The sequence below is a fragment of the Mesorhizobium sp. WSM4307 genome (assembly GCF_007003945.1).
GTDB lineage: Bacteria > Pseudomonadota > Alphaproteobacteria > Rhizobiales > Rhizobiaceae > Mesorhizobium.
The window spans coordinates 112,406-222,947 of the sequence record NZ_VFTB01000003.1 but is presented as its reverse complement, the minus strand read 5'-3'; the positions used below and the strand labels follow the sequence as shown (position 1 = coordinate 222,947).

Sequence of the window (110,542 nt, the reverse complement as noted above, 5' to 3'; positions counted from 1 at the left end):
GGCAGGGAAACGTAGTAGTAAAAAGAACGGAGTCTTTGACTGATCTTCCAATACGGGCCGCATCAAGTAATGCCGACATCTCGGCATGAACAATCCGCCCATATTCCAAAGCGTCCATTAAAGCCGCATCGTCCAATCGTCTTTTTGTTTCCTTGTCCAGCTGCGATGCATCCCTTTCCAATATCTTCAAAATCTCGTTCAGTATCTCGCGCTTTCTCGCGTCATTGGAGTCGTTACCTCTTTTGAACTCACGGTCGTCATTTTGCTCGTCCGGCCAATAAGTACCACCACCGGCTTTTGGGACCTCATTAGACCCCAAGGCAATTACTTCGCCTCTGCCCGAAAAGATGGCGGCACCAACCTGCCGAGAGAGGTCTGCCGTTCGCAAGGCAGCCGACTTCGCAGCGAACATTCCGTACTCCATCTTACTTGGTGTATGAAAGTTAGCTGAAAATAGAAGTTCAAAAAATCGCTTAATTTGAGAAGAAATATCAGGATCAGAAATGTCTTTGTTAACTATAAAATCTGCATCATGAAATATCTTAGCGACTCTTTGTCCGTACTTTTCTTTTTGTTGATTCTGGTCTTCATTTACTAATTCCTCAGCAGCAGATCTAAAATGATCGTGATTCAATTCTCCGGCATCTACGGCAAAACTCCGAGCCAAATAATCAACTCTAGCAGATCTTCTTGAGTACACGGATACTTGAAAGAAAACACGCCCATAGACAGCTCTAAGCAATTCTATTTCTTCTTGCCGCTTGAATTGATCAAGTATATAAACCACTTTTGAGAACCGCTCGCTCTCTATCTGAGCATTCTTAATTCTGCTTCCAACAATTCTATATATTGTAAGCGCAGCAAGTATTGAATTGTCGTCCATTTCTTTTCGTACTTGGTTGCCATAGGCGATATAAGATTTATACCTGCTTACTTTGGTATTCTCTGTTAATTCGTCTTTCGGAAGTATGAACTGCGAAAGCAGCCTGTATATGTCTGTTACTTTTATCTGCCGCACCTGATATCCGACAGCCTCAAAATGGCTTTGCAATTCACTTACCGTCGGGCCAAGCGGCGTCCCGATAGGAGCGACTAGGCCAATCACAATCTCGGGAAACTCGATACGCGGGATTAAATGGCTCACAATGCGCTTCCGAATCTGCTATGCTCCTCGGGGAGAGGGCTGACCGATGAAAGTATCACAAGTGGCTAAAAAAGATACATCTCGGATAATTCGAAAGTTGGAAGACGTAATTCTTGAGCACAGGGCTCATTTTGCCTCATGGCGGAGCCATAGGTGGTCCGAGTTTGACAAGGCCACAAAGGATCGTGAGGAAAAGAAGAAAAAGAAAGACGGCTCCTAACCAAGGCGCTTTGTCATTCCTTGGACGTCATCCGATGCTCGTTTTCGGCACAAGTGGCTTAGCGTACAATTTCGTTCGAGCCATTTGCACTAGGCGCAACTTCTGCACCAGATGCTTTTTGTGGTTCCGGAGTATCTCCTATCGCCCTCCTCACGTGACGTCTCATCCTTGCGTGGAAACCCGGCCATTGGAGCGCAAGCTAATCGCTTCGATGTAAGTGTTGACATCTCGGCAAACGTTGCGCGGTCGCCGTGAGCATAGTTCGCTGCCATCCTCGACCGGCGCCGCCTCGGGAGAGAAAGCCTCACCCCACCGCCACACATTCAATCTCGATATCAAACTCCATCGGCCAGGACGCCACCGGCACAAACGTCCGCGATGGCGCGTTTTCGGGAAAATACTTGGCATAAACCCGGTTGATGGCGCCGTAGAAGCCGGCATTGACGGCGTAGATGCGCACCATCACCACATTGTCGAGCGAGGTGCCGGCCGCTTCCAGGCAATGTTTCAGCGCCTTCAGCGATGCCTCGGTCTGCACCTCGATGTCGCCCTTGACCAGCTTGCCGGTCAAAAGATCGAGCGGTGGCGTGCCGGAGACGAAGACCAGCCCGGCAGCCTTGGTCACCAGCGACAACGGCACGCCCAGCGCGCGCACCGCCGCCGACAGCACCGGCACTTCGACGATTTCCTTGGTCATGACGATCTCCCTGTGGTTGCGGCAAGCTTATCTCTCTCCAGGCTGAATGCCAGCACTCGGCATGGTCGTCCGGAAGTCGCCGCTTAATGGAACCACGCGTCACCATAAAGCGGCGTTATTGCAGGCTCAAAATTTCAGGAAACAACCAGCATGGATGCCGGTTCGCGAATTCACGCCACCGCCACACACTCGATCTCGATATCAAACTCCATCGGCCATGACGCCACCGGCACAAAACTCCGCGCCGGCGGGTTCACGCTGAAATATCGCGCATAAACCCGGTTGATGGCGTTGTAGAAGCCGGAATTGACGGCGTAGATGCGCACCATCACCACATTGTCCAGCGAGGTGCCGGCCGCTTCCAGGCAGTGTTTCAGCGCCTTCAGCGACGCCTCGGTCTGTGTTTCGATGTCGCCGCGCACCATCTCGCCGGTCACCATGTCCACCGGCGGCGTCGCCGAGATGAACACGAAGCCATTGGCCTTCACCGCCGTCGAGCAGGGCAGGCCGAGCGCCCGCACCTTGTCCGACATGACAGGCACTTCGATGATTTGTTTTTTCATGGTGATGCTCCCTGGGTTGGCAGGGAGCTTATCCCGGCACTGGCGGAACGCCAGTCTTTCCCTTCTCCCCTTGTGGGGTGAGCAGCCCGGTTCGCGAAGCGAATTCATCGTGCCAGTGGCACGATGAAAGGCCGGCGAACGCCGGGACGCTGCGAAGCAGCGGGGACCCGGCAGGTGGATCGGCCACCGCCCGGCCCTTCGCAGGCTCAGGGCGTTCGAAGCTCGAAAAGCCAAGCAATTGGCTTTTCGTCCGCTACGCGGACCGCTTCTCACCCCACAAGGGGAGAAGGAAAGTCCCGCGTCGCCGCCCTCACCCCTGCCCCGGATACGGCGTGCCATCCTTGTGCAAAAACCGGCCAACCGAACTCGGGCTCATCATGTCGATGTCGGAGCAGGTGATGATATCGTCGCGATTGCGCGAGCCGACCTCGATGTAGCGCGCGGTGACCGACGAGCGGTTGATCATGTGATGGCCGTTGCCGCTGTTCTTGGCGAAGGCAGCACTATCGCCCGCCTTGAGCAGCGTCTCGCCGCCATCCTCGACCAGCGTCAGCTCGCCCTCCAGCACATAGACGAACTCGTCCTCATGGCTGTGCCAGTGGCGCTGGCTCGACCAGCCGCCGGGCGGCAAGGTCATCAGGTTGACGCCGAAATCGCCGAGCCCGCCGGCATCGCCCAGGCGCCGGCGCGTGCGCTCGGCGCACGGGGCGTCGAAGGGCGCGGGATAGCCGGAGCCTTCGCGGACGGGGACGGATGCGAGGTCGATCTTGGGCATGGGTGGCTCCATGGTGGTGGGGGAAGTCTATACGACCGCTCACCACCAAACCATCGAAGTCAGCGCTGCCCCTCATCTGCCTGCCGGCATCTTCTCCCCGTAAACGGGGCGAAGGGGCTGTCGCGACGCCGGCTCTTCTCCGGCAGCGAACAGGATTAGCGAAGCCCGGCGCAGGCGTCTTTCTCCCCGTTTACGGGGAGAAATGCCCGGCAGGGCAATGAGGGGCAGCGCAAACGTCAAATGGATGGTGCCGCAGTGGCCGCGTCGCCCCCCTAATGCACAGCCGCCAAATCCTTCAGATGCATCTCGTGCATCTTCAGCGTTTCGAGCGTCTTCTTGGCGAATTCCTTCAGCGCCGGGTCGTCGCCGGACTGCGCATAGGTCGAAACCATCGCCACGGCCTGCTTGTGCGCCTGCGTCTGCAAGGTGATGTATTTGGCCTGGAAGGCGTCGCCGTCGAGCGCCTTGAGCTGGTCGAGCATCGCCTGGTCGTTCGGCAGCAGCGGCGGGCCTTGCGGGGTGACGGACGCCGTGGTCTGGCTCTTTTCAAGCGCCGCCTTGAAATCTTCGCCGGCCTTGGTGTGGTCCTTGACCATCAGCCCGGCGAAATCCTTCACATCCGCCGCGACGCCTTTTTTCTCGGCCAGCTTGCCGCTTTCGATCTCGAAGCGGTCGGCGCTGGCCAGGGTCCTGGTGAAGGTTTCGGTGTCGACCTTGTTCTCGGAGACCGGCGGCACGTCGCTGGACGGCTGTTGGGAAAAGGCTGAAGGCGTTCCGGCCAGAAGGGCCAGCATGGCGGCGGCGAGATGCGGTTTCATCGAAGCGCTCCGTGAGAGGTGTCCTCGAAGGCCCAACGCGGCAGAGGCGGTGAGGTTGCCGACGCGCCGCTTCTCCCTTCCGGGAAGGGATGAAAGCGGCCTCGCGATTGCGGCGTGACCGCTCCTCTACGGGCGGCGAGGCCCCAGCATGAAGGCCGTCATCGTTGCGCTCACGCAGGCCACCGCCAACAACGCAACGACGCCCGAAGCGCCGGTCCTGCGACGAACTGAAACAAGGTTTTCTGAAACGGGAGCATTGTGAACCAGCCCGTACAGATCGGACCTGCTGCCATGCCGAACGGAATAGGCGCGGGTCAACTCCGCACCGAGCAGAAAGATTTGTGATGAATAGTAGACCCAGAGCAGTATGACGAGCAGCCCTCCGGCCGCGCCATACGAGGAAGCGATTGCACTTGTGCCGATATACCAGCCGATAAGCGACTTCCCCAATGTGAACAGAGCGGCGGTCACGACAGCACCGATCGAGACATCCCGCCATTCCAAGGCACGGTCCGGCAGGACCTTGTAGATCGCGGCAAACATCACGGTGATCAGGGAAAAGGATATCAGGGTGTTGATCGCGCTCAGAACAAATTCGCCGAACGGCAATCGAGCGCTGATCACGCTGCCCAAAGCCGAGATCGCCGCGCTCGCCACCAAGGAGACCAGCAACATAAAGCCGAGGGCGGCGACAAGGCCAAGACTTGCCGCTCGGGCGCGCAGGAGCCGCGACAGCGAACTCCCTTTCGCTTCAACCTTCCATATTGCATTCAGCGCCTGCTGCATCTCGCCAAACACCGCGGAGGCGGTGACGAGCAAAGTGGCGGTGCCGATGATGGCCGCCAAGGTCCCCGATGATTTGCTGGATGCCCCTTCGAGCGCGGTTTGAAGGAGCGCCGCACTTTCTGAACCCATCAGCCCCGAGATCTGAGCAGACAAAGCCAGCTGCGCTGCGTCATGCCCAAACGCAATGCCTGCTATCGCGATGACAATTATCAGAACCGGGGCCAGCGACGTGGCGGCATAAAAGGCCATCGCCGCGCCATGGCTAAGGGCATTGTCGTTGACAAAGCCAACCACGCTTTCCCGCACCAGGTCCCACAGGCTGCTAACTGTCGGTCGCATTTCGAATCCGTGAAGGGCGTCGAAACCGTCTCCTATCAATGCAGCGGGCCTTCCGATGTTCCGGCCGAAGCAGGCACGAGCCCTGCCTGGCTCCTCGAGCAGGTGGCATAGCGACCACTTGCCGAAAAGCCATTCCAGGGTGAAGCGCGGAGACTGAGCCAAAACGTCGTGATGTCAGTGACAACACCCCGCCCCATACTGCAGCTGCTCATGCCAATCCGGCCGGCCTTGCGGGGTAAAATCCATCAGGTTCCACAGGATCTCGCAGGTGCCGATGGCGCGCGGGTCCTGGCCGGGCTCCGGCGGCGCGAAGCCGAGCTCGGACGACCAGAAATGCCTGATGCCGTCGCCGTCGCGGTGGAACACCGACAGCAGCGGGATCTGCGCGCCGCCGGCGTCCTCAGCATTGTAGTCGCGCTTGAAGCTGTTGGCGGCCGACGACACCAGCCGCATGTTCTTCCAGCCGCGATCGCGGCCGAGCGTGACCAGGTTTTCCAATGCGGTCTTGGCCACCACGGCAAAGTTGAAGCCGGCGGCTTCGAGGTGGCCGACGGCGCCGTCCCACTGGTCGAGCAGCGCCGTGCAGGACGGGCACGGCTGGTCCGGCCGGGCGAGCCTGGCCGTGCCGCCCGATGTCGCCACGTCGCGTGTTTCCTGGGGATGGCGCGGAAACATCATCTGGTAGAGAATGAGCGTATCCTTGCCCGGCGCGAACAGCTCCGACAGTTTTGTCTTCGCCGGCCTGCCGTCGGCATCGGGCGCATCGAAGACATAGTCCTGGCGGATCAGCCCACCCGGCGGCAGCGCCCGCCGCGCCTCGGCCACGGCTTCCATGGCGCGGCGCAGCTCGATTTCCTTCTTCAGCAGCTTTTCGCGGGCGGTGCGGTATCTGGCGGATTCGTTGGGAAAGGTGATCATGATCGGCTCCCTTAAGTCGGCGCCGGCGTCCCGGCGCTGTTGTTCTGCGACCCAAGGACGTTTGGCGACGATCGGTCCCGACATTTTTGCACGCCGCCCGGCGACGGGAGGGGCATATCTTCCCGATGGGATGGACGAACGCTACTGCGCCGTCGGCACCGGGCAGTTCAACTCGCCTTCAGGGCAGTTGAGATAGGTCTGGAAATCCTTCAGCCGATCGTTGGTGAGCGCCGTCCGGCAATTGGCGACGACCATCGGATAGACGGTACCCGCCTGGTCGACCGGACCACCCTGGAACTTGCATTCGGCGTTGCGGAAGGCGACCCAGCCGCGCTGCGCGTCGACCAGCAACTTCTTCGATGCCGCATCGTCCTTCAGCCGGCCCTCGATCTGCTTGTAGGCGTCGTTGAGCTTCTTGTCTGCTGCGTCGAAATCCTTGCCGGCGCATTGATTCATGGTCGTCTGGTCCTGCGCGTTGGCGCAGTCGGCGGCGGCCCGCGCCGGGACGGCAAGCAGCGGAGCGGCAAGGAGCAGAGTAGCAAGGCTGGAAAGCAGAAACCGCATCGTGTTTCCTCCTGTTTCAACAAGCCCCACGCAGGCGGACCTTAGCAACCGAAGGAGTGGAGGCAAGACACGGCCTGCCGTCTTGGTGGACAGTTCCTTTCCAGATCTGCCCAGGGAACCCATCCCGCGTCACCCCTTGACCCCGCCGGCGGTGAGGCCGGAGACGATCTTGCGCTGGAAGATCAGCACCAGCACCACCAGCGGCACGGTGACGATCACCGATGCGGCCATGATGTTGCCCCACGGGATCTCGAACTGCGAGTTGCCGGAAAGCAGCGCGATCGCCACCGGCACGGTCCGCTGCGCATTGTTGGAGGTGAAGGTCAGGGCAAACAGGAACTCGTTCCAAGCACCGATAAAGGCCAGGAGCCCAGTGGTGGCCAGCGCCGGCCACATCAGCGGCAGGAAGATCCGCGTGATGATGATCCATGGCGTGGCGCCGTCCAGGATCGCCGCCTCCTCGACCTCGACCGGCAGGTCGCGGACGAAGGCGGTGAGCACCCAGACGGTGAACGGCAAGGTGAAGATCATGTAGGAGAAGATCAGCGCGAACAGCGAATTGTAGAGACCGAACATGCGCACCAGTTCGAACAGCCCGGCCAGCACCGCCACCTGCGGGAACATCGAGACCGACAGGATGGCGAGCAGCAGCGCCGAGCGGCCGCGGAAGCGGATGCGCGCCAGCGCGTAAGCGGCGGTGACGCCGAGCAGCAGCGAGAACAGGACGACCGCGCTCGAGACGACCAGCGAATTCACCAGGTTGCGCACGAAGCTGCCTTCGGTCAGCACGTTGCGGTAGTTGGCGAGGCTTGGCGTCTTCGGCCAGAGGTCGGCCTGGAACAGCTCGGTTCCCGATTTCAGGCTGGTGACGACGGCGTAGTAGAACGGGAACACCGCGACGAAGGCGATCACCGCGACCAGCAGGTAGAAGGCCGTTCGCTTCAGCATCCGCATCTCAGCGGCCTCCGTCCAGGCTGATCCGGCCGATCCGGATATAGGCGATGGAAAGCAGGGCCAGGATCAGGAAAAGCAAGGTCGACGCGGCGGAGCCATAGGCGAACTTGTCGAACTCGAACAGGTTCTCGCGGGCGAACACCGACATCGACTTGGTGTGCACATTGTTGGGCGTCAGCACGTAGATCAGGTCGAAGATGCGCAGCGCGTCGAGCGCGCGGAAGATCACGGCCACCATCACCGCCGGGCGGATCAGCGGCAAGGTCACCCGCCAGAAGATCTGCCACGGATTGGCGCCGTCGAGCTTGGCGACCTCGATTATCTCGCCCGGCAGCATCTGCAGTGCCGCAAGGATCAGCAGCGCCATGAACGGTGTCGTCTTCCAGATGTCGACGATGAGGACGGCCACCATCGCCGTGTCGGCGCTGGCCGTCCAGGCGATCTTGCCGCTGATCAGGCCAAGGTTGACCAGCACGACATTGATGATGCCGAACTGGTCGTTGAGCATCCATTGCCACATCTTGGCCGAAACGATCGTCGGGATCGCCCACGGGATGAGGATCGCCGCCCTGACGATGCCGCGGCCGGCGAACTGGGCATTGAGCACCAGGGCGACGATCGTGCCGAGGATCGTCTCGCAGGTCACCGAAATCACCGCGAAACGCACCGTGTTCCAGACGGCGCGCCACCACACCGGGTCGACCAGCAGCCCGTCATGGATCACCCGGCCGCTCGGCAGGCGCAGCACCGAGAAATAATTGTCGAAGCCGACAAACCGGCGGGCATCGAGATCCGCCAGCGAGGCGTCGGTGAAGCTGAAATAGACGGTGCGGGCGAGCGGCCAGCCGGCAACGGCGGCCAGCACCAGGAGCATCGGCGCCACGAACAGCCATGCCGAGCGCACGCGCTGCGCCATCAGTCGCGATCGCTTCACAGGCGTGACGCTCACCAGCCCTTGCCTTTCAGCTTGGTCAGTCTCGCTTCGAGGTCGGCCAGATTGTCGGCGGCGCTGCCTTCGCCGGACAAGGTGTTGTGCACCGCCGTCCAGAACTGGCTCGATGCTTCGTTGTATTTGATCTTGACGGTGGCGGAGGGACGCGGCACCGCGTTGAGGAATATCTGTTTCCAACGCGGCACGATCGGCTGTTGCCTGGCGATGTCGGCATCGTCGTAGAGCGCCTGGATGGTCGGCAGGTTGGATGTCTTGAGCGTCCGGAATTTCTGCATTTCTGGCGAGGCGATGAACTTGGCCAGCTCGATCGCCGCGCCGGTGTGCTTGGAATATTTGGAGACCGCAAGGTTCCAGCCACCCAGCGTCGCGACCGGCCGGGCGCCCTCACCTGTGCCGGCCGGCAAAGGCGCCACGTCGAATTTGCCCTTGATCGGCGAGGCTTCGCTGTTGCCAAGCGCATAGGCATACGGCCAGTTGCGCATGAACACGGCGTTGCCGGTCTGCCAGACGCCGCGCGATTCCTCTTCCTGATAGGCAAGCACGCCGGGCGGCGAGATGGTTCCAACCCACCCCTTGGCCATGTCGAGCGCGGCCGCCGCTTGCGGGTTATTGATGGAGACGGTGCCATCCGGCCCGATGATCTGGCCGCCGCCATTCGACATCGCCCATTCGAGCGCGTTGCAGGTCAGCCCCTCATAGGCATTGCCCTGGAAGACGAAGCCCCAGATGTCCTTGTTGCCGGCCGCGCGTTCCTTGTCCATGACCAGCTTGGCGGTGTCGGCCAGCTCCTTCCAGGTTGCCGGCACCTTGGCGCCGTATTTGTCGAGGAGATCCTTGCGATAGTAGAGCGCCGGCGCATCGGTGAAGATCGGCAAGGCGACGAGCTTGCCATTGACGGTCTGCGACTGGATGATCGACGGGAAATGGGCGCCGACGACATCCTTGGCCGCCGCGGTCAGGTCGACGAGCTGGCTGGCGAGCTGCGGCGCCCAGATGACGTCGGTCTGGTAGACGTCGATATCGCTGTTGCCGGCTGCAAGCCACAGTCTGTACAGGCCGAACTGGTCGGTCGTCGACGGCGGCAGGACGACGATGGAAACCTTGTTGCCGCTCTCTTTCTCGTAGCGGTCGAGTATCTCGCGAAGCACCTTGATGCCGTTGCCGGTGTCTCCCGACACGATCGAGAGGTCGACGGCATGCACCGGAGCGGCCGAAAGCACAACACCTACCGCAAGCGCCAGAAATGCGTGGAAAAGCTTCACCGTGGCGGGTCTCCCTTTGGAGCCGGCAACGGAAACCTCCGCGTGTCAACAGCTCGTCAGATTCCCACCCAGTCCCTGAATGCGGAACGACGCTTTGGGTTCCCAAAACCGGAGCGGAGCGTCCTTGACGAGGTGAGCATCGGAAGTGAAGGGGTTCGACGCTCGCAGGCCGGCATCACCTGAGCGCGCCTAGCCTTCCCAGGCGACGGGCCGCATCCCCAGCCGCTCGTAGAGTCGCACCGCGGCGGCGTTCTCGACCGTGTTGGTCTTGAGGTCGACATGGGCCGCGCCGCGGTCGCGAAAGGCGGCGAAGGCTTGCCACATCAGCGCCTCGCCGATGCCCTTGCCGCGCGCCTCGGGATGAACGGCGAGATCCTTGACGAAAGCCCTTGTCCAGCACAGCGCCGCTGCCGCCAGCCGGCCCTTGGCGTCGATGACGAGGAAGCACAGCGCCGGGTCGAATTCGGGATCGGCCGATATGCGCGGCCACCATTCGTCGAACGGGCCGTCGGCGCCGTCGTCGAACACCTCGCTCAGCAGTGCATGCAAAGGCGGCGCGTCGCCTGGCTCGAAGCAACGCATGGCAAAACCATCCGGCCAGTGCGGTGCAACGAGCGTCTCGTCGAGAAGCTTGCGCAGCCGGATGTCGTTGAGGGCCGGCGGGCGCGGTTCAGGCATCGCGCTCAGGCGTCGGGCTGCGGACGCCGCCTGCGGTCGACACCGAGGCCGGTCGCCTCGAGCAGGCCCCTGCGCTTCGCGTCGAAATAATAGCCGGTCTGGTAGAGCCAGTCCGCCTTCTTGGCGTTGCCGCCCGCCACCAGCCAGGCGCCGCGCAGATACTTCACCGCGTATTTCAGATTGGTTTCGGCGTCGAACAGGCCCTTGGCCGGGCCGTCATAGCCCATGCCGCGCGCCGTCGCGTGCTTGATCTGCATCAGCCCCCAATGGCCATTGTTGTAGGCCTTGGGATTGAAGGTGCTCTCGCGGTTGACGACATGGCGCACCAGATCGACCGGCACCTGGTAGAGCGCGGCGTATTTGACGATCAGCCGGTCGACGTCGCCGCGCACGCCCGTATGCTCCTCCTGCGCCGGATCAACCGGCGCGGAGGGAAACTGCACAAGGGAAGCCGGGTTCTGCGGCACGACATAGGCAACCTGCTGCACCGCAGGCAGTTTCTGGCCGCTGCCGGCGACCGCCGGCACGATGAGCCCGGCGGTGGTGTAGGTCTGAACCGCCTGAGCCGCCTTGACGGGCTGGCCCGCCTTGGCCGGCGGCGGCGCCTGCCAGGCGTTGGCGGTCATGACAGCGGGTACGGCGAGTGCGGCCGGCGTCGGGCCGGCAAAGGCGGCGGTCGTCGCGGCCGGCTGGGCGGCTGGATCAAGCGCCGGCGGGGTCGCTGCGCCAGGCGTCAATTCGGCGGTCTGGACGGGGGCGATACCGGAGGATTGCGGCAGCACGGAAACCGTCTCCGGCAGCGGTATGGTGAAGCCGGCATCGCTGCCGGCAACGGTCGCGGTTTCGGTCAGGGACGGCGCGGCTTTCATCTGCGAAGTCGAGGTGCAGCCACTCATGCCGGCTGCCGCCACGATCACGCCGATCGCGATAAGGGTTTGTTTTGCTGGCAAGCCGCGCTCGGGTCCGGTTCGTCGGGATGTTAAGAAATCCCTTACACCAGCGATTCCAGGGTAGCAATCGGGGCCATCTGGTGGTTTTCGGGTGGCGAGACGCGGGCGGTGATGCCATATTGTTCCTGATATGTACCGGCGGGAATCCCGGATTTCGCCGTTTTGCGGAAAGGAGCGCATCATGGAAACGACACCGTCGATCACAGCCGGCCACGCAGTGTTAGAAACAGTGATCGGTTTCATGGGCATCGCCTGGAGCAAAAGGGGCCTGATCCGGCTCTGCCTGCCCGAACGCAGCCGTGAATCAGTGGAGCGGCGGCTGATGCGCCATGGCGGCGTTTCCGCCTCGACGGCCCAGCCGCCATGGGTGGTCGAGCTCATTGCCTCGATCAAGGCATACGCCGCCGGCGAGGACGTCGATTTCTCCGATGTCCCGGTCGATCTCGACGGCGTCGACGATTTCCGCCTGGCCATCTACGACGCGGCACGCAAGCTCAGCTATGGCGAGACAACCACTTATGGCGAACTCGCCAAGCGCGCCGGCCATGCCGGCCTGCCGCGCGAAACCGGTGCCGCCCTTGGCGCCAACCCCGTGCCGCTGGTGATCCCCTGCCACCGCATCCTGGCGGCAGGCGGCAAGATTGGCGGCTTCTCGGCGCCGGGCGGCTCCGTCACCAAGGAAAAGATGCTGGCCATGGAAGGCGTGCGCGTCGGCCCGCCCCCACCGGCGCAGGTATCCTTCGGGTTCTGAACCGCCGGCGCGGACGCTGCCCCTAATTGGCGCTGCCCCTAATTGTTGTGGAAAAATCGCCGGCGGAAATGCCGGTCATTGTCCGGCCGCTTGCAGTTGTAGACCGGGCAGGACTTGGTGTCAGCGCTCGGCACATAGGCGCGCGTCCTCACCTCGCCCATTGTGCAGAATTGCTGGCTCTGCACATAGCGGTCATAGAGCGGCAGCCCCGGCACCCGCTTCGACTGGTAGCGCAGGATGACCGCGCCTTGCCTGGCGATCGTCGACTGCACCTTGCCGCAGCTCATATGCGTCGGGTCATAGCGCGAGATGGCCTGCGCCTCGGCGGCCACCAGCGTCAGACAGGCGGCAAGCACTATGGTTTTCATGGTCTCCTCCCCTGATCCGCCGCCCACGGACAGCGCGATCTGCCACGACGGTTTCACCAGATTGGGGCGGCGGTTGGGCAGTTCTCAATCACGGCTTTCTCACGCAGTCTTGTTTTTGGAACGAAAGCAGCCTATATCAGCCCCATTGATATTTCGGCCGATCGATCCGGGCCTCGCGATCTTCGCGTTTGCTGACGTCTATCTCCAAAATCTCGATGCACACCGGCTGGACTTCGGTCCGGTCAAACCAAAGCAAATGCAAGGACTATTTTTATGGCAACTGGAACGGTCAAGTGGTTCAACGCCACCAAGGGCTTCGGCTTCATCCAGCCTGACGCGGGCGGCGCGGACGTTTTCGTCCACATCTCCGCTGTCGAGCGCGCTGGACTGTCGACCCTGGTCGAAGGCCAGAAGATCAACTTCGAGATCGAGCAGGACCGCCGCACTGGCAAGTCGTCCGCTGGATCTCTGAGCAAGGCAGCCTGATTTTGCGAATGGCGCGTGCCGGGCGAGAGCCCGGGGCGCGCGGCAAGTCACGGATGTACTGACGGTCGCGCGAGAAGCGCGCCCGGAGCGGAAAGACCCGACAAGCTGGAACAGCAGATAGCTGCCAGCCCGGACCGGACGCTCCCGATCAGGCTACCAAGCATGGGAAGGCGGGATTTATCCCGCCTTTTTGTTTGTCTGGGGTTCAGCGAGCGTCCTTCTCCCCGTTTACGGGGAGAAGATGGCGGCAGCCAGATGAGGGGCGGCGCCAGCGGTCCTTCATAAATGCGCTTGGGTCGGCGAGAGGCAGTTTCTGGAACGTCAGCGCTGCCCCTCATCGCCCTGCCGGGCACTTCTCCCCGTAAACGGGGAGAAGGACGCTCTAATACCCAACCCACTCGATCGGCACGTGCCCCGGATCCGCCTCGACACGGCCAAGCCAGGCCATGACAGCTGGATAGGCGTCGAGCTGGAATCCGCCCTGCTCGGCCGTGTGCGTGTAGGCGTAGAGCGCGATGTCGGCGACGCTGAAGGCGTTTCCGGCGAAGAAAGCGTTGTTCTCCAGATATCTATTCATCACGCCGAGCGCCTTGTGGCCGCGCTCCAGCGTCATCGCCAACCGCTCGGGCGTCGCATCCCTGGCGCGTTCGGGGAAGGTCAGCAGCGCCTTGCGCACGGCGATATAGGGCTCGTGGCTGTATTGCTCGAAGAACAGCCATTGATAGGCGAGCCCACGCTCATACTTGTCCGCCGGCAGGAAGCGCGTGCCTTCGCCGAGATAGAGCAGGATGGCGTTGGATTCGGCCAGCCGGCGGCCGTCGTCGAGTTCGAGCAGCGGCACCATGGCGTTCGGGTTCTTGGCGACGAAATCGGCTTTTCGCGTGTCGCCAGTATGCGAACTCACCTCGATCGTGGTGAAGGCCAGGCCAAGCTTGGCCATCAGCAGGCGCGGCTTGTAGCAATTGCCGCTGTCGATCATGCTGTAGAGTATCATGGACGGTCCCCGGATCTGCCTTGACCAGGCGATTATCGCAGCCGCCGTGCCTTCAACCAATGATTTGTTTTGGTGGGACAATCAGCGGCGCTGATGAGAGCATCCTTCTCCCCGTTTACGGGGAGAAGTGCCCGGCAGGGCGATGAGGGGCGGCGCTGACGTTTCAAGAGGAATGATCATACAGCCGATACAACGAAGGCTGGCGCCGCCCCTCATCTGGCTGCCGCCATCTTCTCCCCCTAGAGCGGGGAGAAGGACGCTGTGGCACCGCTTTCGCCAGTCGCCGAAGTCGCTTAGCCGAACAGCGGCACCACATTGTTCTCCCTGCCCAACAGAGCATCGACTGATAGCGGCTCTTCGTTGAAGATGGTGCCGGCCAGCGCCGGACGGGCGAGGAGATAACCCTGCAGCAGGTCGACGCCGCCGTCGAGCGCGACGCGCAGGTGGACGGGCTGCTCGATGCCTTCGACCAGCACCCTGGCGCCACGGTCATGCAGGCTGGAGACCAGCGGGCGGAAGAAGCGTTCGGCGGCGGCATGGCGGCAGAACTGCGCGAACCAGCCGCCATCGATCTTGACGATGTCGGGCTGAAGCAGGCTCACCCGCTCCTCGGTCGAATGGCCGGTGCCGAAATCGTCGATGGCGATGCGGATGCTGTCGCGCCGCATCTCCCGCACCAGCCGCGCCAGAAGCGCGTCGTCCGCCGCCTGTTCGGTGATCTCGCAGACCAGCATGCTAGGGGCGAGGCCGAGCTCGCCGAGATGCCGGCTCATCAGCCGGATCTCGGCCAGCGCCCGCCCGGAATGGTCGTTGACCATCGGATTGTAGTTGAAGAACAGATCGAGCCCGTCGACGCCGATATTGTGGAAGTTCCTGAGATGCAGCACCCGGCACATGGTCTCGACAAACAGCCGGTCCGCCGGGGCAACGCTTTCGAAGAACGCCCGCGCCGACCCTGCCCTGCCGGCGCGGTGCGGCTCGATCAGGCCCTCGACCGCCACCGCGTGCAGCGATCGCCCAAGCGGCGCGAAGATCGGCTGGTAGGCACTGCGCAGGCGGAACTCGCCGTGGACGCCGTATTCGATGCCTATCTCGTCGACGAAGATCGCCTTGCCGACATTGCGCCGCCGCTCGATCCTCATGGCGCGACCCTGCGCCCGAAGGCTTTTGCCGGCCGCGCTGCACGTGGGGCGACGGCGGTGGACGCATCGCTTGCGGCCGCAACCGGGTCCGGAGTTTTTCCGAAAACACGGAAACTCGTCGGCGCCAGTTCCGGCCGCGCAAGCACGAAACCCTGGACCATGGAAGCGCCGGATTTCTCGGCGAGTTCCAGCTGCCACCTTTCCTCGATGCCCTCGAACACCGTGCGGATGCCTTGTTCCTCGAAGCTTTTGACCATCGTCGTCAACAGCGCGAAGCCGGCGCCGGACTCCATCAGCTGCGTGATCCAGGTGGCGTCGAACTTGACGATGTCGGGCCGCAATTCCTTGATGCGGTTGATATCGGAATCGTCTGCGCCATAGTCATCGACGGCGATGCGAAACCCGTTGCCCCGCAACGCCGCGACGAAGCTGTGCAGGACCTCCTGCGAAGCCGACCTCTGCTCGGTTACTTCGCACACGACGCGGCCCGGATCGATGCCGGCCTCGTGCAGCACCAGCCGCATTTCGCGCAGGGCATTGTCGGCAATCGACCGCTCGGTGAACACCGACGGGTCGAAATTGATGAAGATCGACGCCTCCTGCGGCAGGCAGGCGCCGGCATTGAGCAGATGCAACGTCCTGGTCAGCGCTTCGACATGCAGGCGGTCGGCGGCCGGACAGGTCGAGAAGAAGGCCATCGGCGATTGCGGCTCGCCGTCGCGAAACGGCCGGATCAGCCCTTCGAAGGCGGCAATCGACAGCTTGCCCTGGTTGAAGGCGAAGATCGGCTGGAAGGCGCTCTGCAGCGTGTAGATGCCCCAGACACCTGACGAGGTGTCGTCATCATGACGGATGATATGGGCAAGCCCGACGCTGCGTGACAAGGGTCCCTCGCTCCGCGAAATGGCGGAATGGATTGCGATCCTGCCACTCAAGCCCTTACCGCCCGTTAATGAATTTTTTGTTGCCGCTCACAGGTGGCAATCACGGCTCCTTGAGGTCTGGATCAGCCGACAAAGCTTGCACTGAGCGGAATCATGCGACATGAGAAGCGCCGCGGCCGCTCCTGGCCGCGCCGATCTTCTCAAGGAGAGATATCTGGTCATGGCCTTTCTTGCCGACACCCTTTCCCGCGTAAAGCCTTCCGCCACCATCGCGGTGACGCAGAAAGCGCGCGAGCTGAAAAATGCCGGCCGTGACATTATCGGCCTCGGCGCCGGCGAACCGGATTTCGACACGCCCGACAACATCAAGAATGCGGCGATCGAAGCCATCCGCCGTGGCGAAACCAAGTACCCGCCGGTTTCGGGCATCGTGCCGCTGCGCGAGGCGATCGCAAAAAAATTCAAGCGCGAGAACAATCTCGACTACAAGCCCGAGCAGACCATTGTCGGCACCGGCGGCAAGCAGATCCTGTTCAACGCCTTCATGGCGACATTGAACCCCGGCGACGAGGTCATCATCCCCCGCCCCTACTGGGTCAGCTACCCCGAAATGGTGGCGATCTGCGGCGGCACGTCGGTGTTCGCCGACACCTCGATCGAGAATGGTTTCAAGCTGACGCCCGAAGTGCTGGAAAAGGCGATCACCCCGAAGACCAAATGGCTGCTGATGAACTCACCGTCCAACCCGTCGGGCGCGGCCTACACGCAAGCCGAACTGCGCGCGCTGGCCGACGTGCTGTTGAAGCATCCGCATGTCTGGACGCTGACCGATGACATGTACGAGCACCTGACCTATGGCGACTTCGTCTTCAAGACCATCGCCGAGGTCGAGCCGAAGCTCTATGAGCGCACGCTGACCATGAACGGCGTGTCGAAAGCCTATGCCATGACTGGCTGGCGCATCGGCTATGCCGCCGGTCCGGTCCAACTGATCAAGGCGATGGACATGATCCAGGGCCAGCAGACCTCGGGCGCCTGCACCATCGCGCAATGGGCTTCCGTCGAGGCGCTCAACGGCCCGCAGGACTTCATCGCCAGGAACAAGGCGATCTTCCAAGGGCGGCGCGACCTCGTCGTCTCGATGCTCAACCAGGCGCGCGGCATCACGTGCCCGTCGCCGGAAGGCGCCTTCTATGTCTATCCCTCCTGCGCCCAGCTGATCGGCAAGAAGACCAAGGCCGGCAAGGTGATCGACACGGACGAGGCCTTCTGCTCGGAACTGCTCGAGGCGGAAGGCGTGGCGGTAGTGTTCGGCTCGGCCTTCGGCCTCGGCCCCAACTTCCGCATCTCCTATGCGACCTCGGATGCACTGCTGGAGGAAGCCTGCACGCGCATCCAGCGCTTCACGGCATCGCTGACCTGATCGGATCGATCTGACGACAAAAGAAACCCGGCGCCATCATCGCCGGGTTGTTGTTGGCGGCCAGGCACCTTACGCCTGCTGCTTTGCTTGCCTGGCCGAACGCGCCTCGGCCGGCGCCAGGACCATGACCAGCAGAGCGGCGGTGAGGAACGCGGCAATCGCCGCCGTCAGCATTGCGGCGCCGCCGGCATAGGCGGTGGCGAACAGCCGATGCACGCCATCCTCGCCGATTGCCGCGTCGGTCGCGAAATCATGCCGTGATATGGCGGCACGCGCCACCGCTTCGGCATTGCCGACACCGGCGTCACCGAGATATCCGGTCAAGAGGCTCGTCGCCCGCATGCTCATCAGCGCGCCTAGCAGCGCGATGCCGATGGCCAGCCCGCCCTGGCGGGTGGCGTTGATGACGGCCGACACCATGCCGGAGCGCTCGCGCGGCGCGTAGGACATTGCGGCGGCACTGCCGGTCGGTATCGCCAGCGAGTTGCCGAGACCGTTGATGATGAACAGGGCGCAGAGCAGCGCGTATGGCGTCGACGGCCCGGCCCAGCACATGCCGAGCATCGAAAGCCCGATCAGCACGTAGCCCGCCGTCATCAAGAGCGAATGCCCATAGCGGGCGCTCAGCCGGCCGATCCAGGGCGACACGACGATCTGGATAAGAAAGGCCGGCGCCATGCGCAGGCCGGTCTGCGTCGGCGACCAGCCCTGCACCTGCTGCAGGAACATCGAGAAGAAGAACACGCAGCTGTAGGAGGTGAAGCCGAGCGCGAACGAGGCGACGTTGGCGACGGCAAAGCGCACGTCGCGGAACAGGCCAAGCGGCAGCATGGGCCGTGGCGTGCGCGCCTCGAAGCCAAGGAAGACCACCAGGCCGACGACGCCGGCAAGGATGGCCGTGATGGTCCAGGCATCGCTCCAGCCGCTCTCGCCGGCCGAGATCAGGCCGAAGGTGAGAGCGCCGAGCCACAGGATCGAGAGCGCCAGGCCGACAAGGTCGAGATGGGCATGTTCGGGATGCGCCGTCTCCTCGATCGACACAGCGCCCAGCGCGATGGTGAAAAGGCCGAGCGGCAAATTGATCAGGAAGATGCTCTGCCAGCCGACCGTCTGCACCAGAATGCCGCCAAGCACCGGGCCGACGACCAGAGAAACCGCGGCGAACGAGGCCCAGCCGCCGATGACGCCGGCCCGCTGGCGCGGATCGGCGAAGGCCTGCGTCAGGATCGACAACGCGCCTGGAATGAGCAGCGAGCCGGCGATGCCTTGCACCACCCGGCCGGCGAGCAGCGCCGGCAAATTGGGCGCGACGGCACAGATCAGCGAACCGGCAACGAAGATGCCGACGCCGGCCAGCCATGAGCGCTTGCGGCCATAGCGGTCGCCGATCAGCCCCGACGACAGCATGAAGGCCGACAGGCACAGCGTGTAGGCATCGACCACCCATTGCATGCCGCCGAAATCGGTGTGCAGCGCCTGCTGGATGGTCGGCAGCGCGACATTGACGATGCTGACGTCGAGCAAAGCGACAAACGTGCCGAGATAGACGGCGGCGACGAGCGGCAGGCGATTCTTCGGCATGGTCCATCCCAACATGAAACGTGCAGAGCTCGCTGCAAACCTTTCCGCTCTGTTCCTCAGGATGGTGCGGCCCGAATAGGCCTGCCGTCCGCGGATGGCCAGGACTCAGCTGCCATATTGCTCGCCGGAAACCGCTTCCAGCCAATCGGCATGGACGCCGTCGCGCGCTTCCTGCATGGCGATATGCGTCATCGCCGTCTTCGGCCCGGCGCCATGCCAGTGCTTTTCGTCGGGCGCGAACCAGATCACGTCGCCTGCCCTGATCTCCTGGACCGGCCCGCCCCATGTCTGGGCAAGCCCGGCGCCCGAGGTGACGTAGAGCGTCTGACCGAGCGGATGTGTGTGCCAGTGGGTGCGCGCCCCCGGTTCGAAGCTGACCAGTGTCGCCCTCAGTCGCGCCGGCGCCTCCGCCTCGATGATCGGCGTCTGCAGAACCCGGCCGGTGAAGTATTTTTCCGGCGCTATGATGGTCGACACGCTGCCGCAAGCAATGATCTTCATCGTCTGATCCTGAAACTGGTGGTGAAGCGACCGGCCGCAAACGCCGCTGCTCGTCGAGGCAAACGCATTGTCGGCCGATATCGCCCGAGGCGCAACCGGCTGTTTCGGCTGCCTGGCGGAAGAAGCGGTTTTCTCTCCTTAACCATGAACCTTTCACCATCGTGGCGGAAGGCGTGGAGACGCAGGAAGAGTTCGCGCTGGCCAAGGCCGCCGGCTGCAACCGTTTCCAGGGCTACTTCTTTGGCAGGCCGGCGCCGCGCGACAAGGCGCCCTTTCGCGCCATCGATGCCGAACCCCTGGCGCTGAGCGCCTGAGACCACCACACGGCAGCGGATTTCTATTTTCCTTGCCCTGCCGGCAAACAAGTGGGACGATGCTTCAGGGCAGGTGGCAACAGGAAAAGAACCCCGCCCGCGACGGTCGAACAGGCCGGCCGCCGCTCAGGACCGACTGACCACGCCTGAACCATGCAAGCAGTCGGTCCCTAGGGAAACGCCTGAGTGGAGGTCAGCCATGGGTACTCGCGCCGGAGGACGACGCACGGGACCGAAATGCATTGCCATAGTCGGTCCCTTTGCAAGCGGTAAGACGACACTTCTCGAAGCCATATTGGCCCGCACGGGCGCCATCCCCCGACAAAATCCCGTTTCATCAGGCAGCACCGTCTCGGATCATTCGCCGGAGGCGCGCGCCCACGCCATGAGCGTCGAGGCGACGATCGCCACCACCGAATTCATGGGCGAGCAGATCACCTTCGTCGATTGTCCCGGCTCGATCGAATTCTCCTTCGAGGCCGAGCCGGTGCTGGCCGCCTGCGACCTCGCGGTGGTCGTTGCCGAGGCCGACGAAAAGAAGATCCCTGCCCTGCAGCTCATCATCCGCAAGCTCGACGATCTCGGCGTGCCGCGGATCCTGTTCCTCAACAAGGTCGACAAGGCGATTTCAGGCGTACGCGACACGCTGAAGATGCTGCAGCCGGCGAGCTCGGTGCCGCTGTTGCTGCGCCAGATTCCGCTGCGCAAGGACGGCGTCGTCATCGGCTCGATCGATCTGGCGCTGGAACGCGCCTATATCTACCGCGAATATGCCGAAAGCGAGGTGGCTCAGATACCGGGCGACGACAAGGCGCGCGAATTGGAGGCGCGCTTCTCCATGCTCGAGACCCTGGCCGACCACGACGACCAGCTGATGGAACAGTTGCTCGAGGAGATCGAACCGCCGAAGGACGCGATCTTCGACGACCTCGCCGCCGACCTGCGCGAAGGCGTGGTGACGCCGGTGCTGATCGGCACCGCCGAAAAGGGCAATGGGGTGCTGCGCCTCTTGAAGGCGATCCGCCACGACGCACCCGACATCGAGGCGACCCGCAAGCGGCTTGGTGCCTCGGACGGCGGGGCCACCGTGGTCCAGGTGATGAAGACCATCCACACGCCGCATGGCGGCAAGCTGTCGGTGTCGCGCATCCTGTCCGGCCAGGTCGCCGACGGCTCCGAGCTGTGGCTGCCCGGCGGCGACACCGCCAAGGTTTCCGGCATCTACAAGATGCTCGGCAAGGATCAGTTCAAGCTCACCGCCGCCAAGGCCGGCGACACGGTGGCGCTGGGCAAGCTGGACGAGGTCAAGACCGGCCAGACGCTGACCTCGGCCAAGGGCGGCACCAAACAGCTGTTCACGTTCGAGCCGCCGCAGCCGGTCTTCGCCTTCGCGCTGCGGCCGAAGGAACGCAAGGACGAGGTCAAGATGTCGGCCGCCATCCAGCGGCTGGCCGAGGAAGATCCCTCGCTCAGCCTGCGCCACAACCAGGACTCGGCCGAGACGGTGCTGTCGGGCCATGGCGAAATGCATCTGCGCGTCGTGCGCGAGCGGCTGGAGGGCAAGAACCAGATCCCCGTCGAAGGCCACGCGCCCGCGGTGCCCTACCGCGAGACGATCCGCAAATCGGCGCAGCAGCGCGGCCGCCACAAGAAGCAGTCGGGCGGCCATGGCCAGTTCGGCGATGTGGTGATCGAGATCAAGCCGCTGCCGCGCGGCTCAGGCTTCCAGTTCACCGACACCATCACCGGCGGCGTCGTGCCGAAGACCTACATCCAGTCGGTGGAGACAGGCATACGCGACTACTTGAAGAACGGCCCGCTCGGCTTCCCCGTCGTCGACGTCGCCGTCAACCTGTCGGACGGCTCCTACCATGCGGTGGATTCCTCCGACATGGCCTTCCAGATGGCAGCGAAGCTCGCGATGAAGGAAGGCATGGCCGCCTGCTCGCCGGTGCTGCTCGAGCCGGTGATGAAGGTCGAGATCGTCACGCCGTCCGACGCGACGTCGAAGATCATCGCGCTGATCCCGCAGCGGCGCGGCCAGATCCTCGGCTATGACGCGCGGCCGGGATGGCCGGGATGGGACGTCGTCGAGGCGACCATGCCGCAGGCCGAGATCGGCGACCTGATCATCGAACTGCGCTCGGCGACCGCGGGCGTCGCCAGCTATCGCGCCGTCTTCGACCATATGGCCGAACTCACCGGCCGTCTCGCCGACGAAGCGATGAATACCAACGGCAAGGCCGCCTGATCCTGATTTCGACACACCATCCCCTCGAACCCTTGTTCGAGGGGATAAATACCAAAAACGACGCCCGGGGAGCCGGACGTCGTTTTGTTTGCGGACCGTTTTCTCGGGAGGGGAAACGGCAGGCCCGCCGCATGTACAGTCGCCGCTTTCGGCGGAAAAGGGTTCGGACGCGGTAGCCGCCTGAGCCCGGGCCGTACGAGTGATGCCCCCATCTCCCGTCCGAACCACACCGCGTCCTAGCCTCTTCATAGCAGCGGAAGGCATCGTTGTCATGTTACCAGAGGTTACATGACACTGTTACGCGGCAATTCTCGTGGAATTCCCAGCCATCCCGGCAGGGTCCGGGCAACAAAAAAAAAAGCCGGATCAGTGAAGATCCGGCTGAGTTTGATTGGAAGTGCCTGTTAAGGCTAACCTCCAGAGGGGAACACTCAAGGGCGCTAATGGGAGGAGAACGCGCCCAGGAGATGATCTATATATGTGCTCAACATGCCCAAGAAACAAGCATCTATTTTGCAACACACGCATGCAAAAAGACATAGGCTGTGGTCCAACCCATTCCACGAGCCAATAGGACCAGCAGAATCGTCAAAAATGGGGCGCTCAACCACGCAATCGTCACTACAGAAGCGTGAATCGCGACCGGTTTTCGCCCCAAACCACCAAAATTACGCAATGATGTCGAAGCAGGCAGCAGACGTCCATTTCTGAGGCAATCGGAGAGAAAGCAGCCAATGCGGACGTTTTCGGCGATCGCCGGCAGCACGGCCTTCTTCATCGCGGCACCCGGCGTGGTCGCCGGGCTGGTTCCCTGGCTGCTCAGCGATCATTATCGCCTGCCGTGGTCCACCATGCCGGGCTTTGTTCCTGCCGGCGGCGTCCTCATCGTCGCCGCGGCTGCTGTTCTGCTGCATGCTTTCGCCAGCTTCGCGCTCGAGGGGCTGGGCACGCCGGCCCCGGTCGCGCCGACGGAGAAGCTCGTGATCGGCGGCATCTACCGCCATGTCCGCAACCCCATGTATGTCGCCGTGCTGTCGATCATCCTCGGCCAGGCGCTGCTGTTCTCGAGCTGGACGCTTGTCGGCTATGCCGTCATCGGCGCTGTTGTCATGAGCTCCTTCGCCAAATTCTACGAGGAGCCGACGCTCGCCCGCCGCTACGGCGCCGACTATGAAACCTATCGACGCAACGTCCCCGGCTGGCTGCCGCGCCTGACGCCCTGGCGGGGCGAACAGATCACCAGTGCTGCCGATCGTCCGCTAGGGCTAGAATGACCAACTGCGCGCTTTGGCGATAATGAAATCGCGGAACACGTGCAGCTTGGCCTGGTTCTTCATCGCGTCGGGATAGGCGAAATAGGTGTCGAAGGACGGCACCTCGGTTTCCGGCAAAAGCTGCACCAGGCCGGAGTCCTTGTTGATCACATAATCGGGCAGCATGGCGATGCCTGCGCCGCCCTGCACGGCGCGCTTGATCGACAAGATGTCGTTGATCTGCAGCGACGGCACACGTTGGCCGCCCTCGAAATCGCCGACCGTCTCCAGCCAGTTCAACTCCGACAGATGCGACGGCACCGGCAGGCCGAAGGTGACGATGCGATGGTTTCTGAGCTCCGCGACCGAGGCTGGCTTGCCATGCTTGGCGACATAGGAGGGTGCCGCATAGAGGTGGAAATGCACGGTGAACAGGCGGCGCTGGATCAGGTCCGGCTGCTGGGGCTGGCGCAGCCGGATGGCGCAATCGGCCTGGCGCATGGTGAGGTCGAGCTCCTCATTGGCGAGGATCAGCTGCAGGCTGACTTCCGGATAAAGCTCGATGAACTCCTGCACCCGTTCGGTCAGCCAGCCGGCGCCGAGGCCAACCGTTGTCGTGACGCGAAGCACGCCGGAGGGCCGGTCCTTGGTCTCGGTCAGGCGCGACTTGATGGTCTCGAGCTTCATCAGCACGTCATGCGCCGTGCGAAACAGCATCTCGCCTTGTTCGGTCAACACCAGGCCGCGCGCATGGCGGTTGAACAGCGGCACGCCGACATCGTGCTCGAGCGCACTGACCTGCCGCGAGATCGCCGATTGCGACAGGTGCAATGTCTCGGCCGCGTGCGTAAACGACCCCGCTTCCGCCGCAGCGTGAAACACGCGTAGCTTGTCCCAGTCCAACGCCATGATTCCCCTCGTTCTGTTTGGCGTCTGAATGAAAAATCAGGCTTTTACACGGCGTTTCTAAGCCGTTTTTTTAACAGTTTAAAGCGGCCGTTATTCGGCTGCTTCGCGGTGCACCTCGATGCCGGCGAGATACTTTTCCGCTTCGAGTGCCGCCATGCAGCCGAGCCCCGCCGCCGTCACCGCCTGGCGGTAGACATCGTCGGTCACGTCGCCGGCCGCGAACACGCCGGGCACGTCGGTGCGGGTCGAATTCGGCGCCGTCCACAAGTAACCGTTCGGCTTCTGCTTCAGCTTGCCGACAAACAGCTCGACCGCCGGCGCATGGCCGATCGCCACGAACACACCGTCGACCTTGAGGTGGGTTTCGGCACCGGTCACCGCATGCTTGAGCTTCAGCCCTTCGACTGACGGTGGCAGCGGCGCCTTGCCGGGGCGGCCGGTGATCTCGTCGACCACCGTGTCCCAGATGACGCGGACATTGTCCTTCTGCAGCAGCCGCTCGCGCAGGATGCGCTCGGCGCGGAAGTCGCTGCGCCGATGGATGACCGTGACGCTCTTGGCGAGGTTCGACAGATAGAGCGCCTCTTCCACCGCCGAATTGCCGCCGCCGACCACCGCGACATCCTTGCCGCGATAGAAGAAGCCGTCACAGGTGGCGCAGGCCGAGACACCGAAGCCCATGAAATCCTGCTCGGTCGGAATGCCCAGCCACTTGGCCTGCGCGCCGGTTGCGATGATCAGCGCGTCGGCGGTGTAGGTGGTGCCGGAATCGCCCTTGGCGCGAAACGGCCGCACGTTGAGGTCTACCTCGGTGATGATGTCGTTGATGATGTCGGTGCCGACATGCTCTGCCTGCTTCAGCATCTGTTCCATCAGCCACGGTCCCTGGATGGGATCGGCGAAGCCGGGATAGTTTTCGACATCGGTGGTGATCATCAGCTGGCCGCCTTGCTGCAGGCCGGCGACCAGCATCGGCTTCAGCATGGCGCGCGCGGCATAGACCGCCGCCGTATAGCCTGCGGGGCCGGAACCGATGATGAGAACGGGCGCGTGCTTGGTGGTCATCTAAAACCTCTGCGGGCGGACGATGCCTTGGAAAAAGACGTGGAATTCGCGCTCAATGTAAGGGTTGCCAACCACGCCAGCAAGACGAACGGGCCGTCGTCCCCGGAAAGCTTCGGCCCAAAGCGCTTATTCGCGCCATTGCCGCTTTCGTTACCATTCAAAAATCGCGTTGATGAGGGCTGGCGCCGACACAAAAGTCGTTTAATTACAAAATCGCGAAAGATTCTTGCGCCGAGCTGAGACCGCCATGCCGCTGAAAGCCGACCTCGACGCCATCGACTGGAAGATCCTGCGCGAGCTGCAGGCGGATGGGCGCATGACCAATGTCGAGCTGTCGAACCGTGTCGGCATTTCGGCCCCGCCCTGCCTGCGCCGGGTCAAGCGGCTGGAGGAGGCCGGCATCATCCGCGGCTACCGCGCGCTGCTCAATGCCCCGGCGCTCGGCCTCGATGTCGTCGCCTTCTGCCTGGTCGGCCTGCATCACCAGGCCGATGCCGAACTGCGCACCTTCGCCGAGCGCACGCGCGGCTGGCCGATCGTGCGCGATGCCTGGATGGTCTCGGGCGAATCCGATTTCCTGCTGCACTGCGTGGCAAGCGACCTCGGCGCCTTCCAGACCTTCGTCATCGAGGAGCTGACCTCGACGCCGAATGTCGACACGGTGCGCACCGCTCTCACCATACGCCGGGTCAAGGATGAGGGCCTGGTTTCCTTCGAACGCCCCTGAGGCGAGGCGAGCGCCTGTGCGCTGGCGAATTCCTGGCCTTCGCCACACCGGCGCCGCGTTGGTATTCGACAGACGCTGATGTACAAGGCTGGACGGCTCTGCCGGACTTCGTCGCTTGGCTGACCGCTAATTGGTTTCTCAAGCGATTCCAGGAAAAGTGTGTAACGGTTTTCCGTGCGGATTTGCTTGGGTACAGATGGCGAAAGCAGCGTTGCTCTGGGGGCGGCCCGCCATGGGAGGGGGACCATGACTCGATTTGCAAGCCCGGTCTCGGCGCTTATCATCTGCGTGAACGAGGCCGACATGATCGGCCCGTGCCTGGAAAGCATCGACTTCTGCTCCGAGATCATCATCGTCGATTCCGGTTCTACTGATGGCACCATCGAATGCGTCAAAAGCTATATCGCCAAGGGCTACCCGATAACGCTGCTGCACAATGACTGGCCGGGTTTTCCCCGCCAGCGGCAATTCTCGCTCGACCACGCGACCCAGCCCTGGTGCCTTTCGATCGACCCGGACGAGCGCGTCGACGACCATTTGCGGCAGTCGATCGTGGCCATCACGCAGGCCGCCGATGGCAAGATCCGCGGCTGGTACATCCGTCGCCGCGATTGGCTGAAGGGCTATGGCTATGCGCATCGCTGGGTGCTGCACAACAGGCTGATGCGGCTTTTCCGTCGGGAGGGCGCCACCATCGATCTCACCGCGCGGGTGCACGAAGCCTTCCACGTGCCGGGCGAGACCGGCACGATCGAAGAGGGCGTCCTGCTGCATCGCCGTGAAATATCGATCGAGGAAGGTCTCGCCCGGGCCAACGCCTATTCCAGCCTCAAGGCCGTCACGCTGGTCGAGAAGGGCAAGAAGCCCGGCCTTGTGCGGCTGGTGCTGTCGCCGCTCGGCAACTTCCTGAAATTCTACCTGGCCAAGCGCTATTTCCTGTGCGGCCGGCACGGCTTCGTCTACTCGATGTCGGTGATGATCTATTCCTTCGCCACCGAGGCAAAGCTCTACGAAGCCTCGGAACGCAACGATCCTGCGTGAGCCGTCAGGCCGGGATCAGGAACGGTTGTCCCGGCCGAGCGCTTCAACGGCGGCGAGCAACTCACCAAGGTCGCTGCTGCCCCGCAGGGGCCGAATGGCGAAGCCGGGCTGGACCGCAGCCTCGCCGTCGACCAGCCAGCCCAGTGCCAGACCGGCGCGCTTTCCCGCCTGCATGTCGGCAAGCTTGTCGCCGACGATCAGCGAGCGCTGGAGATCGAGAGCAAGGCGTTTGCCCACATCGACCAGCATGCCTGGATTGGGCTTGCGCATCGGATGATCGGGGATGGCGAGTGGTCCGACGCCGGCCTCGTGGTAGGCGCAGGCAATCACCATGTCGACGAACACGCCCTCCTCGCCCAACAGCTCGAGCACGCGGCCGTTCACCGCCGCAAAGGCGCTCCAGCCGAAATAGCCGCGCGCGATGCCGGACTGGTTGGTGACCACCACAACCGGGATTCCCGCCCGGTTGGCGGCTGCGATCGCCGGCAGCATCTGCGGCCTGAGCTCTATCTCGGCCGGGTCGCTGGGATAATCGGTATCGACGTTGATGGTGCCGTCGCGGTCGAGGAACAGCGCCGGCAGGTGCGGCGGGAAAATTCGGTTTCCGATGCGCTCGACCCACACGCCCGGCTCGGTCAGCGGATGTGGCGGCGCCGTCCTGTCAGCCATTGCTAAGACGCGCTTCGACCACTTCGCAGAGGTGATGGTAGAGGCACAGATGCCCCTGCTGGATGATCGGCGTCGAGGTCGAGGGCACGTTGAGCAGGATGTCGCACAGCGGCTTGAGTTTGCCGCCGGTGTCGCCGGTCAGGCCGATCACCGTCATGTCCATCATCCGCGCCTGTTCGGCGGCGGCCAGGATGCTCGGCGAATTGCCGCTGGTCGAGATCGCCAGAAGCACGCCTCCGACCGTGCCATGCGCCTCGACCTGGCGCGAGAACACCGTGTCGAAGCCGTAATCATTGCCCCAGGCCGTCAGCACCGCCGCATTGGCCGGCAGCGCGATGACATTGTAGGCCTTGCGCTCCTTGAGGAAGCGGCCGACCAATTCGCCGGCTATGTGGATGGCGTCGCTCGCCGAACCGCCATTGCCGGCGATCAGCAAGGCCTTGCCCGATGAAAGCGCCGTCACCACGGCGCTCGCCGCCCGCTCCATCTCGCCGGTCAGGTCACGCTTGACCATCGCCGTGATCGCGGCCGCCGAGCGGACCAGATAGTCGTTCAGTTCAGACATCAAAACCTCAGCTTGTAGAGCCGGCGCGCAATTTGCCGATGGTGCCGGTGGTGCTCTTGCCGGCGACGAGATCGACCAGCACGACGCGCCCGCCGGCCTTCTGCACCACCTCGGCGCCGACCACGGTGTCGATCGTATAGTCCGCCCCCTTGACCAGGATGTCGGGCAGCAGCGCCTCGATCAGCGCCAGCGGCGTATCTTCCTCGAAGACAATGACGGCATCGACCGAGGCAAGGGCCGCGAGCACACAGGCGCGGTCGTGCTGGTCGTTGACCGGACGGCCCGGCCCTTTCAGTCGCCGCACCGAAGCATCGCTGTTGAGGCCGAGCACCAGCCGGTCGCACTGGCTGCGCGCCGCGTGCAGCAGGCTGACATGGCCGGCATGCAGAATATCGAAGCAGCCATTGGTGAAGCCGACGCTCAAGCCCTCTTCCTTCCAGGCCGCCACCATGCGCGCGGCCGATGCGGCATCGAGAATGGCATCCTTGTGGGCGATCGGTCCGTGCGAGCGAAACAGCGCCCCGGTCAGCTCCTCGACCGTCAGCCGCGCGGTGCCGCGTTTTCCGACCACGACGCCGCCGGCGGCATTGGCGATCGAGGCCGCCGCGACGGGATCGGCTCCCGATGCGAGCGCCAGCGCGAACGTCGCGATCACCGTGTCGCCGGCGCCAGAGACATCGAACACTTCGCGCGCCTGGGTGGCGATATGGCGCGCCTCGACCGGGCCGACGACGCTCATGCCCTTTTCACTGCGCGTGGCGACGACGAAGTCGAAACCATGCGCCGAAATCAGTTCGCGTGCGGCAGCCACGATCTCGTCATCGGCGAACACGGCGTGGCCGACGGCCTCGCCAAGCTCCTTGCGGTTGGGGGTGATGGCGGTCGCGCCGGCATAGCGCGCATAGTCGCGGCCCTTCGGATCGACCAGCACCGGCTTGCCCGCCTCGCGGCAGATGGCGATGAGTTCGGCGGCGACGCCGTCGAGCAGGATGCCCTTGCCGTAATCGGACAGGATGACGATGTCGGCCCCCGCCAGTGCCGCGCGGAAATGCCGGATCAGCCCTGCCCGCTCAGTCGCGTCCAGCGGCTTGATCTCTTCCTCGTCGAAGCGCAGCACCTGCTGGTTGAGCGCGCTGAAGCGGCTCTTCGACGACGTCATGCGGCCGCGCTGCTGCCAAAGCCCCGCTGTCTCGGCGCCAAGCTCGCCGAGCATCCGCACCAGGCTGTCGCCGGCGGTGTCCGTGCCGATCACCGAAACCGGAATGGCCCGCGCGCCAAGCGAGACGATGTTGGCCACGACATTGCCGGCGCCTCCCATGGCCGAGGTCTCGCCGCGCCCATGCAGCACGGGGATCGGCGCTTCCGGCGAAATCCGCTCGATGACGCCGTTGACGAAGCGGTCGAGGATAAGGTCGCCGACCACCAGCACGGTGACGCCGCCAAAGCGGGCAATGGCGCGGTGCAAGGGTTCGGGAGAAGGCGGATTGTGCTTGATCATATCACTGGCAACGCGCGGGGAAAAACAGTCGCTGAAACATATGGGGTGTCGGCTGGCGGTCGTTCATGCCTGCCGATATACCGCAATTCGAACCGGCGCAACGGCGGCGCCGCTTCAGCTCTTCTGCAAGGCAACGTGGACGCCGAGCCCGACCAGCACGGCACCACCGGCCCGCTGCATCAGCCGCTGCGCCCGGCTCGAACGCCGCAGCCGGCCGATGACGAGGCCGGCCAGGAACACGCAGGCGATGTCGGCCGAGGAGAACATCAGGTTGACGATGGTGCCCAGCACCACGAATTGCAGCCACACCGGGAGGGCCGCAGAGACATCGATGAACTGCGGCAGGAACGCCATGAAGAAGATCGCGGTTTTCGGATTGAGCACCTCGACGGTGATGCTCTCGAAAAAGGCGCGGCGGGCCGATTTCCGCTCGATGGCGGGCAGCGCCACATCGCCCTCCACGCGCTTGCGAAACAGCGAGATGCCGAGCCAGATCAGGTAGAGCGCGCCGATCAGCTTGACCGCCATATAGAGCGGCGGCACGGCATGGAACAGCACCGAAAGGCCGGCGGCGGCGGCAAAGACATGCACATAACCGCCGAGATGGATGCCCAGTGCCGCCGTCAGTCCCGACCAGCGCCCGCGCGCCATCGTCTGCGCCGCGGCATAAAGCATGGCCGGACCGGGGATATAGGCGAAGATCGCCGTGGTGGCGAAGAACGCAATGAGCATTTCGGTCGACGGCATTTTTTGCTCCTTTAGGCAAAGCGTGGAGGACCACGCCCATTAGACACTTAGTTTTCTATTCTTTGTGCCAGCTTGGGCCTCAGGAATCCCCCAAATTGGAAAACCCGAACACTGCCACGAGCCGTTCGAAAGTTGGCGTATCCTGCCTTTCGCCGAATGGCCGGATAAGTTGCCAGATGTCCTCGCTATAGAGGAGCAGCATTTCTTCCGTAGCTGCAACGACCTCTATATCCCCGGAGTCACGTAGAAAGAGATGCCCTGGATACCGTCGGGAGAAAGCGCCGTGTAATGGACTCGAAATTCGCCGGTGCTAATTTGAATGCCATTCGTGGACGTCCCTTCGTAGGGCTCGGCAATTCGGCAAATGCGTCCGATAGATGACTGGCGCACCTCTTCGATCGGCTTTCCGAGGTTTTCGTTAGGCAGAGACGAAACCTTTACGTAGGACCCGACAAACACCGCAGTGCCTTGCCTATCGGTTGGCGTCGTTCCGGCAGAATCCCTTGTCATTCGTCTGTCCTTGCTGCTGTCAGTCCGGCCTGCTTTATCGACAGCCTCAACGGCCTCCCTTATAAGGACCGGAATCGCAAGCAACTAGAGGCCTTCATGATCATCGTCACGGGCGGCGCCGGCATGATCGGCTCCAACATCGTCGCCGCGCTCAATGCCGAAGGCCATGACGACATTCTCGTCGTCGACGATCTCACCGACGGCCACAAGATCGCCAATCTCGCCGACCTCGGCATTGCCGACTATCTCGACAAGGACGATTTTCTGACCCGCATCGAGGCCGGCTCGCTCGGTCGTGTCGAGGCCGTGTTCCACCAGGGCGCCTGCTCGACCACCACCGAGTGGAACGGCAAGTTCATGATGGAGGTGAATTTTGCTTATTCGAAGCGGCTGCTGCACGCCTGCCAGGCGCTGCGCGTACCCTTCCTCTACGCCTCCTCGGCCTCCGTCTACGGTGGCGGTTCCGAGTTTCGCGAGGAGCCGGCGCTCGAGCGGCCGCTCAACGTCTATGCCTATTCGAAGAAACTGTTCGACGACTATGTTAGGCGCACCATCTTCGACACCGACCATTCGCAGGTCGCGGGCCTGCGCTATTTCAACGTCTATGGCCCGCGCGAGGCGCACAAGGGCGCCATGGCCTCGGTCGCCTTCCATCTGTTCAACCAGGTCGAGCGCGGCGAGAATCCGAAACTGTTCGGCGCCTATGACGGCTTCGGCCCCGGCCAACAGAGCCGCGACTTCATCCATGTCGGCGATGTCGCCGACGTCAATCTATGGCTGTGGAAGCGCGGCTCGAGCGGCATCTTCAACTGCGGTACCGGCCGTGCCCAACCGTTCCGCGCCATCGCCGAAACCGTCATCGATACGCTGGGCAAGGGAGAGATCGAGTTCATCCCCTTCCCCGACCACCTCAAGGGCAGCTACCAGAGCTTCACGCAAGCTGATATGTCCCGTTTGCGCGCGGCCGGTTACAACGGCCAGTTCCGGACAGTGGAAACCGGTGTCAGAGACTATGTCGAATGGCTGAAAGCCCAACGATCCTCGTGATCGGCCCACGCTGGGTGGGCGACATGGTGATGGCGCAGTGCCTGTTCTCGGCGCTGAAGGAGCTCCATCCCAACGCCGCGATCGACGTGCTGGCGCCGGCCTGGGCGGCACCGCTGGTCAAGCGCATGCCCGAGATCCGCCAGCAGATCGACTTTCCGCTGAAACCCGGCGCGCTCGAATTTACCCATCGCCGCCGCTTCGGCCGCCTGCTGAGCGGCCGCTACGACATGGCCTATGTCCTGCCGGGCAGCTGGAAATCGGCGCTGATCCCCTTCTTTGCCCGCATTCCGCGCCGTGTCGGCCATCTGCGCGAAATGCGCTATGGATTGCTGACCGACATCGTGCCGCTGCCGGACGCCGTGAAACGGCGCACCGCGCAGGCCTATTTCAGTCTCGCCAGGGGCGGCAGTTTTCGCGCGCCCCATCTGACCGTGGATGCCGGCAACCAAGCCGCCCTGCTCGACCGTTTCGGGCTGGCGCGGCAGAAATTCGTCGCCCTGATGCCTGGCGCCGAATTCGGCCCGGCCAAGCGCTGGCCGAGCGAAAGCTATGCCGGCCTTGCCCGCGAGTTCGTGGACAAGGGCCTGAAGGTCGCCCTGTTCGGTTCGAAGAACGACCGCGACGTCACTGCCGAGATCGCTGCCCTTGCCCCCGGCGTCGTCGACCTCGCCGGCCAGACACGTCTGGAGGACGCCATCGACCTGATCGCCGCGGCAAGGCTGGCTGTGTCCAACGACAGCGGACTGATGCATGTCGCGGCAAGCGTCGGCACGCCGATCGTTGCCGTCTACGGCTCGACCTCGCCCGAAAACACGCCGCCGCTGGCGGAACGGCGCGAGTTGGTCTGGCTGCACCTCTCCTGCTCGCCCTGCCACCAGAAGATCTGCCCGCTCGGCCATCTCAACTGCCTGAAGACAATGGAAGTCGGCCAGGTAGCGGCGGCGGCGGAGCGGCTGCTGGAATTCCCGGCCGCGGCATGAAGGTCCTGATCGTCAAGACATCGTCGATGGGCGATGTCATCCACACCTTTCCGGCCGTCGAGGATGCCAGCCTGCACCGGCCCGACGTTTCCTTCGACTGGTGCGTCGAGGAGGCGTTTGCCGGCATTGTCGCCCTGCACCCGGCGGTCGGCAGGATCCATACGGTGGCCATCCGGCGCTGGCGCAAGGCGCTTTTCAGGGACAGCACCTGGCGCGAGGCGGCCGCGCTACGCCGAACCTTGCGCGAATGCCGCTACGATCTGGTCGTCGACGCACAGGGCCTGCTGAAATCGGCCCTGGTGGCGCGGCAGGCGCGCGCACCGATCGCCGGCTTCGACCGGTCGAGCGCGCGCGAACCCTCGGCGACCATGTTCTACGACGTCACCTACGGCGTGCCGCGCAACCTGCACGCCATCGAGCGGACGCGGCGGCTGTTCGGGCTGGCGCTTGGCTATCAACCCGATCTGTCGACGCTCGCTTCAGGCATCGTGCCCCCACCCGGCGCTCTCGCCGCCATCACCGGAAAAACCGCCTTCCTGTTGCACGGCACCAGCCGCGAGGACAAGAAATGGCCTGTCGAGGACTGGATCGGGACCGCCCGCCTGCTGGTCGAGCGCGGCATGATGCCGGTCACCACCTGGTCGAACGAACGTGAGAAGTCCGTGGCCGAAGCCATCGCCAGGGTCGTGCCGTCCACGGTCGTGGTGCCAAAATCGCCGCTGGCCGACATCGCCGCCATCCTCGGCCGCTCCACGCTGGTCATCGGCGCCGACACCGGCCTGACCCACCTCGCCAGCGCCTTCGGCCTGCCGACGGTTGCTGTGTTTTTGGCGACGGAGCCGGGTTTGACGGGTCCGCGTGGGCAATTTGCGTCGACACTGCTGGCCGCCCCTGGTGGACGTCTGACGCCCGCGGAGGTGGTGGCGGAAGCCGGCACGCTGCTTAATCTCAAATTGCAGGCGCCAGCTTAGGGCCTTTTAAAAATAGAACTATCAAGAGGCCCTAAATAAACTGCACCTGGACGATCTCATACCCCCTGGCACCGCCGGGCGCATTGACCTCGATGGCGTCGCCAACTTCTTTGCCGATCAATGCGCGCGCGATCGGCGAGGAGATCGAGATGCGGCCGGACTTCACGTCCGCTTCCTGGTCGCCGACGATCTGATAAGTCTTCTTTTCCTCGGTGTCCTCGTCGACCAGCACGACGGTGGCGCCGAACTTGACCTTGTCGCCGCTGAGCTTGGTGACGTCGATCACCTCGGCGCGCGCGATCAGGTCCTCGAGTTCGTTGACGCGGCCCTCATTCAGGCTCTGCGCCTCCTTGGCGGCGTGGTATTCGGCATTTTCGGACAGGTCGCCATGCGAGCGCGCCTCGGAGATCGCCTCGATGATGCGCGGCCGCTCTTCCTGCTGGCGCCAGCGCAGTTCTTCCTTCAATGACGCGAACCCCTCGCCTGTCATCGGGACCTTGTTCATGATGCCTGACCTTTCCTGCCGCCACCCCCGCGTTTCGGGGGAAGCCTTGTCGTTGGGTACAAAAAGAAAACGGTCCGGCAGCCTCGGGCTAACGGAACCGTTTCACCGCAATTTCCCCCAATATAGCAACCTTCGCGGGTTTTTCACGCCCAAAAATCGGTTTTGCAAAAATCATCCCCGCTTTCACCAGAGGAGGTGGCAGGTGAGGCCGGCGGCAACAAAAAACGGCCGCGATCGCTCGCGGCCGCTTTGATAAGCCTGGGGAGCCTGATCAGCTCCGCATGAAATGCTCGATCTGCTCGGACAGCATGCCGTATTCGCGCGAGCCCTTGCCGGTGCGCTTCTCGATTTCCATCAGTTGCTGCTGGGCGCCGGCGAGATCGCCGATCTGCAGATGCGCCTCGCCGAGATATTCGCGTACCAGCGTGTAATTCGGGTCGATGCGCAGCGCTTCCTCGTAATAGCCGAGACCGACCGTGACACGGCCCGAATGGCGGTGCGAATAGCCGAGATAGTTGAGGATGCGCGGATCCTGCTTGTTGGCGGCGAGGGTAAGCACCGAGATCGCCTCGTCATAGCGCCCGGCCATCGCCAGGTCGTGTCCGGCCTCATAGATGCTGTCGTCGTCCAGCATGCCTTCCTGCGGTGCAACGCATTTCTGCTTCTTCTTGTCCCAGACCTCACCCTTTTTGCATTGGGTGGTGGTCTGGGTACCACCGCCGCTGCCCGCCGCGAACACCGGGACCGCGAAGAACTGCAGCGCGACAAGGGCAGTCGCGGCCTGGATCAGCATTCTTTTGTGCATCAAAGCCTCCTTGAGGGGTGAGAATGCAACACTAACGCCAAGTGTCCCGCGTTTCATCCCGGAAATAATTCACGTGGAGAACATCAGGTGACGGAGGCCGGAAATCCGCTATCATCCGGGCAAACGACTGACGGAGACGGCCCGTGCAGCGGCGGCTTGAAAAGGACTGGGATCTTACGATCGGCCCCGATACCGTGCGCCTGTTCATCCTCAAGGCCAAGGCGTTGAGTGCCGCTGTCAACGAGGACTATGCCGACGGTGCCGAACACGAGATCGAGTTCGACGGCGACACGCACGACAATCATCACCATGACGGCCTTGTCGAGGAAAGTTCGGAAAACCTGACCGAAGAGGAACTGCGCGAACTGATCAACGACCTCAATGTCGATGAAGCCGCCGAACTGGTCGCGCTCGCCTGGGTCGGCCGCGGCGACTACGACGCCTCGGAATGGGTGGACGCCGTGACGGCGGCGCGCGAACGCGCCAACAAGCGCACGGCCAAGTACCTGCTTGGCATGCCACTGCTCGCCGACTGGCTGGAGGAAGGCCTCGAAGCGATCGGCGCGTAACGCCGTGGTAACCGATTGTGATTGGCGCAAAGCGTTCGTCGAGGCAACTTCCAGCATGCCGGCGCCGTTTCCGAGCGATGGCAACGCTGAGCTTTTCCCGACTTTGCACCTTGGCGCTGCTTCTGGCGGCTGCGGTCCTGCTGGCGACACCGGCCGACGCCAGACATCGTCACAGGCATTACCAGCCACTATCCCCTCGGATGGATCAGTCGTCGACGCAGCGTCTGGACCAGCCGCGAAGGCCGAGGGTCAAGCACCGCGTGAGAGCGCGAGGCAAGCAGGCGCCACAGGAAACGCCGGAGCAGCAGACCTCGCCCGCCGAGGTTCCAGTGCCGGAGCCGCGTCCCGCGGACGCTCCAAAGGCCGACGCCGCACCGGCGGAAGAGCAAAAGACGGAAGGTCCAAAGGCCCCGGACGCCTCCAACCAGCTCAATGAGGAAAAGTCTCGTCATGCAAAGCAGGCACATCCCGGGCCGTCAGCCCCCGAACCTTCGTCCCGAACGCCGTCAACCGAAACGGAGAGCGAGCCGGAGCCGCCAGCCGAGGTGCCGATCCCGACACAAAGACCCGACACTACGGAACCAGGGGTTGGGCCTCCTGCCATGGCCCCGCAGCCGCCGCCAAAACCGGCGGATGCCGGCGATGAGAAAATGCTTCCCGACCCGCGCTCGGCCGACCGGCCTGGCGAAAAGATGCCCGCCGAGGAAGTCGCCTGCCGCGAGCGGCTGAAGGCGCTCGGCGTCGAATTCGAGGAGCACAATGCGGAAAGCAATCCCGAAATCGGCTGCTCCATCCCCTACCCCCTGGTCCTGAAGAGCCTTGGCAAGTCGATCGCCATCGCCCCCGGCACCGAGCTCAACTGCCCGATGGCCGAAGCGGCGGCGCGCTTTGCCGCCGAAATCATCCAGCCGGCGGCGAAAGCCGAATTCGGCGCCGACCTCAAATCGATCGGCCAGGCATCGGCCTTCGTCTGCCGGCCGCGCCACGGCACCGGGAAACTGTCCGAGCACGCCTTCGGCAATGCGCTCGACATCGCCAGCTTCACCTTGTCCGACGGCAGGAAGGTCGAGGTCGGCCCAACGCCGCCGGAGAAGGATGCCACATTCCTCAACGCCGTGCGCAAGGCCGCCTGCGGTCCATTCAAGACCGTGCTCGGACCGGGCGCCGACGCCGACCACGCGCTGCACTTCCACCTCGATCTCGAACCGCGCAGGCATGGCGGCACGTTCTGCCAGTAGGCCCTCTGGGATCGCCGCCGTATTTCCGCCGCAGGCGTGAACGCGGGCGCTGAGTTTTCCTTTACCCTTGATCGTTAAAATACCGGATATCCGGCCATGATCGCGAAAGTGGAAACCGGTTTTCGGAAAGGATCATGGCCAGGCAAAAGGTAGAACCTGATCGGGATCAGGTTCGGGGACAGGATTCCGCCAATGGCCGGCAAATTTCGCGCCGTGTTTTTCGCCACCGCGCGCCGATCGAAACCCGCGACGCTGCTGGCCGCCGGCCTTACCCTCGCCGCGGTTTCGGCCTGCAACACCGGCAGCGTGCTGTCGCTGCAGCCGGCCGTCGATGTCGGCGCGCAAACCGCGGCCGTGCCGCAATATACCGGCATGCAGCGACTTGTCCCCTCCAATCCCTACATGACCCAGGCCGCCTATCCGCGCATGGATGAGCCGATGTCGCCGGTCGAGCAGATACCGGCCAGCGAAGTCGATTGCCGCCAGCAGCTGAAGCGCCTCGATGTCGCCTATACCGACCTGGCGCCGATCCATGAAGGCCAGTGCGGCATTGACTATCCCGTAAAGGTCACGGCCATCGGCAGTGTCGAGATGAAGCCCGCGGCGACGCTGACCTGCGACATGGCCGCCACCTTTGCCGCCTGGACGAAGAACGAACTCGTTCCCTCCGCTCGCTGGCGCTACTTCTCCGGCGTCAAGACCATCCACCAGGGCTCGAGCTATTCCTGCCGCAACATCGCCGGCGAAGGTGTTTTGTCCGAGCACGGCAAGGGCAATGCGCTCGACGTGATGAGCATCGAACTCAACAATGGCGACGACATCGACGTGCGCAAGCCCGGCCTGTTCGCCTTCCGCACGCGCGGCTTCCTCAACAATGTGCGCGCCGATGGCTGCCAGTATTTCACCACCGTGCTCGGACCCGGCTACAATTACGACCACCGCAACCATTTCCATTTCGACATCAAGAACCGCAGGAACGGCTATCGCGCCTGCCGGTAACAGATGATCAGGCGGCTCATGCGCCAGCGGTGGAAGCGATGATTTGCCGTGCCACCAGATCCTGGACGCGCCAGAGGTTCCGGTCGTGGATACCGCTTTCCTCCAGCTTGCTGACGGTCCGGAAGAGATACTGCGCCGACGAACCCCAATGTCCGGCAGCCCGCGCCAGCGTATCGGCGACCTGCTCCGGCGGCAGGCGTCCTGCATAGGCCCTGCCATCCGGCGCGGCGACGAAGGCCAGGGCGCGTAGCGGACCGTCCCTCGTCTGAACCTTAATCCAGCGCGGCACATTGGTTGGCGGGTTGGCATCGATCTCACGGCGCATCAACTGGCCGAGTTGCCCGAAATGATCTTCCACGGGCAGTCGGTAAACAATGCCGTTGCAACTGCCACCGCGGTCGAGAGCCAGCATCAGGGCTGGCAATTCGCGGGTCCCACGCCAGCGGGTCAGTTTCAGACAGAATGAGCGGTGCCATCCTGGCGCCGTGGCTGGGCGCTGCTCGACAGGAACGAATTCAGGATTCCAGATCAGCGAGCCGTAGGCAAAGACCCACAGCGCCTCAGGCCGGTATTGCGACAGGAGTTGCTCGACAAGGCCGTCGAACTCCGCGTCGCTATGCTCGGCTGTCCCAGGCTCGGGGCCGGGATCCGGTTCGATGCGTTCGACCCTCGCGACAAGGTCGGCGGTCAACGCCATTGGTCCGCGGCCTGCCGGTTTCCCCTTCATTCTCGCCCCCGCGCAAAAACGATGGCCGACGATAGACCGGCTGGCCATTGATTTCCAGGGACCGTCGGGCAACAGATACGGCACGAATCGAGCCTCTTTCATGAGCCAACGAAGCCTTCGGCGACGCGCGACAATCTGGCTGGCGTCCTTGCTAGGCGCCTGGGTCGTTCTCGCCTATGTCGCCGCGCCGGAATTCTGGACGTTCCGCGAGCGCGGCTTCCGCGACCAACGCTTCGAAATGGTGACGCACACGCCGCAAGGCATTCCAGGCGACCCGATCAATGTCGGCCTTGTCGGCACCGGGAGGGAGGTGGTCCACGCCTTCGCCATTGCCGGTTGGGATACAGCCGACGCGATCACTTTGAGAACGGCGATCGACATCGGCGAAAGTGTGTTGTTTTCCCGCCCCTATCCCGATGCGCCGATGAGCCGCCTGCTGTTCGAGGGCCGCGCCCAGGATCTCGCTTTCGAAAAGCCGGTCGGCGACAGCGCCGACCAGCGCCATCACGTGCGTTTCTGGGAGACCGATACGGTCGGCGACGACGGCCGTCCGCTCTGGCTGGGTGCCGCCAGCTTCGATCGCGGCGTCGGCCTCAGCCACGACACCGGTGCCATCACCCATCACATCGGTCCCGACATCGACGCCGAACGCGACTTCCTGATCGGCGACCTCAAGGCGGCCGGTCTGCTGGCATCGACCAGCGACATGGCGGGCATCGGCGCCACCAGGACTGGCCGCAATGGCGGCGGCGACCCCTATTTCACCGACGGCAAGGCAATCATCGGCGTGCTGAAGCGGCAGCAATGATCGGATGCCGAGGTCAGGTCGTGCTGATCACGATCTTGCCGAACGGCCCTTTTTCCAGATGCTGCAGGGCCTGCGGCACCTCGTCGAAGCCAAAGACCTTGTCGATGACCGGCCTGATGCCGAGCGCCTCGATCGCCTGGTTCATCCGCTCGAAGGACCGGCGATGGCCAATCGACAGACCCTGCACGACAATGCGGTTGCGCATGAAGGGCACGATCGGGAAATTGAGCTCCATCGCGCCTAGGAGACCAATGATCGACAGCCGGCCGCTGGCGGCCAGCGCGTTCAGCGATCGCCGCGCATTGTCGCCGCCGACCATTTCCAGAATATGGTTCACGCCCAACCCACAGGTCAGTTCACGCGCCGCCTCGTCCCATGCCGGCCGGGTGCGATAGTTGATCACCTGCCAGGCGCCGAGCTTTCTTGCACGCTCGAGTTTCTCGTCGCTGCTCGAGGTGACGATGGCGCGCAGGCCGAACGCCTTGGCGAACTGCAAGGCAAACAGCGACACGCCGCCAGTGCCCTGGATGAGGATGGTCTGGCCCGCCACCGGCCTTGTCGCCTCGGCCATCGCAAACCAGGCGGTCAAGGCGGCGATCGGCAGCGTCGCCGCCTCGATATCGCTGAGCGATGGCGGCGCCAGCACGGCGGCGTCTTCGCCGAAGATAACATGGTCGGAAAGCACGCCCGGCAGCGAGGACCCCAGCGTATGCTTGTGCAGCATCGGCGGCGCATCGCCATCCGGCCAGTCGGCGATGACCTGGCCAAGCACGCGCTGCCCGACCTGGAAGCGACTGGCCGCGCTGCCGACAGCGACGATCTCGCCCACCGCGTCCGAGGTCGGCACGAAGGGAAAGGTAAGGTCGGGGATCAGCGTCCCGTCCACGATCAGCCTGTCCTTGTAATTCAGCGACACGGCTTTCGTGCGCACCAGAAGCCCGTGCGGCCCGGGTTGCGGCATCCTGCCCGTCACCTGGCTCAGCCTGGACAGGCCGAAACCGCTCATCTGCCAGGATCGGTTGATTTGGGTGCTCATCTTGCTCGCGCTCCGTGATTGATGGCCACGCGAGACATTTATGCTCTTCGGCTATGGAAAATAGAGCTCCAATGCGGCATATCTGACGACTGATTGAGGACCAATATTCGCCAATTGGAATCATCATGGAAACGACCGAGCTGCAGGGCATCATCGCATTCGTCCAGGCCGTGGAGGCCGGCAGCTTCACCGGCGCCGGCGAGCGGCTGCATGTGACGAAGTCGGCAATCGGCAAGTCGGTCGCCCAGTTGGAGCAGCGGCTCGGCGTTCGCCTGCTCAACCGCACCACGCGCAGCCTCAGGCCGACCAGCGAAGGCGTGAGCTACTATGAGGCCTGCATCAGGGCGCTGGCCGAGATCGAGGCGGCGCAGTCGCTGCTCGCCGCGCGCCGGCAGATCCCTTCCGGCCGGCTGCGTGTCGATGTTCCGCTCGCCTTTGGTCGGCGCTGCGTCGCACCCGTCCTGTTCGAGATTTCCAGGAAATTCCCCGAACTCACGGTCGAGATCTCCTTCAACGACCGCCGCGTCGACCTGATCGAGGAAGGCATCGACCTTGCCATCCGCATGGGAGAACTGGACGACAGCCTGTCGCTGGCGGCCAGACGCATCTATGCCCAGCGTTCGGCCATCTGCGCCGCTCCCGCCTATCTCGACGAGCACGGCAGGCCGCGATCGGTCGAGGATCTCGCCCATCACAGCGTCATCGGCTACGGCCGCGAGGGCGTCGTCCGCCCCCGGGTGATCAGACATGGCGACGGCCGCCAGACGACCTTCGCCCCCAAGGCGAGGCTTGTCCTCGGCCATGGCGAACCGATGCTCGACGCCGCCCTTGCCGGCTGCGGCATCGCTTTCCTGCCGACCTGGCTGGCGGCCGACAGCCTCAGGCAGGGCGACCTCGAAATGGTCCTGTCGGATTGTGCGGTGGAAAACGTCGTCGTGCACGCCGTCTGGCCAGTGACGCGCGCGCTCACGCCAAAGGTGCGGGTTGTCGTCGACGCCCTCGTCGAACATCTTTCGGCGCCGCCTTGGGACAAGGCCTGAAAGACACGCGTCATATTCCAAGATACCTAATGCATGTCACCCAAAAGTGGTCCCGGTTTTGGTATGACGACATGCATCAACACAATGCATGTCGCCCAAAAGTGGCTCCGGTTTTGGGACAACGACATGCATCAACACAAAGACTGAAAGCGGGCCGCGTGTCATCCATTTGCGCGTGACGCGCTTTCACTATTTTCGAGCGGCCCGCCGCAATGCTATTGAGCCCTCATGCTATACGTCGAAATCGCCATCGTGGTCGTCCTCATCTGCGTGAACGGCCTTCTGGCAATGTCCGAGCTCGCCATCGTTTCATCGCGCCCGGCACGGCTCAAGGCGATGATCGACCGTGGCGTCAACGGCGCCGGCCGGGCGCTGGATCTTGGCTCCAATCCCGGCAAGTTCCTGTCCTCGGTGCAGATCGGCATCACGCTGGTCGGTGTGCTCTCCGGTGCCTTCTCCGGCGCTACGCTGGGCGACCGGCTGTCCGTGTTCCTGGCCTCGGCGGGCATGCGCGAAAGCGTCGCCGATCCGCTCGGCGTCGGCATCGTCGTTGCCATCATCACCTATTTCTCGCTGATCGTCGGCGAACTGGTGCCCAAGCAGATCGCGCTGCGCGACCCCGAGCGCGTTGCCGCCCGCGCGGCGCCGGCCATGACCATCCTCGCCACCATCTCGGCGCCGCTGGTGTTCCTGCTCGACATTTCCGGCCGCGCCATATTGTGGCTGCTCGGCCAGCGTGGCGAAAGCGAGGAGAAGGTCACCGACGAGGAGATCAAGATGCTGGTCGCCGAGGCCGAGCATCACGGCACCATCGAATCCGACGAGCGGCGCATGATCGCCGGCGTCATGCGGCTCGGCGACCGCGCCGTGCGCGCGGTGATGACGCCGCGCACCGAGGTCGACTGGATTAACCTGCAGTCCGACGACACGACGATCCGCAAGCTCCTCATGGAAACGCAGCATTCACGCCTGCCGGCGGGTGACGGCGGCGTCGATGTCATGGTCGGCGTCGTCCAGACCCGCGACGTGCTGGCGGCGATCCTTGCCGGCCGCACGCTCGACCCGCGCAAGCATGTGCGCGCCGCCCCCATCGTCTACGACCAGGCCGACGCGCTCGACGTGCTGCACAAGCTCAAGGAATCCGACGTGCCGATGGCGCTGGTGCATGACGAATACGGCCATTTCGAAGGCATCGTCACGCCGGCCGATATTCTCGAAGCCATCACCGGCGTGTTCCGGGCGGACCTCGATGCCGGCGACGAGGAAAACGCCGTCAAGCGCGAGGACGGCTCATGGCTGCTCGCCGGCTATATGCAGGCCGACGAGATGGCCGAGATTCTGGGCTTCGACCTGCCCGAAAACCGAGACTACGAAACCGTCGCCGGCTATGTGCTGTCGCACATGCACCATCTGCCGGCGACCGGCGAATGCGTCGACGCGCAAGGCTGGCGCTTCGAGGTGGTCGACCTCGACGGCCGCCGCATCGACAAGCTGATCGCCACCCGCCTGTCCGGCACCCACCGCGAGGCGGTGCGGTGATTGTCTGAATGTCGGCCCGGTGGATTGCGCCGCCGGCGACAGCTACCGCTCCGTGAACGCGCGAGCGAAGGAATCGAGCATCGGCCGTGCCAGATACTCGAAGAAAGTCCGGTCGCCAGTGTTGATGAACGCCTCGACCGGCGTTCCGGGATAAATCTGCTCGGGCTTCACGCCGGGCGGCAGGTCGGCGGCAATCCTGAGTTTGACCCGGAAATAGGGCTCATGCGTAGCCTCGTCGACGAGCCGGTCCGCGGAAATCTGTGCCACGGTGGCTGAAACCTCGGGGGTGAGCCGCATGTTCAAGGCGGACAATCGCAGTTTCGCCGGTTGGCCGACACGGACCTGATCGACGTCCTTCGGCCGCAGCCTTGCATCGACAATCAGGCCCGGTGCGGTAGGCAGGATCTCCATGATCTTCTCACCGCGGGCAATCACACTGCCCTTGGCATTGTAGGTCGAGGACACCACGATGCCCGCGGCCGGTGCCTTGATCGTCGTCCGCCGCAGCACCGCCTCGGCCGCCCTGACCTGTTCCTCGATGTCGGCCAGGTTGGAGCGAACCTCGTCCAGCTTCGTCAGCGCCTCTTCCACGCGCTGCGTGGTCAGGCGCTCGATCTGCTCCTGGGCCTCGACGATCTGGGTGTTGACCGCCGCCAGATTGGCTTCCAGCGCCCCGGCCTGCCCGACGAGATCGGCCTCGCTGCGCAAAAGCTGCGAATATTCGGTGCGATTGGTGAGGCCCTTGTCCAGCAGGCTTGTCTTGATGCCGAGTTCCTTCTTCACGATTTCGGCTTGTTGCCGAACGGCCTCTTTCTGGGACTGCAATCCCACCACGGACTGCCGATGCATGGCCAGTCGTTGGGCCAGGATCGATTGTTCCGATCGGAACCGGGCGAGTCTGGCGTCGAATTCCTTTTGCTGTTCTCGAATCAGGGCTTCGAAATCGGCCTGGAGCGATGCCGGCGCCGGTTTGGTGATTGGCGCGAGCCTGTCCAACCCGTCGCGTTCCGCCTCCAGCCGCGCCGCACCCGCCCTGAGCGCGATCGACTGTCTCGTCAGCCGGTTGAGCTCGGCCTGCGCGGCTGTCGGATCCAGCACGATCAGATCCTGGGCCTGTTGCACGCGATCGCCGTCATGGACCAGCAACGCCTCGATGATGCCGCCGTCGGGATGCTGGATCAGGATGTTTCCGCCGGTCGCCGAGATCGTGCCTTGCGTGATCACCGCTCCGGACAAGGGCGCGCTGACGGCCCAATAGCCGAAGCAACCCACCAATAGCGCCGTTGCCGCATATCCGGCGAATGCCACGCGCCTTATGTTGGTACGCGGGTTGCCTTCCTCCCAGGCGAGGCTCTGCGCGGCCATCATCTAGGATCCAAAACGGATGTTATGCGTGCGGATCGTCGTGGCGAATGATCCTGTCACCACCGTATTCGGCTGCGCGGGAAGGCCCTTGCCCGAATGCCGCAGCACCTCGCTGCTTGGGCCGAAGGCTTCGATCGCGCCACCACGCAGAAGCATCACACGGTCGCAAGACGCGGCAATCGAAGGGCGATGCGTGATCACGACCATCGTGACGCCGGCCGCCTTCGCGGCGGCGAGTACCGCCTCGAGCGCCGCCTCGCCGGTGCCATCGAGATGGGTGCTGGGCTCGTCCAGGACGAGAATTCTGGGATTGCCGTAGAAGGCGCGTGCCAGCCCGATCCTCTGGCGTTCGCCTCCCGACAGCGTTCTGTCCGAAGGACCTATCAATGTCTGGTAGCCGTCCCGCTGCGCCAGGATCAGCTCATGCACCTCGGCCCGCCTTGCTGCCTCGATGATCGCGGCGTCATCTGCATCGGGGTCGAAGCGGGCGACGTTTTGCGCGATCGATCCTGGAAAGAGCTCGACCTCCTGCGCGAGGTAGCCGACATGCTTTCCGAGCTGGTTTTCGTCCCAGGTCCTGAGGTCGGCGCCGTCGATCCTGACCGCGCCGCCGGTCGGCCGCGCAGCGTTCACAAGCAGCCGCGCCAGCGTCGATTTGCCGGCGCCGCTCGGGCCGACGATGGCCAACGCTTCGCCGGCGCCGATTTGAAAGTTCAGCCGCTTGAGGATGGGTTCGGTGCCGGGCTGCGCATTCGGCGCCATGAAGAAAACGTCCTGCACGGAAATCGCGCCTGCCGGATCGGGCAGGATGAGTTTGCGCGCTTCAGCTGGACGCGCCGCAAGCGCCGTCTCCAGCCGCTTCCACGCCCGCCGGGCGTCGGCGATCTGCCGCCAGGCGCCGATCAACTGGTCGAGCGGCTGCAGCGCGCGCGACGACACCAGCGAGGAAGCGAAGATCATGCCCGCCGTCATCTGTCCCTTGAGCACCAGCCATGCGCCGGCGCCCAGGATCGCCAGTTGCAGCATCATGCGCAGCGCCCGCGAGGCACCGCTGAAGACCGCATTGGCACTCGAGGAACGGTCATGCAGGGTGAGCGCTGCCGCCACGTGCCGTCCCCAGATCTGCGCGGCGTTCTCCACCATGCCCATGGCGCGCAGCGTCTCGGCATTGCGGGCGAAGGCCTGTTCCGCCTGGCTGGCCAAGGCCGAACGCTCCGCGGACAAGGCGTCGTTCCTGCCGATGGCAAGCTGGTTGGCCACGACCAGCAAAAGCAGAAGCGCCGCGCCGGCGACCGTCACCCAGAACAGCACCGGATGGATGAGATAGAGCAAGGCGAGGAAGACAGGGGCGAAAGGCAGGTCGAACAACACCGCCACGCCGCGCGACCTGATGAAGGCGCAGACCGAGGCGAGGTCGCGCAGCGGCGACAGGCCGCCGGCATATTTCGCGCCAAGCGAAACGGCGAATGTGCTGGCGCCCAGTTTCTGGTCGAGGGTCGCCGCAACGCGCTGCGTGTACACGGCGCGGATCGCGTCCAGAAGCCCGAGGAAAGCGAGCGTGAGAACCGCGATGGCCGAAAGATAGACAAGCGTCTCGACGCTGGAGGACGGCAGCACGCGGTCATAGACCTGCAGCAGGTAGAGCGGAATCACCAACAGCAGGACGTTGATCAACAGCGAGAAGACGCCGACATCGGCGACGGCGCGCATTAAGACCGGACGCAGGCCAGACGGTCCAGTCATTTCCACATTCCCCGACGCTGCATGTTCCCGAGACCCTACGCGTGGCCCCCGAACTCGGAACCGCCGTGCAGCGTGCTGTTGCCGTGCGTTGCGACACTGTGCGTGCCGATGCTGCTGCTGGTGATGTTCAGGGCGTTTGCCGGCGCACTGTCCAGCGTATAGGCGCGGACGTAGTCGATCTTCATCTCGGCCGGCGTGGCCAGATGATCAGGAGGGGTGCCGGCCAAGCCGCCGACCGCGAGATCGACCAGCATGTACATGGGCTTGTTCATGTCGGACGGCGTCGCCGTTTCCGCGACCTGCACGCCGTCATAGGTCCAGACGAGCTTGTCCGGCGTCCAGAGCAGGCCATAGGTGTGGAAGCCGGCGGGGTTCGAGACACTCACTATCGACGTGACCTTGGTGTGCGTCCCCGTTTCGTTCGAGTGCGCCGTCATGATCAATGAGTTCGGAGCCTGGCCGATCGTCTCCACGACATCGAGTTCCGGCGGCCACGAACCGTCTTCCGGAAGCAGCCAGAAGGCCGGCCAGGCACCGGCATTCTCCGGCAGGTCGGCCCGTATTTCGAAATAGCCATAGGTCTGCGAGAAGGAATCGTGGGTGGTCAGTATGCCGGAGGTGTATTCGTAATTGTTTATCAGCGGCTTGATGTCCGCCGGCGCCTGCGCCGCGGTGATGGTGAGCACGCCGTTGTTCACGCTGAAAGGGTGGACGGAACTCGTCGGTGCGTAATTGGCGTCGATATACCATTGCAGTTCGTTGTTGCTGCTCAAGGTGCTGCCGTTCGGCGCTCCCCACCAGAAGTTGGAATCCCACGTGCCGCCCTGGCTATTGTGAAGGTTCAGCGTGTTGAAATCGTCGCTGAAGGAGAGCTGCATCCCGGATTTGTCGATCGGCAATTCGAACTGGCTGGGCTGCAGCTTGTCGATGGTCGTGTCCTTGAACTCGAGGATCTCGCCGGACCCGAGGTTCAGCAGCACGTTCGATCCCGACTGGATCATGTTCGAATGGATGGCGTCGAACGACATGAATCCATAGCCATTAAGGCGGACCGTGTCGGTGGCGGCAAAATTCGCTATCAGGTCGCTGCCGTTGCCTTTCGAGACGATGAACGTGTCGTAACCGCCGCCGCCATCGATCAGCACATCGTTTCCCGCGCCGCCGTCCAGAGTCTGGTGCCCGGCCTTGGCGGTGATGATGTTGTCCAACCCATTCCCGAAAGCATAGTTGTTGGCGTTTGTGACGACGAGATTCTCGACGTTGTCGGGGAGCTTATAGCTCATCCATGTGCTGATCGTGTCGATGCCTGCCCCAGCGGCCTCCGCCACCTTGTTGCCCGCCGCATAGAGGTAATAGATGTCATCGCCCGTGCCTCCGTGCATGGTGACGTTGACACCGGATGCTCCGTAGAATGAGTCGTTTCCGGAGCTGCCGTACAAGTCCGGCCCGGACCCTGCCGCCGAGTACCAATGGCTGGAAGCGCCGCTGTAGGGAAGCGGAACGCCTAGGGCATTGACGAAGAAGCTCATAGGACAAATCCTCCTCGTGATGCCTGGCCTGCTCGGATCGTTCGATTCCAGGCGGCCGCATCCGGACCAACGTTGCCATGCACGATACCGTTCCAGGAACTTGCCACATAGTTCACCATTACATCGACCATTGAGTGACGTTTTCCGGGATTGGAAGCACAACAACCCGACGAATGGTGTACAGGCAGTAATTCGCCCGACGAAATATTTAATAAAATTTTACAATAGGCACCGATCTACTTGCGCGCTTCCCTCAAACCGCGACTTCGATCGGCTCGGCAAGTCTGGGGTTGGAGCGCGCCGCGATCAGGCAGCTGGCCACGATGAGGCCGGCTCCCGCCAGCGTCGTCCAGGTCACCGCCTCGTCGAAGAAGAACCAGCCGAGCGCGATCGCCCAGATGAAGGCCGAATATTCGGTCGGGATCAGATATTGCGCTTCGGCCCGCGCATAGGCCCAGCTCATCAGGAACTGGCCGGCGAGCGACAGTGCCGTCACCCCGGCAAGCGGAAGCCAAAGATTGCTGGGCAAGGCGATAGCGAGCCAGGGCGCGGCAAGACAAAGCATGACCGCGACACAAAGGTTCTGGAACAGCATGATCTCGATTGGCTTGGCCAGCATCGCCTGTCGCCGCGCGAGGATCAGATTGTAGGCATAGAACACCGTCGAGACCAGCACCGCAGCCGTGCCGAGCAGCGCATCGCCGGCATAGGTCTCCTGCCCGAACTGGCCCGCCACTATGACTGCGACGCCCGCAATACCGGCGAGCGAGGCCCAGATGGCCTTGCGCTGTATCCTTTCGCCCAAAAGCAGCGCGGCCAGCAGGAGCGCGAACAGCGGCGCCACGAAACTAAGCCCGACCGCCTCCGCCAGCGGCAGCCTTGCAAGCCCCCAGAAGAATGACAGCAGGACAATGCCGACAACCACCGCGCGCAGCGCATGCAGCCTCAGCACCGAGGCAACCGGAAGCGAGCGCGGCCCCGCCAGCCAGCCCGCCCCCGCGACCAATGTCGCCAGCATGCTGCGCCACAGCACCGTGTTGTAGACACCGACCGCGATGACCAGCACCTTCATCGCCGCATCCATGCCGGACAGAAGGAAGATACCGAATGCGCAGACGAGCACCGGGACCATGGGGGAAACGGCGCCGGCCAGGCTGGATGATTTCACGCGGGCTTTCTCGAGGATGACGGATGCAAGCTGACATATCAGGGCAAAAGGACAGGGCCAGATGGCAGCCTCGCCCATGTGGCGGTCCAACGCTGTCGGTCCGGGGGCAATCGCGATTCGAACTTTTTTTGCGGCACCTGTCGATTCCGCCACCCATTGTTCGTCGTATCATCGAACCAACCCAACCAAGGAGAAGACCATGCGGTTCATGATGCTAATGATCCCCGGCGGCTACGCCGAGGCGGCGCCCGACGTCAGGCCCGACGCCAAGGGGGTGGAGGGAATGATGAAATACAATGAGGAGCTCAAGAAGGCCGGCGTGTTGCTGGCGCTCGACGGGCTGCATCCGCCGTCATCGGGCGCGCGGGTCAGCTTCAAGGGCGGCAAGCCCGTCGTCACCGACGGGCCGTTCGCGGAGGTCAAGGAAGTGCTGGGCGGCTATTGGGTCATCGACGTACGCTCGCGTGAAGAAGCCATCGAATGGGCCCGCCGCTGCCCCGCAGGGGAAAATGACGTGATCGAGGTTCGCCGCGTCTTTGAGATGAGCGATTTCCCCGAGGACGTGCAGAAGGTGGCGGAAGGTTTTGGCGAGCTGATGGGTTGACGGCCACAACTACCATCGAAGCGGTCTGGCGGATCGAGCAGCCGAAGCTCACCGCCAGGCTCGTCCGCTGTCTCAGGGATGTCGGGCTCGCCGAAGAGGTCGCCGGCGATGCCTTCCTGCTGGCGCTGGAGCGCTGGCCTCGGGACGGCATCCCGCGCAACCCGGCGGCCTGGTTGACCGAGGTCGGCAGGAACCGGGCGCTCGACCGGCTGCGCCGCACCACCATGATCGACGGCAAGCACCGCGAACTCGCCATCGACCTCGCCGAGCTGGAGCGCGAGATGCCCGACATCGAGGCCGCGCTGGACGAGGATATCGACGATGACCTTTTGCGGCTGATCTTCACCGCTTGCCATCCCATCTTGCCGGTCGAGCAGCGCGCGGCCCTCGCCCTGCGCCTGCTGGGCGGGTTGTCGACGGCCGAGATCGCCCGCGCCTTCCTGGTGCCCGAAGCCACCGCCGCCCAGCGCATCGTGCGAGCCAAGCGGGCGCTTCGCGATGCCGCCATCGCGTTCGAGACCCCGCGCGGGCAAGAGCGGCGCGAACGCCTCGCCGCTGTGCTGGAGGTGGTCTATCTCATCTTCAACGAAGGCTATGTGGCGACCGCTGGATCGGACTGGCTGCGCGCCGATCTCTGTGGCGAGGCGCTGCGCCTTGGCCGTTCGCTGGCGGCGCTGATGCCTGATGAGCCCGAGGTGCAGGGGCTGGTGTCGCTGATGGAACTCAACGCCTCGCGCTTTCCTGCCCGCACCGGCAAAGCGGGTGAGCCGATCCTGCTGCTCGACCAGGACCGCACGCGCTGGAACTGGTCGCTCATCCGGCGCGGCCTCGACGGCCTGAACCGGGCGATGACCCTGACATCGACACCGGGCCCCTATCAGTTGCAGGCGATGATCGCCGCCTGCCATAGCCGCGCGGCAACCGCCGCCGACACCGACTGGATCGCGATCGCCGCCTATTATCAGGCCCTTGCCTTGGCGGCCCCCTCGCCCATCGTCGAGATCAACCGGGCGGTGGCCGTCGGCATGGCGTTCGGACCGGCGCAGGGCCTCGCCATCGTCGAGGCCTTGAAGGACGAGCCGCGCCTGAAGGGCTCGCTCCTGCCCACGGTGCGCGGCGATCTTCTGGAGAAACTGGGACATCGGGCGGAAGCCCGCGCCGCGTTCCGCCAGGCCGCCGAATTGACCGGCAATGAGAGGGAGCGCGCGCTGCTGCTCGCCCGCGCGGGTTCGCCCTCGGGCGGCCGCTCCTGACGTCTTCACGCCAGCGGCGCCTTGGTTCGGTCTCAGTTTCGATACCGCAGTACATCGACGACAACAGCCATCGCCGGAGACACCTGCCGCCTGCTTGGATAATAGAGATGATAGCCAGGGAACGGCGGGCTCCAGTCGTCCAGCGCGAGTTCCAGCCGCCCCCCCAAGAGATGGTGGCTGACCAGATCTTCCGGCACGTAGGCGATGCCGTAGCCGCTCATCGCGGCGTCAATCATGGCGATGGACGTGTTGAAGGTGAGTTGGCCTTCCACCCGGACACGCAGATCACGGCCCTCTTTTGCGAACTCCCAAGCATATAGCCCGCCAAACGTGGCCTGGCGCATATTGATGCAGTCATGCCCGACGAGATCCTGCGGCGCCTTCGGAGCCGGACGACGCCGAAAGTAGTCCGGCGACGCCACTGCCACCAGCCGCCAGTCCGGGCCGATGCGGACGGCGATCATGTCCCTGTCGATGCTTTCACCGAGCCGCACGCCGGCATCGAACCGCTCCTCCACGATGTTTCTCATGCCGTTGTCGCTGTGGAGTTCGACGCGCAGGTCTGGATAATCGAGCAGGACAGGTCGCAGCTTTGGCCAGACCGTCGTCTGCAGCGCATGATCCGACAGCGTGATGCGATGAGGCCGCTTCCCTTCTCCCGTCACTGTACGAGAAGGTGCCGGCAGGCGGATGAGAGGCAGCGCCGCATTTCAAGCAAATTGATCACCTCTGAAATGCGATCCATATGAAAAAAGGCGGCGCAAGCGCCGCCCCATATCCCTTGGGAGGATAATTCGACCGGCGGTCAGGCCGCCTTGATTTCCTCGTCGACCACGTCGGCATCGCGCGCCTTCTTCAGCGCCTTTGCCCACCAGGCGACGTCGTTGACCAGCGCGGTGGCCGCCTGGTTCAGATGCTCGAGGTCTTCGAGTTTCTTCTCGCCCTGACGCACGGCGAGGAAGTCGCCCCAGGCGATATGAACGGCCGACTTGACCGGCGCCATCTGCAGTTCGACGGCATGGAGACGGAGCTGCTCGACTGCGCGGGCGCCGCCGACGCTGCCGTAGCCGAGGAAGCCGGCCGGCTTCTTGTTCCATTCGTTGGCGGCGTAGTCGATGGCGTTCTTGAGCACGGCCGTCGGGCCGTGATTGTATTCGGCGGCGGTGAAGATGAAGCCGTCAAATTCGGCGACCTTCTTCTGCCAGCGCTGCGCCACTTCGTTGGTCGACGGCACCCAGGCGGAAGAGGCGACTTCGTCGAAGAAAGGCAGCGGGAAGTCCCTGAGGTCGACGACCTCGACATCGATATCGGCATGCGACTTGGCGATCTTGGCGATCCATTGGGTGGGCACATCGGCGAAGCGCGCGGCGCGCGTCGAACCGACGATGATGGCGATTTTCGGCTTTGACATGGGGGGCTCTCCATTCCAGTAATAAGCTGGTATCATTTGGATACCGGCGCTATATGAGATACTGTCAACTCGATGCGCAAGGAGGCACCTTTTTGTTACTGAGGAACCCGCTTAACACCGAAGACTGCCGCGCCGTTTCGGAAATCCTGCAGCGCGTCGGCGACAAATGGACCGTGCTCGTGGTCGGCAAGCTTGGCCGCGGACCGTTGCGTTTTAATGAGTTGCGCACCGCTGTCGGCGGCATCTCGCAGAAGATGCTGACCACCACCTTGCGCGGACTGGAGCGCGACGGCTTCGTCACCCGCACCGTATTCCCGACCATACCGCCGCGCGTCGACTACGAGCTGACCGAACTCGGCCATGAATTGCTGATCCCGGTCAGCGCGCTTGGCGAATGGGCGCGCAAAAACACCACGCGCGTGCGGGCAGCGCGCGAAAAATTCGACGGCATGCATGGCTAAAACCCTTGCGCGGCAAGGGATCCGGAGCTTCGTATCGAGTGAAATTGCCTGGCAGCAGGGAATTCGTCGGGTCTGCGGACGCGGCTTGACGGCATTGTCCTATGGCGCCGGTGGCAGACCTGCACACATGCTATTTTGACGACGACAATCGCGGACCAAAGGCAACCATTCGGCTTCTCCGCGATCGCCGGGCGCCGTGGTCAGGGCGCGCATGTCGCGGCAGGCTTGCGGTCACCCTTGTCGCCATGCGTGCAGGCGATGGGCCGAAGGTCGTTTTTGACTTCGGCGTAGGCCGTTACGCCGAGCAGGCAGACCAAGGCGACAAGCGCTGCCACGAGCCAGCTGTTCAGTATGTGTTGACGCATTGTCTCTCCCCCAACGCCGGCACAGTCGGGCGTCAAGGCAACCATTGGATGTCGGCAAACGCATCGCCCGCACGGGCGATGTTACAATTGCCCTGCGCTGGGAAAACGGAGCGCGAGAACGGGCTGGTCAACCCTCGGCCGGAACGGCCTTCGGCTTGCCCTCGCCGTCCAAAGCCACCATGACGAAATCGGCGTGGGTGACCTTTTCCATCAAATCGGAGAGATAGCGCTGCGCCCAGGCTTCGACCTTGAGCGTCATCGAGGTGCGGCCGACGCGTTCGACATGGGTGTAGATGCACAGCGTGTCGCCGATCTTCATCGGCTTGGCGAAGGACATCTCCTTGACCGCCGCCGTCACCACGCGGCCCCTGGCGCGCTCGGCGGCGCGGATGCCGCAGGCAAGGTCCATCTGCGCCATCACCCAGCCGCCAAAGATGTCGCCGGCCGCATTGGCGTCCGAAGGCATGGCCAGCGTGCGCAACGTGAGGTCTCCGATCGGCCGTCCGTCCGCGTAGTGCACCATGCGAGAAATCCCTCGAGGTCGATGGCTTGAGATCGACTGCCCTCGATCCCGTAGCGTCATGGCGCGGACGCGTCAACGCGCCCGGGCAAAGCTTCGCCAGACTGCTAGAAGAAGCGCGCCAGGTTCGAACGGATGCGCTCGAGAACCGTATCCCCGGAAAGGTCGGGAACGAATGCCTTGCCGGTGATCGCCTCGTAGGCCTGGGCATAGATGCGCGAAGCCTGTTCGACGATCTCGTCGGGAATCCTGGGGATCGGGTCCTTGTAGGGATCGCAGCGCGCCGCCACCCAGGAGCGGATGAAATCCTTGTCGAAGCTGTCCGGCCGCGTGCCGCTTGTAAGCGCCTGTTCATAGCTCGCCGCGATCCAGTACCGGCTGCTGTCGGGTGTATGGATTTCGTCGGCCAGGATGATCGTGCCGTTCTTGTCGGTGCCGAATTCGTATTTCGTGTCGGCAAGGATCAGGCCGCGCTCGGCGGCGCGCGCCTGGCCGCGGGCGAACAGCTTCAAGGCGTAATCCGAGACGGTGTCCCATTGTGCCTGTGTGAGCAGGCCCTGTCCAAGGATCTCCGCCCTCGACAGCGGCTCGTCATGGCCGCCATCCGCCGCCTTGCTCGTCGGCGTAATCACAGGCTCGGCCAGCTTCTCATTGTCGCGCAGCCCGTCCGGCAGGCGCATCCCGTACATCTCCCGTTCGCCGCGACGGTAACGGGTCAGGATCGAGGTGCTGGTGGTGCCGGCGAGATAGCCGCGCACGACGATCTCGACCGGCAGGATGTCGAGCCTCGTGCCGACGACGACATTGGGGTCGGGATATTCGAGAACATGGTTCGGACAGATATCGGCGGTTTCCTCGAACCAGTAGCGCGCCGTCTGGGTCAGGATCTCGCCCTTGAACGGGATCGAGGTCAGGATGATGTCGAAGGCGCTGAGACGGTCGGTGGCGATGATGATGCGCCGCCCGTCCGCCAGATCGTAGTTTTCGCGAACCTTGCCCTTGTAGTAACCCGGCAACTCGGGAATGAACGCATCCGACAGGGTCCGCATATGATGTCCTGCCTTCCGCAGATTTGGCTGATGCCCTCGCATAAGCTGTCGACCCCATGCTTATCAAGCGCGATTGTCGGTATTCCCCGCAACTCGACCTGACATCGCGGTCGCATTTTTCACAACGCATGCCGGAAGGCCCGGCGACGCGGCGAAGCCGTCGCGTCTAGGCTGCGGCCAGATTTCCGGAGCCGCCTGTTTCAATCATGCAGACTTTTGACTTCATCATCGTCGGCTCCGGCTCGGCCGGCTCGGTGCTCGCCGACAGACTGTCCGCCTCGGGGCGTTTTTCCGTGCTGGTGCTGGAGGCCGGCGGCACCGACCGGCGCTTCTACGTGCAGATGCCGCTCGGCTATGGCAAGACCTTCTTCGATCCCGCGGTCAACTGGAACTACAAGACCGAAGCCGATCCCGGTCTCGGCGGCAATGTCGACCACTGGCCGCGCGGCAAGCTGCTCGGCGGATCGAGCTCGATCAACGCCATGGTCTGGATCCGGGGCGCGCGCGAGGATTTCGACGACTGGCGCGCCGCCGGCAATCCCGGCTGGGGCTATGACGAACTGTTGCCGATCTTCAAGGCGCTCGAGGACAATGAGGCCGGCGCCGACAGATGGCGCGGCACCGGTGGTCCCCTGCACATCAGCGACACGGCCAACGCCGTCCACCCGCTGACAAAGCGCTATCTCGCCGCCGGCCAGCAGGCCGGCCTGCCGCTCAATCCCGATTTCAACGGTGCCGCCCAGGAAGGCGTCGGCACCTACCAGATCTCGACCAAGAACGGCCGCCGTATGTCCGCGGCGCGCGCCTTCCTGCGCCCCGCGATGAAGCGCGGCAATGTCCGCGTCGAGACCAACGCTTTGGCCACGCGCATCCTGTTCGAAGGCAAGCGCGCAATCGGCATCGAATATCTGCAGAACGGTCAGCCGAAGACGGCGCGCGCCGGCCGTGAAGTGATCCTGTCCGCCGGCTCGATCAACTCGCCGCAACTCATGCAACTCTCCGGCATCGGCCCTGCGGCTTTGCTAAATGGGCTGGGCATCCCGATCGTCCACGCCAACGAGAATGTCGGCGCCAATCTGCAGGACCATGTCGGCATCAACTACACGTTCAAGGGCAAGGTGCCGACGCTCAACCAGATCCTGCGTCCCTGGTGGGGCAAGCTGCTGGTCGGCATGCAGTACATACTGACGCGCTCGGGACCGCTGTCGCTGTCGATGAACCATGGCGGCGGTTTCTTCCGCACCGACCCGGCGTTCTCGCGCCCCAACATGCAGCTCTATTTCCAGGCCTTCTCGACCGTCATCCCGAAGAGCGGTGAGCGGCCGATCCTGACGCCGGATCCATGGCCGGGCTTCTCCATCGGCCTGTCCAATTGCCGCCCGTCGAGCCGGGGCGCGATCATGATCCGCTCCAGCAATCCGCTGGACTATCCAAAGATCACCGCCAATGCCTATTCGACCAATGCCGATGTCGAGGAGATGCTGGCGGCGGTGAAGTTCGTGCGCAAGATCGCCTCGATGCCGGCCATGGCCGAAATCATCCAGGAGGAAGTCCTGCCCGGCCCGTCGATCCAGTCGGACGCAGACCTGATCACCGATTTCAGGAAACGCTCCGGCACCGTCTATCACCCGGTCTCGACCTGCCGCATGGGTCCCGATCCCGCGCGCGCCGTCGTCGATCCGCGCCTCAAGGTGCACGGCCTCGAAGGCTTGCGCGTCATCGACGCCTCGATCTTTCCCGACAACATCACCGGCAACACCAATGCCGCCTCGGTCATGACCGGGTGGAAGGGCGCCGAACTGGTTCTGGAGGACCAAAAATGAAGATCACCGACGTCAAGACCTGGGTTGTCGGCAACCCGCCGCCCGGCATCGGCGGCAAGTATTTCATCTTCGTCAAGCTGACCACCGATGGCGGCGTGGTCGGTTATGGCGAAGCCTACAACGCCACCTTCTCCGCCCATGTCACGGCGAAAATGGTCGAGGACATGGCCGAGCGCTATCTCGTCGGCCGCGATCCGCACGACATCGAGAACTTCTTCCGCCGCGCCTATTCCTCCGGCTTCACCCAGCGCCCTGACGTCTCCGGCATGGGCTGTTTCTCGGCGCTCGAAATGGCCTGCTGGGACATTATCGGCAAGGAGGCGAACAAGCCGGTCTACAAATTGCTCGGAGGCCAGGTACATGAGACGCTGCGCTCCTACACCTACCTCTATCCGCACACCGGCAGCGTCCATTCCGAGGATGCGCCGGACGGCCGGAACGTCTACAACGACCCCGAAATGGCGGCGGCTTGCGCGCTCGAATATGTCGAGCAGGGTTTCAATGCCGTCAAGCTCGACCCGGCCGGCCCCTATACCGCCTTCGACGGCCATCAGCCGCGCCTCATCGACATCGACGTCTCCACCCGCATGATCAAGGCAATCCGCGAGGCGGTGGGCAACCGCGCCGACATCCTCTTCGGCACGCACGGCCAGTTCACCGCGTCAGGGGCGCTGCGCATGGCACGCGCCATCGAGCCCTACGATCCCTTGTGGTTCGAGGAGCCGGTGCCGCCCGACATGCCCGAAGTGATGGCGCAGGTCGCCCGGGGCACCTCGATCCCGATCGCCACCGGCGAGCGGCTGACGACCAAATTCGAATTCGCCCGCGTCATCGAAAACCGCGCCGCAACCATATTGCAGCCGGATCTCGGCCGCTCCGGCGGCATCCTCGAAACCAAGAAGATCGCGGCGATGGCCGAGGCTTACCACATCCAGGTCGCGCCGCACTGCTATTGCGGGCCGATCGTCGGCGCCGCCAACATCCAGCTGGCGGTGACGTTGCCCAACTTCCTCATCCTGGAATCGCTGAAGCAGTGGGACGGGTTCCACGCCACGCTTCTGAAGAAGAAGATCGAATGGCAGGACGGCAATGTCATCCCCTCGAAGGAACCGGGGCTGGGGGTCGAGCTCGACGAAACGGTCTGCGATGCGCATCCCTACACCGGCAAGGATCTGCATCTGCAAATGATGCAGACCCCGTTGATGCCGTGAGCGAGAGTTACGCGTTCATCGGCCTCGGCCATCTCGGCGGCAACCTTGCCGCCAGCCTGATCCGCAACGGCTTTGCCGTCACCGTCTTCGACCGCGACCCGGCTGCCGGCGAGCGTCTGGTGGCGCTCGGCGCCACCACTGCCGACAGCCCTGCCGAGGCGGCGGCGCGGGCCGGCAATGCCATAACCTGCCTGCCCTCGCCGAAGGTCAGCGAAGCGGTGCTTGCCGGTCCCCGCGGCTTGCTCGAAGGCCTGGCCCCGGGCGGCACCTGGATCGAGATGTCGACCAATGGCCGCGACGAGATCGTGCGCCTCGCCGCCCTCGCCTCGGCCAAGGGCGTCGACACCTTGGAATGCCCTGTCACCGGCGGCGTGCATCTGGCGGCGGTCGGAAAAATCACCGCCCTGGTCGGCGGCGATGCCGCGCTTTACGAACGCCATCGCACGGCCATCGAGGCGATGTGCGCGCGTTCCTTCCTGATGGGGCCGATCGGCTCGGCCGCGGTGATCAAGGTGATCACCAACATGCTGGCCTTCATCCATCTCGTCGCCGCCGGCGAGGCGTTGATGCTGGCCAAGCGGGGTGGCCTCGACCTCGCCCAATCCTACCACGCCATCGTTGCCTCCTCCGGCAACAGCTTCGTCCACGAGACCGAAAGCCAGCTCGTCCTCAACGGCTCCTACGACATCGGCTTCACCATGGACCTGGCACTGAAGGACCTCGGCTTTGCGTTGGGCATGGGCAAGGATTTCGGCGTGCCGCTGGAGCTGGCATCCCGCGTCAACGCGATTTTCGAACAGGGCAAGGCGGCCTATGGCGGCAGCGCCTGGTCGACCCGGATCGTCAAATTGCTGGAGGATGCCGTCGGCACCGACCTGCGCGCGCCTGGTTTTCCAGCCAAACTGGGAATCTGACCGGAGACCGGAAAACCAAGCAATTTCATCTGCTTGAATCGATAGCCGGATTCAGTTTCGAAAAGACCTGAATCAATCTGGCAACGCCTTGATTCAATATCTAAGCGTCAGCGCGCCAGGCAGGATCTCGAAGGTCGCCGGTATGCGTCCGGGCGACTCACCGTCTATGTCGACCAGCGCGCCGTTCTTTTCCACATCGTCGAGCGGTTCGACAACCACTTTCTTGCCGCGCAGGATGGTGATCGCCGGATGGTTGCGGTGCCGGCCGCCATAGAGCAGGCGGATGTCCCAGATCAGCTTCAGCTTGCCAGCCGCGCGCAGGATGACGATATCGAATTGCCCGTCGGTCAGCTCGGCGTCCGGCGCGATCATCATGCCGCCGCCGAAGAATTTGCCGTTGGCCACCGCCACCAGCGCCATGCGCGCCTCGACCGGCGCGCCGTCGTCGACGGTGATCCGCACACGCTGGAAGCGGTAGCGGATGAACTCGACCACGGTGCGCCACAGGAACAGCACCTTGGCCGACGTCTTGCCCTTGCGCTTGTCGGCATTGACGGCGCGGTCGGTGGCGCCTGACAGGCCGAGGCTGGCGATGTTGATGAAATGGCGGCTGGCGAGCGCGCCATGGTCATCGATGTAGCAGATGCGGCCGGCATCGACCTTGCGGCCCTCTGCCCCGGCGATCCGCTTCAAGGTCGCGTCCACCGCCTTCGGCAGGCCAAGCCCGCGCGCGAAATCGATGCCGGTGCCGCATGGCAGCAGGCCAAGCTCGGTCGTCTTGCCGCTCTCCTCGAATGCCTGCAGCAGCCCGTCGGCCACTTCGCTGGCGGTGCCGTCGCCACCGGCGGCGATAACCAGGTCGAAGCCGGTGGCGGCGAGGTCGATGGCCAACCGTTCGGCGTCGCCCTCGGCCTGCGTCTCGCGCAGCTCGAAATCGCCAAAGTGCTCTTTCAGCGAGGCGGAGACTTCAGGCCAATGCCGTTTCAGCCGGCCGCCACCGGCTATCGGATTTAGAACCACCCCGACTTTCAAGACGCACCCTCCCCGGCGCCGGACATCCATGCCCGATCGTTTGCCGGCATTGAAGCCCGCGCCCGCCGGCGGAGCAAGGGGCGCTGTCGATTGCGACGACGAAAAGAGGGGCAGGCTGTCTAAGGCAGTGGGCACCGAAGTTCCCGAGCTCTCGCCAAACGGTCCCCGATAATCCCGCTATCCACAGGCCCAGGGCCATTCCCCGGGACACTTACCCGGCGTACGTTGAACCCATCTCAGGCGGCTACCGATCGCCAAGCCGAAAGGCGGAAGTGAAAGGCTGATTTCCTGAGGCCCGTACGGCCCGGAGCGAGAGCAGGCTTGCCTGTTTCGAGGGACGGTAGCCGAGACCTACGGGGCCGCGGAAAGCGTGCCAACGCCGACGGCGGACCGATGCTGCCATGAAGGACGGCAAAAACCTTCGATGGCACGCAGGGCAAAGCCCGCAAGGGCCAAGACCAGCGTGGTCTGGAACGGACGCTGCCTTCGGGTGGTGGCTGGCAGGACCGTCAAAATCAAGGCCGGCATGGCGCGACGACTTTACGGAAGTTGCTGCCGCGACCGTGTCCTGATCTGACAGGGAGGCGCTGGGAGAAATCCCAGCGCCGACTGTCGTTTTTCCATCCCGCACAATTTTTACGGTGTTTCCGCTTGGGGCTGCAACCGGCGGCAAAATCAGCTAACGTTCGACGTCAATTGAAGGGGGATACTTCATGACGCTGATCCAGAAGCTGGCCGTTGCCTATGCTTTCCTGTTCTTCGCCGTCGTCGCCATCGGCTACATACCGGCGTTCAACGATGCCAACGGCAATCTGTTCGGCCTGTTCTCATTGCAATGGTACGACGACCTGCTGCACGCCTTCTCCGGCGTCTGGGCGCTGGCCGCCGCCTTCATCTCGCATCGCCAGGCAGTGTTCTATTTCAAGCTGTTCGGATCGGTCTATCTGTTCGACGGCGTGCTCGGGCTGGTCACCGGCTCCGGCTGCCTCGATGCCGGCATCTTCATCAACGGTTTCCGCTCCCTCAACGACATCGAGTTCCCCACCCGCTTCTTCGCCAACCTGCCGCATCTCGTCATCGGCGGCTTCGCCGTCTATGTCGGCTTCTGGCTGTCGAAGCGCATCCACGACCACTTCGCCACGGCCTGACCGGCCATGTTGCTGTTCCGATGGCTGAAGCGCATCAGCAAGACGATCATCTGGCTGATCGTCATCATCATCCTCATCCCGATCGTCGGGCTGAGCTACGGTTTCCTGACGACGCCGGCGCCCGACAAGACGCCGTTGCCAGGCATTACCGATGGCGCGCCGCCCAAGGCGCTGGCCGACAAGGTCCGCGCCGAAATTCCCGGCTACCAACGGCCGGAGGAATCGACCTTCCTCACCTACCCCGAATGGGCGATCGTCTACGCCGCGCGCGAATATGCCGGCTTCGTCGCCAAGGACCAGCCGAGCGGCTTTCCCTACTGGTCCTATGTCGGCCGCTTCTGGCAGGATTACGCGACGGTGATCCGCGCCAGTTCCCCCTACAAGTTCAACTACGCCAACCACCAGATGCTGGTCATCATCGGCACCAGCCACTCGATCGAGCACATACTGCAATGGGCCTATGAGAACACGGTCGGCCGCGTCACCGAGGCGACATCGGCCAAGCGAACCGCCGCCGACATCTACCAGGCCAAGGTGGCGGCGGACTACGCCGTCTTCCTCGACCAGGTGCCGTGGTACCAGTTCGCCTATGCCGAAAAGCGCGCCGGCCTGTTTTCCGTGCAGCCGGCGCCAGGCGACAGCTCCGTCCGCACCAGCGAACGCAAGCTTGCCTTCGGCCTCGCCGACACCATCAAGCAGGGCTATGCCGACCTGATCAAAAAGGCACTTGCCGCGACCTCCGACCCGGCCTTCCTCGATGTCCATGTCTGGGCCAAGGGCCCGGTCGGCGAAGCCACCCGCAACGAGCCGGACACATTGCTGGAGCGTGACTACGGTGCCGACGGCACCGTCTTCGTCACCAGGCGCTATCAGGTCTTCACCGACATGATCCCGCGGCTGATCGACAAGGGCGTCTCCTTCGTCGAGATCGGCGGCAATGACGAGATCATGGTCACCATGCTGTCGACCGACTCGATCGCTGTTCCCGAAGGCATGCGCATCCTGTTCAGCTATCCGCTGCCGGCGGATCCTTCGACGCGCCGCACCGGCATGGTCGTGGCCGTGCGCAAGCTGCATCTGGTGCTGCCGTCGCTGATGAAAGCAGGCGCCAAGCTCGAACACGTCTACGATTATTGAGGCCTTTCGGCCACGCCCGGCAAGGATCCGGCCGCCGCCATGCTCATTTCACAATCGGGGCCAAATCCCGCCTTGTTCGCGCGCGATGGAACGGTGCATGTTGCCTGACGGGCGACATGCACCTCTCGAAGGGACAAGACCGTGATCAAGACCGCCCTTGTCGCCATGACCATTGTCGGCTGCGACTGTGACGCCAAATTGTGCGAATATATCGGCGAGACGCCGGCCAAGTGGTCGACCATCGCCGAGTGCGAGGCCGCGATGAAGAGCCAGATCCTGCACCAGCGCAATTTCGACTATCCGCTGGTGTCCGGCATCTGCCGCACCAAGGGTTCATCATCCTCCTCGCAACTGGCCGCCACCGCATCGCGCCCCGAACTCAAGCCCGCCAGCAGGGTCGTGCGGACGGAAAGCCCGCTGCCGCCGGAACTGAGCCATCGGCCGAGCGTGCCCGTCGGCTCGCCGACGACGACCGTCGACGCGGACGCTGCCCGGCCCGTCGCCTACGAACAGATGGTCGATGGCGGAACCGGCGTGCTCTATCGCACGAAGAACGGCTATGCCGTGGTCAAGACCGATCTTGGCCGTGCGGCTTCCGCGACGGCTGATGCCGCAAAACGCTCCGTGAACTGGCTGGCCGGCCTGGTGCCGACGGGGCTGTAGTCAATGCATGTCGCCCAAAAGTGCGCAGCGGTTTTGCGACAACGACATACATAAGGGAGAGATTTACATCTTGACCTTCAGGCTCTCCCAGAATTTATCGATCAGCGGCTGTTCGGTGGCCAGGTCCTCGCTGCCGACGCGCGTGACGAACAACAGCCCCTGATCGGCGAGGCCGTAGCCGACGATCTCGAAATAAGCGGTGTCGGTGCGCGTCTTCACCTCGGCGCGGATGCCGGTCAACTCCTTGCCGTCGGCGAGCTTGCGCGTCGTCGGCTGCTGCGTCAGCGTCGCGCCGGCCTGCACCGATTCCCTGGTCATCTCCTGCAGCATCAGTTGGTTGAGCGACACCGGGTTCATCTTGCCATATTCCTGCACGACGACGATCGTGCCAAGCGCCGAAGCCATCAGATATTGCGTGATGTTCTCGCCGAGATCGGTCTTGGTCACCGAGATGCCGCTCGGATGGACGAAGGAGAAACTGTCGCCGGAAAAGGTGGCGAAGTCGTTGCGCTCGAGCGTCACCTTGCTCTGCTTGCCGCCGGGCAGCGTGATGGTCCTGCTCTCGCCGGGGTCGATATCGACCGCCACGCCGTCGATGGTCAGCTTGAACGCCTTGAGGTCCTCGGCTCCGGCCGGTCCAGCGCACAGCGCGATGAGAGTGAGGGCTGCCGCTGATACCATGCGCATCGACTATTCTCCTGCTTATGCAACCCCGCTCAGCGCCTTGATGCCACGGTAGAAGGTCGAGGAAAACAGTTCCGTAGGGTCATAGTGCCGTTTCGCCGCCACGAAGGCAGGCAGCTCGGGATAGCAGGCCTGCAATTCCTTGGCCGTGTAGTGCAGCTGGTAGGGCAGGAAGAAGCGCCCGCCATGCTTGATCGTCACGTCGATCAGCGCCCGCGTCAGCGCTCGCATCTTGGCATTGCCGTCGGCATCGGTCGGCTGGTTGATGTAGAGCACCAGCGAATAGGCCGGCTCCGGCGCGTAGGTCAGCGCCACATCCTCCTTGTGGACGATGCGCACCGAGGCGTTGAGCACCGGCAGGGACTGATGGCGCAGGATCTCGCGCGCTTCGGTGATGAACGGATTATACGCAGCCCGTGGAATAAAATATTCGTGCAGTATGTCGGTTTCGTCGGTCAGATCGTTGAACAGATACGGCACCGAATCATGCATCGGGTTGTTGCGGGTGACGAGGCACGCCTCGCCTTGCGCCATGGCTGCCGTGCGCGCCACCGTGCAGCTCTCGAATTTCGGCTCCAGCGTCTTCTCGGTGAACCACTTCAGCTCCTGGAACAGGCTGCCCCATTTCGCCAGGTTGATGATCACCCGCTTCAGTCCGACCGAGCCCGGCTCGCCGATATCGGGCTGGTCGGCCGGCGGCTCTTCGGCCACCTTGTCGTAGCGATAGACGATCATGTCCTCGAGGAAATTGCCCGGCGCCGTCGACAGATGGCCGTAGAACAGGCCGATATCCTTGTTCGGCTCCAGCACCTCGGCGAAGAACTTTGGGAAATCGTCCGATTTGATGATTTCGCGCGAGGTGCGGTAGACGGCGTTGTCGACGATATCGAGCGTTGCCTCCACCACCACGCCGAACAGGCCGTAGCCGCCGACGACATGGCGGAACAGCTCGCTGTTCTGCGTGGCAGAGCAGGTGGTCACCGACCCATCTGCCAGCATCACCCGCATCGAGCGGATCGAGCCGGCAACCGAACCGGCCTGATGGTCCATGCCATGCGCGTTGACCGACAGCGAGCCGCCGACGGAGAAGATGTCGGTGGACTGCATTGCCTTCACCGCGAAGCGCGGATGCAGCATGTTCTGGATGTCGTGCCAGCGCGCGCCCGGCTGCAGCGTCATGGTCCTGGCCGCCGCGTCGACGCTGACCTTGTTGAATTTCTTGAGGTCGAGCACCAGCGCATTGTCGTCGAAGGCATGGCCGCCCATCGAATGGCGGATGGCGGCCAGCGACACTTTCAACCCGTTGGCGCGGGCGAAGGCCAACGCCCTGGCGATATGGTCCTCCTCGCTGACCTCGACCACGCCATAGACCGGCGTCCGCGACAGGCCGCTGGCATCGTTCATGTCGCCGCCCTTGGCCGACCAGGGTAGCGAAGGCTCAAAGGCTGGCGGACTGGCAATCGGTTTCAGCGGCAGGGCAATGCCATCGATGTCGGCGATGCGTCCGGCATTCTTCGGCCCTGAAGGCCCGCGCGCCAGCCGCGCCATTGTGGTTCCGCCCCACAGCACCGCGCCGCCGACGACAGCCGCACCGAGCACCAGCCGGCGCGATAGGCGAAACCCCTTCTGTTCGTCAGCCATGCAGATCCCCCGTTGGCCAAGGGATAGCGCGGCTCTTCGGCGAAAACCATAGGGGCCGCTACCGGGGCAGCGTTCCGCCACCTCAGTGGCCTGGCATGAGTGAACAGGAGCATGAAAATGGCCGATCCCCGAAGGAACCGGCCAACATTGGAGCAGGGTCTGAAAAGTACGGTCAGCAGGTCTGCCGACGCATGACGCTCGCGGCTACGAAGCCTTCTTGATCGACGTCACCATGCCGGTCTTGTCATCGACGGTTACCGCCACCTTGGCGCCGACCTTGAGTTTGCCGATCTTCGCTTCCGGCGACAGCTGATAGATCTTGCCGTCGTCGAGTGTAATCGACTTGGTCGTCGGATCGACCGCCTGGATGGTGCCCTGAACGGACGCGGCATAGGCCGTACCGAGGAAGGCGAGCAGAGCGGCGGTGGTTGCGAGGGTCTTCTTCATCGATAGCACTCCGTGCTGTTTCACTTTTCCGGGCTGCCGCCTTGCGCAACGACAGCACCGAACGAGCCGACACTGGGCCTGAAAGCCTGCTGGCCGCAAATCACGTTGAGTGACTTTTCGCAAAGGAAATCATAGGCTTAATTCTGACACATTGCTTGCGGCTGACGCAGTTTCCTGCCTTATCGTTTGCTTCGACGCGCGCCGTTCGTCCACGAAAAGAATCGTTTAGGCCATTGCAGCGGGCGCCTCGCGGCCATCACGCAGCCGCCATAATCCGCCCCGGATTGCATCACGAAACAGCCTGCTGATCTTCGGTTGATACAAGTTTTGTTGCATGGATCAGCTCAACCGCGATCTCAAAAAGGCGGATGAAACTCGCGCTGTGGTTGCAAATCCGAAATGAATGCGCGATGATTTCAACCGTCGCGACCGGGGGACACGATGAAACTTGCAGTCCGGACCATGATATCCCTGATGCTGGCGTTTGCGCCGGGATTGGCCGGCGCACAAGGCCTGGATCCGGGCGACAAAACGGTCATCGTTACTCCCGACGATCCCGATATGGCTCTGGCTACCGCGAAGGCGCGCAGCAGACTGGATGAATTCCTGGCCTTGTCCGAGGCTCCTCCCCCTGGGACAGACACGTTCAAACTGAAGGTTAAGGTGCGGGATGGACACGTCACCGAACATTTCTGGGTCATCCCGTTCAGCCGCATCGGGGCCGGATTTGTCGGCATCCTGGCAAATCAGCCGGAGGGGGTGCACAATGTCGTCCTCGGCCAGGCCATAGAATTCACCAGGGACGACATTTCCGACTGGGGATACAGAAGCGGTGGACGGCAGGTTGGCAGCTTCACCGTCTGCGTGATGTTCAAGAGAATGTCCAAAGAAGAAGCAGACGCCACGCGCGAACAATATGGCTTCGACTGCTGACGGCGATCAACCCATCTCGTCCTTCGCGCCGATCTTTCGCACCAGCGCCGCCGTCGCCAGCATGGCGCCCATGTCGGAGATCATCGGCGCCACATGCCTGGTGTAGTCGAGCGGCACCGAAATGTCGGGCAACTCGAAGAAATTCTTGGCCTGCGGCAGCAGCAGGAACCCATCGCCGCCGTTGAGCGCGACGCGGGCCGGATCGTCCGGCCAGGTTTCGCCGAGCCATTTCAGCGCCTGCGCCAGCCGGCCGGTCACCAGCGGCCGCGCCGCCTCGACATTGTCGGTGCGGAATTCGTAGGCCGCGTCGAGCAATGGTTCGCCCGATGACAGCTCCTGCAGCTTGGAGCCGAACAGGCCGCGGAAGAAGCCGACGACCGCATTGGTCCGCCGCGTTGCCACCAGGATCCCTGGGAACGGCTCGATGGCTTCGAAAGCGACGATGACACCCTTGAACGCCGTCGATGAGCCCTTGCCGGTGCCTTCGCGCAGTTCGGCCTCGTAGAGTTCGAAAGGAAACCCTTCGTAGCGGCCGGACACGACATCGTCGAAGGCTTGCCGGTTGAAGGGCCCGACCGCCTCGCGCGGCAGCCGGTCGAACGAGTTCGGCCTGCCGCCATGCTGGTAACGGATGTCGCGGATGAAGCCGAAGATGATCGGCAACAGCGTGTCGCGGAACGATTGCTGCAGCCGCGTCGCCGGCTTCATGGCCTGGAAATACAGCAGGATCGAAGCGGCAAAGCCGATGCAATAGAGGAACACATGCGGCGTCGAGAACCATTGCTCGTTGGGGTCGGCAACCTTGTTGAACAGCCAGGCGATCGCCGCCACGGCCACCAGCACCAGCCCGACGAACAGCGGCACTCGCCAGCGCACCTGCCGCACCGCCGAGGCCCGCGCCGCCTCATAGGCCTCGATGTTCTTCCGGATGCCGGCGATGACAGTCTCATCAGGCATGAAATCCGCTGCTTCCACCACCACCCCCCGCAAGCCTGACTACGATCATGATAGCTGGTTTTGCAGGAGCGGCGCCAGACGGATGAAGCGGTGATCCCTTCTCCCCTTGTGGGAGAAGGTGGCCGAGCGAAGCTCGGTCGGATGAGGGGTGTTCCAGCTTGACGCCGACGGCGCTTCGTCACCCACCCCTCGACCGTCTCGGCGCTAACGCGCCGATCCACCTTCTCCCACAAGGGGAGAAGGAAAGATCGCGCCCAACCGCCTCTCGACCCTTTCCCTCATCGCGCCCTCCAACCCCTCCACCGGCACGAGCTGCTCATGGCCCCTGCCCCGCAGCCGCACGAACGGATGCATCCGGTAGGCCGCAATCGCACCGCGCGTCTCGACATCCGCACTGACATCCACAACGAAAATCCCACCAATGCGCCCCGGCCATGGCTGTCGCGCCAGGGCGGTGCCGAGGAAATCGCCGAGCCCATAGGCGACGACGGTCTCGCCGATCAGCTCCACCGGCTGCACCACATGCGCGTGATGGCCGGCGATCAGGCCGACGCCCTGCCCGGCAAGGCGCCTGGCCAATGCACGAGTCCCGGCGCGCGGAAAGTGCCGGAACTCCCAGTCCCAATGCGGCACGGCGCAAAGAAGATCGAACCCGCGCGGCCAGCCGGCCGGATCACTGCCCATCGACACACGCCCTGCAAACAGGCTCTCATCTGCATTGCGCCACAGCGTGAAGGCCGCGAAGCCGACATTCAGCAGCCCGACTTTGACCGCCTGCACCGGGCCATCGGCGGCAAGGCCTATGCTGCGGATACCGAGCCGCTTCAGCGCCGCCACCGTCTCGTCGAAACCGGCGACGCCCTGGTCGAGCGCATGGTTGTTGGCCAGCGACAGCACCAGCTTTTCGCGCGCAAGACCGGCCGCGGCGAGCGCCTCGGCCAGAAACCGCTCGCTCATCGCATGGTGCGTGCCGAGCCTTGTGCCCAGCACCGCGCTCGGCCTGTCCACGACAGGGCTTTCGCAATTGCCGATCACCAGATCGGCGGTGCCAAGCAGCGCCTTGATCGCCGGATCGAAATCCGGCGTGCTGCCGTTGGCCACGGCCGAGATGTCGCCGATGAAGGCAAGCCGCACCGTCCGCCTTGGCGGCGGCTCCATCAACATCCCCGCCATCGGCGCAAACCCATTGCCGTCGCCGCCAAGCGACGGCTTAAGGAAACGCGGCAGCCAGGACAGTTTGTAGGAAAGCGGATAGTTCGACACGCAATGCCCAATCGTTTGCCTTGTTTAGACTGTCCCATGGGCGGGTTGAAGCCGTCGTCAATCAACGATGTGGACAGCGCATCGGCACTGACGGGCGCGACACCGCAAATAGCCGCAAATCTGTGTATGGTCGTCGGCGGCAAATGCTTGGGAGGGAAAGATGACACGAATAGCAAGCCTGATGGCATCCGCATTCATTCTGCTTGTGCCGCTGTCTTCGGCGCACGCCGCCGTGCCCGAAGGGGCAACCGCGCTTTTCGAGGCTAAGACCGTGGCCGCGCGCGACAGCGCCCTGTCGACGCTGGAGGCGGCCGCACCGAAAGATCCGGCATCGGCCTATGCCGCAGGCGCCGGTGAGTTCTTCACCGCACTTGAACTGCTCGCCAGCGGCCTGCACCGCCACGGCTTCGAAAGCCCGCAATCCTTCATGCTGCCCCTGATGCAGCTGCCGGTGCCCTCCAATCCCAATCCCGAGCCGCTGACCTACGAAGAGTTCCGCGCCATATTGGCGGCCTTCCGCGACAGGTTGGCAAAATCCGCCGCGACCCTGGGCTCGGTGCCGGCCGATGCCGATATCGGCATGGTCATCGACCTCACCCATGTCGGCATCGACCTCAACGAGGACGGCACGATCGCGCCGGACGAAAGCATGGCGGCTATCATGGCCGCGCTGTCGCACGGTGGCCTTTCGCAGGGCGATACCGCACCGGCGCTGACCTTCCGCTTCGACCGCGCCGACGGCTATTGGCTGCAGGGCTATGCCGAATTCCTGATGGCGCAGGCCGATTTCTGGCTGGCGCATGATTTCAGAACCACTTTCGATGGCTCCTTCCACATGCTGTTCCCGCGCGCCAAGCTGCCCTTGCAGGATATTCTCGTGCCGCCGCCCAGCGAGGTGGGCTCGAGCATGTTCGCCTCGGAATGGCGCATCGCCGATTTCATCTCGATGGTGCACATGATCAACTGGCCGGTGGTCGAACCGGAGCGCCGCAAGGCGGCCCGCCAGGAATTGCTCGAAATGATCCGGCTGTCGCGCGAGGATTGGAAGGCGATCCGCGCCGAGACCGACAATGACCGCGAATGGCTGCCCGGGTCACAGCAGAAGGGCGAGAACCCGCTGACCGGCCTCGAAGTCGGCGAGGAGCAGGTCCAGGCGTGGCTCGCCACCTTGACCATGGCCGAGGACCTGCTCGAGGGCCGCGCGCTGCTGCCGCATTTCCGCATCGCCGGCAAGGGCATCAACATGAAGCGCTTCTTCGACGAGCCGAAGCCCTTCGACCTGGTGCTGTCGATTACCGGCCCTGGAATCGCGCCTTATCTCGAAAGCGGCAGGATCCTGACCACCGAGGATTTCGACCAGATCCAGCGCGAATTTGGCGGCGGCGGGTTTTTGACGTTCGCGCTGTGGTTCAACTGAGCGGCCTATCAGAAGCTGGATCCCTGCCCTCGCTGGGCGCGGGAGAAGTATCCAGCATCCACGGCGCCAGCAGTTCCGGGAAAATCGTGAAACGGTTTTCCCGCAGAAATTGTGTCAAACAAAGAGTTGGAAAAGCCATCGCTGAAGCCGCAGCAGCCCGGCCATGGCGGCGGCTATCAGCGCGTTCGATATCACACCGATGACGGCGGTCGTCCAGGCGATTTCGCCGGATTGGCCAAGGACAACGAATGGAAATCCAGCGGCGATGACGACAATCGCCGCGCACAATCCAAGCCAGGCCACGCCCGGCCTTTTAACCAGCCGGCTGAGAAAATAGGCGATCCCGACCAGCAGGATCCTGAGCGGGTCCAACAGCTGGGCGATGACGATGGCGGTCAGAAGCATGAACGGGGACTTGGACTGGAGTACCAAAAAGCCTTAGCGCGGAAACCCGTGCAGCCGGCCAAGCAGCCACTGCAGCGGATTGCCGACGAAGGCGCGGGTGACGAACGTGTCATGGGCGGCATCGGAGGCGAGCAAGGCGATGGTTCCGGCTTCGAGCCGACGCGGCGGATCGGTGCTGGCGTCGATGCCCTGGCCCGCCAGCAACTGCCTGATCTCGGCATTGCCGGAGGCCGAGGACTTGCCATAGGCGCTGACGAAGAAACTCTTCCGGTGCTGCGTGATCCAGCTGGCGAAGATGTCCGCCTCGTCGAAGACGGCGTCGAGCAGGACGACGCCGAGCAGGCGTCCACCGATGTCGCCGTTCCTGAGAATGGAAGCGGCCGGATTGTAGCCGCCGCTATAGGCCACCAGCACCACCGGCATGGCGTCGAACTTTGCCGCCTTGGCGCCGGTCAGCCTGGCCATGCCTTGCGCAGCCTCGGCGATGAATTTGGTAAAATAGCCCGGCGTCCAGAAATTGCCGGCGCTGGAATCCTGCGCATTGCTGGCGAATTGCGGCGCCACCAGCACGGCGTTGAGGCCGGACGCCTCGACCTGCGTGACGACACGCTGGCGGCCGACGACATCGCGCTGCAAGGTGGCGCCATTGCCGTGGAAGAACACCACGATGACCGCCGGCCTAGCCGGATCGAACCCTTTCGGCACCGCCAGCAGCGTCGAGCGGTCGGAATAGGTCTCGTCTTCCCAATAGATGCCGCCGCGTGGCGAGGTGTGGCCGCGCCTTCCATCCGCCGCCGTGACGTCGAGAAACGGTGCCGAGCCGTCGGGCAGCTTGCCACGGTAGGGAAAGGGCGATGCCTTGAACGGCACTACGGTGGATATGGCCTTGCGCAAGCGCGCCCCCTGGCTCACCGCCGGAAACATCGCCGTGGCCAGCAATCCGGCAACGATGGCGCGGCGGTCCGGCATCAGGCCGCCACCAGCCGCACGGACGGCGCTTTCGACGGCAACAGTACGGCAAAGAAGGCCGGGATGGCGATGAGATAGGCGATCGCCGCCCATTGCAGGACGGCGCTTAAGCCAAAGCTGGTGGCGACGATCGGCACGGCGGCCGAGCCGATGACCGAGAAACAGCCATTGATGCCCCAGGCCCAGACGAAAAGATGCTCCTTGCCGAGCCGCGCCAGCCAGGTCATGGCGGTGGCCATCGGCATGCCCATCAGGAAGGCCGGCGGCGACACCAAAAGGAAGCAGAGCAGCAGGCGCACCGCATAGGGATAGGCGCCGATCCGGTCGAGCACCGGCGACAGATAGAAGCCATAGGCGAGCAGCAGCCCGCAGACCGCCAGCAGCACGATCGGCAGCAGCGTCCTGGCGCGGTCGAAGATGCGCTCGGCAAACAGGCTGCCGAGCCCGGAAAACACCAGCATCGAGGAGATCAGCACCGAGGCCGACACGGTCGGGTTGGCGAGCGCCACCGTAAAGCGGCTGATCAGCCCGACCTCGACCATGATGTAGCCGAGGCCGAGACAGGCGAAATAGAGGATGGTGCCGAGCTTGCCGCGCGAGCGCGAGAACACGATGCGCCAGCCGAAGATGACCGGCAGCAGCACCAGTGATGCCGCCGTGATGCAGGCGATGCCGAGCGTCGCCCAGATCAAGAGATAGCCCCAATCGTCCTGGAACAGGTCGAGCCGGTCGAGCGTGCGCGGCAGGTCGGCGACCTTCACATAGGCGGCGAAATAGGGCTGGTCGTTGCTCAGCGCCCGGGTGTCGAAGACGTAGTCGCCGGCAAGTTTTTCCCAGCCGCCGGTCAAAAGCGCGTGCCAGCTCATGCGCTGCAGTTCCGTCGCCGGCAGCACTTGCGGGCCGGCATCGCCGCCGGCCCCCGCACAGGCGTCGAGCGTCGGATCGGCCGGCGCCGTCGGGTCGCAATCGGGATTTGCCGGCGCGGTCGGGTCGGCAGGCGCGGTCGCGCCGGCGGCCGGCTGCTGCGTCAGTGTCGCGTCCTGTCCGCTGCCGAAGATCGAGGCGCGATAATCGTCGAGCACCTTTTGTGCGCCCGAACCGTCATAGGTCATTCCTGGATAGTAGACCTCCTCCCAGGACATCGACTTGGTGTAGTCGCGCAGCGTCTTGATTTCGGCCTCGGTAAAGCCGCCGCGCTTGAACAGCACGGTCGTGGTCGAGAGGTAACTCGAGACCGCGAAGATGTCGTTGGCGGCGCCCTGGCTGTCGAAGGTCCTCGCCGCCTCGGCGACGGTCGAATAGAGCTTCAGAACCGATTTCGGCGGCTCTTCCTTGTTCCACAAGGTGATCGACAGCACGCCGCCATCGGCCAGCGCGTGCATGTAGCTAAGCATCGCTTCGCGCGTGTAGGCGTATTTTTCCGAGATGGCGAAGCCGCCGGGATTGGACAGGCCGACACTGTCGGCGAGGCTGAGGTCGATAACGTCGTAGCGCTCCGTCGTGTTGGCCAGGAACAGCCGCCCATCATAGTCGATGACCTTGAGCCGCGGCTCGGCCAGGATGTCGCCGGTGACATCCTTCAGCACAGGGTCGCGGAACGCCCGCAATGTCATCGGATTGCTCTCGGCGACGGTCACCGAGGTCGAATCGGCATTGAGCGCCGCCTGCGTAGAGATGCCGCCGCCGAACTGCACGACGAAGGTTTTGGGCTTATCCTTGATGACATAGGGATAGTGCATCGGCAGATAGCGGAAATAGACCTGCTCGGCCGGCGCCAGGTTGCGCATGATACCTTCAGGCCCGTCGCCGTCGCGATACATGCCGACATAGGTGTTGGCCGGCACTTCAGGCATGCCGAAGGCGGCATTGTCGCTCAGGCCCGGCGCGAAATGCATGTAGGAGCTGGCATAGACCTGCAGATCGCCGAAGGGCGAGACGCTGCGGTAGATGCGCTTGCCGTCCGGAAAATTGCGGGCATAGGCGACGCCCTTGTATTGCGATACGGCTATGTCGGGTATGCCGAGCAGGCTGGGCAGCATGAGATAGCCTGATATCGACAGCGCCGCGACCACGACGCCGGCGACGACGCTCTTCCAGGCGCCGAAAGCAACAAACCACAGCAGCGAACCGGCGGCCCACAAAAGCAGCGGCACGACGATGATGGTTTCCGGCGCGAACAGATAGAGCGAGACCAGCACGGCGAGGCCGGCAAGCCCCGAACCGGTGAGGTCGGCGAAATAGACGCGGCCGAAGGCCATGCGGCTTTTCAGGAAGACGATGCCGAGGAAGAACGCGCCGGCCAGGAACGGCAGGAGATAGAGCAGGAAATTGGCGAGCAGCCGCCATTTCTGCGCCGGATCGGACACCAGGAAGATGGCGTTGAACGGTACCGTCTGGGCAACCAGGTTGGAGCCGACGGCGAGCGGGCCGATGAGCAGCAGGGCCGCAGTGGCGGCCCCTTGCCAATGGCGGTCGAACCAGCCCTTGCCGGCGAAGATGACGACGCTGGACAGCGAAAAGCCGAGCATGGCGAGGCTGACCACCAGCGAGCCGAAATGCGACCAGCTGCCGACCGCGAACACCCGCATGACGGCGATCTGCAGGGCGATGATGGCGCCGGCGACCAGCCCGACCGCGAGGTAGTGCGCCGGCCGTGGCGCCTCCAGGGAAGGGATGCTCAGGCGGGAATTCGATGCAACGGCTGCCATTCAGGTCCCTTGATGCCGCAAATGCTCAGCCGTTGTGCGTGCCGACGATCTGGTCGCCCTCGAGCTTCGTGAACGGCACGAATGGCACCACCTTGCCATTGTAGATGTCCGAGCGGACGATGTTGAACGTGCCGTCGGCGAGCTGCTGCTTGGTCACCTTGAGCACGTGCTGCGCGCCCGGCGGGCCGACCGGAATGACCATCACGCCGTTGGGCTTCAGCTGCTGCAGCAGCGACGGCGGGATGTGGTCGATGCCGCAGGTGACGATGATCTTGTCGAACGGGCCGACGCTTTCCCAGCCATAATAGCCGTCGGCATTGCGGCTGGTGACCGAACCGAACTCACTGTAGCCGCGCTCGACCAGCCCGTCATAGGTGCGCCGCGTGCGCTGCGCCAGCGGATTGATGATCTCGATCGTGTGCACCTTGTCGGTGAGGTTGGCGAGATAGGCCGACTGGTAGCCCGAGCCGGTGCCGATCTCGAGCACGGCCTCGCCGAATTGCACGTCGATCGACGTCGTCATCCGCCCGACGAGGTGCGGACCCGAAATCGTCACGCCATAGCCGATGTCGAGGAAGGCATGGTCATAGGCGCGCCCCACATTCTGCGGCAGCACGAATTCCTCACGCGGTGTCAAAAGGAAGGCGCGCTTGTTGCGGTCGTCCAGCACGTCCTTGTTGTAGACCATGATCTGGAAGCGATCGAATCGCTGCGCCAAAAGCTTCGGATCCTCGCCGCGATTGGCCACCATCCAGTCAATGAACGATTTCTTGTCGTTGATCGGCACTTCGGCGTTGCGGTCGTAGGGCACGGGCACGTTGGCCCTGACCGCGGCCGGAAGAATGGAGAACGCCGCCGCACCCGCCGACAGCGTCAAGAAATCTCGACGCTTCATGGAAAAAGCCTCCAAAAGTGGCCTTTGCCACCCCAAAACCAAGCACTTCAACCCGATTGCACCGCCTCCCAAAACGAGTCAATGGGCGTCGGGGGACGACCGTGCGGGCCGAAAAAATGTGGCAAGCGGGCAACAGTTTCGCCGATGCCATCGGCTTTTTCAGGGCCGTGTAACGGCACGCCGCATTGCCGCAGGGCCCGCCGGAGCGACCTTGCCTTATATTAGCAATGGCTGTTTTGCTTGACTCGGTCGCCAAAAACAGGCAGCAAACCTGCATCGGAAGGGCTGAAATACCGCGTGCATGATCGTGGACGAGCCTTTTTTGGCACAAAGTCCACGTCTCTCGGTTGGTTTTGAGAGGGATTGGTTAACCAACTTTGTCCATATTTTGAAGCAATCGGCAATCAACGACAGGCGCGGCAAACGCGTCGGGGACCACCCTGGGATCACTCGCAGAATGGTCGTCGCGGCTGACAAGGCCACGTACGGGGAAAACCGATTGGAGCGAGATTGGTTGCATGGCGTTGTCGAGTAAACACAAAATAATCCGGGACCAGCGCGAGGGCGGCGAGTTCGTCGATGCGCAGCGCACCCCTTCCTTCAATCCGAAACGGATCGTCCGCTGGGTCGCGGTCCCCGGTGCCAGCGCCGCCGTCGGCCTCTGGCTGATCGGCACCATGGCCGGCCTCAGCTCCGTCGGTGCGTCGCTGTCGGCGACATCGAGCGGCCTGCCTCAGACGCTGGCCATGCCGGGCTCGCTGGCGATGGCCGATCCGCTGAAACAGCATTTCCTGAGGTCTTCGGCGCCGTTCGTGCTGGCCAATGCCCATGGCGGCAGCCAGGCCTTGCATGACCATGCCGTGCAATGCGGCGCCACCTGCTTCAAGCTGGCCCGTGTGAGCCCGCTGGGTGAGAAATCCGCGCGCCTCGCGGCCCACGCAAGGCCGGAACAGCCAATCTTGAAGTCGAAGGCGCAGGAACGCTTCGACCGCATGGAGGCGTCGCTGTCGCCGACCAAGCTCGCCGCCGCCTTTGCCGGCGCCGGCAAGCCCGTCGCCACGGCCGACGCCCGCCCGGTGATTTCCACGGCCGCGCCGCAGATTACCGAGGCCTCGCTGGTTCCGTCGGTCCAGGTGATGGCCAGCCTGTCGAGCGACATGCCGGCTCCGGTGGCGGAACGCTTTGCCCGTGCCGATACCGGCGCCGTCGTCCAGACCGCGCCGGCGCCGATGGGCCTCGCCCAGTCGCAGGCGCCTGACAACACGCAGCTGGCGCTGGCCCTCGTCCAGTCGCTGCCCGTCGAGGACGAAGCATTTGCCTCTCCGCTGCCGATGACCGAATCTTCTGCCGATGTCGCGGTTGCGCCTGCCGAGACCCAGCCGCAACAGCCCGGCGACGCTGCCTCGCTGCCGGATGCGCTGACCGACGACGTGCCGCTGCCGACCCGCCGCCCGCAATATGACGCGCCGCGGCAGCCAAGGGCCGTGGTGGATCAGGATGAGCCGGCGCCGCAGCCCAAGATTGCTCAGCCCAAGATCGCGCAGCAAAAGCCGGCGCCGGAGGCAAAGCCGGTCCAGCAGGCCCAGCCCGCAAGGCCGGCCCGGGCCGGCCGCGACGGCGGCGATGTGCTGGCCTATGCCAAGCCGGACACGCCTTCGGGCGGCCTTGGCCAGGCGTTCAGGAACCTCTTCAACGGACCGAGCGGCGGAAGTGGAGCCGGCCACGGCGTCGCGGTCTATGACATCAGCGCCAAGACCGTCTACATGCCGGACGGCCAGCGGCTCGAGGCCCATTCCGGCCTCGGCGCCATGGTCGACCAGCCGCGCTATGTCCATGTGAAGGATCGTGGCCCGACGCCCCCCAACACCTACAATCTGTCGCTGCGTGAATCGCGCTTCCATGGCGTCGAGGCATTGCGCCTGACTCCGGTCGGCGGTGGCAACAAATACAACCGCAACGGCCTGCTCGCCCACACCTACATGCTGCGCGGCGGCCGCGCCGAGTCCAACGGCTGCGTGGTCTTCAGGGACTATTCCCGCTTCCTCGCCGCCTTCAAGAAAGGCAAGGTCACACGCCTCGTCGTGGTGCCGCGCCTCAACGGATCGCCGACCCAGGTCGCGACGGACAACGCCCGCGGCGCCTGACCGCGGGCGGATGCCCCTCGGCAACTGCCTCCTCCTGACAGCCTGCTGTCAGGAGCTGCATCGGGGCATGCGCCTAGCCGCATCGCGCTCTTTCCATTTTCGCCAAGATCTCCCATATTCGGGGCATGGCCAAATCCCCCGATAAAAGAACGCCGCCGACGGCGAATGACGATCGCGCCGCGCCGAAGCGGCGCAGCCCGCTGACCGATTTCCTCGACGCCTCCGAGCCGCTGCATAAAGGTGGCTTTGCCGAGATGCCGCAGCCCGAACTGTCGGGCACGCCGCTGACCGGTTCGATCGCCGACTGGGCCGAACAGATCGAGCAGGAGGCGGAGCGCGAAGGGCGCCAGGCTGGCAAGGGCGACGGCGGCAAAGCGCCAAGACCATCCAAGAAGGTTCCCGAGCGTTCCTCCGCGCCCGGGCGCACGGCGCGCGGCACCTCGATGGGCGGCGCGGCCACCGCTCGCGAACGCGCCGCGGCCGGCCTCAATCCGGTCGCCGGCCTCGATATCTCGCTGGAAGAAGCCGAGACGATGACGTCGAGCGGCGTCACCGCGACGGTCGCCGCGCTCTCGGCGCTGATCGAATCCGGCAATCCGCTGCACAAGGATGGCGTGCTGTGGACGCCGCACCGCCCTGCCCGGCCGGAAAAGTCGGAAGGCGGCATCGCCATCAAGATGGTGTCGGACTTCGAGCCGGCCGGCGACCAGCCGACCGCCATCAAGGACCTTGTCGAAGGCGTCGACAACAACGACCGCACCCAGGTGCTGCTCGGCGTCACCGGCTCGGGAAAAACCTTCACCATGGCCAAGGTGATCGAGGAGACGCAGCGCCCTGCCCTGATCCTGGCGCCCAACAAGACGCTGGCCGCGCAGCTCTATTCCGAGTTCAAGAAATTCTTCCCCGACAATGCGGTGGAGTATTTCGTCTCCTATTACGACTACTACCAGCCGGAAGCCTACGTTCCGCGCACCGACACCTTCATCGAGAAGGAATCCTCGATCAACGAACAGATCGACCGCATGCGCCACTCGGCGACGCGCTCGCTGCTCGAGCGCGACGACGTCATCATCGTCGCCTCGGTGTCCTGCATCTACGGTATCGGTTCGGTCGAGACCTATACGGCGATGACCTTCCAGATGCAGATCGGCGACCGGCTCGACCAGCGCGCTTTGCTCGCCGACCTCGTCGCCCAGCAATACAAGCGCCAGGACATCAATTTCGTGCGCGGCTCGTTCCGCGTGCGCGGCGACACGATCGAGATCTTCCCGGCCCACCTTGAGGACCGCGCCTGGCGCATCTCGATGTTCGGCGACGAGATCGAGCAGATCACCGAGTTCGATCCGCTGACCGGCCAGAAGACCGGCGAGCTGAAAAGCGTCAAGATCTACGCCAACTCGCACTATGTGACGCCGCGCCCGACGCTCAACCAGGCGATCAAGTCGATCAAGGAAGAGCTCAAGCAGCGGCTGGTGGAACTGGAGCGCGCCGGCCGCCTGCTGGAGGCGCAGCGGCTGGAGCAGCGCACCCGCTTCGACCTCGAAATGCTGGAAGCCACCGGCTCCTGCGCCGGCATCGAGAACTATTCGCGTTATCTCACCGGCCGCCAGCCGGGCGACCCGCCGCCGACCTTGTTCGAGTATATCCCGGACAATGCACTGGTGTTCATCGACGAAAGCCACGTCACCGTGCCGCAGATCGGCGGCATGTATCGCGGCGACTTCCGGCGCAAGGCGACGCTGGCCGAGTATGGCTTCCGCCTGCCCTCCTGCATGGACAACCGGCCGCTGCGCTTCGAGGAATGGGACGCCATGCGCCCGCTGTCCGTCGCCGTTTCGGCGACCCCGGGCGGCTGGGAAATGGAACAGTCCGGCGGCGTCTTCGCCGAGCAGGTCATCCGCCCGACCGGCCTGATCGACCCGCCGGTCGAGGTGCGCCCGGCGAAAAGCCAGGTCGACGATGTCGTCGGCGAGATCCGCGAGACCACGGCCGCCGGCTACCGCACGCTGGTCACGGTGCTGACCAAGCGCATGGCCGAGGATTTGACCGAATATCTGCACGAACAGGGCGTGCGCGTGCGCTACATGCACTCCGACATCGACACGCTGGAGCGCATCGAGATCCTGCGCGACTTGCGCCTCGGCGCTTTCGACGTGCTGGTCGGCATCAACCTTTTGCGCGAAGGCCTGGATATTCCCGAATGCGGCTTCGTCGCCATTCTCGATGCCGACAAGGAAGGTTTTTTGCGCTCCGAAACCTCGCTCATCCAGACCATCGGCCGCGCCGCCCGCAACGTCGACGGCAAGGTCATCCTCTATGCCGACCAGGTCACCGGCTCGATGGAGCGGGCGATGGCCGAAACCAACCGCCGCCGCGAAAAGCAGATGGAGTGGAACGCCGCCAACGGCATCACGCCGGAATCGGTCAAGTCGCGCATCTCCGACATTCTGGACTCGGTCTACGAGAAGGACCATGTCCGCGCCGACATCTCGCAGTTCACCGACAGCGCCGGCGCCATGATGGGCAACAACCTCAAGGCGCATCTCGACGCGATGGAAAAACAGATGCGCGACGCCGCCGCCAATCTCGACTTCGAGAAGGCCGCCCGCATCCGCGATGAGATCAAGCGGCTGCGCGAGATGGAACTGTCGATTTCCGACGACCCGCTGGCCAAATACGCCGACATGGAAAGCCCGGTCTCGGGCCGCGAAAAGGGCAAGCACAACAAGGGCGTGGCCAAGCATCGCACGGCTGAGGAACAGGAACGTTTCCGCAAGCTCGACGAAGCACGCGCCGCCGAAGAGGCCGCCAGGGCTGCCCGGCCCAACCTGTTCCGCAAGCCTGATCTCGACGAGATGGGCGCCGACGGCGCCGTGCCGGTGAAGAAGCCGCTGTTCGCCAAACCCTCGATCGACGATATGGGGCCCGGCACCGACATGCCGACGCCCGCGGGTGCGGTGTCACGCTCGCTGTTCAAGAAACAGTCGGCGTCCGAAGCGCACGGTTCCGACTTCGGTATTCCGGGCGAGCCGGTCAAGCCGCTGTTCAAGAAGAACTCTCTGGACGAGATGACCGTGCGGCGCACGGAAAAGCCGGTCGAAGGAAAAGTGCCGGCGAAGCCCCAGCCGATCTCCCCCCTCGTGGGGGCCGGTAGGACAGGCGCGACAGATCGCGACGACAAACCAATCATCCGCCAGCGCGCCGGAATCGGCTCCTACGAGGACCCAGGCGACGCCCGCCGCGAAAAGCGCCGGCCTGGGAAAACGGGCAGGCCGGGGAAGTAGCGGCCTGTAAACATTACGTTTCGATCGGTTGCGATTTTCAAGCGCCATCACCTAGAATAAGTGATGGTGGTCGTTCGCAGACTTGATGAGAAAGAGTTCAAAGCCTGCTTCGCTGAGCCGATGACGAATGTCACCGCCACGGTGAATGCCGTCGTAGACATATGGCCCTATGTCGACGCACTGGACCTCAACGATATCGGTGTGCCCTACCTGAACGACGTACACTATGTTTACCGGGATGCCCAAAATCGGTTTGACCAGGTTTTGATTGGCACAGGCAGGGGTCTCAGGTGACCGCCGCTTAGTTCATATTCCTTGTTGAGGTCGAGCAGGAAATGGCCGAACACCTTTGCCGGCCGACTGGACCATGCGCCTTCCCTTGTCAGTCGCCGGCCGAAGCGATACGGCCGTGGGGCTCTCGTCTCCCGCCTAAACCTCACGCAGCCGCGCGAAATGAAACCCAAGGATATCGCAGCCTACGCCTTCCTGGCCGTCACCTGGGGCCTGTCGTTCCTCGTGCTGCTCAAGGTGGTACACGCATTCGGCTGGGTCGGCGCGGTGACCTTGCGCTCGCTGATCGCCGGCATCACGCTCTTCCTGCTGGCGGCGGCGACGCGGCGACGGCTCGATTTCAGCGCCGGCTGGCGGCACTTCGCCATGGTTGGCGCGACGACCGTCGCGGCGCAGCTGATCGGCCTGTCCTACGCCACGCCGCGTATCGGCACGGCGATGGCGGCCATTCTCGTTGCCGCGATCCCGCTGTTCTCGATGATCCTTGGCCAGTTATGGGGGCTCGAGCGCATCACCGTTCGCGGGCTGGCCGGCTTGCTGCTCGGCGCTGCGGGCATCGTGGTCTTGGTCGGCTTCCCTTCGGTGCCGATCACGCCGTCCTTCGCATTCGGCTGCGCCGCCTCGCTGTTCAGCTCCTTCTCCGCCGCCTTCGGCAGCAACTACGCCAATCGCCATCTGCGCTCGGCCGGCTCGTTCGAACTCACCGGCGCCGCCTTTCTGTTCGGCGGGCTGATGACACTGCCGCTGCTGCTGGCCGTCCCGGTGCCGGCCATGCCGCGCCCTGTCGATTTCCTCTATCTCGCCCTTCTCGCTTGCGTGATGAGCGCGCTGACCTATGTCGTCTACTTCCGGCTGGTGGCCAGCATCGGCGCGACCAGGGCGATCAGCGTCGAATTCGCCGTGACCACGATCGCCGTGCTGGTTGGCACTGTCATGCTCGGCGAGTCGCTGACCATCATCCAGGCCTTCGGCGCGGTAGCAATCATCGGTGGCTGCATATTGGTGCTGGATCCGTTCCCGCACCGGGCGAAAGCGGCGGCCTTGCCATCCGCACCGCCCTTGGTGTAATCGCTTCGCACACTCGAACGTCTTGAAAGGAGGGCTCACGTGTTCACGTTTCATCGTCACCATCGTCAGCGTGGCCCGATTTCTGCCCTGCAAGCCAGCTTGCAGGGCTGACCAGGGACGGTCCGGGTTTTTCCCGCTTCGATTTTTTTGGTCTGCCCTTCGTGGTGCCGCAACGCCGAGCCTGATGGCCAGCACGCGCACCGTCAAAGTGCATCCGGAGTTGTTTCCGGCAAGACCAGAGAAATCACAATGGCCCTGATCAGCCTCAAATCCCTCGGCGTCACCATGAGTGCGCCGCTGTTTTCCAATCTCGACCTCACTGTCCGCGGCGGCGACCGGCTCGGCATCGTTGCCGCCAACGGCCGCGGCAAGTCGACCTTGCTCAAATGCCTGACCGGCGAGATGGAGCCGACCTCTGGCGACATCACCCGCATGCGCGGCTTGCGCGTCGGCCATGTCGAGCAGTCGGTTCCCCCTGCCCTTCTCAGCCGCAGCTTCCATGAGGTGGTGGCCGACGCCTTGCCGGCGGAGCAGGCCGAAAGCGAGATGTGGCGCGTCGACGTGGTGCTGGATTCTCTCGACGTGCCTGAGCCGATGCGCGAGCGGGAAATGCAGGCGCTGAGCGGCGGCTGGCAGAGGCTGGCGCTGATCGCCCGCGTCTGGGTCACCGATCCCGATGTGCTGCTGCTCGACGAGCCGACCAATCATCTAGACCTTGCCCGCATCAGCCAGCTGGAAAGCTGGCTGAACGCGCTGCCGCGCGAAGTGCCCGTCGTCATCGCCAGCCATGACCGCGCCTTCCTCGACGCCACCACCAACCGGACGCTGTTCCTGCGCCCGGAACAGTCGCCGGTGTTTGCGCTGCCCTACTCCCGCGCCAGACAGGCGCTCGACGAGGTCGACGCCTCGACAGCGCGAAAATTCGAGCGCGACATGAAGGCCGCCCAGCAGCTGCGAAAGCAGGCCGCCAAGCTCAACAACATCGGCATCAATTCCGGCAGCGACCTTTTGACGGTGAAAACCAAGCAGCTCAGGGAACGGGCGGACAAACTCGAAGAGGAGGCGGTATCGGCGCACCGCGAAAAATCGGCCGGTGCGATCCGGCTTGCCAATCGCGGCACCCACGCCAAGGTGCTGATCACGCTCGACGACGCGGTGGTCGAAACGCCCGATGGCACGCTGCTGTTCAAGACCGGCAAGCGTCACATCTGTCAGGGCGACCGCATCGTGCTGCTCGGCCGCAATGGCGTCGGCAAATCGCGCTTCGTCAGCCTGATCCGCAGCGCCATCGCCGAGCCCGACACGGTGCAGAACGTGAAGGTGACGCCGTCGACGGTGCTCGGCTACAGCGACCAGGCGCTGTCCGGCATCAGCGGCGACGACACGCCGCTGGCGATGGTCTCGCGCCGCTACGACGTCGGCGAACAACGCGCCCGCTCGTTGCTTGCCGGCGCCGGCGTGGTCATCGAGATGCAGGAGAAAAGGATCGGCGCGCTGTCCGGCGGCCAGAAGGCACGGCTGATGATGCTTGCGCTCAGGCTCGCCAATCCCAATTTCTATCTGCTCGACGAGCCGACCAACCATCTCGACATCGATGGCCAGGAAGCGCTGGAGGAGGAATTGCTCAAGCACCAGGCAAGCTGCGTGCTCGCCTCGCACGACCGCTCCTTCATCCGCGCCATCGGCAACCGTTTCTGGCTGATCGAGAAGCGGAAGCTGACGGAGGTCGAGGACCCCGAGGACTTTTTCCTTGAGGTGGCGGAAGGCGGCGGTTGAGCGGCGAGACAGGTTCGTTTTGCCTGTAAATTATTTGCTTACACATCTTGATCTGTGTAAGCAACCTGTTTACATAGATCGATGATCAAGTCCTTCAGGAACAAGGCGCTGTCGGACCTCTTTCAAACCGGAAAAGCCGGTAAGATCGACGCCAAAATGCACAAGCGCATTCTGGTCCGGCTTGACCGCCTGGAAGCTTCGGAGAAACCGGAGGAGATGAACCTCCCCGGCTTCGACTTCCACCCGCTGAAAGGCTTCGATCCAATTCGCTACACGGTCCATGTCAACGGCCCGTGGTGCATCACATTTGAATTCGACGGTAAGGACGCCGCCCGCGTCGATTTCGAGCAATACCACTGAGGCGGCCAGATTGGAGAAGTTCGACTTATGACCGTGCACGAGCCGATGCGTCCGATCGAGCGTTGTCCCTCCCACCCGGGAGCGCTGCTTGAGGACATTATCCCGGCAACCGGAAAGACCAAGGTGGAAATTGCAAATCTGCTCGGGATCTCCCGGCAACAGCTTTATGACATCATCCGCGAAAAGAAGCCGGTTTCGCCGGCTGTGGCCGCTCGCCTTGGGAAGATGTTTGGCGACGGTGCCGCGATCTGGCTTCGGATGCAGGCGGCTTTCGATGCCTGGCACGCCGAGCGCGAGGTTGATGTTTCAGCGATCCCAACGCTTAAGGTCGCATAGCCGCCGCTCTGAGCGACGAAGGCTTCTTCGATCGAATTCGGAGTCGTAACAAAAAATTCGGCGCTCTGTCGGATCGCCTGAACCTGCCACGTCCTTGGGATGCCGACGCGATGATGCCGGCATCAACCCAGGGAGAGAACATCATGTCGGTCCTTTCATCCATCGGTCGCATCGCAACCCAATACGCGGCGGCACGTGCCCGCCATCGCAGCGAACGCACCCTGCTCTCGCTGCCAGCCGAATTGCGTAAGGACATCGGCTTTCCGGACCTCTTCGACGCGCGGAACAGCCGTCGTGCAACGACCTTCTCGACCAAGGTCATATGACCGCGATCAGCCTGTTCATGCGATTGCCGCTTCAATCCGCCGGTTGCCCGGCCCGTCCGGGTCCGGCTCGAAAGAAAATTCGCGCCGCCATGTAGGATTGCCGTCACCTCGCGCGTCCTGTGGTTCGTAAGGCCAAGCCGAACGCAAAGAGGAGCAAGACATGACTGACCAGACCCCCATTCAGCCCAGGGCAGAAGTGCTCGGCGGGTTAACCCCTTACCTGCAGGTGGACGGCGCCTTCAAGGCCGCTGATTTCTACAAGAAGGCCTTTGGCGCCAAGCAGGTCTTTGCCTATCCGGCGGATGAAAAAGGCCGCACCATGCACATCCATCTCCACATCAACGGCTCGACGCTGATGCTGGGCGACGCCTATCCCGAGCACGGCCATCCACATAAGGCCGCGCAGGGCTACACGCTGCAGCTCCATCTCGAAGATGGCGACATCGAGACCTGGTGGCAGCGCGCTGTCGATGCCGGCTGCGAAGTGGTCACGCCGCTGCAGGTGATGTTCTGGGGCGATCGCTGGGGCCAGCTGAATGATCCGTTCGGCGTCGCCTGGGCGATGAACGCGCCGGTGAAGTAGCGAGCAGGCGTCGCCCGTCAGGGCTGACGCGCTCACCGCGCCGGGTCGTATCCCCGCCGACCCGGCGCTCGGTTTTCAGCAAGGAGCTCACCATGTCCTATGTCGATGGTTTCGTGCTTGCCGTGCCAAAGGCCAAACTCGATGACTACAAGAAGCTGGCCAACCTCGCAGGCCCCATATGGATGGAACACGGCGCGCTGGCCTATGTCGAATGCATCGGCGACGACGTGCCCTATGGCGAACTCACCTCGTTTCCACGTGCCGTCCAGGCAAAGGACGACGAGATCGTCGTCTTCGCCTGGGCGGTCTATGAATCCAGGCAAAGCCGCGACACGGTGATGGCCAAGGTGATGGCCGACCCGCGCCTGACACCCGATTTGGGTCCCATGCCCTTCGATATGAAGCGCATGATCTTCGGCGGCTTCCAGCCCTTCATCGAGCTTTGAGCAGCTGAGCCCCACCGCTTCGTAATCCTATGGCGGAGCAAGGCGCGAAGCGACGCGGCGCAGACCCCTTGAGCTGCTCCGCCCGTGGATGACGAAGCTGAGGACCTCGCGCGCTAATCCAACTTGTCCAGCAGCGGCTTTAGCCGGTCCCCATAGCGCTTCCACAGGTCGACCGAGCCTTGATACATCGGCTGGCGCACCTGCGCGGCGGACGCCGTGCGCACCGGCCGGTCGGTCTCGTGGAACGACAGCACGGCATCGTCCCATGGCAGGCCGAGATAGTCGATGAGCGCCCGGCTCTGGCCTTCCTGATCGGCGACGAAATCCTCGTAGCGCACATCATGCACGACGCCGGGCAGCACCTTGTGCCAATGCGCCATGATGTCGGTGTAGAGATTGTGGAAGTCGGCGAGTTCGCCGAGATCGTAGCCATAGCGGTGGCTGTCGCCGCGGAAATGCACCTTGTAGATCGACAGGCAGGTTGCAGCCGCATCGCGGGCGCAATGGATGATCCTGGCTTTCGGCATCATCATGTGGATGAAGCCGACAAGCAGGAAGTTGCCCGGCATCTTGTCGGTGACGTGGCTGACATGCGGATAGCGGGCATGCAGCATGTCGAGATAGGCCTGGCCCGCCTCGGCGAAATCCGCATCGTCCGTATCCGATACGCCCCACGGAAAGCCACCCGGCATGGTCGCCGGGAACTGCTTGCCGACCGCGTTCTTCAGGATGCTGAGCTCGCCCGCGCCATAGACCTGCGGATGGCTGGCGATGATCTGCTCGACCAGCGTCGTGCCCGACCGCGGCATGCCGACGACGAAGATCGGCGCGTCATCGGTGATCGGGCTCGGTCTGTGCCTTTCGAAGAAGCCGGCATCGAACACCGTCTTCATCGCCGCGAATTCCTCGCGCGTCCTGACGGGATCATAGTTGATCCCCTTGCGGCGAATGGCATTGCCTTCGGCAAAATAGTCGAAGGCCTTCTCATAGTCCTTCAGGTCGTCATTGGCCTTGCCGAGGCCGAACGACAGCTGCATGCGCGCCAGGCTGTCCTGCGGCGCCTTGGCATGCTGCGCTTCCATGCCGGACAATTCGGCATCGCGCTCCTTCTGGCGCTTGACCTGCGACAACATCAGCCAGGCCTTGGCCATGCCCGGGTTGACCGCCAGCGCCTGCCGGAACAGATCGGCCGCCTCGTCGAGCCTGCCCTTTTCCATCAGCCCGACTCCGAGCCCATGCAGAAGGTCGGCATCCTTGGGACGGATGGTCAGCGACTCGCGAAACACGGCCAGCGCCTCGTCCAAGCGAGCGGCTTCCTGCAGGGTTTCGGCAAGCCCGATGCGGGCGCGCACATGGAAGGGATTGCGCGCTACCGTGCCGCGATAGATTTCTTCGGCCTCCTCGAACCGGCCAAGCTGCTTCAGCGACGAGCCGAGATTGTCGCGGGCGGCGAGCTGCTCCGGCCGCAGATCCACCGCGCCGCGGAAGAAGTCGGCTGCCGCGGCGACGCGGCCGAGATCGCGCATCACCGTGCCGAAATTGTTGAGGAAATCGGCATTCGTCGGCTGCAGGCTGACCGACCGCTCGATGAGATCCAGGCCCTCTTCGCTGCGTCCGGTCTGGTGCAGCAGCAGCCCCAGGAAATGCGCCGCCGCCGCGTGCTTGGGCTGGCGCGCCAAGACTTGCCGGTAGATGGTCTCTGCCTCTTGCCGGCGCCCGGCCTGGTGCAATTGCAGGGCCTGCTGCACATACTGGTCGAGACCCAGCGGCGGCTGTCCGCCTGCGCCAGACCTGGTTCCCGCACTCGCCGCTCGTCTTTGATCTCTGTTAATGGGAAACCTGCCGTGTTTGTCCGCCTGCTGCGATCTAGGCCATTGGCGCGGCAGGTTCAAGTCTTCGCGGGGTTGCGAGTTCTTTCGGGATGCGTTGAGCGATCAGAGCAACCGCAAGCGCCTCGCGACGTTGAGCCTGCAGTCATATGCAGGAGCCGCCGAATGTCCCTCACCGCCTTTGCCGTCAACTGTTCGCTGAAAGCATCCAGCGACAAGGAAAAATCCTCCACCGACAGGCTCATCGCCGACCTGCTCTCAGCGCTCAAGCCGCATGGCGTGAAGGGGGAGGTCGTGCGCGCCCTCGATCATGATATCAAACCCGGAGTGCTCTCCGACATGGGCAAAGGCGACGACTGGCCTGGTCTGCGTAAGAAGATTATCGCGGCCGATATATTCATACTCGGTCTGCCGATCTGGATGGGACAACCCTCCAGCGTCGCCAAGCGCGTCATGGAACGCATGGATGCCTTTCTCGAGGAAACCGACGGCAAGGGCCGCATGCCGGCCGCCGGCAAGGTGGCACTGGTGGCGATCGTCGGCAACGAAGATGGTGCCCACCATTGCCATGCCGAGTGCTTCCAGGCGCTCAACGATGTCGGCTTCACCATTCCGGCCAATGGCGGCGTCTATTGGGTGGGCGAGGCGATGGGCGACGTCAATTATGTCGATCTGCCAAAGACCCCCGAAAAGGTCGCCGGCATGATCGAGATGGCCGCGTCTAATGCCGCCCACCTGGCAGCCCTGCTGAGGCAAAGCCTATACTGGCGTGGACAGGTAGGACGTTCTCAGCACGGGCCATCGCCGACGACGCGGTAGTCCGCGGCGCGGGCTTCGCAGGCATTGGGGAAGCTGCGCATCTCGCCATGGCGGCGGGCGCAGACGGGCGCGTATTCACGGGTGCAGAACGTCTGCTCTTCGCCACCACCACCACCATCGCCACCGTCGCCGCCATCGCTGCGGCAGGGGCCGTCGCGCACGATACGGTATCCGGCGCGGTCGGCAAGGCAGGCATTGGCGAAGGTCTGGCGGTCGCCGCCGCGCCGGGCACAGACGGGCTCGTATTGCCTGGTGCAGAATTCCGGTTCGGGACGCGGCGGCCGCGGTCCTGGCCCATCATCGACGACCACGGTGCAGGCGGCCAGAAGCGCCGACAGGAACAGGACGGCAAACCCTTGCCGCGAAAAAACCGACGCCAGGAAGTTGATGCTGATTTCTCCCTCGATCCCATCCCCGATCACGATCCTCGCCATTCCCCTGTCAAATGCAACCCCGCTCGCGGATGCGACCGCGTTCGCGGGGACGGAAACGCCGGTTACAGCCATGGCCGGCGTCCGCCGGCAACACTGGCCCATGCGCGACCCTCTCTGTGGGTCAATGACCGGCCCGGCAACGGGGCCTATTTGCGGCCCGTCGACGCTCAGATCGGTCGATTCTTGCGTCGGGATGCGCTCAGTGCGGCGGCCCGCGGCGCTATCTTGCAACCTTCACGTTTCCGTGCGATAAATTCCGTGTTCGGGCATTTGCGACCCGGAGAGCGGAACGTTTTGGACGACCTTTCCCCGATACTGTGAATCTCTGACGGCCCCGTTTTTCGGCGGGGGGTTTGACCATGCGCCAATGCATGACTGCCGAAAGCAACCACCGGGAACTGCCCTCGACGCCAGGTGGCGGGCAGGACCAATAAAGACTGAACGGGTGAAGGAGTTTCCCCAATGGCCCAGACCGGCACCGTTAAATTCTTCAACGCGACCAAAGGCTTCGGTTTCATCACGCCCGACGGCGGCGCCAAGGACGTGTTCGTCCATATTTCCGCGATCGAGGCATCGGGCCTGCGCACGCTCGTCGACGGCCAGAAGGTCACCTTCGACGTCGAGCCGGACCGCATGGGCAAGGGCCCGAAGGCGGTCAACCTCCGCGCTGCCTGAACCATCGGCGCCGCGCGTCCCTGACGGCGGGCGAACGAGGGTTCGAAGCCTGCCCAGCCTGTGGGCACGCAGACAGATTTTTAAAAAGGCGCGGCGATTTTCGTCGTGCCTTTTTTCATGTCCGTGGCGCGGCATCAATGCATGTAGCCCGGAAGTGGATCCGGCTCCGGGTCAACGACATGCATCACAACAAAGGCTTAAGGCGCTTTAAGTGCCCGCAAAACTTTCTCTTGCCGATGACGCTAAAATAAAGGACAAATTTCCTCTCGGGCATTTGCCGGCCCGAGACTGGAGTTTATGGGATCAAAGGAGCTTCCCATGCCGCAGACCGGCACCGTCAAATTCTTCAACCATGCCAAAGGCTTCGGCTTCATCACGCCGGACGATGGCGCGAAGGATGTCTTCGTCCATATTTCGGCCGTGCAGGCGTCGGGTCTTCCCGGTCTCGAAGATGGGCAGAAAGTAACATTCGACACCGAGCCGGACAAGCGCGGCAAGGGACCCAAGGCCGTCAACCTGTCGGTCGGCTGAGCCGGCTTCAGACTGTCGGCTCCAGCAGGGCTGCCCAGCTCGATCAGAGCCTGGTTTTTGACGGCCCTCTTACCCGGCACGTCGAAATCCGTTCAGCCTCCGTTCAGCCACGGTCGCATATTAGTCTTGGGTAAAGCCGGACCGCATCCCCTGCAAAACTGCACGGCCCGGTACGAAGGAGACCAAGATGAACAGAATTTTCAAGACTGCCGTGCTGTCCGCCGCCATGGCGGCCACCATGCTGGTGGCCTTGCCCGCGGCCAACGCCGATGAATGGCGCCATCACCGCCACCACGGCAATGGCGACGCCATTGCCGCCGGTGTGCTTGGCCTCGCCGCCGGTGCGCTGATCGGTGGCGCGCTGGCCAATGACCAGCCACCGCCTGACGCTGACCGCTACTACGATGACGGTTACTACGATCGTGACGTGCGGATCCGCCCGGCACCGGTCCGTCGCTACTATGTCGAACCGCGGGTGGTCTATGCCGATCGCTATGCCGAGCCGTGGACGCGTGACTGGTACGAATACTGCTCGGACCGCTACCGCAGCTTCAACTCCCGCACCGGCACCTTCACCGGCAATGACGGCGAGCAGCATTTCTGCACTGCCAACTGAGTGCATGTCGCCCAAAAGTGCGCAGCGGTTTTGGGATAACGACTTGCACCAGACAAAAACCTAAAGCGCGAAAGCGCTTAGGGCTTCCCTGCCCCAGACAAAAGCGCTGACCGCAAGGCCAGCGCTTTTTGTTTGACCCTGCCACTTCGTGTCGAGGGTGCTGATCCTAAACAAGGAACGGATTGGTTCGCCGCTCCTCGCCAAAACGGCCGCCGGGGCCGTGGCCGCAGATGAAACCGATATCGTCACCGAGCGGCAAGAGCTTGTCCTTGATCGAGGCGATCAGCGTCGCGTGGTCACCGCCCGGCAGGTCGGTGCGGCCGACCGAGCCGCGGAACAGCACATCGCCGACATGGGCGAACTTGGCCGCGCGGTTGTAGTAGACGACATGGCCAGGCGCGTGGCCGGGGCAATGCAGCACCTCGAACACATGACCGCCGAACGACACGGTATCGCCTTCGGTGAGGAACCGGTCGGGCACGCAGTTGCGCGCGCCGGCGATGCCGTAAAGCCTGCCCTGTTTCTCCAGATTGTCGAGCAAAGGCCTGTCGGCTGCATGTGGGCCGATGATTTCGAGGCCGAGCGCATCCTTCAGCTCCATGGCGCCGCCGGCATGGTCGATATGGCCATGCGTGATCCAGATCGCCTCGGCCGTGATCGCATTGTCCTTCAACACCGCCAGCACTTTGTCGATGTCGCCACCCGGATCGACGACGACGCCGTGCTTGTCGACCATGTCGAACAGGATGGTGCAGTTCTGCTGAAACGGTGTGACCGGCACGATGCCGGCATTGAGCTGACCCATGATCGTCCTTTCGATGTTCACGCGGTGATGTAGAACACTTCCAGGCAAAGTGTGAGACGGTTTTCCCGGGAAAAGCGCGTAGCGCTTTCCCTTGGGAATTGCGTCAAAATAAAGAGACGGAGTGGTTCTGCGTTTCCTTGAAACGATGAACCACTCCGGCGGCGCGAATGAAGGGCGTCCACGCTCGAAACACGAACAGTCAGTCGTTGCAGAAACAGAAATGGGCGGCCGAAGCCGCCCATTTGAACAAACCTGAGACCGTCAGGCTTACTTCTTCATAGCGCCCATGACAGCGCCGATGATGCCGGTCAGGATCGCGCCGCCGCCGGCGCCGCCGACGATGTTGTTGAGGTTGAGCGCACTGCCGAGACCGCTGGTCGCTGCAGCGGCCGCTGCCGGATCAACCGCGCCGCCGCCAAGCAGGCTGCCGAGGATTGCCGCGCCGCCGACGCCGCCAATGGCGCCACCCAGGATTTTGGGAAGCTGGCCCATCGCCGCGTTCTTGAGTGCAACACCGACCGCCTGACCTCCGATGATACCCGTAATCACCTGCACAATGATCGGAAGAAGCGTGTTCATGTCCATATGATTAGTCCCTCCATAGCTGCCAGCCTCCCGGGCCGACACCATCATGAGACGCCGAATTGACTGAAAGTCAAATGCAGAAACGCTGAAATAAAAGGGGCGGCCCGAAAACCGCCCCTGCTTGCGCGAAAAGCTGTGACTATTGTTATTCTGCGGCGATCGCGTGCTTCGGCTGAACGGCCGCAGAATAGTCATTCATAAGGTTCTTGGCGATTTCGCCAACCTCGAATCGGTAAGGGCCGATCTCCGAAACCGGCGTTACTTCCGCCGCCGTTCCGGTCAGGAAGCATTGTTCGAAGCTTTCGAGTTCTTCCGGCAGGATGGCGCGTTCGATTACGTCCAGGCCACGGTCCCTGGCGAGCCCAATGACCGTGCGGCGGGTGATGCCGTCGAGGAAGCAGTCGGGCTTGGGCGTATGGATCTTGCCGTCCTTGACGAAGAAGATGTTGGCACCGGTTGCCTCGGCGACCTGGCCGCGCCAGTCGAGCATCATGGCGTCGGCATAGCCTTTTGCTTCGGCGGCGTGCTTGGACATGGTGCAGATCATGTAGAGGCCGGCAGCCTTCGACTTCGACGGCGCCGTGCGCGGGTCGGGTCGGCGCCATTCCGCGACATCGAGGCGGATGCCTTTCAGCTTCTGCGCCGGATCGAAATAGCTCGGCCACTGCCAGATGGCGATGGCGACGTTGATGCGGTTGTTCTGCGCCGAAACGCCCATCTGCTCGCTGCCGCGCCATGCGATCGGCCGGACATAGGCGTCCTGGAACCCTTGCTTCTTCAACAGCGAGGTCGAGGCGTCGTTGAGCTCGGCGACCGAATAGGGAATCTTGAAGCCGAGCAGGCGGGCCGATTCATGCAGGCGCTCGGTGTGCTCGTTGAGCTTGAAGATCTCGCCGCCATAGGCGCGCTCGCCCTCGAAGACCGCGCCGGCATAGTGCAGACCGTGCGTCAGAACATGGATCTTGGCGTCGCCCCACGCAACGAATTCGCCATTCATCCAGATGAAGCCGTCCAGTTGATCGAAGGGAACGGATGCCATGGTAACCTCCCGCGGGTCGCGGCCCGCATATCCTTGGTGTCGTAGCGTGTTCTTTTTGGCCGCGCCGTGTGATTGGAGACGCCGGCCGGTGTTGCGAAGCGTAGGCGGATAATCGCGCTCTGGCAAACTCAGGAAGTTCCGGAAAAACCGGCCTGCCTTGCCTTTTCGTTCGCAATCCGCCCAAAAGCTTGTCAAAAATTACCATTGCGGGGAAATTAGGTCAATAGTACTGACATAATCTCCCGTTCCCATGGAGAAATGATGACGGATCGAAGCCCAGCCGCCGGAAAGCCGATCAGGACCGCGATGTCAGTCGAGGACGGCATAGACTTCGCCATCATCGAACTGTTCTTCTTTGCCTATCGCGACTTCACCTCCGATCCAGACCAGATCCTGGCCGACTATGGCTTCGGTCGCGCCCACCATAGGGTGCTGCATTTCGTCAACCGCCGGCCGGGCCTGACGGTCGCCGAACTGCTCGACGTGTTGAAGATCACCAAACAGAGCCTGGCGCGCGTGCTGAAGCAGCTGATCGACACCGACCATGTCGTGCAATTGCAAGGTCCGCGCGACCGCCGCCAGCGCGAACTCTATCCCACCGCCAAGGGCCGCGCGCTGGCGCTCGCCCTGGCGCGGCCACAGTCACGCCGCATCCGTGCTGCATTGGAAGATTCCGGCGCCACCGAACGGGCCTTGGTGGAACGCTTCCTCGAAGCGATGGTCAATCCGGAACTGAGAGCTCAGATCGACGTTGGGTCCGCAAAAATGTCAGGAAAAAGCCATGGAGAGCACTGAGAGGGTCGATCAGGCGGCCGCACCGGACGACGACGCGCCGCATCTGCTTGTGGTCGACGACGACACCCGCATCCGCAATCTTCTCAAACAGTATCTGACCGAAAACGGCTTTCGCGTCACCGTCGCCGGCAATGCCGGCGAGGCCAGGCGCAAGCTCGCCGGACTCGACTTCGACCTGCTTGTGCTCGATGTCATGATGCCCGGCGAAAGCGGCGTCGATCTCACCAAATCGCTGCGCGCCGAAAAGAACGTGCCGATCCTGATGCTGACCGCGCTTTCGGAAACCGACAGCCGCATCCTAGGGCTCGAGGCCGGCGCCGACGACTATCTGCCAAAACCCTTCGATCCGCGTGAGCTGATCCTGCGCATCAACAACATCCTGCGCCGCGGCGGCCCCGCGACCACGCCCAAGGTCGAACAGCTGGTCTTCGGTCCCTACACGTTCCAGATCGCCAGGCGCGAACTGAAGCGCGGCGGCGAGGCGCTGAAGCTGACCGATCGCGAGCAGGAGATCCTGGCGATCTTTGCCGCGCGGGCCGGCGAGACCATCCCGCGCCACGAACTGGTCGGCGACGATTCGGAGGTCGGCGAGCGCACGATCGACGTGCAGATCAACCGGCTGCGCCGCAAGATCGAGCGCGATCCGTCCAATCCTGTCTGGCTGCAGACCGTGCGCGGTATTGGGTATCGGCTCAGCGTGGAATAGAATACCGGACGCGGCTCTGGAGCCAAACGTCGTTCTGATCTAGTGCCGCGGACGAAATGAAAAGAGCCAATGGCAACGACGCAACTGGAAGGGCCGGGACCTGACGGCTTGAGCGCACGCGCCACGCGAACGCTCAAGGCGGTGCCGCGCATCTGGAACCGGTTCTGGCGCCTGATTTCGCTTTACATGCCCAAGCGCCTTTACGCGCGCTCGCTGATCATCGTCATCGCGCCGATGATCCTTCTGCAATCGGTGGTCGCCTTCGTCTTCATGGAGCGCCATTGGGCAACGGTGACCCAGCGCCTGTCGCAGGCGACCGTGCGCGACATTGCCGCCATCATCGACCTGATCGAGACCTACCCGCACGACGCCGACTACGCCAACGTCATCCGCATCGCCCAGGACCGCATGCAGCTGAAGGTCGATCTGCTGCCGCCGGATCCCTTGCCGCCGCCCGGTCCGAAACCGTTCTTCTCGATCCTCGACGACGTTCTCTCGGCCGAGATCACCCGCCAGATAAACCGGCCGTTCTGGATCGACACGGTCGGCAATTCCAACATCGTCGAGGTGCGCGTCCAGCTCGAGAACAAGGTGCTGCGCGTCTTCGTGCGCCGCAGCCAGGCCTATGCCTCCAACACCCACATCTTCCTGATCTGGATGGTCGGCACCTCGCTGGTGCTGCTGATGATCGCCATCCCCTTCCTGCGCAATCAGATCCGGCCGATCCTGACGCTTGCCGAGGCCGCCGAAAGCTTCGGCAAGGGCCGGCCGATGCCGCGCGATTTTCGCCCGCGCGGCGCCGAGGAGGTGCGCCGCGCCGGCTTTGCCTTCATCCAGATGCGCGAGCGCATCGAGCGCCAGATCGACCAGCGCACCGCCATGCTTACCGGTGTCAGCCATGATCTCAGGACCATCCTCACCCGCTTCAAGCTGCAGCTGGCGCTGGCCGGCGGCAAGGCCGAGACCAAGGCGGCGCTCAACCAGGACATCGACGACATGCAGTCGATGCTGGAAGGCTATCTCGCCTTTGCCCGCGGCGAAGCCTCGGAGGACCCGGGACGTTTCGATCTCGAAGCCTATTTCCAGAAGCTCAGCGACGAGGCCGCCTTGCGCAAATGCAAGCTGTCGACGACGCTTTCCGGTGATCCGACCGTGCATGTGCGGCCGAACGCCTTCGCGCGGTTGTTGTCCAACGTCATCGGCAATGCCTTCCGCTATGCCAAGACGGTGGAGGTCAGCGCCGATCACGGCCGTGGCTCGCTCGTGGTCACCGTCGACGACAACGGTCCCGGCATTCCGGCCGACAGGCGTGAGGACGTGTTCAAACCCTTCGTGCGGCTCGACGAAGCCCGCAACCTCGATGCCAGCGGCACCGGGCTCGGCCTGTCGATCGCCCGCGACATCGCCCGCAGCCATGGCGGCGACATCACCCTCGACGACAGTCCGCTCGGCGGCCTGCGCGCGGTGATCAAGGTTCCCGCCTAGGCTGGCCAAACATCGGGCTTCATCCGCCCGTCATGAAATCATGGTGAAGAGCGCGCATGAAACGCGCGACATCACTTGATTCGGCCTTGCCGCCCCATTTCGATCCCGTGCCCGCCCGGGTGCGCTGGAGCGAAGCGAGGCCCGCCGGCTGGTCGCCGTTCCGGCATCGTCTCAAGGCAACCGTCGACCTTTCCAGCAAAGGGCCGCCATGCGCATATTGATGGTCACCGACGCCTGGCGCCCGCAAGTCAACGGCGTCGTCCACACGCTGGAGCGGCTCACCGAAACGCTGAAATCCTTCGACGTCGCGGTGGATTTTCTGACACCCAACATCTTTCGCACGCTGCCCCTGCCGACCTACCCCGACATCAGGCTGGCGCTGACCACGCCAGGCCATGTCGCGCGCCTGATCGACGCCTACAAGGCCGACCATATCCACATCGTCACCGAAGGACCGCTCGGCATCATGGCGCGGCGTTATTGCCGCAATGCCGGCCGGCCGTTCACCACCAGCTATCATACGCGCTTTCCCGAATATCTCAGCGCCCGCCTGCCAGTGCCGGAAAGCTGGGCCTATCGCTGGCTGCGCGACTTCCACAATTCCGGCCAGGGCACGCTGGTCGCCACCCAGTCGCTCGCCGATGACCTTTCGGCGCGCGGCTTCAACAAGCTGAGGCCATGGACGCGCGGCGTCGACACCGAGCATTTCCGCCCGGACAAGCGCAAGGACCTCGGCCTCCCCGGCCCGGTCTTCCTCTGCGTCGGCCGCGTCGCCATCGAGAAGAACCTCTCCGCGTTCCTCGACCTTGACCTGCCCGGCAGCAAGGTGATCGTCGGCGAGGGACCGGAGCTCGCCAAGCTGAAGGCCCGCTACTCCAACGCGCATTTCCTCGGCCATCGTCCCAATGACGAACTGGCGGAGATCTATGCCTCGGCCGATGTCTTCGTCTTCCCCAGCCGCACCGACACCTTCGGCAACGTCATCATCGAAGCGCTGGCCAGCGGCACACCAGTCGCCGCCTATCCGGTGACCGGACCGATCGACATTGTCGGCGACGGCTTTGGCGGCGCGGTCTCCAACGATTTGCGCGAGGCCGCGCTCGCCGCCCTCGAGGTCGACCGCGCGCAAGCCCGCGAACGCGCCATGCGCTACAGCTGGAAGGCTTGCGCCGAGATGTTCCTCGACACGGTCGAGGAAGCGCTCGGCAGGACGCGCAAGCTGGCGGCCTGACGGCGGCAGTTGTGTGACCTCTTCGATGGCGCCCACTCATGCGTTTCCTTCAGGAAATCCAGACCTTCGACAACTTGCCGATACTTTTAGACAAGTCTTCCGCGTGAAGTTGATGGAATGCATTGGAAGATCGTGCACCGGCAAGCTTTAGTCCCCGTGAGCGCGCTCCTTGCGAGAGCTTGCGCGACAGTTCCTTGCGGTGCATTATTCTGCATCTGTAGTTCGCTGCGGGATTGACACTGATTTCAACGCTGGACCAGTCGCCTGCCGTATCGCCGAAGCGTCGCGTCTTGCGCATCAGCAGGACCGTTGCGAAGGTGTTCGGCTATTGCCGTGCGAATGCCTGGCCACTCTTCGTGGCCGCCTGGTTTCCCTGCTTTCTGACGACGCTCTGTCTGGCGGCGCTTGCTCTTATTCTCTTTGCCAATCCGGGGCAGGTGCCCGGCTGGCTTCTATCGCGAGGCTTTGACTCCAGGACCTGGCTTTCCGCGATTGTTGCGGCGCCGTTCTCGGCGATGGTCATTGCGTTCGTTCTGGACCGCATGGCAAACGCGCCCGAGCGCGGCCGTGTCGTTGTTCGGCGCGGCGTTGAACGTGTCAAACGCTACGCTATCCCGGGCATGCGCTTTGAGCTTGGCCAGCGGATTCTCTTGGCTGCGTTGCTTCTCGCGTTGATCCAGCTTGTTTGCGGCTTTGCCGTCGCCGGCGAGCACAGACTGCTTGCGGCCCTGCTGGCCACACGTGACCTACCGCTCAACCCTCAGGACGTCGCGCATTGGGTGTCGGCGATGGGAGTCTTCAACCTGTTGGCGGGTGCTTTCGTACTTGTCTGGACATATCTTTTTGTCGGTGATTTTCTCTGGACAGGATCGTTTGATCCAATCGGGTGCTGGCGCGCGCTGGATGGCAATCGTCTGCGTTTCCTCGCCATAATGTTCATCGTTTTCGCAATAGTTGCCATACTCAAATATGGGCTGGTCCTGGCCGGAGCCCTGATCCTCATTCCAACGGATGCCGCGTCGCCTTCCTTCCTGACCCTTATGCTGGTGCATTTCGGACTCGCCTGGCCGTTCGACATCCTCCATCTCGTACTCTCGGCCGCAACGGTCGGAACCATTCTCGGCGCGTTTCGGCCACCAGCTAGCGCTTCAATCCGGTCGGCTGTGCCGCTATGACGGCGCCCGCCGGGCGTCCTGACAGCGCTGCGCCGGGCGAGGTTCTTTTGAGCAGGCCGGGGTAAAATTCTAGAACAACCGCCCGCCGTCCGGCACCTTGCGCTCGATGGCGCCGAGCACCACGGCGCCCTCCTCGTCGGGAAAGCCCAGCGTCAGCACTTCCGACATGAACGGGCCGATCTGACGCGGCGGAAAATTGACCACGGCGAAGACCTGCCGGCCGACCAGCGTCTCGGGCGTATAGTATTTGGTGATCTGCGCCGATGATTTCTTGATACCGATCTCAGGCCCGAAATCGATCTTCAGCTTGAATGCCGGCTTGCGCGCCTCGGGGAACGGCTCTGCTTCGATGATCGTGCCGGCACGGATGTCGACACGATCGAAATCGGCGAAGCTGATTTCGGGCTTTCGCGTGGTGCTTGAACTCATCCAGTGCGACTCAGGCGTTGCCGTAGGTCTCGAACAGCACGCCGGCCAGCGCGTCCTTGGCCGAGGTTCCCGACCAGACGACGAACTGGAACGCCTGGAAATAGCATTCACAGGCTTCCAGCGCAGAGGACAAAAGCACCTCGACCTGCTGGCTCGACGGCTCGACGCCACCGGCCAAAAGCAGCGACTGGCGGAACATGATCGCGCCTTCCTGCTCCCAGAGGTCGAAATGGCCGAACAGCATCTGTTCGTTGATCAGCGACAACAGCCGCATCACCTCCAGCGCGCGGGTCTCCGGCACCTTGATGTCGAAGGCGCAGGCCAGGTGCAGCGCCTCGAAATCCTCCATCCAGGAGAAGGAGACGTGATAGTCGGTCCAACTGCCTGCGACCGAGATCGAAATTTCATCGTCGCCGGCCCGTTCGAAGGACCAGTCGTTGTTGTGGGCCACCTGCTCGATAACATCCACCGGATGGATTTCGCGGGAGAATTCGAGTTCGAGAAGTTCCATGGAATGCTTCCTGTCGTTCTGAGGAGCGCCGCCACACGCTCCGCGGGAGGGCACACACAACGAACAATCTGATCTAGAACTCGGACGGCCAGGACTTCTCGACGCAAAGACCCCAGACCGGACCCCACCGCCCGGCCGCATGACCCTGCTCCGAATCATGCAACAAATTCAGTCTATTGATCGGGAGTCGCGTGAACAGCCCAATTTTTCGCACTGCGTCATTCGCATGTGGAAAGGCGCTGTCACAAAGATTCATGCAATGCCGTTAAGCGATTCACGGCAAAGCGATTTTCAGGATCGGACTATGTGGAAAAGTTTAACGATTATTTTTTTGCGCGGGGCTTCGCCGCCGCCGCTGGTGCGGCATCGCCGGCGAGTTCGGCGAGCTTCGCCTCGAGCGCTTCGATGCGGGCGGCAAGCCTGGCATTCTCGTCCCGGGCCTTGGCGGCCATCTCGCGCGCGGCCTCGAATTCCTCGCGCTGCACCACGTCCATCGAATTGAGGATGCGCTCCGCCTGGCCCTTGAAGGCGGTCTCGACCTCGCGGCGCACGCCCTGCGCGGCACCCGCGGCGTCGGTCATCAGCTTGGCGAATTCATCGAGAATGCGGTTCGGTCCGGTCGACATGGCAAATCCTCGCTTTGCTCGAAATGACGTAGTGGCGCGGAGCGCCGAATGCAAGAACGTTGAGGGCTGGTGCGGCCTCTGCGTTGCTATGGCGCATGGCGATGCCTTGCCTGCGCCAAGCTTTCAAATGGCCCCAAGCTGTACTTGAGGACGCCAAATCGCCTACTGTGTGGTCATCACGCCGTGCCTCAGCATGCTCCAATCAGGGTCACCCAATGGCAACGCCCCCGCGCCGACCGACAAATCCGTTCGCAGCCGCCGAAGCGGCATTCAAGCCGGTCAAGAAGCCGGCAGCGCCCATTCGCGAACCCTCGACCGCCCCGAATGTCCGCGAGCTTGTCTCGATCCGGATCGACCGGGCCGTGCTCGACCATTTCCAGGAAGACGGCCCCGGCTGGCAGGACAGGATCAACGACGCATTGCGGCAGTGGGTGGCCGCCAAGGGTTGAACTCACCACCCATGGCGCGATGGCTCGCAATGACGATCCGTCGCGACCCCTGACGGCGGCCGGCTTGCCTTGACCCTGCCAAAACCCTGCCGCATGGTCCGCGCCCGAATGCGACCGCAACCGAGAGCTCCCCGTTGAACGAATATTTCCTGCTGCCGCTGGCCTCGTTGCCCTTCCCCAACATCAACCCGATCCTCATCCAGATCGGGCCGCTGGCGGTGCACTGGTACGGCGTCGGCTACATCGTCGGCATCCTGTTTGCCTGGTGGTATGCCAAGCGGCTCGCCGCCAATCCGAAGCTTTGGCCCGACGGCATCCTGCCGATGAAGCCGGAGGACCTCGACGATTTCATCGTCTGGGCGGCCATCGGCGTCGTGCTCGGCGGTCGCACCGGCTATGTGCTGTTCTACGATCTGGCGCGCTACATCGCGCATCCGCTCGACATCTTCGCCGTCTGGCAAGGCGGCATGTCGTTCCATGGCGGCCTGCTCGGCGTCATCCTCGCCATGACGCTGTTTTCCATCAAGCGCGGCATCCGCACCTGGTCACTGTTCGATGTCGTGGCCGCCGGCGTGCCGGTTGGGCTCGGGCTGGTGCGCGTCGCCAACTTCATCAATGCTGAACTCTGGGGGCGGGTAACAGACGTGCCGTGGGGCGTCATCTTCTGCAACGAACGGCTTCAACAAGCTCAAGCACTTTGCCCAGCCGGCCTGGATCCTCGCCATCCTAGCCAGCTCTACGAGGCCCTGCTCGAAGGCCTGGTGCTGTTTGTCGTGCTACGCGTCCTCACCCATTCGCGCCTCAAGCTGAAGACGCCCCGCTTCGTCGCGGGCGCCTTCATCTGCGGCTATGGCTTGTCGCGCATCTTCGTCGAATTCTTCCGCCAGCCAGACCAGCAGCTCGGCTACCTCCTCGGCACCAACTGGCTGACCATGGGCATGATCCTGTCGACGCCGATGGTGCTGGCCGGCATCTGGGCGATGGCGACAGCCAAGCCGGTGAAGCAAGCGCAGCCGCAGGCGACATGACGCGGCTGAAGACCCGCATCGTCGACCTGATCGAGGCACTCGGCCCCCTTCCCGTCAACGAGTACATGGCGATGTGCCTGTTCGACCCCGCGGACGGCTACTACACGACACGCGAGCCCTTCGGCGCCGCCGGCGACTTCGTCACCGCGCCGGAGATCAGCCAGATGTTCGGCGAACTCGTCGCCGTCTGGCTTTATCAGGTTTGGGCAGCGATTGGCCGGCCGATGCCGGTCACCACCGCCGAGATCGGCCCGGGTCGCGGCACGCTGATGAAGGACATGCTGCGCACCCTGTCGCGGCTCGACCCGGTCCTGGCCAATGGCGCCGCCTTCGCCATGATCGAGACCAGCCCGCGCCTGACTGAAATCCAGAAGCAGACGCTGGGCGCGACGCCTTTCGCGGTTCGGTGGCACGAGACCATCGACACCCTGCCCGATCAGCCGCTGCTCATCGTCGGCAATGAATTGTTCGACGCCGTGCCGGTCCGCCAGTTCGTCCGCGCCGGCACGGGCTGGCGCGAGCGCATGGTCGGCCTCGACGATGAGGACGAGCTGCGCTTCTTCGCCGGCGCCGGCTCGATTGACTCGGCCCTATTGCCCCTCGACGCCGCTGAAGCGCCGCAAGGCGCGATCGTCGAAGTGGCACCGGCTCGCACCGCCCTGATGGCCGCCATTGCCGGGCGCATCGCCCGAAACGGCGGCGCTGGGCTGTTTCTAGACTATGGCCATCTCCAGCCGGGTGTCGGCGACACGCTGCAGGCCTTGCGCCGACACGATCACGAAGATGTGCTGGCCAATCCCGGCGAGGCCGATCTCACCTCGCATGTCGATTTCGCCGCCCTTGCCGCCACCGTACGCGCGCATGGTCTCGACGCGCATCTGTCGACGCAAGGCAATTTCCTGCTCGGCATGGGCATTCTCGAGCGCGCCGGCCGGCTTGGCGCCGACGGCGACCAGGCGGCCCGCGACAAGATCACCGGCGATGTCGAGCGTCTCGCCGGACCGCAGGCCATGGGCGAACTGTTCAAGGTGCTTGCCGTCCTGCCGCGCGGTGTGCCGATCCGGCCCTTTGCGACGGCGGATTGACTTTTCACCGCTGCCCCTCCCAATCTCCCGTCCGGTAGAAGAGCGGCAGAACAGCCGGCCACCTCGCTTCCGGACTTTTTCTTGACGAAACCGCCCACACGGACAACAACGCCCGCATGCTGAATCAGACCAAACCGGATCCCGTTCGGTCGCCGCTGCTGGACAAGGCGCAGGCACAAGGCATCCGCCATGGCTATTTCACCCGGATGGGCGGCGTCTCGACGGGCATCTATCAGGGCCTCAACATCGGCACCGGGTCGGATGACGACAAGGCCCTGGTGGCCGAGAATCGCGCCCGTGTCGCCGCCTGGATGGGCGTGCCGGCGAACCATCTGCTGACCGCCTGGCAGGTCCATTCGCCCGACGTCATCGTCGCCAGGGAACCCTTTGCCGGCGAACGGCCCAAGGCCGATGCCATCGTCACCGACCGCCCGGGCATCGCCATCGGCGCCTCGACCGCCGACTGTGGCCCGGTGCTGTTTGCCGATTCCGGCGCGCGTATCATCGGTGCGGCGCATGCCGGCTGGAAAGGCGCTTTTACGGGCGTGCTGGAGAACACCGTTGCCGCCATGGAAAGCCTGGGCGCCCGGCGTGAAAACATCGTCGCCGTGCTCGGCCCCTCGATCGGCCCCGCCAATTATGAAGTCGGGCCGGAATTCGTTGCCCGCTTCGTCGAGGCCGACGCGCAGAACATCGGCTATTTCGCGCCCTCCGCCACATCAGGCCATGCCATGTTCGACCTCAACCGCTACACGGTCGACCGGCTCATCAGGGCCGGCGTGACCGCCGAGGGCCTCGGGCGCTGCACCTATGGCGAGGAAGATTTGTTCTACTCCTACCGGCGCACCACGCACCGCAAGGAACCCGATTACGGCCGGCAGGTTTCGGCCATCGTTTTGGAGAGTGAATAATGGCGCTGCATTTTGAACGATCGGAATTTGACGCGCGGCGCGACCGGCTGATGATCGAGATGGCCGAGAAGAAGCTCGACGCCATCCTGCTATTCGCGCAGGAAAGCATGTACTGGCTGACCGGCTACGACACCTTCGGCTTCTGCTTCTTCCAATGCCTGGTGGTGAAGGCCGACGGCTCGATGGTGCTTTTGACCCGCTCGGCCGACCTTCGCCAGGCGCGCCACACCTCGATCATCGACAACATCGTGCTGTGGACCGACCGCAACGGCGCCAACCCGGCGGTCGACCTGCGCAATCTGCTCAACGACCTCGACCTGCTTGGCGCCCGCATTGGGGTCGAATACGACACCCATGGCCTGACCGCCTATAATGGCCGCCGGCTGGACGAGCAGTTGCAGACCTTCGGCCAGATCGCCGACGCGTCCGGCATTGTCGGCCGGCTGCGCCTGTTTAAGAGCCCGGCCGAGATCGCCAAGGCCGAGAAGGCCGCCAACCTCTCCGACGACGCGCTGGACGCGGCACTGCCGCTGATCAAGCAGGGCGGCGACGAGGCACTGATCCTGGCCGCCATGCAGGGCGCGGTCTTTGCCGGCGGCGGCGACTATCCGGCCAACGAATTCATCATCGGTTCGGGCGTCGATGCGCTGCTGTGCCGCTACAAGGCCGGCCGCCGCAGGCTCACCAAGAACGACCAGCTGACGCTCGAATGGGCCGGTGTCTTCCATCACTATCACGCGCCGATGATGCGCACCGTGCTGACCGGCAAGGTGTCGAAGCGCCATCAGGAGCTGTTCGATGCCGCGCGTGCCGCCCTTCTCTCGGTGGAAAAGGCGATGACGCCGGGCAATACGTTCGGCGACGTCTTCGACGCCCACGCCCGCACCATGGAGGCGCACGGCCTGACCAAGCACCGGCTGAACGCCTGCGGCTATTCCGTCGGCGCCCGCTTCACGCCGTCCTGGATGGACATGCCTATGTTCTACCAGGGCAATCCCGAGCCGATCGCGCCACACATGACGCTGTTCGCCCACATGATCATCATGGATTCCGAGACCGAGACGGCAATGACGCTTGGCCGCACCTACCTGACCACCGAATCCCAGCCGAAGCCGCTTTCCCGCCATGATCTCGACTTGATCGTACAGTGAATCCATAATGGGAGGCGTTCTTCGCCAAGGAGTTAGAAGGCAAATGAGACGATCGCATGTGACGACCGTGTCATTGCTTGTGGCATTGGCTCTGGCTGCCTGCACCAACGCAAAGGACGTTCTCGAACCATCCGCCATCACCCCGCCGGCCGCCTCGGCGCAGCCCGTGCCGGGAGCCCAGGGTGGCACGACGGCCACCGTTGCCGCAACGTCACCCACCGCGCCTGCCGCCACCACGGGCGCTGCTGCAACCACCACCACGCCGCTCACCTCGGCGCAAAGTGCTGCCATCCTGTCGAAGACCCGGCTGCAGATCGCGCCGATCGTCGGCGCTTCGGTCGAGGCCGCGACCCCGCTGACGGCGGAACTGCAGACGCGCGCCAGGCAGCGTGGCATTACGCTCGCCGGCAGCGCCGACCAGACCGCGACCCATGTGCTGAAGGGTTATTTCTCGGCGATTTCGGAGGGCAAGGACACCACCGTCATCTATGTCTGGGACGTCTACGACCCCTCAGGCAACCGCCTGCACCGCATCAACGGCCAGATGAAGGCGCCTTCCGGCGCCGGCGCGGGCGCCGACAGCTGGAAGGGCGTCTCGCCGGCCACCATGCAGTCGATCGCCGACCAGACCATCGACCAGTTCGCGGCATTCCTGGGTGGCAAGGCTGGCTAGCAGGGCATGCTTGAGTGTTGCCTCTCGGCGATGGCACGAACCTTTCTTCAGCTTAGCCGGCGGATTCCCGATCTCGGCGCTTGCAATACCAGCGCGGGCCGCTAAAAGCCCGATTAAAAGGTCCGGGAGAGTCTGTCAGGCCTTCCCATCCTCCACCAGGAACGGTGCATGAAACTCTTCGCGGGCAATTCCAACAGGGTGCTGGCCGAAGCGGTCGCCCGCTATCTCAACATCCCGCTGGGCAAGGCCACTGTCAGGCGCTTCGCCGACCAGGAAATCTTCGTCGAAATTCAGGAAAACGTGCGCGGCGAGGATGTCTTCATCCTGCAGTCGACCTCGTTCCCGACCAACGATCATTTGATGGAGCTGCTCATCATGATCGACGCCTTCATGCGCTCCTCGGCCAAGCGCATCACGGCGGTGATTCCTTATTTCGGCTATGCCAGGCAGGACCGCCGGGCGTCGGGCCGCACGCCGATCTCGGCCAAGCTGGTCGCCAACATGATCACCCGCGCCGGTGTCGACCGCGTTCTGACGCTCGACCTGCATGCCGGCCAGATCCAGGGCTTCTTCGACATCCCGACCGACAACCTGTTTTCCGTGCCGGTGATGGCCCGCGACGTGAAGGCGAAATACAAGCAGCTCGGCAATGTCGTGGTGGTGTCGCCCGACATTGGCGGCGTCGTGCGGGCACGTGCGCTGGCCAAGCGCTTCGACGCGCAGCTCGCCATCGTCGACAAGCGCCGTGAGCGCCCGGGCGAATCGGAAGTCATGAACATCATCGGCGCGGTCGCCGGCAAGGATTGCCTGCTGATCGACGACATCGTCGATTCCGGCGGCACGCTGTGCAATGCCGCCGATGCACTCCTGGCCAACGGCGCCACCAGCGTCACGGCCTATATCACCCATGGCGTGCTGTCGGGCGGCGCTGTCGCCCGCATCAGCGGCTCGAAGCTGCAGGAGTTGGTGATCACCGATTCCATCCAGCCGACGCAAGGCGTGCTCGACGCCCCCAATATCCGCGTCATCTCGATCGCCGACCTGATGGGCGAGGCGATCTCGCGCACGGCGACCGAGGAATCGGTGTCGAGTCTGTTCGACTAACCCCCCCGCGATCGACGAAACGTCGGCCAGGTAGAGCGGACGCCTCCTATTGTCGGCCCCTTGTCTGCGCCGCCCTGCGAGCAGAAATTTCTCCTGACGGGCCTGCCGTGGCATACTGCCCCCGTAGACAATGGAGGAGTAGCATATGCCAATCCGGCGAAGGACTTTGCTTGGGCTTGCCGTTTCTGTCGCGGCTCTCTTTTCGGCGCCAATGGCTTGGGCGGCCGATTTTCCGGACCGGACCATCACGATGGTTGTTCCCTTTTCCGCGGGCGGCTCCACGGACCTGGTCGCCCGCCTCGTCGCCAACAAGATGTCCGAAAACCTCGGGCAGCAGATTGTCGTCGAGAATGTCGGCGGGGCCGGCGGCAGCATCGGCGCGGCCCAGGTCGCCCGGGCCGATCCTGACGGCTACACGATTCTGATGGGCACGGTTGCGACACACGCGCTCAACCCGCTCATCCTCAAGACCAAGCCCTACGATGCGGAGAAGGATTTTGCTCCGATATCGCTGCTTGTGCTGGTGCCGAACGTCCTGGTCGTGAACCCTCAATTTCCCGCCCAGAACGTCAAGGAACTGATCGACCTGTTGAAGAAGGACCCGGACAAATACGCCTACGCTTCATCGGGTAACGGCACCCCGCTGCATCTCTCGGGCGAGCTTTTCAAGACGATGGCCGGCGTGAGCATGCAGCACATACCCTATAAGGGCGCCGGGCCGGCCCTGAACGATGTCATCGCCAACCAGGTGCCGATGATGTTCGACAATTTGCCGTCTTCATCGGGCCATATCAAGGGCGGGACGCTGCGAGCCCTGGGCGTCACCACCAAGGAGCGCGTTCCCTCCTTCCCCGACGTCCCGGCGATTGCCGAAACCATTCCTGGCTATGAAACCTACAGCTGGAACGCCCTGTTCGCGCCCGCGGGCACCCCCGCGGACGTGATCGAGGTTCTCCATAAGGCAGCAGCCAAGGCGCTGCAGGACCCCGATGTGATTGCGCGCATGGGCCAATTCAGCGCCTCGATCGTAGCCTCCACTCCGGAAGAGCTGGCAACGCATGTGAAGGCTGAACTCGCCAAATGGGAGCCGATCGTCAAGGCGAGCGGCGTTCAGATGGACTAGGCGTTAATGCGCTCCGGCATTGCTTACTATGGCGCCGGGGCCTCAAGGCGAGGCGGGGCTCGCCGCATGCCTTCGCTGTTGTCTCGCGCGCCGCGCATATAGCCGCGCGGCGACGAGCCCAGCATGCGCTTGAACATGGTGATGAAGGCCGGCACGCTGTCATAGCCGAGATCGAGCGCCACCCGGGTGATCGGCTCGCCATCGGCGAGCCGCGGCAGCGCCGCGAACAGGCAGGCCTGCTGGCGCCATGTCGACAGCGACAGGCCGGTCTGGCGCTGGAAGGCGCGCGTGAAGGAGCGCCGGCTCATGCCGGCGGCGTCAGCCCATTCGTCGATCGTCGCATGCGGCGACGGTGCGGCGACGAAGCGGCGGCACAGCGCCGCCAGCCTCGCATCGGACGGGAATGGCAGGCCGAGCGGCCGTTCCGGCAAGGTCGGAATCTCATGCAGCAATAGCTTCATGATCAACCCGCCGCGTCCTTCCAACTCGCCGCCTTGCGGCAGCTTCTCCGATTCCACGATCAGGCTGTGCATCAACGCGGTGACGCCGACGACACGCAAGCCCTCCGGCAGCCCCGGGATCGCGCCCGGCATGACATAGACCGAGCGCATCGAGACATCGCCCAGCATCTCGACGGAATGCTCGATGCCGGCCGGAATCCACATCGCGTGGTCTGGCGGCACCATCCACCGCCCATGCCGCGTCGTCACCAGGACGACGCCGACCAGCGCGTGCAGCAACTGGCTGCGCCTGTGGCGGTGTTGCGGCACGTGGTAGCCGTCGGGATATTCGGTCGGCAACGCCACCGCCGGCCCGGCGACCTCCTCCAGCCATTGCCAGCGGCTCTGGTGCAACTGGCCGAGATCGGCATTGCCGGCGCGGAAGATTTCCCTGCCATGCGGCATCTTGTATGGCCCACTTGCGAAACTATTGGACCAAACCACGAAAGAAGTCGCGCGGCAAGCGGCTTATAAGGCAACCGTCCCTGAGGCGGCCGCGGGAGCGTCCGCCAGATTGCCCGCGGGCGTGCCCGCCAAAAAGACCACGGAGCCTGCCTTGACCGATACGACAGCCGCCAGCGTCGCGTCACCAGCGACCGCCAGTCACGCCTCAGCCCAGGCGACGGCCTTCACCGTCATCCTGGCGGTGAGCTTCTGCCATTGCATCAACGACATCATGCAGTCGCTGCTATCGGCCATTTATCCGCTTCTGAAACAGAATTACGGCCTCGATTTCTGGCAGATCGGCCTGCTGACCTTCACCTTCCAGGTGACGGCATCCTTGCTGCAGCCGGTGATCGGCATGATCACCGACAAGCGGCCGATGCCCTATTCCCTGCCCTACGGCATGGCCTCGTCGCTGATCGGCCTGGTCGTGCTGGCCTATGCCGGGCATTATTATCTGCTGCTGATTGGCGCCTCGTTGATCGGCATCGGCTCGGCGATCTTTCATCCCGAATCCTCGCGCATCGCGCGTTTCGCTTCGGGCGGCCGGTTTGGCCTGGCGCAGTCGCTGTTCCAGGTCGGCGGCAATTTCGGCCAGTCGATGGGGCCGCTGCTGGCCGCCTTCATCGTCGTGCCGTTCGGCCAGACCAGCATCGCCTGGTTCGCCGTCGGCTCGCTGATCGGCATCGTCGTTTTGTGGCAGGTCGGCGGCTGGTACAGCCGCCTGCGCGCCGCGCAAGGCACCCGCAAGGCGGCAAGCTTCGTCTCGCCCTTCCCGCGCCGCAAGGTGATGTGGGCATTGATCGTGCTGACCCTGCTGGTGCTGAGCAAGAACGCCTACATCGCCAGCCTTGCAAGCTACTACACCTTCTACTCGATCCATAAGTTCGGGGTGTCGGTGCAGATGAGCCAGGTGATGCTGTTCCTGTTCCTCGGCGCCTCGGCGCTGGGCATCCTGCTCGGCGGCCCGTTCGGCGATCGCTACGGACAGAAGGCGATGATCTGGTTCTCGATCGTCGGCGTGCTGCCCTTCACGCTGGCGCTGCCCTACGCCAATCTGGAATGGACGATGGTGCTCACCGTGCTGATCGGCCTCATCCTGTCGTCGGCCTTCTCCAACATTGTCGTCTTCGCCCAGGAACTGGTGCCGGGCCGCGTCGGCATGATCGCCGGCATCTTCTTCGGCTTCGCCTTCGGCATGGGCGGCATCGCGGCGGCCGTGCTCGGCGTCGTCGCCGACATGAAAGGCATCGATTTCGTCTTCCAGATCTGCTCGTATCTGCCGTTCCTGGGCCTGCTGACGGTGTTCCTGCCCAACATGAAGGAAGCCCGGAAGGCGCTGGCAGCAGCCTAGCTTCGGCTGCCCCCGAACGGATACGGAAAGGCACCCGCCAAATGGCGGGTGCCCCTTTTTTCTTAGAGAACTCAGGCCTTGAAGAAGGCCAGCAGGTCGGCGTTGATGACATCGGCGTGGGTTGTCGCCATGCCGTGCGGGAAACCCTTGTAGACCTTGAGCTCGCCCTTCTTGAGCAGTTTGATCGACAGCAGCGCTGAGTCGGCGATCGGGACGATCTGGTCGTCATCGCCATGCATGACAAGCACCGGCACGTCGATCGCCTTCAGATCCTCTGTGAAGTCGGTTTCCGAGAAAGCCTTGATGCAATCGTAATGCGCCTTGGTGCCGCCCATCATGCCCTGGCGCCACCAATTGTCGATGACGCCCTCCGACACTGCCGCGTCCGGACGGTTGAAGCCATAGAACGGGCCGGCCGGGACATCCCGGTAAAGCTGGGCGCGGTTGGCTGCGACGCCGGAGCGGAAACCGTCAAAGACCTCGATCGGCAAGCCGCCGGGATTGGCCGCCGTCTTGAGCATGATCGGCGGCACCGCG

General features: G+C 63.5%; 113 protein-coding genes and 1 pseudogene (2 of these 114 cut by a window edge). 56 read left to right on the top strand and 58 right to left on the bottom strand.

Going from position 1 to position 110,542, the window contains the following annotated elements:
- The 13 genes from FJV83_RS08130 to FJV83_RS08070 all read right to left on the bottom strand — a co-directional run.
- A protein-coding gene (locus tag FJV83_RS08130; RefSeq protein ID WP_142886011.1) for an anti-phage dCTP deaminase crosses the window boundary here: on the bottom strand, positions 1–1,144 show its 5' portion. 368 nt of this gene lie to the left of the window's left edge; the window shows 1,144 of its 1,512 coding nt (coding positions 1–1,144); the start codon lies at positions 1,142–1,144; its stop codon lies beyond the left edge, outside the window.
- 524 nt (positions 1,145–1,668) lie between these two features.
- Positions 1,669–2,061 carry a RidA family protein gene (locus FJV83_RS08125; protein WP_142886012.1) on the bottom strand — a complete coding sequence of 131 codons (393 nt, stop codon included), beginning with the start codon at positions 2,059–2,061 and terminating at the stop codon, positions 1,669–1,671.
- A 170-nt stretch (positions 2,062–2,231) separates the two neighbouring features.
- Complete coding sequence (locus tag FJV83_RS08120; protein ID WP_095792855.1) at positions 2,232–2,624, bottom strand: RidA family protein; 393 nt, start codon at positions 2,622–2,624, stop codon at positions 2,232–2,234.
- A 310-nt stretch (positions 2,625–2,934) separates the two neighbouring features.
- A complete protein-coding gene (locus tag FJV83_RS08115) occupies positions 2,935–3,399 on the bottom strand; it encodes a cupin domain-containing protein (protein ID WP_142886013.1) in 465 nt (154 codons plus the stop codon).
- 272 nt (positions 3,400–3,671) lie between these two features.
- On the bottom strand, positions 3,672–4,217 hold the full coding sequence (locus FJV83_RS08110) for a DUF4142 domain-containing protein (protein WP_142886014.1): 546 nt from the start codon (positions 4,215–4,217) through the stop codon (positions 3,672–3,674).
- 126 nt (positions 4,218–4,343) lie between these two features.
- Positions 4,344–5,342 carry a YihY/virulence factor BrkB family protein gene (locus FJV83_RS08105; RefSeq protein ID WP_142886015.1) on the bottom strand — a complete coding sequence of 333 codons (999 nt, stop codon included), beginning with the start codon at positions 5,340–5,342 and terminating at the stop codon, positions 4,344–4,346.
- 174 nt (positions 5,343–5,516) lie between these two features.
- Complete coding sequence (locus FJV83_RS08100) at positions 5,517–6,260, bottom strand: DUF899 family protein (protein ID WP_095789210.1); 744 nt, start codon at positions 6,258–6,260, stop codon at positions 5,517–5,519.
- Positions 6,261–6,401: 141 nt separating this feature from the next.
- Entirely contained in the window at positions 6,402–6,824 is a 423-nt protein-coding gene (locus FJV83_RS08095; RefSeq protein ID WP_142886016.1) for a lysozyme inhibitor LprI family protein, read from the bottom strand.
- Between the two features lie 129 nt (positions 6,825–6,953).
- Positions 6,954–7,778 (bottom strand): carbohydrate ABC transporter permease, encoded by an 825-nt coding sequence (locus FJV83_RS08090; protein WP_095789122.1) that lies wholly within the window; start codon positions 7,776–7,778, stop codon positions 6,954–6,956.
- A 1-nt stretch (position 7,779) separates the two neighbouring features.
- A complete protein-coding gene (locus FJV83_RS08085) occupies positions 7,780–8,694 on the bottom strand; it encodes a sugar ABC transporter permease (protein WP_095792849.1) in 915 nt (304 codons plus the stop codon).
- Between the two features lie 29 nt (positions 8,695–8,723).
- Positions 8,724–9,992, bottom strand: coding sequence for an ABC transporter substrate-binding protein (locus tag FJV83_RS08080; RefSeq protein WP_142886017.1), 1,269 nt, complete (start codon positions 9,990–9,992; stop codon positions 8,724–8,726).
- Positions 9,993–10,181: 189 nt separating this feature from the next.
- A complete protein-coding gene (locus FJV83_RS08075; RefSeq protein WP_142886018.1) occupies positions 10,182–10,670 on the bottom strand; it encodes a GNAT family N-acetyltransferase in 489 nt (162 codons plus the stop codon).
- 5 nt (positions 10,671–10,675) lie between these two features.
- The gene (locus FJV83_RS08070; protein WP_142886019.1) at positions 10,676–11,620 is read right to left on the bottom strand and encodes a lytic transglycosylase domain-containing protein; all 945 of its coding nucleotides are present in this window, start codon (positions 11,618–11,620) and stop codon (positions 10,676–10,678) included.
- Positions 11,621–11,801: 181 nt separating this feature from the next.
- Between FJV83_RS08070 and FJV83_RS08065 the strand changes: the two genes are divergently transcribed.
- Positions 11,802–12,371 (top strand): methylated-DNA--[protein]-cysteine S-methyltransferase, encoded by a 570-nt coding sequence (locus tag FJV83_RS08065; RefSeq protein ID WP_095792846.1) that lies wholly within the window; start codon positions 11,802–11,804, stop codon positions 12,369–12,371.
- A 38-nt stretch (positions 12,372–12,409) separates the two neighbouring features.
- On the opposite strand, the gene FJV83_RS08060 is transcribed toward FJV83_RS08065, so the two are convergent.
- Positions 12,410–12,739 carry a hypothetical protein gene (locus FJV83_RS08060; RefSeq protein WP_064989843.1) on the bottom strand — a complete coding sequence of 110 codons (330 nt, stop codon included), beginning with the start codon at positions 12,737–12,739 and terminating at the stop codon, positions 12,410–12,412.
- Between the two features lie 273 nt (positions 12,740–13,012).
- On the opposite strand from FJV83_RS08060, the gene FJV83_RS08055 reads away from it, so the two are divergent.
- Complete coding sequence (locus tag FJV83_RS08055) at positions 13,013–13,225, top strand: cold-shock protein (protein ID WP_010910991.1); 213 nt, start codon at positions 13,013–13,015, stop codon at positions 13,223–13,225.
- A 382-nt stretch (positions 13,226–13,607) separates the two neighbouring features.
- Here FJV83_RS08055 and FJV83_RS08050 read toward each other — a convergent pair whose 3' ends face one another.
- From FJV83_RS08050 to FJV83_RS08040, 3 genes are all read right to left on the bottom strand, one after another.
- Positions 13,608–14,219 (bottom strand): glutathione S-transferase family protein, encoded by a 612-nt coding sequence (locus tag FJV83_RS08050; RefSeq protein WP_095773608.1) that lies wholly within the window; start codon positions 14,217–14,219, stop codon positions 13,608–13,610.
- A gap of 293 nt (positions 14,220–14,512) precedes the next feature.
- Positions 14,513–15,361, bottom strand: a complete 849-nt coding sequence (locus tag FJV83_RS08045; protein WP_142886020.1) for an EAL domain-containing protein — start codon at positions 15,359–15,361, stop codon at positions 14,513–14,515.
- Complete coding sequence (locus FJV83_RS08040) at positions 15,358–16,245, bottom strand: EAL domain-containing protein (RefSeq protein ID WP_142886021.1); 888 nt, start codon at positions 16,243–16,245, stop codon at positions 15,358–15,360. The genes FJV83_RS08045 and FJV83_RS08040 overlap by 4 nt, the downstream gene beginning before the upstream one ends.
- A 220-nt stretch (positions 16,246–16,465) precedes the next feature.
- Here FJV83_RS08040 and FJV83_RS08035 point away from each other — a divergent pair, with 220 nt between their 5' ends.
- Positions 16,466–17,668, top strand: coding sequence for a pyridoxal phosphate-dependent aminotransferase (locus FJV83_RS08035; protein ID WP_095773722.1), 1,203 nt, complete (start codon positions 16,466–16,468; stop codon positions 17,666–17,668).
- Between the two features lie 69 nt (positions 17,669–17,737).
- On the opposite strand, the gene FJV83_RS08030 is transcribed toward FJV83_RS08035, so the two are convergent.
- Positions 17,738–19,249 (bottom strand): MFS transporter, encoded by a 1,512-nt coding sequence (locus FJV83_RS08030; RefSeq protein ID WP_142886022.1) that lies wholly within the window; start codon positions 19,247–19,249, stop codon positions 17,738–17,740.
- Between the two features lie 105 nt (positions 19,250–19,354).
- Entirely contained in the window at positions 19,355–19,750 is a 396-nt protein-coding gene (locus FJV83_RS08025; RefSeq protein WP_095789115.1) for a cupin domain-containing protein, read from the bottom strand.
- Positions 19,751–19,911: 161 nt separating this feature from the next.
- Here FJV83_RS08025 and FJV83_RS36900 point away from each other — a divergent pair, with 161 nt between their 5' ends.
- The 3 genes from FJV83_RS36900 to FJV83_RS08010 all read left to right on the top strand — a co-directional run bounded on the left by FJV83_RS36900 (position 19,912) and on the right by FJV83_RS08010 (position 23,589).
- Positions 19,912–20,064: an EAL domain-containing protein gene (locus FJV83_RS36900; protein WP_245437788.1), complete on the top strand. Its 153-nt coding sequence runs from the start codon at positions 19,912–19,914 to the stop codon at positions 20,062–20,064.
- Between the two features lie 199 nt (positions 20,065–20,263).
- Entirely contained in the window at positions 20,264–22,315 is a 2,052-nt protein-coding gene (locus tag FJV83_RS08015) for an elongation factor G (RefSeq protein ID WP_095773602.1), read from the top strand.
- A gap of 734 nt (positions 22,316–23,049) precedes the next feature.
- Positions 23,050–23,589 (top strand): isoprenylcysteine carboxylmethyltransferase family protein, encoded by a 540-nt coding sequence (locus FJV83_RS08010; protein WP_142886023.1) that lies wholly within the window; start codon positions 23,050–23,052, stop codon positions 23,587–23,589.
- On the opposite strand, the gene FJV83_RS08005 is transcribed toward FJV83_RS08010, so the two are convergent.
- Together FJV83_RS08005 and trxB are read right to left on the bottom strand one after the other, a co-directional pair.
- On the bottom strand, positions 23,581–24,477 hold the full coding sequence (locus FJV83_RS08005; protein ID WP_095773600.1) for a LysR family transcriptional regulator: 897 nt from the start codon (positions 24,475–24,477) through the stop codon (positions 23,581–23,583). The two genes, FJV83_RS08010 and FJV83_RS08005, sit on opposite strands and share 9 nt — an antisense overlap.
- A 90-nt stretch (positions 24,478–24,567) precedes the next feature.
- Positions 24,568–25,542 carry a thioredoxin-disulfide reductase gene (trxB, locus tag FJV83_RS08000; RefSeq protein ID WP_032931359.1) on the bottom strand — a complete coding sequence of 325 codons (975 nt, stop codon included), beginning with the start codon at positions 25,540–25,542 and terminating at the stop codon, positions 24,568–24,570.
- A 247-nt stretch (positions 25,543–25,789) separates the two neighbouring features.
- Here trxB and FJV83_RS07995 point away from each other — a divergent pair, with 247 nt between their 5' ends.
- Both FJV83_RS07995 and FJV83_RS07990 read left to right on the top strand, forming a co-directional pair.
- On the top strand, positions 25,790–26,269 hold the full coding sequence (locus tag FJV83_RS07995; protein WP_019860544.1) for an Lrp/AsnC family transcriptional regulator: 480 nt from the start codon (positions 25,790–25,792) through the stop codon (positions 26,267–26,269).
- 246 nt (positions 26,270–26,515) lie between these two features.
- Positions 26,516–27,310: a glycosyltransferase family 2 protein gene (locus FJV83_RS07990; RefSeq protein ID WP_142886024.1), complete on the top strand. Its 795-nt coding sequence runs from the start codon at positions 26,516–26,518 to the stop codon at positions 27,308–27,310.
- Between the two features lie 15 nt (positions 27,311–27,325).
- Here FJV83_RS07990 and gmhB read toward each other — a convergent pair whose 3' ends face one another.
- From gmhB to FJV83_RS07970, 4 genes are all read right to left on the bottom strand, one after another.
- On the bottom strand, positions 27,326–27,979 hold the full coding sequence (gmhB, locus tag FJV83_RS07985; protein WP_095789113.1) for a D-glycero-beta-D-manno-heptose 1,7-bisphosphate 7-phosphatase: 654 nt from the start codon (positions 27,977–27,979) through the stop codon (positions 27,326–27,328).
- The gene (locus tag FJV83_RS07980) at positions 27,972–28,544 is read right to left on the bottom strand and encodes an SIS domain-containing protein (RefSeq protein ID WP_095773597.1); all 573 of its coding nucleotides are present in this window, start codon (positions 28,542–28,544) and stop codon (positions 27,972–27,974) included. Before FJV83_RS07980 ends, gmhB begins: the two co-directional genes overlap by 8 nt.
- A 7-nt stretch (positions 28,545–28,551) precedes the next feature.
- The gene (gene rfaE1 / locus FJV83_RS07975; RefSeq protein WP_142886025.1) at positions 28,552–30,042 is read right to left on the bottom strand and encodes a D-glycero-beta-D-manno-heptose-7-phosphate kinase; all 1,491 of its coding nucleotides are present in this window, start codon (positions 30,040–30,042) and stop codon (positions 28,552–28,554) included.
- Between the two features lie 114 nt (positions 30,043–30,156).
- Positions 30,157–30,789 (bottom strand): LysE family translocator, encoded by a 633-nt coding sequence (locus FJV83_RS07970; protein ID WP_142886026.1) that lies wholly within the window; start codon positions 30,787–30,789, stop codon positions 30,157–30,159.
- A gap of 606 nt (positions 30,790–31,395) precedes the next feature.
- Here FJV83_RS07970 and rfaD point away from each other — a divergent pair.
- From rfaD to waaC, 3 genes are read left to right on the top strand one after another with little or no spacing between them, the layout of a single operon-like run.
- A complete protein-coding gene (rfaD, locus tag FJV83_RS07965; RefSeq protein WP_142886027.1) occupies positions 31,396–32,346 on the top strand; it encodes an ADP-glyceromanno-heptose 6-epimerase in 951 nt (316 codons plus the stop codon).
- Positions 32,319–33,326, top strand: coding sequence for a lipopolysaccharide heptosyltransferase II (gene waaF / locus FJV83_RS07960; RefSeq protein WP_142886028.1), 1,008 nt, complete (start codon positions 32,319–32,321; stop codon positions 33,324–33,326). Before rfaD ends, waaF begins: the two co-directional genes overlap by 28 nt.
- Positions 33,323–34,297: a lipopolysaccharide heptosyltransferase I gene (gene waaC / locus FJV83_RS07955; RefSeq protein ID WP_095792838.1), complete on the top strand. Its 975-nt coding sequence runs from the start codon at positions 33,323–33,325 to the stop codon at positions 34,295–34,297. The genes waaF and waaC overlap by 4 nt, the downstream gene beginning before the upstream one ends.
- Positions 34,298–34,328: 31 nt before the next feature.
- On the opposite strand, the gene greA is transcribed toward waaC, so the two are convergent.
- Together greA and FJV83_RS07945 are read right to left on the bottom strand one after the other, a co-directional pair.
- Positions 34,329–34,802: a transcription elongation factor GreA gene (gene greA, locus FJV83_RS07950; protein WP_008877613.1), complete on the bottom strand. Its 474-nt coding sequence runs from the start codon at positions 34,800–34,802 to the stop codon at positions 34,329–34,331.
- 271 nt (positions 34,803–35,073) lie between these two features.
- Positions 35,074–35,607 (bottom strand): tetratricopeptide repeat protein, encoded by a 534-nt coding sequence (locus FJV83_RS07945; RefSeq protein WP_095773591.1) that lies wholly within the window; start codon positions 35,605–35,607, stop codon positions 35,074–35,076.
- Between the two features lie 143 nt (positions 35,608–35,750).
- Here FJV83_RS07945 and FJV83_RS07940 point away from each other — a divergent pair, with 143 nt between their 5' ends.
- From FJV83_RS07940 to FJV83_RS07930, 3 genes are all read left to right on the top strand, one after another.
- A complete protein-coding gene (locus FJV83_RS07940) occupies positions 35,751–36,176 on the top strand; it encodes a DUF3775 domain-containing protein (protein WP_095773590.1) in 426 nt (141 codons plus the stop codon).
- Between the two features lie 602 nt (positions 36,177–36,778).
- Positions 36,779–37,414 carry an extensin family protein gene (locus FJV83_RS36895; RefSeq protein ID WP_245438082.1) on the top strand — a complete coding sequence of 212 codons (636 nt, stop codon included), beginning with the start codon at positions 36,779–36,781 and terminating at the stop codon, positions 37,412–37,414.
- Positions 37,415–37,606: 192 nt separating this feature from the next.
- A complete protein-coding gene (locus FJV83_RS07930) occupies positions 37,607–38,413 on the top strand; it encodes an extensin family protein (RefSeq protein ID WP_095789104.1) in 807 nt (268 codons plus the stop codon).
- 16 nt (positions 38,414–38,429) lie between these two features.
- Here the strand turns inward: FJV83_RS07930 and FJV83_RS07925 are convergent, their stop codons facing one another.
- Entirely contained in the window at positions 38,430–39,140 is a 711-nt protein-coding gene (locus FJV83_RS07925; RefSeq protein WP_095773587.1) for a gamma-glutamylcyclotransferase, read from the bottom strand.
- A gap of 100 nt (positions 39,141–39,240) precedes the next feature.
- Here FJV83_RS07925 and FJV83_RS07920 point away from each other — a divergent pair, with 100 nt between their 5' ends.
- Positions 39,241–39,948 (top strand): LssY C-terminal domain-containing protein, encoded by a 708-nt coding sequence (locus FJV83_RS07920; protein ID WP_142886030.1) that lies wholly within the window; start codon positions 39,241–39,243, stop codon positions 39,946–39,948.
- 13 nt (positions 39,949–39,961) lie between these two features.
- Here FJV83_RS07920 and FJV83_RS07915 read toward each other — a convergent pair whose 3' ends face one another.
- Complete coding sequence (locus tag FJV83_RS07915) at positions 39,962–40,984, bottom strand: NAD(P)-dependent alcohol dehydrogenase (RefSeq protein WP_142886031.1); 1,023 nt, start codon at positions 40,982–40,984, stop codon at positions 39,962–39,964.
- A 125-nt stretch (positions 40,985–41,109) separates the two neighbouring features.
- Here FJV83_RS07915 and FJV83_RS07910 point away from each other — a divergent pair, with 125 nt between their 5' ends.
- Positions 41,110–42,024 carry a LysR family transcriptional regulator gene (locus FJV83_RS07910; RefSeq protein ID WP_142886032.1) on the top strand — a complete coding sequence of 305 codons (915 nt, stop codon included), beginning with the start codon at positions 41,110–41,112 and terminating at the stop codon, positions 42,022–42,024.
- 228 nt (positions 42,025–42,252) lie between these two features.
- Complete coding sequence (locus FJV83_RS07900; protein ID WP_095789100.1) at positions 42,253–43,563, top strand: hemolysin family protein; 1,311 nt, start codon at positions 42,253–42,255, stop codon at positions 43,561–43,563.
- Positions 43,564–43,605: 42 nt separating this feature from the next.
- Here the strand turns inward: FJV83_RS07900 and FJV83_RS07895 are convergent, their stop codons facing one another.
- The 4 genes from FJV83_RS07895 to FJV83_RS07880 all read right to left on the bottom strand — a co-directional run bounded on the left by FJV83_RS07895 (position 43,606) and on the right by FJV83_RS07880 (position 49,332).
- Positions 43,606–44,931, bottom strand: a complete 1,326-nt coding sequence (locus FJV83_RS07895) for an HlyD family type I secretion periplasmic adaptor subunit (protein ID WP_246691815.1) — start codon at positions 44,929–44,931, stop codon at positions 43,606–43,608.
- Positions 44,932–46,671 (bottom strand): type I secretion system permease/ATPase, encoded by a 1,740-nt coding sequence (locus FJV83_RS07890; RefSeq protein WP_142886033.1) that lies wholly within the window; start codon positions 46,669–46,671, stop codon positions 44,932–44,934.
- Between the two features lie 35 nt (positions 46,672–46,706).
- The gene (locus FJV83_RS07885) at positions 46,707–48,200 is read right to left on the bottom strand and encodes a family 16 glycosylhydrolase (RefSeq protein WP_095773582.1); all 1,494 of its coding nucleotides are present in this window, start codon (positions 48,198–48,200) and stop codon (positions 46,707–46,709) included.
- A 253-nt stretch (positions 48,201–48,453) separates the two neighbouring features.
- On the bottom strand, positions 48,454–49,332 hold the full coding sequence (locus tag FJV83_RS07880; RefSeq protein ID WP_142886080.1) for a DMT family transporter: 879 nt from the start codon (positions 49,330–49,332) through the stop codon (positions 48,454–48,456).
- Positions 49,333–49,567: 235 nt separating this feature from the next.
- On the opposite strand from FJV83_RS07880, the gene FJV83_RS07875 reads away from it, so the two are divergent.
- On the top strand, positions 49,568–49,972 hold the full coding sequence (locus FJV83_RS07875) for a YciI family protein (RefSeq protein WP_095789097.1): 405 nt from the start codon (positions 49,568–49,570) through the stop codon (positions 49,970–49,972).
- Positions 49,969–51,225, top strand: a complete 1,257-nt coding sequence (locus FJV83_RS07870; RefSeq protein ID WP_142886034.1) for an RNA polymerase sigma factor — start codon at positions 49,969–49,971, stop codon at positions 51,223–51,225. Before FJV83_RS07875 ends, FJV83_RS07870 begins: the two co-directional genes overlap by 4 nt.
- A 32-nt stretch (positions 51,226–51,257) precedes the next feature.
- Here the strand turns inward: FJV83_RS07870 and FJV83_RS07865 are convergent.
- Positions 51,258–51,863, bottom strand: a pseudogene (locus tag FJV83_RS07865) (LysR substrate-binding domain-containing protein); the annotation flags it as partial.
- Between the two features lie 167 nt (positions 51,864–52,030).
- The gene (locus tag FJV83_RS07860; protein ID WP_095773578.1) at positions 52,031–52,636 is read right to left on the bottom strand and encodes an NADPH-dependent FMN reductase; all 606 of its coding nucleotides are present in this window, start codon (positions 52,634–52,636) and stop codon (positions 52,031–52,033) included.
- Positions 52,637–52,728: 92 nt separating this feature from the next.
- Between FJV83_RS07860 and FJV83_RS07855 the strand changes: the two genes are divergently transcribed.
- Entirely contained in the window at positions 52,729–53,097 is a 369-nt protein-coding gene (locus tag FJV83_RS07855) for a helix-turn-helix domain-containing protein (RefSeq protein ID WP_185973387.1), read from the top strand.
- A gap of 200 nt (positions 53,098–53,297) precedes the next feature.
- Here the strand turns inward: FJV83_RS07855 and FJV83_RS36365 are convergent, their stop codons facing one another.
- From FJV83_RS36365 to FJV83_RS07845, 3 genes are all read right to left on the bottom strand, one after another.
- Positions 53,298–53,462 carry a hypothetical protein gene (locus FJV83_RS36365; protein ID WP_095773576.1) on the bottom strand — a complete coding sequence of 55 codons (165 nt, stop codon included), beginning with the start codon at positions 53,460–53,462 and terminating at the stop codon, positions 53,298–53,300.
- A gap of 127 nt (positions 53,463–53,589) precedes the next feature.
- Positions 53,590–53,985 carry an acyl-CoA thioesterase gene (locus tag FJV83_RS07850; protein WP_010911043.1) on the bottom strand — a complete coding sequence of 132 codons (396 nt, stop codon included), beginning with the start codon at positions 53,983–53,985 and terminating at the stop codon, positions 53,590–53,592.
- Positions 53,986–54,089: 104 nt separating this feature from the next.
- Positions 54,090–55,031 (bottom strand): phosphoribosylaminoimidazolesuccinocarboxamide synthase, encoded by a 942-nt coding sequence (locus FJV83_RS07845; protein ID WP_142886037.1) that lies wholly within the window; start codon positions 55,029–55,031, stop codon positions 54,090–54,092.
- Between the two features lie 206 nt (positions 55,032–55,237).
- Here FJV83_RS07845 and FJV83_RS07840 point away from each other — a divergent pair, with 206 nt between their 5' ends.
- The 3 genes from FJV83_RS07840 to FJV83_RS07830 are packed head-to-tail and all read left to right on the top strand — an operon-like array spanning position 55,238 to position 58,979.
- Complete coding sequence (locus FJV83_RS07840; protein ID WP_095773574.1) at positions 55,238–56,854, top strand: GMC family oxidoreductase N-terminal domain-containing protein; 1,617 nt, start codon at positions 55,238–55,240, stop codon at positions 56,852–56,854.
- Positions 56,851–58,065 (top strand): mandelate racemase/muconate lactonizing enzyme family protein, encoded by a 1,215-nt coding sequence (locus FJV83_RS07835; RefSeq protein WP_142886038.1) that lies wholly within the window; start codon positions 56,851–56,853, stop codon positions 58,063–58,065. The genes FJV83_RS07840 and FJV83_RS07835 overlap by 4 nt, the downstream gene beginning before the upstream one ends.
- The gene (locus FJV83_RS07830; protein WP_095773572.1) at positions 58,062–58,979 is read left to right on the top strand and encodes an NAD(P)-dependent oxidoreductase; all 918 of its coding nucleotides are present in this window, start codon (positions 58,062–58,064) and stop codon (positions 58,977–58,979) included. The genes FJV83_RS07835 and FJV83_RS07830 overlap by 4 nt, the downstream gene beginning before the upstream one ends.
- A 93-nt stretch (positions 58,980–59,072) precedes the next feature.
- Here the strand turns inward: FJV83_RS07830 and FJV83_RS07825 are convergent, their stop codons facing one another.
- The gene (locus FJV83_RS07825) at positions 59,073–60,011 is read right to left on the bottom strand and encodes a diacylglycerol kinase family protein (RefSeq protein WP_142886039.1); all 939 of its coding nucleotides are present in this window, start codon (positions 60,009–60,011) and stop codon (positions 59,073–59,075) included.
- A 713-nt stretch (positions 60,012–60,724) separates the two neighbouring features.
- On the opposite strand from FJV83_RS07825, the gene FJV83_RS07820 reads away from it, so the two are divergent.
- From FJV83_RS07820 to FJV83_RS07810, 3 genes are all read left to right on the top strand, one after another.
- Complete coding sequence (locus tag FJV83_RS07820) at positions 60,725–61,159, top strand: DUF4383 domain-containing protein (protein ID WP_095773570.1); 435 nt, start codon at positions 60,725–60,727, stop codon at positions 61,157–61,159.
- A gap of 6 nt (positions 61,160–61,165) precedes the next feature.
- Positions 61,166–62,296, top strand: coding sequence for a hypothetical protein (locus FJV83_RS07815; RefSeq protein ID WP_095773569.1), 1,131 nt, complete (start codon positions 61,166–61,168; stop codon positions 62,294–62,296).
- Between the two features lie 141 nt (positions 62,297–62,437).
- Positions 62,438–62,959 carry a hypothetical protein gene (locus tag FJV83_RS07810; RefSeq protein WP_095773568.1) on the top strand — a complete coding sequence of 174 codons (522 nt, stop codon included), beginning with the start codon at positions 62,438–62,440 and terminating at the stop codon, positions 62,957–62,959.
- A 63-nt stretch (positions 62,960–63,022) separates the two neighbouring features.
- On the opposite strand, the gene FJV83_RS07805 is transcribed toward FJV83_RS07810, so the two are convergent.
- The 3 genes from FJV83_RS07805 to FJV83_RS07795 all read right to left on the bottom strand — a co-directional run bounded on the left by FJV83_RS07805 (position 63,023) and on the right by FJV83_RS07795 (position 65,731).
- Positions 63,023–63,646 (bottom strand): hypothetical protein, encoded by a 624-nt coding sequence (locus tag FJV83_RS07805; protein WP_142886040.1) that lies wholly within the window; start codon positions 63,644–63,646, stop codon positions 63,023–63,025.
- Positions 63,647–63,661: 15 nt separating this feature from the next.
- A complete protein-coding gene (locus FJV83_RS07800; protein WP_142877547.1) occupies positions 63,662–65,284 on the bottom strand; it encodes an FAD-binding oxidoreductase in 1,623 nt (540 codons plus the stop codon).
- Positions 65,285–65,488: 204 nt separating this feature from the next.
- The gene (locus FJV83_RS07795; RefSeq protein WP_027047290.1) at positions 65,489–65,731 is read right to left on the bottom strand and encodes a DUF1344 domain-containing protein; all 243 of its coding nucleotides are present in this window, start codon (positions 65,729–65,731) and stop codon (positions 65,489–65,491) included.
- 441 nt (positions 65,732–66,172) lie between these two features.
- Between FJV83_RS07795 and FJV83_RS07790 the strand changes: the two genes are divergently transcribed.
- Positions 66,173–66,664, top strand: coding sequence for a DUF2314 domain-containing protein (locus FJV83_RS07790; RefSeq protein ID WP_095773718.1), 492 nt, complete (start codon positions 66,173–66,175; stop codon positions 66,662–66,664).
- Between the two features lie 6 nt (positions 66,665–66,670).
- Here FJV83_RS07790 and FJV83_RS07785 read toward each other — a convergent pair whose 3' ends face one another.
- Positions 66,671–67,621, bottom strand: a complete 951-nt coding sequence (locus FJV83_RS07785; protein WP_185973388.1) for a DUF3137 domain-containing protein — start codon at positions 67,619–67,621, stop codon at positions 66,671–66,673.
- Between the two features lie 204 nt (positions 67,622–67,825).
- Positions 67,826–68,884 carry a CapA family protein gene (locus FJV83_RS07780; protein ID WP_142886042.1) on the bottom strand — a complete coding sequence of 353 codons (1,059 nt, stop codon included), beginning with the start codon at positions 68,882–68,884 and terminating at the stop codon, positions 67,826–67,828.
- A 160-nt stretch (positions 68,885–69,044) separates the two neighbouring features.
- Between FJV83_RS07780 and FJV83_RS07775 the strand changes: the two genes are divergently transcribed.
- Positions 69,045–70,301, top strand: a complete 1,257-nt coding sequence (locus FJV83_RS07775; protein ID WP_142886043.1) for a hypothetical protein — start codon at positions 69,045–69,047, stop codon at positions 70,299–70,301.
- Positions 70,302–70,415: 114 nt separating this feature from the next.
- Here the strand turns inward: FJV83_RS07775 and FJV83_RS07770 are convergent, their stop codons facing one another.
- Genes FJV83_RS07770 through FJV83_RS07755 form a run of 4 tightly spaced genes read right to left on the bottom strand, consistent with a single transcriptional unit; the run spans position 70,416 to position 75,278 of the window.
- Positions 70,416–70,706, bottom strand: a complete 291-nt coding sequence (locus tag FJV83_RS07770; RefSeq protein WP_095789083.1) for a hypothetical protein — start codon at positions 70,704–70,706, stop codon at positions 70,416–70,418.
- A gap of 33 nt (positions 70,707–70,739) precedes the next feature.
- The gene (locus tag FJV83_RS07765) at positions 70,740–71,675 is read right to left on the bottom strand and encodes a hypothetical protein (protein ID WP_142886044.1); all 936 of its coding nucleotides are present in this window, start codon (positions 71,673–71,675) and stop codon (positions 70,740–70,742) included.
- The gene (locus FJV83_RS07760) at positions 71,675–74,383 is read right to left on the bottom strand and encodes a hypothetical protein (RefSeq protein ID WP_142877552.1); all 2,709 of its coding nucleotides are present in this window, start codon (positions 74,381–74,383) and stop codon (positions 71,675–71,677) included. Before FJV83_RS07760 ends, FJV83_RS07765 begins: the two co-directional genes overlap by 1 nt.
- Before the next feature lie 25 nt (positions 74,384–74,408).
- Positions 74,409–75,278, bottom strand: a complete 870-nt coding sequence (locus tag FJV83_RS07755; protein ID WP_095792815.1) for a protein-L-isoaspartate O-methyltransferase — start codon at positions 75,276–75,278, stop codon at positions 74,409–74,411.
- Between the two features lie 518 nt (positions 75,279–75,796).
- Between FJV83_RS07755 and FJV83_RS07750 the strand changes: the two genes are divergently transcribed.
- The 10 genes from FJV83_RS07750 (at position 75,797) to FJV83_RS07700 (ending at position 85,892) form a co-directional block, all read left to right on the top strand.
- Positions 75,797–77,422, top strand: a complete 1,626-nt coding sequence (locus tag FJV83_RS07750) for a tlde1 domain-containing protein (protein ID WP_095792814.1) — start codon at positions 75,797–75,799, stop codon at positions 77,420–77,422.
- 125 nt (positions 77,423–77,547) lie between these two features.
- Complete coding sequence (uvrB, locus tag FJV83_RS07745; RefSeq protein ID WP_142886045.1) at positions 77,548–80,706, top strand: excinuclease ABC subunit UvrB; 3,159 nt, start codon at positions 77,548–77,550, stop codon at positions 80,704–80,706.
- Between the two features lie 63 nt (positions 80,707–80,769).
- On the top strand, positions 80,770–81,000 hold the full coding sequence (locus FJV83_RS07740) for a hypothetical protein (RefSeq protein WP_179301088.1): 231 nt from the start codon (positions 80,770–80,772) through the stop codon (positions 80,998–81,000).
- A gap of 159 nt (positions 81,001–81,159) precedes the next feature.
- A complete protein-coding gene (locus FJV83_RS07730) occupies positions 81,160–82,065 on the top strand; it encodes a DMT family transporter (RefSeq protein ID WP_095792811.1) in 906 nt (301 codons plus the stop codon).
- Positions 82,066–82,314: 249 nt separating this feature from the next.
- Entirely contained in the window at positions 82,315–83,841 is a 1,527-nt protein-coding gene (locus tag FJV83_RS07725; protein WP_142886047.1) for an ABC-F family ATP-binding cassette domain-containing protein, read from the top strand.
- A gap of 81 nt (positions 83,842–83,922) precedes the next feature.
- Complete coding sequence (locus tag FJV83_RS07720) at positions 83,923–84,201, top strand: type II toxin-antitoxin system RelE/ParE family toxin (RefSeq protein ID WP_142886048.1); 279 nt, start codon at positions 83,923–83,925, stop codon at positions 84,199–84,201.
- Between the two features lie 27 nt (positions 84,202–84,228).
- Positions 84,229–84,537, top strand: coding sequence for a HigA family addiction module antitoxin (locus FJV83_RS07715; protein ID WP_095792808.1), 309 nt, complete (start codon positions 84,229–84,231; stop codon positions 84,535–84,537).
- Positions 84,538–84,680: 143 nt separating this feature from the next.
- The gene (locus tag FJV83_RS07710) at positions 84,681–84,863 is read left to right on the top strand and encodes a hypothetical protein (RefSeq protein WP_142886049.1); all 183 of its coding nucleotides are present in this window, start codon (positions 84,681–84,683) and stop codon (positions 84,861–84,863) included.
- Positions 84,864–85,023: 160 nt separating this feature from the next.
- Positions 85,024–85,446, top strand: a complete 423-nt coding sequence (locus FJV83_RS07705) for a glyoxalase/bleomycin resistance/extradiol dioxygenase family protein (RefSeq protein WP_142877558.1) — start codon at positions 85,024–85,026, stop codon at positions 85,444–85,446.
- A gap of 92 nt (positions 85,447–85,538) precedes the next feature.
- Complete coding sequence (locus FJV83_RS07700; RefSeq protein ID WP_095792807.1) at positions 85,539–85,892, top strand: DUF1428 domain-containing protein; 354 nt, start codon at positions 85,539–85,541, stop codon at positions 85,890–85,892.
- 113 nt (positions 85,893–86,005) lie between these two features.
- Here the strand turns inward: FJV83_RS07700 and FJV83_RS07695 are convergent, their stop codons facing one another.
- A complete protein-coding gene (locus tag FJV83_RS07695; RefSeq protein WP_142886050.1) occupies positions 86,006–87,640 on the bottom strand; it encodes a tetratricopeptide repeat-containing sulfotransferase family protein in 1,635 nt (544 codons plus the stop codon).
- A 246-nt stretch (positions 87,641–87,886) separates the two neighbouring features.
- Here FJV83_RS07695 and FJV83_RS07690 point away from each other — a divergent pair, with 246 nt between their 5' ends.
- Positions 87,887–88,540 (top strand): NAD(P)H-dependent oxidoreductase, encoded by a 654-nt coding sequence (locus FJV83_RS07690; RefSeq protein WP_142886051.1) that lies wholly within the window; start codon positions 87,887–87,889, stop codon positions 88,538–88,540.
- Here the strand turns inward: FJV83_RS07690 and FJV83_RS07685 are convergent.
- Positions 88,510–88,974 (bottom strand): Kazal-type serine protease inhibitor, encoded by a 465-nt coding sequence (locus tag FJV83_RS07685; protein ID WP_179295990.1) that lies wholly within the window; start codon positions 88,972–88,974, stop codon positions 88,510–88,512. The genes FJV83_RS07690 and FJV83_RS07685 overlap by 31 nt on opposite strands.
- A 462-nt stretch (positions 88,975–89,436) precedes the next feature.
- Between FJV83_RS07685 and FJV83_RS07680 the strand changes: the two genes are divergently transcribed.
- From FJV83_RS07680 to FJV83_RS07670, 3 genes are all read left to right on the top strand, one after another.
- Complete coding sequence (locus FJV83_RS07680) at positions 89,437–89,649, top strand: cold-shock protein (protein ID WP_006202520.1); 213 nt, start codon at positions 89,437–89,439, stop codon at positions 89,647–89,649.
- Positions 89,650–89,967: 318 nt separating this feature from the next.
- Positions 89,968–90,180, top strand: a complete 213-nt coding sequence (locus FJV83_RS07675; RefSeq protein ID WP_008877668.1) for a cold-shock protein — start codon at positions 89,968–89,970, stop codon at positions 90,178–90,180.
- A gap of 187 nt (positions 90,181–90,367) precedes the next feature.
- Positions 90,368–90,796, top strand: coding sequence for a BA14K family protein (locus FJV83_RS07670; RefSeq protein WP_010911084.1), 429 nt, complete (start codon positions 90,368–90,370; stop codon positions 90,794–90,796).
- A gap of 166 nt (positions 90,797–90,962) precedes the next feature.
- Here the strand turns inward: FJV83_RS07670 and FJV83_RS07665 are convergent, their stop codons facing one another.
- The 3 genes from FJV83_RS07665 to FJV83_RS07650 form a co-directional block, all read right to left on the bottom strand.
- The gene (locus tag FJV83_RS07665) at positions 90,963–91,601 is read right to left on the bottom strand and encodes an MBL fold metallo-hydrolase (protein WP_095789204.1); all 639 of its coding nucleotides are present in this window, start codon (positions 91,599–91,601) and stop codon (positions 90,963–90,965) included.
- A 267-nt stretch (positions 91,602–91,868) separates the two neighbouring features.
- A complete protein-coding gene (locus FJV83_RS07655) occupies positions 91,869–92,186 on the bottom strand; it encodes a hypothetical protein (RefSeq protein WP_095773549.1) in 318 nt (105 codons plus the stop codon).
- A gap of 145 nt (positions 92,187–92,331) precedes the next feature.
- Entirely contained in the window at positions 92,332–93,225 is an 894-nt protein-coding gene (locus FJV83_RS07650) for a branched-chain amino acid aminotransferase (RefSeq protein WP_142886052.1), read from the bottom strand.
- 261 nt (positions 93,226–93,486) lie between these two features.
- Here FJV83_RS07650 and FJV83_RS07645 point away from each other — a divergent pair, with 261 nt between their 5' ends.
- From FJV83_RS07645 to FJV83_RS07625, 5 genes are all read left to right on the top strand, one after another.
- Positions 93,487–94,020 carry a MarR family transcriptional regulator gene (locus FJV83_RS07645; RefSeq protein ID WP_032933687.1) on the top strand — a complete coding sequence of 178 codons (534 nt, stop codon included), beginning with the start codon at positions 93,487–93,489 and terminating at the stop codon, positions 94,018–94,020.
- Positions 94,007–94,726: a response regulator transcription factor gene (locus FJV83_RS07640; protein WP_019860633.1), complete on the top strand. Its 720-nt coding sequence runs from the start codon at positions 94,007–94,009 to the stop codon at positions 94,724–94,726. Before FJV83_RS07645 ends, FJV83_RS07640 begins: the two co-directional genes overlap by 14 nt.
- A gap of 69 nt (positions 94,727–94,795) precedes the next feature.
- Positions 94,796–96,211, top strand: coding sequence for an ATP-binding protein (locus tag FJV83_RS07635; protein ID WP_095789069.1), 1,416 nt, complete (start codon positions 94,796–94,798; stop codon positions 96,209–96,211).
- Positions 96,212–96,419: 208 nt separating this feature from the next.
- Positions 96,420–97,442 (top strand): glycosyltransferase family 1 protein, encoded by a 1,023-nt coding sequence (locus FJV83_RS07630; RefSeq protein WP_142886053.1) that lies wholly within the window; start codon positions 96,420–96,422, stop codon positions 97,440–97,442.
- 233 nt (positions 97,443–97,675) lie between these two features.
- Positions 97,676–98,617 (top strand): hypothetical protein, encoded by a 942-nt coding sequence (locus FJV83_RS07625; protein ID WP_142886054.1) that lies wholly within the window; start codon positions 97,676–97,678, stop codon positions 98,615–98,617.
- A 69-nt stretch (positions 98,618–98,686) separates the two neighbouring features.
- Here FJV83_RS07625 and FJV83_RS07620 read toward each other — a convergent pair whose 3' ends face one another.
- From FJV83_RS07620 to FJV83_RS07610, 3 genes are all read right to left on the bottom strand, one after another.
- The gene (locus tag FJV83_RS07620; protein WP_095773543.1) at positions 98,687–99,046 is read right to left on the bottom strand and encodes a tRNA-binding protein; all 360 of its coding nucleotides are present in this window, start codon (positions 99,044–99,046) and stop codon (positions 98,687–98,689) included.
- Between the two features lie 10 nt (positions 99,047–99,056).
- Complete coding sequence (locus FJV83_RS07615; protein ID WP_013893499.1) at positions 99,057–99,557, bottom strand: YbjN domain-containing protein; 501 nt, start codon at positions 99,555–99,557, stop codon at positions 99,057–99,059.
- Between the two features lie 323 nt (positions 99,558–99,880).
- A complete protein-coding gene (locus tag FJV83_RS07610; protein ID WP_027055368.1) occupies positions 99,881–100,183 on the bottom strand; it encodes an accessory factor UbiK family protein in 303 nt (100 codons plus the stop codon).
- A gap of 215 nt (positions 100,184–100,398) precedes the next feature.
- Between FJV83_RS07610 and FJV83_RS07605 the strand changes: the two genes are divergently transcribed.
- From FJV83_RS07605 to FJV83_RS07570, 8 genes are all read left to right on the top strand, one after another.
- Entirely contained in the window at positions 100,399–100,632 is a 234-nt protein-coding gene (locus tag FJV83_RS07605) for a BrnA antitoxin family protein (RefSeq protein WP_095773542.1), read from the top strand.
- Between the two features lie 134 nt (positions 100,633–100,766).
- The gene (gene lgt / locus FJV83_RS07600) at positions 100,767–101,660 is read left to right on the top strand and encodes a prolipoprotein diacylglyceryl transferase (RefSeq protein ID WP_095789066.1); all 894 of its coding nucleotides are present in this window, start codon (positions 100,767–100,769) and stop codon (positions 101,658–101,660) included.
- The gene (locus tag FJV83_RS07595; protein ID WP_095773541.1) at positions 101,657–102,745 is read left to right on the top strand and encodes a class I SAM-dependent methyltransferase; all 1,089 of its coding nucleotides are present in this window, start codon (positions 101,657–101,659) and stop codon (positions 102,743–102,745) included. The genes lgt and FJV83_RS07595 overlap by 4 nt, the downstream gene beginning before the upstream one ends.
- Positions 102,746–102,861: 116 nt before the next feature.
- Positions 102,862–103,656, top strand: a complete 795-nt coding sequence (pgeF, locus tag FJV83_RS07590; RefSeq protein WP_095773540.1) for a peptidoglycan editing factor PgeF — start codon at positions 102,862–102,864, stop codon at positions 103,654–103,656.
- On the top strand, positions 103,656–104,807 hold the full coding sequence (locus tag FJV83_RS07585; protein ID WP_142886055.1) for a Xaa-Pro peptidase family protein: 1,152 nt from the start codon (positions 103,656–103,658) through the stop codon (positions 104,805–104,807). Before pgeF ends, FJV83_RS07585 begins: the two co-directional genes overlap by 1 nt.
- A gap of 43 nt (positions 104,808–104,850) precedes the next feature.
- On the top strand, positions 104,851–105,480 hold the full coding sequence (locus tag FJV83_RS07580; RefSeq protein WP_095773538.1) for a hypothetical protein: 630 nt from the start codon (positions 104,851–104,853) through the stop codon (positions 105,478–105,480).
- A gap of 168 nt (positions 105,481–105,648) precedes the next feature.
- Complete coding sequence (locus FJV83_RS07575; protein ID WP_010911102.1) at positions 105,649–106,584, top strand: ribose-phosphate pyrophosphokinase; 936 nt, start codon at positions 105,649–105,651, stop codon at positions 106,582–106,584.
- 145 nt (positions 106,585–106,729) lie between these two features.
- Positions 106,730–107,707: a tripartite tricarboxylate transporter substrate binding protein gene (locus tag FJV83_RS07570; protein WP_095773537.1), complete on the top strand. Its 978-nt coding sequence runs from the start codon at positions 106,730–106,732 to the stop codon at positions 107,705–107,707.
- Between the two features lie 26 nt (positions 107,708–107,733).
- Here the strand turns inward: FJV83_RS07570 and FJV83_RS07565 are convergent, their stop codons facing one another.
- A complete protein-coding gene (locus FJV83_RS07565) occupies positions 107,734–108,612 on the bottom strand; it encodes a helix-turn-helix transcriptional regulator (protein ID WP_095773536.1) in 879 nt (292 codons plus the stop codon).
- Between the two features lie 151 nt (positions 108,613–108,763).
- On the opposite strand from FJV83_RS07565, the gene FJV83_RS07560 reads away from it, so the two are divergent.
- Positions 108,764–110,005 carry an MFS transporter gene (locus FJV83_RS07560; protein ID WP_179295989.1) on the top strand — a complete coding sequence of 414 codons (1,242 nt, stop codon included), beginning with the start codon at positions 108,764–108,766 and terminating at the stop codon, positions 110,003–110,005.
- 71 nt (positions 110,006–110,076) lie between these two features.
- Here FJV83_RS07560 and FJV83_RS07555 read toward each other — a convergent pair whose 3' ends face one another.
- Positions 110,077–110,542: the 3' portion of an alpha/beta hydrolase gene (locus tag FJV83_RS07555; RefSeq protein WP_095773535.1), read on the bottom strand. It continues 392 nt past the right edge of the window; only the last 466 of its 858 coding nucleotides appear in the window; its start codon lies off the right edge, out of view — the gene reads right to left on this strand; its stop codon occupies positions 110,077–110,079.

Excerpts from the sequence above, each read along its gene's own strand:
- FJV83_RS08125 (WP_142886012.1), bottom strand. The coding sequence starts at position 2,061 with ATGACCAAGGAAATCGTCGAAGTGCCGGTGCTGTCGGCGGCGGTGCGC.
- FJV83_RS08120 (WP_095792855.1), bottom strand. The coding sequence starts at position 2,624 with ATGAAAAAACAAATCATCGAAGTGCCTGTCATGTCGGACAAGGTGCGG.
- FJV83_RS08115 (WP_142886013.1), bottom strand. The coding sequence starts at position 3,399 with ATGCCCAAGATCGACCTCGCATCCGTCCCCGTCCGCGAAGGCTCCGGC.
- FJV83_RS08110 (WP_142886014.1), bottom strand. The coding sequence starts at position 4,217 with ATGAAACCGCATCTCGCCGCCGCCATGCTGGCCCTTCTGGCCGGAACG.
- FJV83_RS08105 (WP_142886015.1), bottom strand. The coding sequence starts at position 5,342 with ATGCGACCGACAGTTAGCAGCCTGTGGGACCTGGTGCGGGAAAGCGTG.
- FJV83_RS08100 (WP_095789210.1), bottom strand. The coding sequence starts at position 6,260 with ATGATCACCTTTCCCAACGAATCCGCCAGATACCGCACCGCCCGCGAA.
- FJV83_RS08095 (WP_142886016.1), bottom strand. The coding sequence starts at position 6,824 with ATGCGGTTTCTGCTTTCCAGCCTTGCTACTCTGCTCCTTGCCGCTCCG.
- FJV83_RS08090 (WP_095789122.1), bottom strand. The coding sequence starts at position 7,778 with ATGCGGATGCTGAAGCGAACGGCCTTCTACCTGCTGGTCGCGGTGATC.
- FJV83_RS08085 (WP_095792849.1), bottom strand. The coding sequence starts at position 8,694 with ATGGCGCAGCGCGTGCGCTCGGCATGGCTGTTCGTGGCGCCGATGCTC.
- FJV83_RS08075 (WP_142886018.1), bottom strand. The coding sequence starts at position 10,670 with ATGCCTGAACCGCGCCCGCCGGCCCTCAACGACATCCGGCTGCGCAAG.
- FJV83_RS08065 (WP_095792846.1), top strand. The coding sequence starts at position 11,802 with ATGGAAACGACACCGTCGATCACAGCCGGCCACGCAGTGTTAGAAACA.
- FJV83_RS08060 (WP_064989843.1), bottom strand. The coding sequence starts at position 12,739 with ATGAAAACCATAGTGCTTGCCGCCTGTCTGACGCTGGTGGCCGCCGAG.
- FJV83_RS08055 (WP_010910991.1), top strand. The coding sequence starts at position 13,013 with ATGGCAACTGGAACGGTCAAGTGGTTCAACGCCACCAAGGGCTTCGGC.
- FJV83_RS08050 (WP_095773608.1), bottom strand. The coding sequence starts at position 14,219 with ATGATACTCTACAGCATGATCGACAGCGGCAATTGCTACAAGCCGCGC.
- FJV83_RS08045 (WP_142886020.1), bottom strand. The coding sequence starts at position 15,361 with ATGAGGATCGAGCGGCGGCGCAATGTCGGCAAGGCGATCTTCGTCGAC.
- FJV83_RS08035 (WP_095773722.1), top strand. The coding sequence starts at position 16,466 with ATGGCCTTTCTTGCCGACACCCTTTCCCGCGTAAAGCCTTCCGCCACC.
- FJV83_RS08030 (WP_142886022.1), bottom strand. The coding sequence starts at position 19,249 with ATGCCGAAGAATCGCCTGCCGCTCGTCGCCGCCGTCTATCTCGGCACG.
- FJV83_RS08025 (WP_095789115.1), bottom strand. The coding sequence starts at position 19,750 with ATGAAGATCATTGCTTGCGGCAGCGTGTCGACCATCATAGCGCCGGAA.
- FJV83_RS08015 (WP_095773602.1), top strand. The coding sequence starts at position 20,264 with ATGGGTACTCGCGCCGGAGGACGACGCACGGGACCGAAATGCATTGCC.
- FJV83_RS08010 (WP_142886023.1), top strand. The coding sequence starts at position 23,050 with ATGCGGACGTTTTCGGCGATCGCCGGCAGCACGGCCTTCTTCATCGCG.
- FJV83_RS08005 (WP_095773600.1), bottom strand. The coding sequence starts at position 24,477 with ATGGCGTTGGACTGGGACAAGCTACGCGTGTTTCACGCTGCGGCGGAA.
- trxB (WP_032931359.1), bottom strand. The coding sequence starts at position 25,542 with ATGACCACCAAGCACGCGCCCGTTCTCATCATCGGTTCCGGCCCCGCA.
- FJV83_RS07995 (WP_019860544.1), top strand. The coding sequence starts at position 25,790 with ATGCCGCTGAAAGCCGACCTCGACGCCATCGACTGGAAGATCCTGCGC.
- FJV83_RS07990 (WP_142886024.1), top strand. The coding sequence starts at position 26,516 with ATGACTCGATTTGCAAGCCCGGTCTCGGCGCTTATCATCTGCGTGAAC.
- gmhB (WP_095789113.1), bottom strand. The coding sequence starts at position 27,979 with ATGGCTGACAGGACGGCGCCGCCACATCCGCTGACCGAGCCGGGCGTG.
- FJV83_RS07980 (WP_095773597.1), bottom strand. The coding sequence starts at position 28,544 with ATGTCTGAACTGAACGACTATCTGGTCCGCTCGGCGGCCGCGATCACG.
- rfaE1 (WP_142886025.1), bottom strand. The coding sequence starts at position 30,042 with ATGATCAAGCACAATCCGCCTTCTCCCGAACCCTTGCACCGCGCCATT.
- FJV83_RS07970 (WP_142886026.1), bottom strand. The coding sequence starts at position 30,789 with ATGCCGTCGACCGAAATGCTCATTGCGTTCTTCGCCACCACGGCGATC.
- rfaD (WP_142886027.1), top strand. The coding sequence starts at position 31,396 with ATGATCATCGTCACGGGCGGCGCCGGCATGATCGGCTCCAACATCGTC.
- waaF (WP_142886028.1), top strand. The coding sequence starts at position 32,319 with ATGGCTGAAAGCCCAACGATCCTCGTGATCGGCCCACGCTGGGTGGGC.
- waaC (WP_095792838.1), top strand. The coding sequence starts at position 33,323 with ATGAAGGTCCTGATCGTCAAGACATCGTCGATGGGCGATGTCATCCAC.
- greA (WP_008877613.1), bottom strand. The coding sequence starts at position 34,802 with ATGAACAAGGTCCCGATGACAGGCGAGGGGTTCGCGTCATTGAAGGAA.
- FJV83_RS07945 (WP_095773591.1), bottom strand. The coding sequence starts at position 35,607 with ATGCACAAAAGAATGCTGATCCAGGCCGCGACTGCCCTTGTCGCGCTG.
- FJV83_RS36895 (WP_245438082.1), top strand. The coding sequence starts at position 36,779 with ATGGCCCCGCAGCCGCCGCCAAAACCGGCGGATGCCGGCGATGAGAAA.
- FJV83_RS07930 (WP_095789104.1), top strand. The coding sequence starts at position 37,607 with ATGGCCGGCAAATTTCGCGCCGTGTTTTTCGCCACCGCGCGCCGATCG.
- FJV83_RS07925 (WP_095773587.1), bottom strand. The coding sequence starts at position 39,140 with ATGAAGGGGAAACCGGCAGGCCGCGGACCAATGGCGTTGACCGCCGAC.
- FJV83_RS07920 (WP_142886030.1), top strand. The coding sequence starts at position 39,241 with ATGAGCCAACGAAGCCTTCGGCGACGCGCGACAATCTGGCTGGCGTCC.
- FJV83_RS07915 (WP_142886031.1), bottom strand. The coding sequence starts at position 40,984 with ATGAGCACCCAAATCAACCGATCCTGGCAGATGAGCGGTTTCGGCCTG.
- FJV83_RS07910 (WP_142886032.1), top strand. The coding sequence starts at position 41,110 with ATGGAAACGACCGAGCTGCAGGGCATCATCGCATTCGTCCAGGCCGTG.
- FJV83_RS07900 (WP_095789100.1), top strand. The coding sequence starts at position 42,253 with ATGCTATACGTCGAAATCGCCATCGTGGTCGTCCTCATCTGCGTGAAC.
- FJV83_RS07895 (WP_246691815.1), bottom strand. The coding sequence starts at position 44,931 with ATGATGGCCGCGCAGAGCCTCGCCTGGGAGGAAGGCAACCCGCGTACC.
- FJV83_RS07890 (WP_142886033.1), bottom strand. The coding sequence starts at position 46,671 with ATGACTGGACCGTCTGGCCTGCGTCCGGTCTTAATGCGCGCCGTCGCC.
- FJV83_RS07885 (WP_095773582.1), bottom strand. The coding sequence starts at position 48,200 with ATGAGCTTCTTCGTCAATGCCCTAGGCGTTCCGCTTCCCTACAGCGGC.
- FJV83_RS07880 (WP_142886080.1), bottom strand. The coding sequence starts at position 49,332 with ATGGTCCCGGTGCTCGTCTGCGCATTCGGTATCTTCCTTCTGTCCGGC.
- FJV83_RS07875 (WP_095789097.1), top strand. The coding sequence starts at position 49,568 with ATGCGGTTCATGATGCTAATGATCCCCGGCGGCTACGCCGAGGCGGCG.
- FJV83_RS07860 (WP_095773578.1), bottom strand. The coding sequence starts at position 52,636 with ATGTCAAAGCCGAAAATCGCCATCATCGTCGGTTCGACGCGCGCCGCG.
- FJV83_RS36365 (WP_095773576.1), bottom strand. The coding sequence starts at position 53,462 with ATGCGTCAACACATACTGAACAGCTGGCTCGTGGCAGCGCTTGTCGCC.
- FJV83_RS07850 (WP_010911043.1), bottom strand. The coding sequence starts at position 53,985 with ATGGTGCACTACGCGGACGGACGGCCGATCGGAGACCTCACGTTGCGC.
- FJV83_RS07845 (WP_142886037.1), bottom strand. The coding sequence starts at position 55,031 with ATGCGGACCCTGTCGGATGCGTTCATTCCCGAGTTGCCGGGTTACTAC.
- FJV83_RS07840 (WP_095773574.1), top strand. The coding sequence starts at position 55,238 with ATGCAGACTTTTGACTTCATCATCGTCGGCTCCGGCTCGGCCGGCTCG.
- FJV83_RS07835 (WP_142886038.1), top strand. The coding sequence starts at position 56,851 with ATGAAGATCACCGACGTCAAGACCTGGGTTGTCGGCAACCCGCCGCCC.
- FJV83_RS07820 (WP_095773570.1), top strand. The coding sequence starts at position 60,725 with ATGACGCTGATCCAGAAGCTGGCCGTTGCCTATGCTTTCCTGTTCTTC.
- FJV83_RS07815 (WP_095773569.1), top strand. The coding sequence starts at position 61,166 with ATGTTGCTGTTCCGATGGCTGAAGCGCATCAGCAAGACGATCATCTGG.
- FJV83_RS07805 (WP_142886040.1), bottom strand. The coding sequence starts at position 63,646 with ATGCGCATGGTATCAGCGGCAGCCCTCACTCTCATCGCGCTGTGCGCT.
- FJV83_RS07800 (WP_142877547.1), bottom strand. The coding sequence starts at position 65,284 with ATGGCTGACGAACAGAAGGGGTTTCGCCTATCGCGCCGGCTGGTGCTC.
- FJV83_RS07795 (WP_027047290.1), bottom strand. The coding sequence starts at position 65,731 with ATGAAGAAGACCCTCGCAACCACCGCCGCTCTGCTCGCCTTCCTCGGT.
- FJV83_RS07790 (WP_095773718.1), top strand. The coding sequence starts at position 66,173 with ATGAAACTTGCAGTCCGGACCATGATATCCCTGATGCTGGCGTTTGCG.
- FJV83_RS07785 (WP_185973388.1), bottom strand. The coding sequence starts at position 67,621 with ATGCCTGATGAGACTGTCATCGCCGGCATCCGGAAGAACATCGAGGCC.
- FJV83_RS07775 (WP_142886043.1), top strand. The coding sequence starts at position 69,045 with ATGACACGAATAGCAAGCCTGATGGCATCCGCATTCATTCTGCTTGTG.
- FJV83_RS07770 (WP_095789083.1), bottom strand. The coding sequence starts at position 70,706 with ATGCTTCTGACCGCCATCGTCATCGCCCAGCTGTTGGACCCGCTCAGG.
- FJV83_RS07765 (WP_142886044.1), bottom strand. The coding sequence starts at position 71,675 with ATGCCGGACCGCCGCGCCATCGTTGCCGGATTGCTGGCCACGGCGATG.
- FJV83_RS07760 (WP_142877552.1), bottom strand. The coding sequence starts at position 74,383 with ATGGCAGCCGTTGCATCGAATTCCCGCCTGAGCATCCCTTCCCTGGAG.
- FJV83_RS07755 (WP_095792815.1), bottom strand. The coding sequence starts at position 75,278 with ATGAAGCGTCGAGATTTCTTGACGCTGTCGGCGGGTGCGGCGGCGTTC.
- FJV83_RS07750 (WP_095792814.1), top strand. The coding sequence starts at position 75,797 with ATGGCGTTGTCGAGTAAACACAAAATAATCCGGGACCAGCGCGAGGGC.
- uvrB (WP_142886045.1), top strand. The coding sequence starts at position 77,548 with ATGGCCAAATCCCCCGATAAAAGAACGCCGCCGACGGCGAATGACGAT.
- FJV83_RS07740 (WP_179301088.1), top strand. The coding sequence starts at position 80,770 with ATGGTGGTCGTTCGCAGACTTGATGAGAAAGAGTTCAAAGCCTGCTTC.
- FJV83_RS07730 (WP_095792811.1), top strand. The coding sequence starts at position 81,160 with ATGAAACCCAAGGATATCGCAGCCTACGCCTTCCTGGCCGTCACCTGG.
- FJV83_RS07725 (WP_142886047.1), top strand. The coding sequence starts at position 82,315 with ATGGCCCTGATCAGCCTCAAATCCCTCGGCGTCACCATGAGTGCGCCG.
- FJV83_RS07720 (WP_142886048.1), top strand. The coding sequence starts at position 83,923 with ATGATCAAGTCCTTCAGGAACAAGGCGCTGTCGGACCTCTTTCAAACC.
- FJV83_RS07715 (WP_095792808.1), top strand. The coding sequence starts at position 84,229 with ATGACCGTGCACGAGCCGATGCGTCCGATCGAGCGTTGTCCCTCCCAC.
- FJV83_RS07710 (WP_142886049.1), top strand. The coding sequence starts at position 84,681 with ATGTCGGTCCTTTCATCCATCGGTCGCATCGCAACCCAATACGCGGCG.
- FJV83_RS07705 (WP_142877558.1), top strand. The coding sequence starts at position 85,024 with ATGACTGACCAGACCCCCATTCAGCCCAGGGCAGAAGTGCTCGGCGGG.
- FJV83_RS07700 (WP_095792807.1), top strand. The coding sequence starts at position 85,539 with ATGTCCTATGTCGATGGTTTCGTGCTTGCCGTGCCAAAGGCCAAACTC.
- FJV83_RS07690 (WP_142886051.1), top strand. The coding sequence starts at position 87,887 with ATGTCCCTCACCGCCTTTGCCGTCAACTGTTCGCTGAAAGCATCCAGC.
- FJV83_RS07685 (WP_179295990.1), bottom strand. The coding sequence starts at position 88,974 with ATGGCGAGGATCGTGATCGGGGATGGGATCGAGGGAGAAATCAGCATC.
- FJV83_RS07680 (WP_006202520.1), top strand. The coding sequence starts at position 89,437 with ATGGCCCAGACCGGCACCGTTAAATTCTTCAACGCGACCAAAGGCTTC.
- FJV83_RS07675 (WP_008877668.1), top strand. The coding sequence starts at position 89,968 with ATGCCGCAGACCGGCACCGTCAAATTCTTCAACCATGCCAAAGGCTTC.
- FJV83_RS07670 (WP_010911084.1), top strand. The coding sequence starts at position 90,368 with ATGAACAGAATTTTCAAGACTGCCGTGCTGTCCGCCGCCATGGCGGCC.
- FJV83_RS07665 (WP_095789204.1), bottom strand. The coding sequence starts at position 91,601 with ATGGGTCAGCTCAATGCCGGCATCGTGCCGGTCACACCGTTTCAGCAG.
- FJV83_RS07655 (WP_095773549.1), bottom strand. The coding sequence starts at position 92,186 with ATGGACATGAACACGCTTCTTCCGATCATTGTGCAGGTGATTACGGGT.
- FJV83_RS07650 (WP_142886052.1), bottom strand. The coding sequence starts at position 93,225 with ATGGCATCCGTTCCCTTCGATCAACTGGACGGCTTCATCTGGATGAAT.
- FJV83_RS07645 (WP_032933687.1), top strand. The coding sequence starts at position 93,487 with ATGACGGATCGAAGCCCAGCCGCCGGAAAGCCGATCAGGACCGCGATG.
- FJV83_RS07640 (WP_019860633.1), top strand. The coding sequence starts at position 94,007 with ATGGAGAGCACTGAGAGGGTCGATCAGGCGGCCGCACCGGACGACGAC.
- FJV83_RS07635 (WP_095789069.1), top strand. The coding sequence starts at position 94,796 with ATGGCAACGACGCAACTGGAAGGGCCGGGACCTGACGGCTTGAGCGCA.
- FJV83_RS07630 (WP_142886053.1), top strand. The coding sequence starts at position 96,420 with ATGCGCATATTGATGGTCACCGACGCCTGGCGCCCGCAAGTCAACGGC.
- FJV83_RS07620 (WP_095773543.1), bottom strand. The coding sequence starts at position 99,046 with ATGAGTTCAAGCACCACGCGAAAGCCCGAAATCAGCTTCGCCGATTTC.
- FJV83_RS07615 (WP_013893499.1), bottom strand. The coding sequence starts at position 99,557 with ATGGAACTTCTCGAACTCGAATTCTCCCGCGAAATCCATCCGGTGGAT.
- FJV83_RS07610 (WP_027055368.1), bottom strand. The coding sequence starts at position 100,183 with ATGTCGACCGGACCGAACCGCATTCTCGATGAATTCGCCAAGCTGATG.
- FJV83_RS07605 (WP_095773542.1), top strand. The coding sequence starts at position 100,399 with ATGGCAACGCCCCCGCGCCGACCGACAAATCCGTTCGCAGCCGCCGAA.
- FJV83_RS07595 (WP_095773541.1), top strand. The coding sequence starts at position 101,657 with ATGACGCGGCTGAAGACCCGCATCGTCGACCTGATCGAGGCACTCGGC.
- pgeF (WP_095773540.1), top strand. The coding sequence starts at position 102,862 with ATGCTGAATCAGACCAAACCGGATCCCGTTCGGTCGCCGCTGCTGGAC.
- FJV83_RS07585 (WP_142886055.1), top strand. The coding sequence starts at position 103,656 with ATGGCGCTGCATTTTGAACGATCGGAATTTGACGCGCGGCGCGACCGG.
- FJV83_RS07580 (WP_095773538.1), top strand. The coding sequence starts at position 104,851 with ATGAGACGATCGCATGTGACGACCGTGTCATTGCTTGTGGCATTGGCT.
- FJV83_RS07575 (WP_010911102.1), top strand. The coding sequence starts at position 105,649 with ATGAAACTCTTCGCGGGCAATTCCAACAGGGTGCTGGCCGAAGCGGTC.
- FJV83_RS07570 (WP_095773537.1), top strand. The coding sequence starts at position 106,730 with ATGCCAATCCGGCGAAGGACTTTGCTTGGGCTTGCCGTTTCTGTCGCG.
- FJV83_RS07565 (WP_095773536.1), bottom strand. The coding sequence starts at position 108,612 with ATGCCGCATGGCAGGGAAATCTTCCGCGCCGGCAATGCCGATCTCGGC.